Below are 109,238 nucleotides of genomic sequence, written 5' to 3' on the forward strand. Positions count from 1 at the left end.
CCCCGAGGAGATCGTCCGGGCCGCGATCCAGGAGGACGTGGACGTCCTCGGGATCTCGATCCTCTCGGGCGCTCACGACACCCTCGTCCCCGACGTGATCGAGGGGCTCCGCGAGGCCGGGGCCTTCGCGGACACGCTCGTTCTCGTCGGCGGCATCGTTCCCCCCGAGGACGAACGCCGGCTGAAGGACCTCGGCGTGGCCGAGGTGTTCGGCCCGGGAACGCCCACCGACGAGACGGTCGCGTTCGTCCGCGAGCACGTCCGGGAGCGTGTCTAACGATGTCGGATCGGGGGATGGCCGATGAGGAGGCCGAGGGGATGACCGATGAGGAGGCCGACCCGAGTGCGGTCGTCGACGCCCTGCTCGCGGGCGACGAGCGAACGCTCGCGCGCGTCATCAGCCGGATCGAGAACCGTGCCGAGGGCGTCCGCCCGGTCCTCGCTCGGCTCTCACGCCACGCCGGCGAGGCGGCCGTGATCGGGATCACCGGCGCGCCCGGCGCGGGGAAGTCGACCCTCGTCGACGGACTCGTCGATGCCTACCGCGATCGCGACCTGACCGTCGGGGTCCTCGCGATCGATCCGTCCTCCCCGTACTCCGGCGGCGCGGTCCTCGGGGATCGGATCCGGATGCACCGGGACGGCGACGCGGGGGTCTTCGTTCGGTCGATGAGCGCCCGCGGACGGCTCGGGGGACTGTCGCGGGCCGCCGCCGAGGCCGTCACGGTTCTCGACGCCGCCGGCTTCGACGTGGTCCTGATCGAGACGGTCGGCGCGGGCCAAAACGAGGTGGACGTCGTCCGCGCCGCCGACACCGTCGCCGTGCTCGTCCAGCCCGAATCCGGGGACGACGTCCAGCTGCTCAAGGCCGGGGTCCTGGAGATCGCGGACGTCTTCGTCGTGAACAAGGCGGACCTCGAGGGCGCGGGCCGGACCGTCGCCCGGCTCGAGGAGATGCGACGGGTGCGGAAGCGGGCGGGATCGAGTTCGGGCATTGATTCCGGAGACCGTCACGACGACGCGTGGACGCCCCCGATCGTCGAGACCGTCGCGACGACGGGGACAGGGGTCGCCGACCTGATCGACGCCCTCGATTCCCACCGGGAGCATCTGCTCGCGACCGACGACCTCGCGACGACCACCCGCAGCCGTCACGCCGCCACGATCCGTGCCCTGCTCCGTGCGGACCTCGAGGCGCTTCTCGAGACGACGCTCGAGCGTCAGGGCGGGATCGACGACCTCGTCCGGCGCGTCGAGGCGGGCGAGACCGACCCCTACGCCGCCGTCGAGTCGGTGGTCGCCCCGATCGAGGACTGCCTCGACGATCGGTGAACAACTGCCTCGACGATCGGTGGACGACTGCCTCGACGATCGGTGGACGACTGTCCCGACGATCGATGGGTCGAGTCCGAACGCAACCGCGATCAGCTCGATCCAGGCATACGGTATAAGTCGCCGACGCGCCAAGGATCCGTATGAACCGAACACGGCTTCTCGGCGGACTCGCGCTCGGTGCCGGCGCCGTCGCCGCCTGGGCCCGACGGTCCCGCCTCGAACCGGACGCGCTCGAGCCCGCGCTGGACGGCGAGGAGCGGACGTATCGGTGGCGCGGAATGGACGTCTCCTACGTCGTCGCCGGCGATCCGGACGCGCCGCCGCTGGTGCTCGTGCACGGCGTCAACGCCGCCGGATCCGCCGGCGAGTGGCGGGCCGTCTTCGACGCCCTCGCGGAGGAGTATCGGGTGATCGCTCCGGACCTACCCGGGTTCGGCCGGTCGGACCGCCCGGCGCTGCGCTACTCGGCCGCCCTGTACACGGACTTCCTCGGTGAGTTCCTCGCGACGTTCGACCGGCCGCGGGTCATCGCCTCGTCGCTGTCGGCCGCCTACGTCGCCGACGTCGCCGCCGATCCGGACGTCGATCTGCGCAGCCTCCTGTTGGTCGTGCCGACGACCGTCGCCGGCCCCGATCCGCCGAAGACGTGGCTTCGCGAGCTCATCCGGTCGCCCGTCCTCGGCGAGGCACTCTTCGGACTGATCGCCTCGAAGCCCTCGATCCGGTATTTCAACGCCGACCACGGCTACGACGATCCCGACGCGGTCGGCGAGGACTGGATCGACTACGAGTGGCGGACCGCCCACGTCGCCGGCGCCCGGTTCGCCCCGGCCTCGTTCATCGCGGGCCACCTCAACGCCGCGGTCACGCTGTCGGACGCGCTCGAGACGGCGGCCGTCCCGGTCACGCTCGTGTGGGGTCGCGAGACGGAGCTCACGCCGCTGTCCGAGGGACGCGAGCTCGCGACGACGGTCGACTGTCCGCTCGTGGTCTTCGATCGCGCGAAGCTGTTGCCCCACGTCGAACACCCCGAGGCGTTCCTCGAGGTCGTCGCGGACCACCTCGACTGACCGACGGCTCCGCTACTCCTCGATCGGGTCGACCTCAACCGGATCGAACACGAGCGTTCGGTCCCCGTTCGGCCGGCGCTCGACCGACGCCTCGACCGGATCGCCGATCCTCGGCTCCGGATCCCCCTGTTCCTCTGCGGCCGCTCCCGTCTCCGGGGCTCCCGTCTCCGGGGCTCCCGTTCCCGGGCCCGCCCGTTCCTCGGCGTCCGCTTCCGCCTCCGGGTCGATGCCGCGAACGAGGCCGGTGAGTCGAACCGGCCCGAAGTCGGCGATCGCGGTCACGTAGGGCGTCTCGTCGGCGAACGCCGGCGTGCCCACGTGGACGACGGTGAACGTCTCGACGGTCCCGGCTGCTGGAAGGGTCGTCTCCGAGAGGTCGGCCGCGCCGCAGTCGGGACAGACGCGCCGTGGCGGCAGCGACGCGTGTCCGTTCGGACACGTCAGGGCATAACCCTCGCCGTCCGCGACCGCGTCGAGCCACTCGTCGTACCCCGTGTTCCGAACGGGCCCGGTCGTCGTTCCGTCCTCCGTCCCCGTCCCGTCCGCGTCGTCCGTGGCGTCGGTCCCGCCGGCGTCGCCGGATGCGTCGCTCACGCGACCACCTCCAGCACGTGGACGACCGCGGTCGCCACGCTTCCGCCGGCGTTGTGGGCGACCCCGACGGAGGCGTCCGGAACGTGGTCGCTGTTGGGATGATCGCCCCGGAGCAGCCGCGTCAGCTCCACGATCTGTGACCCGCCGGTCGCGCCGACCGGGTGGCCCTTCGCCTTGAGCCCGCCCGAGAGGTTCACCGGGACCGCGCCGTCCGCGGCGGTGACGCCCTCCCGTGCGGCCGTGATCCCCTCGCCGACCGGGAACAGCCCAAGCGACTCCGTGGCCATCACCTCCGCGATCGTGAAACAGTCGTGGACCTCGGCGACGTCGACGTCGTCGGGATCGACGGCCGCCTCCCCGTAGGCCGTCTCCGCGGCCCGCGTCGCGGCCGGCGTCTCCGCGAGCCGGTCGCGGTCGCCCAGCGCCAGCCGGTCGGTTCCCTGCCCCGACCCGGTCACCGCGACCGGCGCCTCGATGTCGTGGGCGGCCGCGTAGGACTCGGAGACGAACACGACGGCGCTGGCTCCGTCCGTGATCGGGCAGGCGTCGAACAGGTGCAGCGGCGTCGCCACCGGCGGGGACGACAGGGCTTCCTCGACGCTCACCGCCCGCCGGAACTGGGCGTACTCGTTCGGGATCGCGTGGTCGTGGTTCTTGCTCGCGACGTGCGCCAGATCCGTCCGCGTTCCGCCGAACCGGTCGAAGTACGCGCGCGCCATCAGCCCGTACGCCCCGGGGAAGGTCATCCCCGAGCGGACCTCGAGGAGGTCGTCGGCCGCCGTGGCCAGCCCCGCCGTGACGTCCGCGGTCTCGAGATGGCTCATTCGCTCCATCCCGCCGGCAACGACGACGTCCGCCTCGCCGGACCGGACCGTCCGGACGGCCTCCCGGACCGCGACCCCGGCGGAGGCACACGCCTCCTCGTACCGCGTGGCCGGACACGACAGGCCCGCGGCCTCGGCCATCAACGGCGCCTGGTGGCCCTGTCGTTCGGCGATCGACCCCATGAAGTTCCCGTAGTTGAGCGCGTCGACGTCCGACCGCGGGACCCCCGCGTCGGCGATGGCGGCCGCCGCCGCCTCCGCGAACAGGTCACGCCCGGTTCGGTCGGGATGGCTGCCGAAGGGCGTGAGCCCGACTCCGGCGATGCGTGCGGTTCCCATACGCACACGATCATCGTCGATCCGTATAGGCCTGCCGAAGGGTCGCCGATCGCCGACGTCTCGTGGTTTCACTCACCACCCCGACCGAAACGTCGTTAAATGGATCGACGATCGACGAAGTACTTTCCCCGACGAACCGATCCGTATCGGACGACTCGCCCGTCAGCCGATGTATCGGAGCTCGTCGTCGCCGACCGCGGGTCCGTCCTGCATCTCCTGGATCTTGCCGGCGACCTCCTCCATCTCCTCGGCCCGCTCCTCGAGGGAGTCGAACGCGACCTCGAAGTCGAGCCGCTTCTGCAGCACCTCCAGCACCGCCCGGGCGCTCTTGGGGTCCACGAGGTACCCGCTCGTCTCGCCCATCAGGCAGGCCGCGTCGAACCCGCGGCGCTCGCCGAGTCCGAGTATCAATCCGGAGACGCCGACGATCCCGCCGGCCGGCTCGTCGGCACGGAACTGCACGTCGACCGCCTCCAGCTCCTCGCGCAGCTCCGCGTTGCTGACCGCGCCGAGGACGGTGTACTCCTCGACCAGCTCGCCGGTCGGGACGCCCCCGAGCGCGTACGCCCGGCGCACGCCGAACTCCTCGGCGACGTCGAGGAACGCCGACGTCAGCCGATAATGCCCGGCGTTGGTCGCCGCCTGGTGGTCCCCGGTCAACACCAACAGGTCCGCGCCCTCGGTCTCCACCGCGTGGAACTCCGCACACGTCAGCTCGGTGATGCCGTCGTCGTCGACGGTCACCTGCGGGGGGAACTCGGTGGCGTAGACCCGCCGCACGAGGGTGCCGTCACACTCCTCCAGGAGCTGCTCGGCCGCCAGCTTCCCGACGTGGCCCACGCCCGGGAGCCCCTCGATCAGAACCGGGTCCTCGAGCTCCGGCGTCGCGACCGCGTCGATCTCGATGTCGTCCATGACGTACACTCCCGGCCGCGGCGCATAAGTGCGTGGCTATTCGCGGTTCGCGTCCCCGTCGTCGACGGTGGGCCCATCCGATCGTCGCCGCGCTCGGCGTCGATACTCGCCGTATCGGTCCTCGGGCGAAAACGGCGGCGGCGCGCTGTTCTCGGTCGGGGCCCCGCAGTCGGGACAGCGCTCCGTGAAGGTGTATACCGGCCGATCGTGGGCAGCACGCCACTCGCTGCAGCGCCGGATCGGCGATTTCACGTCCGGCCCTCCGTCACTCGCGTGCCGTAGCGTCCCGGCGTGTGGCATCCGGGCGTGGAGCGGATCCGGTACGTGTATGCGATCACGGTTTCGGCGAGCTACTCGTCGTCCTCGTGGCGCTCACGGTGGAACGCGCCGCTGCCGCCGGTCGCCTCGATCGACTTGCGGGCGCGCTCGGCGGCCGCCTCGAGCTGGTCCTCGGCCGTCTTGTAGTCGGGGGCCTTGACCTGGATGCGGTACTCCGGCGACCCGACGTAGGAGACGGTCAGCTCGACCTCGTCCGGCACGTCGCCGTTCCCCTCGGCGGCCTGCAGCGCCTCCTTGAGCCGGTCGACGCCGTCCGGGTCGAAGCTCTCGAGGTCGACGTACCCGGTCACGTTGACGTACGGGACCGAGACGTTCTCCCGTGCCGTCTCGACGATCGTGGCGACGACGTCGTCGTCCAGCTCGACGTCCGCGAGCGCGTCCTCGCCGTGGATCGCGGCGCTCTCGAAGGCGTCGTACAGCGAGTCGTGTTCCGCGAGCAGGGCGTTCGCGACCGTGCTGTAGCGGTCGTCGGAGACGTCCTCGCCGAGGGCCAACAGCATCCAGTTGTCGGCCTTCTGCTCGTTTTTCCACTCCTGGATCTTCTCCTTGCGCTGGTGTTCGTTGACGTCCTTGATCGAGAGGTCGATCTGCTGGGACGACTCGTCGACGTCGAGCACCTTCGCGACGACCGTCTGTCCCTCGCGAACGTGGTCCCGGACGTTCTTGATCCAGCCGGAGGCCACCTCGCTGATGTGGCAGAGGCCGCGTTTGTTCTCGTACTCGTCGAGGTCGACGAAGACGCCGAAGTCGGCGATCTCGTCGATCTCGCCGACGACGAGTTCACCGGTTTCGGGCCAGCCGCTGTACTGCATTCTGGGGTTCGAGGCGGTTACCGTGCCTCAACGGTCTCGACGATCTCGCCTTCGATCGCGGCCTTGCCGCCGGTCGGCGTGGCCAGCGTCGTGCCGCAGACGGCACAGGCGACGGTCGACGACGCCTTCTCGAAGACGGTCTGTTCGTTCTCACAGTCCCCGCAGGCGACGCGAATGAAGTTCCCCGCCATCGTCACTCCTGGAACGTGAGGCGGCCTGCGCGCCATCCTTCGCGCATATGGGCCTTCCCGCAGTCGGAACAGCGGTACTTCAGGTGCGTCTTCTTGGTGGGCTTGTCGCCACCGGGCACCTTCGAGTATCCGCCGGCGTTGCCGATCGTCGCGAGCGCCCGGCGCTGCTGGCGCGCGTCACGTTTCAGACCGGTCTGACGGCCGGATCGAACCTTCTCCACCTCGTGTTCCTGGTGGGAATCGCAGTGAGGACAGTACGTGTTAAAGCGGCGTGGCATCTCCATGGTATCTACCTTATCGGCGGGTTGGACACGGGCTCTTAAAACCTGTTTGGTCTGCGCCGCGGCCGACGTCGACCGTCCGTGCGGTTTCGAAGCCGCCTGCCCCCGCTATCTGACCGAATCGAGCAGGATCCGTTGTTCCTTGCGTTTGACCTCGTGTTGGACGTCACGCACCGCGTCGATGTTCGCCGAGATGGAGGAAACACCCTCCTCGACGAGGAAGTTCACCATCTCCGTCTTCGAGCCGGCCTGCCCGCAGATGCTCGTGTCGATGCCGAGCTCGCGGCACGTCTCGATGGTCCGTCCGATCAGCTCGAGCACCGCCGGATGCGTTTCGTCGAACCGCTCGGCGACGTGCTCGTTGTTTCGGTCGACCGCGAGCGTGTACTGGGTGAGATCGTTCGTGCCGAACGACGCGAAGTCGATGCCCGCCGCCGCGAGCTCCTCGATGCGGAGCGCGCTCGCGGGCGTCTCGATCATCACGCCCCAGCGGCGCCCGTCCGGATCGATGCCGGCCTCGCGCATCTGCCGTTTGGCGGCCGCCAGATCCGCGGCGTCGTTGACGAGCGGGAACATCAACTCCACGTTGTCATACCCCATCTCGTAGATCCGGTTGAAGGCCGTCAGCTCCTGCTGGAAGACGTCGGGTTTATCGAGGCTTCGTCGGATCCCGCGCCAGCCGAGCATCGGGTTGTGCTCGCGGGGTTCGTCGTCGCCGCCCTCCAGATCGCGGAACTCGTCGGTCGGGGCGTCGATCGTTCGGACGCGGACGGGGCGCGGGTAGAACTCCTCGGCGACCGTCCGGATCCCCTCGATGAGCTGGTCCTGATACGCCCGTGCTCCGTGGTCGGCGATGTATCGTTCCGGCGTCTTCCCGAGCGTGAGCACCATGTGTTCGATCCGAAGCAGCCCGACGCCGTCGGCGCCGGTCGCCGCCGCGCGCTCGGCCGCCTCGGGGATCGAGACGTTGACCTTGACCTCGGTGGCGGTCATCGGCTTCACGGGCGTCTGCGGTCGCGCGGCCTCGACGGGTTCGAACTCCTCGGCCGGTTCGGCTTCGCTGTCGGCGCCGGCGCGGATGGTCCCCTTGTCGCCGTCGATCGTGACCCGTTGTCCGTTCTCGAGCTGCTTGGTTCCGGTACGGGTCCCGACGACCGCCGGCACGCCGAGCTCCCTGGAGATGATCGCCGCGTGGCTCGTCATCCCCCCCTCGTCGGTGACGATCCCGGCTGCACGCTTCATCGCGGGTACCATGTCGGGCATCGTCATCTCGGTCACGAGGATGTCGCCCTCCTGAACCTGGTCGAGGTGGTCGAGCTTCGTGACGATCCGGACGGTGCCCGACACCACGCCGGGGCTCGATCCGAGGCCCTGAACGAGGACGTCCTCGTCGTCGTCACCGTTCACGCCGGCCGGCTCGCCCGCGTGGTCGCCGGCCTCCGTGTCGGCGTCCTCGGCCGGGTCCGCGTCCTCCGTTCCGGTCTCTGACGCGGACTCCGAAATCGTCGTGATCGGGCGCGACTGGAGCATAAAGACCTCCCCGCCGACGATCGCCCATTCGACGTCCTGCGGCTGGCCGTAGTGGTCCTCGACGCGCTCGCCGAGCTCGACGAGCGACTCGATCTCCGCGTCGCTCAACACGCGCTCGGTCCGACGGTCCTCCGGCACCTCGCGCTCGACGGTCTCGCCGGTCTCGGAGTCCTTCTCCATCATCGTCTTCTTGTCCGCGACGGTGACGTCGGCGACGGCGTTCGCGGCGCGGTCGTACACGTAGTTGTCGGGGGAGACGGAGCCGGAGACGACCGCCTCGCCGAGCCCCCAGGCGGCCTCGATGGTGACCTGCGGATCGCCGGTCGAGGGGTGGCTCGTGAACATCACGCCGGACTTCTCGGCGTCGACCATCCGCTGGACGACGACGGCGATGTCGACCTCGTCGTGGGGGAATCCCTGCTGTTGCCGGTAGTAGATGGCACGTTGGGTGAAAAGCGAGGCCCAGCACTCCTTGACGCGCTGGAGGAGTTTCTCCTCCCGGACGTTGAGGTAGGTCTCCTGTTGGCCGGCGAAGGACGCGTCCGGGAGGTCCTCGGCGGTCGCCGACGAGCGGACGGCGACGAACGCCTCCTCGTCGTCGTCGCCGAGCTGGCGGTAGCTCTCGACGATCTCCTCGCGGACCGGCTCGGGGAGGTCGGTTCCGAGGATCAGCTCCGATGCACGCTCCTCGGCGGCACGAAGCGCGTCGGAGTCCTCGGGGTCGACGTCGACGGCCGCGAAGAGCTCCTCGTCGATCCCGGCCTCCTCGATGAAGGTTCGATACGTCTCGGCGGTCACCGTGAACCCCGGCGGGACGGGCAATCCGGCGCCGGTAAGCTCACCGAGCGAGGCCGCCTTGCCGCCGACCGTCTCGAGGTCGTCAGCGTCCACGTCGTCCAGCCAGAGTACAGCCATTGCCTATACTCGGGTGTCTGCGAGCCGACTCAAGAAACTTCCGAACCGAACGGTGTGACGGTCACCGGCCCCGAGTCGAGGAGTCCTCGACGGCGACGGTCACGGAGATCTGACGCACCGTCTTGAGAGGGAACGGGGCGGCGTCAGCTATGCGGATCGGGGCTCGGACTCGTCGTCCTCGCCCGTTCGATCGGTGGCCGAGGGCTCGCCGGCCCCGTTCGTCGCCTCGTCGGCCGCGTTCGTCGGAACGATCGTCGGGTGGTCGATCCCGAACCGGGGAGATCGTGCTGCCATCGTACGTGATCCGAGGGCGCCGACGGGGATATAATTACCCATACGCATAACTCATCGAAAAGACGGCGTCGTATTCGTGTCGAACATACCCCGGTGATGACGGCGGCGGACTTCCGTACCGGGGAACCGCTCGGTCGCCGATCGCGCGACGCCGGAGATATCGTCGAGCCGCTCGTCGGAGTCTCGACGTCGTTCCGTCGTCTATATCTAGGCGAAGTGCTCGTCGTACAGGTCCCGTGCGTGCTCGATCGCGTCGAGGGCCGCCTCGCGGTCCTCCCACCCGAGGGTCTCGACCTCCTTGCCCTCCTCGAGGTTCTTGTAGGTCGCGAAGAACTCGTCGATCTCGTCGAGCGTCTGCCGCGGCACGTCCTCGAGGTCCTGAATGTGGTCGTAGCGGGGGTCCTCGCTCGGAACGGCGATGACCTTGTCGTCCTGTTCGCCGTCGTCGTCCATCTTCATCAGCGCGACCGGACGCGCCTCGATGACGCAGCCGGGGAACGTTTGGTCCTCGACGAGCACCAGCACGTCGAAGGGGTCCTCGTCGTCGTAGTAGGTCTGCGGGATGAACCCGTAATCCGACGGATAGTGAACGTTCGAGTGGAGCACGCGGTCGAGGACGACGCCGGGGACGTCCTTGTCGTACTCGTATTTGTTGCGTTCTCCCTTCAGGCACTCCACGACGGCGTAGATGGTTTCCGGCGGGTTCGGTCCAGTCTCGAGGTCTTCCCAGAGGTTCGTCATACACCCGCCCGTCCGGGAAACGGGCCCAAAGCACTTTCGAGTTCGGAACGGAGCGCCTCGGGGCGTTCGTCGCCCCTCGCCGCCGACGCGTTATGAACGGAAAACAACTCACTACGGATTTATTCACTATATAAATTCAGAATATTAGAAATGGATCGGGCGCAGTATGTGATTTCGGGACCGATCGGGGCGAAAACCGGATTTCGGTTGCGAAGCGTTATATATTCGGATGCCGTGGCTGCCAGTATGTCAGAGGCGCAAGCTGTTCGGAACGAGGGGGACATCGTCAGCGAGCTGACCGCGTTTCAACAGAACATCCTGGTCATCCTCTCGAAGGAGCCGATGTACGGGCTCGCGATCAAGCGGGAGCTCGAGGCGTATTACGGCGACGACGTCAACCACGGCCGGCTCTACCCGAACCTGGACGAACTGGTCGATATGGGACTGATCGAAAAGAGCGAGCTCGACAAGCGGACGAACCAGTACGAGCTGACCGAGACGGGACGACGCGTCGTGCTGTCCCGGCTCGAGTGGGTCTTCTCGAAGTTCGTCACCGACGCCGAGCGAGCCGGCGAGCTGCGGCAGCTCGTCGACGACAGCCGGTAGGGGGATCCCGGCGACGCACGGCGGTTGCGACGTAACGGCGACGTGTCGGGGACGCGTCGGGCTCCGGTGAGAGGACGTGATGGGGGGGAGAGGGCGCGACGAGGACGGAGCAACTACGAGCCGTCGATCTCGTCGTCGATCTCCGCGTCGTCGATCTCCTCGACGAGCGCGAGCGATCGGTCGAGCAGTTCCCGTTGGTCGACGCTTGGCCAGGCGTTCCGCGGATAATACTCCGTGCGGAACTCCTCGCGCTCCGCGGCGGTCGCGTCGGTCACGCGCCGGACGTAGTGGTTGCTTATGAAGTCCGCGAACGCCCGAACGTTGGCGGCGTGATCCGGGCCGTGTTCGGCGGCGATCCGGTCCACGATCGCGTCGTTCGCGGCCTCGATCTCGTCGAACCGGTCGGCGTCGCCCGGCCCCGACAGGGAGACCTCGACGGCACGGTCGGTCTCCTCGATGCGGTCGAGTTGCACCGTCCCGTCGTCCATCCACTCGCTCGGGTACAGCACGAGCGTGTCGTCCTCCTCGCGCACTCGCGGCGTGTACTCGTGTTCTGCCGCGAGTTCGTCGCGACGGCGACGGTAGAGGTCGGCCGCGTCCGGCTCCGTCGCGTTCCTGGCGAGCCGGGTCAGGCGCTCCGCCTCGTCCACGGCGTCCTCCGGAACATCCGGGGTTCGATCCGCATCGTCCTCGAGGGCCGAGTCGATCGATGAGTCGGTCGGCGCGGGGTCGGTCATCTCGATCCGATCGAACGGCGCCACGTCGTTTTTACCCGTCGATCCGCGGTCCGCCGTCGCGATCGCTTGGAGGTCCGGCTCGGCGTTCCACTGCTCGACGTGCCCCCGTCACGTGTCCCGGTCGTCAAGCGCCTCGTTGGCGAGGTCGTCGGCTCGCTCGTTCACCGATCGGGGAACGTGAGCGATCGACCATCGGTCGAATTTCTCGAGGAGTTCCCGTGCGTCGACGCGGTACTCACGCAGCGTCGGGTCGTTCGTGTTCCACTCGCCCCGGACCTGTTTGACGATCAGTTCGGAGTCGCCCCGAACGTCGATCTCGTCGAAGCCGAAGTCGGCGGCCGCCTCCAGCGCGGCGATGAGTGCCTGGTACTCCGCCTGGTTGTTCGTCGCGCGACCGATCCGCTCGCCCCCTTCGGCGACGATCCCGTCGCTCGTCACGAGACACCACCCGACGGCTGCCGGACCGGGGTTCCCGCGGGAGGCGCCGTCGAAGTAGACGTGGGCCCGATCCCCGGCGTCCCGCAGCAGGGCGGTCAGCGCGGTCGGCGCGGATCCCTGGACGACCACCTTCCCGTCGTAGGCGACCGCGACCGCCTCGTCGCGCTCGGCGCGCCAGCGTTCGTGCGGGGTGTTTCCCGGCTCGATCTCGACGCCGGCAGCCGCCAGTCGATCGCGGGCCTCCGACGGGTCGCACTCGATGGTCGGCATCGTCGGGTCCTCGTGGCGCGCCCGGTAAAGGGGCCTCGATCGTCCCGGATCGCGCCGTCGTCGATCGCGGTCCCGTCGGCGCCTCGACCCCTGTTTCAGGCGAACATTTAACACGCCCGGAAGGGATACTATATAAATGCGATGACACGGCCCACCCGCCAGCGGGAGCACGACCGGCAGCGCACGCGACATGGCGATGAACGAACGGCCGAGGAGGAGGAGGACGGGACGAGCGCGGACGCGGACGAGGTGGTCGCCGAGGACGTCGACGTCGACGACCTCGAGCCCGAGGAACTGACGCGGACGGCCGACGGCGAGCTGATACACGAGGAGACCGGTCTCATCATCGAGGAGGAACAGATCGATCCCGGGCCGGAATGGCGGGCGTTCAACCACTCCGAGCGGCAGGAGAAGTCGCGCGTGGGCGCGCCGACCACGCAGACGATGCACGACAAGGGGCTGACGACGACGATCGACTGGAAGGACAAGGACGCCTACGGCCGGTCGATCTCGTCGAAGAAGCGCTCGCAGATGCATCGGCTGCGCAAATGGCAGGAGCGCATCCGGACGAAGGACGCGGGCGAGCGGAACCTCCAGTTCGCGCTCTCGGAGATCGACCGGATGGCCTCGGCGCTGGGCGTCCCCCGCTCGGTCCGGGAGGTCGCCTCGGTGATGTACCGGCGTGCGCTGAAGGAGGACCTCATCCGGGGCCGGTCGATCGAGGGCGTCGCCACCTCGACGCTCTATGCGGCCTGTCGGAAGGAGGGCATTCCGCGCTCCCTCGAGGAGATCTCGGACGTCTCCCGCGTCGAGCGCAAGGAGATCGGTCGGACCTATCGGTACATCTCCCAGGAACTGGGCCTCGAGATGAAGCCGGTCGACCCGAAGAAGTACGTCCCGCGGTTCTGTTCGGAGCTCGAGCTGTCCGAGGAGGTCCAGTCGAAGGCCAACGAGATCATCGAGACCACGGCGGAGAAGGGGCTGTTATCCGGGAAATCCCCGACCGGATACGCCGCGGCGGCGATCTACGCGGCCTCCCTGTTGTGCAACGAGAAGAAGACCCAGCGCGAGGTCGCGGGCGTCGCACAGGTGACCGAGGTCACCATCCGGAACCGATACCAGGAGCAGATCGAGGCGATGGGGATCCCGAGCTAGGGCGTTTCGATTCTCCCGGACCTCCCGAGCGGACGCCGCGTCGCTGCCGGCTCGACCGGGTGAGTGACCGCCGCTGCCGATTCGGCCGGGCGGGCAACCTTCAAGCCGGTCGCCACCCAAGCCGCGATCGAATGCGGCTCGACGAGTTCGTGGAACTCGAGCGGAACGAGCGCGCCGAGCGACGGCGCCTCGCGGAGCGGAAGGACTACGCGATCCTCGACCACGTCGAAACCTTTCAGGACCGGTTCGAGGAGTCGCTGTCCGGCGATTCGCTCGTCGGATCGGTCTCGCCGTCGATCTTCGTCGGCCGGGCGGATTACCCCAACGTCTCCACGGGCATTCTCTCGCCGGTCGGCCGCGAGGACCAGGCCGACGCGTTCCGGACCTCCGGCGCGTGGTACGAGGAGGGCGTCTCGATCGCCGACGTCTTCGAGCGACGGACGAGCCTGCTCAACTCGAACCGAACCGCGGCCGCGACCGACGTCCACGACGCCTGGGACGGCTGGCTCGGGACCCAACGCGAGGTCGCGATCGCGGACCGGCCCGTCGACGTGGAGATCGGTCTCGACTCGACGCCGGATCTCGACCTCGACGTCGACCGCGGCGACCTCGGAGCCCCGGTCGGGCCGAGCGCCCGCGCCCGCGAGGCGAGCCTCGGGGAGAATCCCCACGTTCCACGCCCGGTGAAGAAGACCCTCGAGGACGACGACTGGCGGGCGCAGGGCGCGATGACCTACCTCTACCGCCGCGGGTTCGACGTCTACGACATCAACTCCATCCTCTCCGCCGGCGCGCTCGGGCAGGGGGACAACCGGCGACTCGTCCCCACGCGCTGGTCGATCACCGCCGTCGACGACACGATCGGCCAGTATCTCCGCGGGACCATCCGGGACGCGCCGAGCGTCGACCGGGTCGAGGTGCACCGGAACGAGTACCTCGGGAACGCGTTCTGGGTCGTCCTCGCGCCCGGCCGGTGGGAGTACGAGCTCGTCGAGATGAAGGCGCCCGGCAGCGTCTGGAATCCGGATCCGGAGGCCGGAACGTACCTCGCGGCGGCCCACGAGGGGCGGGAGGGCCGAACCGCCTACGTCGAGGAGACGGCGGGCGCGTACTACGCGGCCCGCCTCGGCGCGCTCGAGCACCTCTCGGACCGCGGCCGGCAGGCGAAGGTGCTCGTTCTGCGGCACGTCTCCGACGAGTACTGGGGCCCCGTCGGCGTCTGGCAGGTCCGCGAGACGGTCCGCGACGCCTTCGAGGGCGAACACGGAACCGCGGAGACGTTCGGCGACGCGGTTCGGGGCGTGGCCGACCATCTCCCGATCTCGCTCGGCGACCTCCGCCGGAAGTCGACGATGGCGGCCGGCCTCCAGACCGACCTCAGCTCGTTCCTCGGCGGTTCGGACGCGTCCACGTGAGGGTATCAACAGTGAGGGCGTCGCGCGACGAGTGCGCCGAACCGGAAGCGCCGCTGCTACGCGTCGATCGCCGCGTCGCTCTCGGCGAGCCGATCGAACACGTCCGCGACGAGCTCGCCGGTGTCGGCGATGATCGCGTCCATCTCCTCGGTTGCGCCCGCCTCGGGCAGCCCGAGAAGCCGCGCGATCCGCATGATCGACACGTGGTAGACGCGTTGGGTCCCCGGTTCGACCTCCTGGATCACCATGTTACAGGGAAACAGCGCGCCGATGTCGCCGCCGGTCGCGTCCAGCGCACGGTCGGCCATCGTCGGATTACACGCGCCGAGGACGTAGTAGGGGTCCCGGTCGGCGTCGACCTTCTCGTTGAGCAGCTCCGACGGGGAGAACTCCACGGGCACGCCGAAGCCGGCGTCCGAACAGACGGACCGAACGCGTTCGATCGCCTCCTCGTGGGCCATCGCCAGCAGCTGTTCCTCCTCGCCGAAGTCCTCGCCGTCGATCTCGGCCGGGTCGAACGGAAGCGTCATACCCGCAATTGTCGCGATACGCGGTAAAAGGGATCGGTGGTCGATCGGGCCGTCGGGAAGCGCGTTCGATGCGGGCCGGCTATTCGGTCGCGACCGGACCGCGGCCGACGGTCTCCGCGACCGTTCGGACGAACGCGCCGCGGGAGTCGAACAGCGTCTCGTCCGTTTCCGCGAGCACGTCGGCCAGCTCCCGCGCGCCGTCGGGCGTTCGGATCGTCGCGTCTCCCTCCTGGTCGATAACGTCGCTTTTCGACTTCGGCCAGACGAGCCGGGAGGCGACCCGCGTAACCGGCTGTCCCTCGACCGCTTCGCCGGAACCGAGTTCGACGGCGGGCTCGTCCGCCTCCTCGTCAGCGTCCTCGCTCATACGCCGTCGGTTCCGCGGGCACGACGGTAATACTTTCGAAGGTGGACTGTGCATCACTTTCGGAGGTGGACCGCGGCTCCTCGCCGTCGGAGTGTGCGTGACCGCCGATCCGACGCCGTCCGACCGGTCGAACCGCCGGCCGTCACGCGCCCGTCTGACGTAGTGTTTTGGGGATGGACGACGAAGGGCGCGTATGACGAGTCTCTCGGAGGTCTATGGGGGGCGGGGTCGATCGACCACGAGCCTCCGACGGCTGTATCTCGGGGTGGCGCTGTTCGCCGTCGGGATCCTGCTCATCGTCGCCGGCATCCTCGCGGCCGGAACCGACCTCATCCCGTCGATGGAGGCGTATAGCCTCGCCGACGCACGCTGGTACGGCGGGATCCTCGGCGGGACCGGGCTCCCGCTGGCGATGCTTGGCGTGATGAGCGTCCTGCCCGCGGGCCGACGGACGCGTGCGTCGGCCGTCGTCGGCGCGTCGATCATGGCGCTCGGGGTCGTGGTGTTCTCCTACGCGTACCCCTACCACTGGGTCAACAGTCCACGCCCCGAGCTGGTCGATCTCACCCTGCCGACCGCCGGCATCTACTTCCTCGGCGGAGCGACCGTCTTCTGGTGTCTGTTCGTCGGCGTCGCCAACTTCAAGACCCGGAACGACCCCGGCGGGACGGTCACGCTCGAGGTGACCCACAAGGGCGAAACGAAGGTCGTCGAGGTCGACCGCCGGCAGCTCGACGAGTTCGGCGGCGTCGGGCTCCTCGGCGGGACCCCCGACGGGTCCGTCGAGACGCAGACGAACGACCCGGACGCGAACACCCTCGGCGGCAACGGGGCGGAGGTCTCCCACGCCACGCCCGACTCCGCGACCGACTCCACGCCCGACTCCGCCGGGGCCGACTCCGCGACTGACATCTTCGACGATGCGAGTAGCGCGGGCAGCGGGTCGAGCGCCGCGGCCTCCTCCGGCGGACCGGTCGGGCCGGGTGCCGCGAGCGTCAGTGACGGCGGCTCCGACCCCGAATCGATCCGGACGCCGACCGGATCCGCGGAACCGTCGACCACGACCGACCGGTCATCGGCCGGCGGGGCAGGCGGCGCGGGCGACGATGACGGGTTCTCGACCGACTGGCCGGACCCCGGCCGAAATCGAACCGGCGATCGGGAGCGCGACGGCGATCAGGGCCGAAGCCGGAACCGCTCCGCCGGCGGGTCGAGTGGATCCGTATCGGGCCGGCCCGACGACCCTCCCGCCGGGACGGCCACCGACCAGTTCGCCGCGTCGAACGCGTCCACGGACGACGAGGACGTCGAGTTCATCGAGTAACGTCCCCGTTTTTCGACCAGTCCCCGTTTTTCGCCGCGATTCGTCGCGCCCGCCGCACCCGCTCTCGGACGTCACGCCAGTGGCTTCCCTTCCAGAACCACTGGTCACAGTTCCGGCACTGCCAGGTCACGACGTCGGACGGGACGTATTCCGGCCGATCGCTCTCGGGCCGATCGCTCTCGCCAGTGGTCGGCTCCGACACGCGTTCGAGCCGTCCGTTGCACCGGCCACAGCGTGTCGGCACGTCCGCGAGATCGAGATCCACGCCGGCGGCCGCCAGTTCGGCGAGCTGGTCGGTCGGCTTCCGGCTCTCGAGGAGCACCGCTCCGTCGACGCGCTCCGCGAGTTCGCGGTCGCGGGTCACGAGCGTCCGGTCCTCGGATGCGGCGATCGCCGCGATTCGGTCGTCGGCCTCGACGCCCAGATCGAGCGCGTAGGCGGCGTCGTATCCGCAGAAACGGAGATATTTGGCGACCGTTCCACACATCACGTCGACCAGGAACCGTGGCTCCCGCGATGGTCGGCTCGCATCGCCGTGGTCGCGGTCCTCGCTCGACTCGCCGCAACCGGTCATTCCTCGAGGAAGGATCGGACCCCGTCCGCCGATCGCGCGTTGAGGACGTCGGCGTGTTCGGCCCAGCCGCGCCGGGCGGTGTGGACCCCGTACCGAATGTGGTCGAACTCCCGCGGGGTGTGAGCGTCCGTGTTGATCGCGATCGTCGCCCCGGCTTCGACCGCGGCGTGGACCGCCTCGCCGTTCGCGTCCAGCCGGGCCGGGTTCGCGTTCACCTCGATCGCCACGCCCTCGCGGGCGGCGGCCTCGGCGAGCCGTTCGAAGTCGACGGTCAATCCCTCGCGGCTGTTGATGAGCCGGCCGGTGGGATGGCCGAGGACGTCGACCTCGGAGTGTTCGATCGCTTTGCTGAGCCGGTCGGTGGCGTCGTCGTTGGTCCCGAGCGCGGAGTGGGGTGAGGCCACGACGAGATCGAGGTCCGCGAGCGTCTCCTCGTCCGTGGCGAGGTCGCCGTCCGCGGTGATGTTGGCCTCGACCCCGTGGAACACGGGGATCGGCGCGTTCTCCCGGACCGCCTCCACCGCGTCGGCCTGTTCGGCCAGATCCGCCGGATCGAGTCCGGTGTTTCCGAAGACTCCCGGCCCGGTCGCGTGGTCGGTGACCGCGTGGTAGTCGTAGCCCCTGTCGGCGGCCGCGGCGACCATCGTCTCGATCGAGTTCTCGCCGTCGGACCAGTCGGTGTGCGTGTGGAGGTCGCCGCGGACGTCGCCCTCCTCGATCAACGCCGGTAGGTTGCCCGCCGCCGCAGCCGCCACTTCGCCCCTGTTCTCGCGGAGTTCGGGCGGGATCCACGCCATATCCAGCGCCTCGTAGACGCCCGCTTCGGTCTCGCCGGCGATCCGGTCGCCGACGCGCTGGCCCGCGTCGGGGTCCGAAACGTCGCTCACGTCGAAGACGCCGTACTCGTTCACCTTCAGCCCGCGGTCGAGCGCGCGGTTCCGGACCGCGATGTTGTGGTCCCGCGAGCCGGTGAAGTACTGTAGCGCCGCGCCGAACTCCGCGACGGCGACCACACGGAGGTCGACGCGGAGGCCGTCGGCCCGGACGCTCGCCTTGTTGGTGCCGGCCTCGATGACCGCGTCCGCCTCGGGCCAGTCGGTGAACGCGGCGACCGTCGCCTCGCGGTCGTCGCTCCCGACGAGGAGGTCGACGTCGCCGATCGTGTCCCGCCACCGCCGGATCGACCCGCAGATCTCGAGGGTCGCGACCGGGTCGGCGTCGGCCAGATACGTGACTGCCGCGTCGGCGACCGGGCGCGCGTCCCCGAGCCGCTCCCGCTCCTGTGCCTGCCGGGCGAACGGGACGTTCTCGCGGATGTTCTCCTCGGTCGTCTCGCCGAAGCCCGGGACCTCGCGGATCTCCCCGGCCTCGGCGGCGGCCGCCAGCTCGTCGAGGGTGGTGATGCCGAGCTCCTCGTAGAGGGTTCCCACCGTCTTCGGGCCGACCCCTTCGACCCGGGTGAGCGCGCCGATCTCCACCGGCAGCTCCGATCGGAGCTCCTCGAGCTCCTCGATCGAGCCGGTTTGCACGTACTCGACGATCTTGGCCGCGATCGCGTCCCCGACGCGGTCGATCCCCCGGACCGCCTCCTCGCCCTCCTCGACGAGGGTCTCGATCGGCGTCGGATGGGTGCGGACGTTCTCGGCCGCGCGCCGGTAGGCGGTGGGCTTGTACTCGACCCCGGTCGCCTCGAGGCGGTCGGCGAACTCCTCGAGGACGCTCGCGACCTCGTCGTTGCGGCTCATTCGATACGGGACCTTTCTCGCGTGTTTACTTATAAACCGCGGGGCGATCAGGGCCGTCGGTGACGCGTCGTCCCGCCGAGTCGCGGCCGTCGTCCCCCAAGCCGCGGCCGTTATCCCGCGGGCGACCCTACGGACGGCGATGGCAACGCGAGAGGGCACCTGGCGCTACCGGGACCGGTTCGGCGACGCCTTCGGGCGGACCTACTTTCGCCGGTTCGGTCCCGGCGTCGCCTCCAGCATCGGGATCGGGACCTACCTCGGCGACCCGACCGACGCGGTCGACGACCGGTACCGCGAGTCGATACGGCTCGCGCTCGAGTCCGGGGTGAACCACGTCGACACCGCGAGCAACTACCGGTGTGGGCGCTCGGAGCGCGTCGTCGGCGAGGCGCTGTCCGAGGCCGCCGTCGACCGGGAGTCGGTCGTCGTGGCCTCGAAGGCCGGCTTCGTTCCGTTCGACGGCGATCGCCCCGACGATCCGGCCGCCCACGTCCGCGAGGAGTTCCTCGAGACGGGGATCCTCGACGCGGACGACCTCGTCCACGGAAGCCACGCGATCGCCCCGGCGTTCATCGAGGCGATGCTCGACCGGTCGTTGGACGCGATCGGCGTGGAGACGATCGACTGCTATTACGTCCACAACCCGGAGACCCAACTGGCCGAACGGTCGCCCGAGGAGGTCTATGACGTCCTCGAGGCCGCCTTCGAGCGCCTCGAACGACGCCGCCTGGCGGGCGACATCGGCGGCTACGGCGTCGCGACCTGGGACGCCTTTCGCGTCCCGCCGGACCACGACGCGGCGCTCTCGCTGCCCGCGATCCTCGAGCGCGCAGAGCGGGCGGCCGCGACGGTCGACGCCGACGACCACGGCTTTCGTGCGGTACAGCTCCCCTTCAACGTCCGGATGGCCGACGCGTTCACGCGGGCGACGCAGCCGGCGCCGGCGGCCGATGGAACGGACGGAAGCGGGACGACCAGCGGCCGGGCGACCGAGAACGGAGGCGACGCCGCCGAGCGGTGGTCGCTGTTGGAGCGCGCCCACGAGGCCGGCATCGACGTCGTGACGAGCGCGAGCATTGGTCAAGGATCGTTGGCCGAGCCCGGGGCGATCCCGGAGCCGATCGCCGACCGGCTCGCGGGCGAGACGGCGGCCCAGCGGGCGATCAACTTCGCGCGCAGCGCGCCGGGCGTGACGAGCGCGCTCGTCGGGGCTCGCGATCCGGACCACGTGCGGGAGAACGTCGCCGCGGGTACGTTCGATCCGCTCGGCGCGAACGCGTTCGACGCCGTCTTCGAGTAACCCTCGTCTCTCAGCCCGGCGTGACCTGGGTCTAGCGGAGCTCCTTGTACGTGGCCCCACACTCGGGACAGGCCCTGACCGAGAAGACCTCGTCGGGGTCGTTCTCCTTTTTGAGCGGCTTGTCACACTCCGCACACGTGAGCCGCTCGTAGGTGTCCTTCTTCAGGTCGCCGTCGCGTAGGCCCTTCCGGGTCGACTTCATACGCCGACGTACGTCGCCGGACGTGTTAAATACCGTGCCCGAGGTCGTTTCGGATCGCCAACACGTACGGACGGGCGCCGTCGGCGACGGAGCGGCCGGCGGGGTGCCCCCGGTCGCCCGGGACGACGGGGCCCGACGAGGCGTCGACGCCGACGGAAGCGGGTCGTTTTTCCCCCGTCCGCCCCAGTGATCCGCCGATGGAGTACGTCCAGGAGCGCGTGACCACGCTGCACGCCCTGCGCGACCGGACGCCCGAGGCGCCGACCGACCGCGCCGCGGTCGTCGTCCCGATGACGGAGCGGGAGTTCGGCGGGCTGGCGGTCGAGCGCGTTCTCGGCGCCCTCGAGACGGTCGATCCCGCCCGCGTCGTGGTCCCGCTTCGCGCCTCGCCGGGCCGGGTCGGGCCAGTCCGGGAGTGGCTGCGGGAGTTCGACCTGTCGACCGAGATCCTGTGGTGTGACGGCCCGCGGTTGGAACGGCTGTTGGCCGACCACGGCCTCGACGGTCAGCGCGGCAAGGGACGGGACGTCTGGGTCGGACTCGGTCCGGCGCTGTCCGAGGAGTACGTCGTCGTCCACGACGCCGACACGCTGAGCTACTCGCCGGCCTACGTCGCCCGGTTGCTGTTCCCGCTTGCACACGGGTACGCGTTCTCGAAGGGGTACTACGCCCGGGTCGAGGACGGCCGCCTGTACGGCCGGCTCTTCCGCCTGCTGTTCCGCCCGCTCGTTCGCGCTCTCGCCGACGCCCACGACGATCCGGTGATCGACTACCTCGCGTCGTTTCGGTACGCCCTCGCCGGGGAGTTCGCCGCGACGAGCGACCTCGTGGCGGACCTGCGGGTCCAGCGCGGATGGGGCCTCGAGATCGGCACCCTCGGCGACGCCTTCGAGCACGGCGGGTTCGAGGGCTCCGCGCAGGTCGACCTCGGGCGATACGAACACGACCACCGGTCCGTCGGCGGGCCGACCGGCCTCGCGGACATGAGCGACGCCGTCGTCGACGCCACGCTACGGATCCTCCTCGATCGGGGGGTCGGGATCGATCACGACGCGCTCGCCGATCGCTACGTCGCCGCCGCACGGGACCTCGTCCGGTCGTACGCGATGGACGCCTCGTTCAACGGATTCGAGTTCGATCGCAACGCCGAGCTCGAGCAGGTCGACACCTACGCGGACGCGATCGGCCCGCCGGCGGCCGACGACCGGCTGCCCCCGTGGCGAGACTCGCCCATCACGGTCGCCGACCTCCGCGAGGCCGCGGCCGCCGACCTCCGTGAGGTCGCGACTGCCGACTACCGGGAGGTTGCCGAGGAATGACCGACGATCACGAGACGAACGGTTTCGAGGCCGATGCTTCCGAAGCTGACGACGCGGGCGTCGCGGCCCGCGACGACCTCGCCGGCATCGTGGACCTTTTCGGTGCGATGACGCGCTCGGAGCTGCGGCAGGGGCTTTCCGAGCTCGCCTTCAAGCGCGGCGTCGACGTCGACGACGGAACGCTCCGGGCGACGATCGACGCGGCCGTTCGCGGCTATTACCTCGTTCCGGTCGAGGGCACGGACGTCGGGCTGGACCCGACTGACGGGAGGGTCCTGGTGGCCGGGCCGGCGGCGTTTCCCTCGGTGCCGCCGAACGCCGAGGACCTTCCCCACATTCTGGACGTGTCCGATCGTCACCCCGAGCGCGACGCGCTCGGTCGGACGGTGCGGGAGCGTCTGGCGGCCGACGTCGCTGACGCCGTCGCCTCGGGCGACCGGTCGCGACTGGAGACCCTTCTGGAAGTCACCTACGACCTCGAGGCGTGGGCCCCGGTGGACGGGACCGACCTCCGCGACCGGATCCGGGAGGCGCTCGATGACGACGCCGGTAACTGATGTCGACGGGCGTGGATCACGGGGAGACGTCCGCGTCCGGGCCGACGATACGGTCCGGCTGCTCGGGGATCCGCCAGTCGGTCGTGAGCTCGAGCAGCTGGGCGACCATCCGGCCGGTCGCCCCCCAGACCGTGTAGCCGTCGACGCTGAAGTAGTGGATCCGGAGGCTGCCGTAGTCGGTCTCGCGGCGTTCCGACTCGTAGTTCGCCGGATCGGTCAGGTCGTCGACGGCGAGGACCGCGATCTCGGCCACCTCGCGCTCGTCGGGGACGTACTCTCGGTCGGCGACCGTCGCGACGAAGGGACGGACCGCGTAGTCGGTGACGGTCGTGATGTCGTCGATACGCCCGACGACGTCGACCTCGTCGGCGGTCAGGCCGATCTCCTCGTCGGCTTCGCGGAGGGCGGTGTCCCGGAGCGTCTCGTCGCCGGGTTCGCGACCGCCGCCCGGGAAGCTCATCTGTCCGGGATGTTCACCGAGGTGGTCGGCCCGCTTCGTGAACAGGAGGTGTGGCTCGCCGTTTCGGTGGAGGACCGGGGCGAGCACCGCGGCCTCCCGCGGTGCGCCGGTGACGCCCCGCGGCGTGTGTCGGTCGAGCGCCGACAGGTCCATACCGACGGGAGGGGCGCGGCGTGCCTTAGTCTTATCTCTCGGCGTCGGCGGTCAGTTCCGGCTCTCCCTCGCCGACTGCGGTCAGTTCCGATCACTCCTCGCCGACTGCGGTCAGTTCCGATTACCCCTCGACGACTGCGGCCGGGTCCCGAACCTCGCCGTCCACCTCGTCGATCCCGACCCGGTCACACAGGTCGTACAGGGGACACGCCTCCGGACCGTCCAGGCACGCGGGCTTGCGCGCGGTACAGTAGTCCCGCCCGAACTGGATCATCGCGGTGTGTCCGAAGCCGCACTTCTCGGCCGGGACCGCGGCCTCGATCGCCTCCCGGACCGCCTCGTGGTCGGCGTCGGGCGGCGCGATCCCCATCCGCCGCGCGATCCGGTGGACGTGGGTGTCGACGGGGAAGACCCCGCCGCGACCGCCCGCGAACAGGAGGACGCAGTCGGCGGTCTTCGGACCGACGCCGGAGACGGACAACAGCGTCTCGCGCACCTCGTCGGGAGCGCCCTCGGCCACGAAGGCGTCGAAGGCCGCGGTCGAGCCGAACTCCTCGAGCGCCCACCGTGCGGCCTCCCGGATGACCTCCGATTTCCGATTGTACAGCCCGGCGGCCGAGATCGTCTCGGCGAGTTCGTCCCGATCGGCCTCGGCCAGCGTCTCGGCCAACTCCTCGGGCGGGCCGTATCGGTTCACCAGGTCGTCGTGGGCCGGCTGGCTCGCGACGTCCGAGGTGTTCTGTGAGAGGATCGTTCGGACGAGACACTCGAAGCCGTCCCGCCCGCCGTACTCCTTCTGCCAGTACAGGTCGCCCAACTCGTCGACGATCGCCTCCGCGCGGGACGGTCCGTCGCCCGGTTCGAAGCTCGCCGGCGCACCGCCGCCGGAGACGCCGCCGCTGATGTTTCGGTCGGGTTCCTCGGCCATCACGGGACCGTTCGTCGTGCTCCTTTTAAGGTGTTCGGCGCGACGGCGGCGATCCGACGCCTCGGACATCGACGGCAATCCGAAGCGTCAGGCCTCGACCGCGAGCCGAAGGGTGCACGGCGCGCCGTCCGCGAGCGCGGCGACGAGATCCCGGTCGAAGTCGGCGGCCGCCCCGTCGGCGTCGACCATCACCGTTCGGTCGTCCACGTACGTGCTCGTCCGCCCGACGGCCGAGCGGTCGTCGATCAGGGTGAGGTCCGGATGGCCCGACCCGACGACGGTCTCCTCGTACGTCCGGTCCGGGCCGTCCACGGTCAGCGTCGCCGTGATCGTCGCCTCGTGGCTTCGGCAAGCCTCCTTGAAGGCGGAATCGAACTCCCGGGGCGTCGCGTCGGCCTCGACCGCGAGGATGCAGTCGCCCGCGGGCGTGAGCCAGTCGTCGGTGGTCACCTCGAAGGTGCTCGCGTGCTCGGCGCGGACGTTCTCGTGTCCTCGCGCCGTGATCGTCTCGACGAGTTCGGTCATCGCGTCGCTTCCTCCATACGGCCGCGTCGTGGCTCCCCGTCGAAAGCCGTTCGGATCCCTTCCCTCGCCGATACCGGCCCCGCTGATACCGGCCCCGCCAATACCGGCCTCGCCGATCGCCCCGTGTGAGTCGTTGTCATTTATATACCCCGTGGCTCGGACGAGATCGGTCGAAACGCCCGAATTCTGGGGGTATGGTACCTCTTTTCACACGTTTTCTCACCGAAGTATTTATATATCATACGGGCCAATGAATAAGTACCAGAACGCATCCGGCGCTGGTGGAACCGCACGACGAATGATCGGGAATTCTTATCCACGGTCGGACGCATCGGGGCGAGCGTCTGCCATATCCGGAGCGGTGATGGAGTGATAAAAAATGGTAACGAAACAGGAAGTCATCGAACAGTACGACATCGAAGCGCTTGAAGAATCGGACAACGTCGACCTTTCGGAGGACGAACTCGAGAACGGCTCGAAGGGGCAGCTCATCAAACGCGCGGGGCAACTGCGCGACCGACGGAACGAGCTGAACCAGATGGCCTCCGAGCGCGCCTCGAAACGCGACGACCTCAACGCGAAGACGCGCGAGAAGGTCGACGAGGCCCAGGAACACCGCGAGAAGCGGGACGAGCTCAACGAGCAGGTCCAGGAACACAAGGAGAGCCGCAACGAGCTCAACGCCGAGGCCAACGAGCTGTTCGACGAGGTCGAGGAGCTGAAGGCGGAGCTCGAGCTCGACGAGGGCAAGTCGATCGAGGAGCTCGAGGAGGAGATCGAGGACCTCGAGTTCCGCCAGCAGACCGAGGTGCTTTCGGCCGAGGACGAGCGCGAACTCATCGAGAAGATCGAGGACAAGCGCGAGCAGCTCGCCGAGAAGAAGGACAAGGTGCAGGACACCGGCGAGCTCGAGGACCTCATCGAGGAGGCCGAGGAGGTCCGTTCGGAGGCCTCCAAGCACCACCAGAAGGTCACGGAGCTCGCCGACAAGGCCCAGGAGCACCACAACCAGATGATCGAGGCCTACCGCGAGGCCGACGACATCCGCGACGAGGCCGACGAGATGCACGAGCTCTTCGTGGAGGCCCAGGAGGCGGCCGACCGCCACCACGAGGACTTCGTCCGCGTCCAGAAGCGCCTGCGCGAGCTCGACAAGCAGGAGGAGGAGGAGCGCAAGGACGAGCGCGCCGAGAAGCGCGAGGAGGAGAAGGCCGAGGCCGAGGAGATCTACCAGAAGTTCAAGGAGGGCGAGACCCTCGACACCGAGGACCTGATGAAGCTCCAGAAGACGGGGCTGCTCTAGACCGGCGCCGGGTCACGTCGTTCGACGCGGTTTTTCTCGGATTCGTTCTTCTCGGGGCCGTTTTTCTCGATTTCGTTCGTTTCCGGTCCCCTCCGCCGATCCCCGCCGCCACATAGCGACGCCGTCAGGAGGCTTAACCCGACACGGCCCGACCTGCCGGTATGGACATCCGCAACGGGACGCTTCGTGGCGGCCTCGGGCTCCTCGCCGCGGTCCTCGCGGCCGCGGTCGGGGTCGCCGTCGGCTGGATAGTCTTCCTCGAGATCCCGACGACCGGGACGGAGCTTGCGGGGGTGCTTCTGACGATCGCCCTCGCGGCGGTGGCCGGGAAGGTCGGCGTCTCGGTCGTCGAGAACGCCCTCACGGGGTACGACGTCGCCGAGGTGACCGTCGAGGGGCCGATCACGCGGGACGGCGGGCGCCCCTCGCCGATCACCTCGGCGACCGGCACGACCGCCGACGAGATCGTCGAGACGATCGAGCGCGCCGACGACGACCCGGCCGTCGACGCGCTGTTGCTCACGCTCAACACGCCGGGCGGCGAGGTGCTGCCGAGTGACGACATCCGGCGCGCGGCCGAGCGGTTCGACGGGGTCACGATCGCCCACGCGCGGGACGTCTGTGCCTCCGGCGGCTACTGGATCGCCGCCGGCTGCGAGGAGGTGTGGGCCCACGAGGCGAGCCTCGTCGGCTCGATCGGCGTTCGCGGGTCGCGACCCAACGCGGCCGAGCTGGCCGACAAGCTGGGAATCCGCTACGAGGAGTTCGCGGCGGGCAGATTCAAGGAGGCCGGCAACCCGCTCTCGGAGACCGACGACGCCGAGCGCGAGTACCTCCAGGGGATCGTCGACGACCTCTACGCGCAGTTCGTCGCGACGGTGAGCGAGGGCCGCGACCTCGATCCCGACGCAGTCCGTGAGACCGAGGCCCGCGTCTTCCTCGGCCCGGACGCCCTCGATCGGGGGTTGGTGGACGAGCTCGGCACGAGCGAGGACGTCGCGGACCGGATCGCGGAGCGGCTCGGTCGCGAGCGGTCGGTCGAGGTACGGGAGTTCGAACCCCGGCGGGGACTCACCGACCGGCTCGGCGTCGGGGTCCGCTCGGTCGCGTACGCGTTCGGATCCGGGATCGCCGGCGTGGTAACCGACGCCGACGCCGCGGATCTGGACCTCCGGGCGCGGTGACGGTTCGGGCGTGGTGACGGTTTGGATGCAGTGACGGTTCGGGCGCGGTGACGGTTCGGGCGTGGTGACGGTTTGGATGCAGTGACGGTTCGGGCGCAGTGGCAGTTTGGGTGCGGGTGGCCGTCGTCGGATCGTGGATCCCTGCCGCATCCACGAGTGTGAGGGTTTTTACCGCATCCGACCCTGGTGGCGAACGTGACGTCGTTGGTCTGTTGTGTGGACCGATCGGGTGACGTGGCCCGGAAGACGACCGTTCCGATGCCCGTCTCCGGGTGGGAGGCCGTCCGCTCGCTGGTCACGGAGATCGGCCTCGCGGACCCCGAGGACGCGAGCGTCAACTGCATTCTGGAGGCCCTTCGCGTGGCCCGCGAACTCCGGGACGGCCGCGAGGAGGCGGTCGTCGCCGTGGTTTCCGGACGCACCGACTCCCGGGTCGGCGCGGACCGGTCGATCGCCGCCCAGATCGACGAACTCGTCGAGCGCTACGACCCGGACTCGGCGATCGTCGTCGTCGACTCGGCCGAGGACGAGCGCGTCCTTCCCATCGTCGAATCGCGGCTCCCGGTCGACTCCGTCGACCGCGTGGTGGTCAGACAGGCCCACGACCTGGAATCGTCGTATTACCTCCTCAAGCAGTTCCTCGCCGACGAGGAGCTCCGGTCGACGGTGCTGGTCCCGGTCGGCATCGGGCTGCTCGTGGTTCCGTCGCTGCTGTTCTGGTTCTCCCCGGAGGTCGCCGTCGCCGGACTTACCGGGCTGCTCGGCACCGCGCTCCTTTATAAGGGACTCGCGATCGACGAGTACCTCGCCGACGTCCCCGACCGCGTCCGGGAGGCGCTGTACGCCGGCAAGGTGTCGATCGTGACCTACGTGGTCGCGGCCGGGCTCTCGCTCGTCGGGATCTTCCTCGGCGCGCTCTCGATATCGGAGCTGCCCGGCTCCCAACCGCTCGTCGTCGAGGCGATCCAGCTCGTGTACGCCGCGGTCCCGTGGCTCGCGGGCGCGGCGCTGACCGCCGCGACCGGCCGGCTCCTCGACGAGCTCATCCGCGACGAGGGGATCCGGAGCCACTTTCTGAACCTCCCGTTCGTCGCGGTCGCGGTCGGACTCGTCGTTCGCGGGTTCGCCGGCTACTTCCTCGAGCAGGAGGGGCTGTTGCCCCCGTTGTCCGCCGGCGGGGTCGTCGTCTCGCCGACCCAGCGGCTGGCGCTGTTCATCGTCGGCGGGGTCGTCGTCTCGCTGCTCGGCGTCGCGATCGCGGCGGACATGGGCGGCGACCGGCTCGAGGACGTGATCGACGCCGAGGAGGACGACCACGGCCGCGAGACCTGACGGGTCCGCTGGAGGCGGCTCCGTCGTCCCTCGGAACGCCTCGGAGTCCCGGCGACGTTATGTCTCGGAGAGCCTGGCGAACGGCGGCGTCATCACGCCTCGAGGATGTCGTCGTCGTCAGGCTCGGGCACGACGATCTCGCCGTCGAGGGCCCGTGCCGCCCGCCCCGCGACCGAGACGTTCGTGTCGGACGCGTCCGTCCCCGAGACGCGGACTCGGACGCGACCGGGGCGGTCCAGAACGTGGCCCTGTTCGACCACGATCTCCTCGGGGGGGTCCCCGTCGAACGCCGCCTGTCGGTGGAGATAGGCACCACAGGCCCCGCTCGCGGTGCCGGTCACTGGGTCCTCGGGGACGCCGGCGCCGGGCGCCCACGCCCGGGCGTGAATCGTCGCGTCGGCCGCGACCGTGTCGAAGGTGAACGCGAAGACGCCGGCAGTCTCGACCTCGTCGGTCAGCGCCTCGATCACTCCCATCGACGGGTCCGCCTCGAGGAGTCGCTCGAGGAAGTTCACGGGCACCATCAGGTACGGCAATCCGGTCGTGGCGCGCGCGATCGGCAGGTCGGCGCCCACGTCCGCGAGCGCGGCCGGGTCGATCCCGATCGCCTCGCCGACCCGGTCGTACGGGAGATCGACCGGCTCGACGGTCGGGGACGACTGCGTCATCCGGACGAGACCGTCCGCGGACACCTCGATCGGCAACACCCCGACGTTCGTCTCCAGGTGGTGCGTGCCCGCCTCGATCACGTCCGCGGCGAACAGGTGCGCGTGGCTCGCGATCGTCGCGTGTCCACAGAGGTCGACCTCCTGGGTCGGCGTGAAATACCGGATCCGGCGGTCGGCCCCGGGATCGGCGGGGTCCGAGAGGAACGCCGTCTCGCTGGCCCCCAGCTCGGCCGCGATCGCCTGCGCCTGGTCGTCCGAGAGCCCCGTCGCGTCCGGCACGACGCCGGCGGCGTTGCCCGTGAACGGCTCGGTCGTGAACGCGTCGACGAGGAGCGCGCGTCGCGTTTCCATATCCCGTGGTGCCGCGGGGCGGTGAAAACCTCCACGCTTTTTACCGCGCTGCGTGGTATGGGTCGTATGGGGCTGATCGACCGGTTACGCGGGACGGACGACCCTCGCGTGGTCTTCCTCGGGATCGACGGCGTGCCGTATCGGCTCATCGCCTCGGAACCCGAGACGTTCCCGAACCTGACCGCGATGATCGAGTCGGGATCCGCCGGGTCGATCGAGAGCATCTATCCGCCGGAGACGACCGCCTGTTGGCCGGCCATCACCACCGGGTCGAATCCGGGGGAAACCGGCGTCTACGGCTATCAGGACCGGGAGATCGGATCATACGAAACCTACGTGCCGATGGGCCGGGACGTCCAGCACGACCGGATCTGGGACCGGGTCACCGAGGCGGGCCGCGACGCGAGCGTCTTCAACGTCCCCGTGACGTTTCCGCCACAGCGGACGGTTCAGCGGATGGTGTCGGGCTTTCTGGCGCCCGACGTCGACGCGGCCGCGACGCCCGAGGAGCTGCGGTCGTATCTGGACTCCATCGACTACCTGATCGACGTCAACGCCAAGCTCGGCCACCGCGCGGACAAATCGGACTTCCTCGACCACGCCCGGCGGACGCTCGACCGCCGCCAGACGGCGTTCCGCGAGTACGTCGAGCGCGACGACTGGGACCTGTTCGTCGGCGTCTACCTCACCCCCGACCGGATCAACCACTTCCTGTTCGACCAGTACGTCTCCGGTGGACCCGACCGCGAGGCGTTCCTGTCGTTCTACGAGCGGCTCGACGAGCACATCGGCGCGATCCGCGACGCGCTCGACCGCGACACGACCCTGGTCGTCGCCTCCGACCACGGGTTCGCGCCGATCGACCGCGTCGTCAACTGCAACGAGTGGCTCGAACGGACCGACTGGCTCGCCTTCCGGGACCGCGACCACGACGCGCTCGCCGACATCGCCGACGACGCCCGGGCCTACTCGCTCGGTCCGGGTCGGTTCTACCTGAACCTCGAGGGGCGTGAGCCCCGCGGATCGGTTTCCCGGGCGGAGTACGAGGAGACGCGGGCGGAGTTAAAGCGGCAGCTCGAGGATCTCGAGTCGCCGGCCGGCGACCCCGTCGTTCGGCGGGTCGTCGAGACGGAGACCGCCTTCCGCGGCGACCACGACGAGATCGCTCCCGACCTGGTCGCCATCCCGCACGACGGGTTCGACCTCAAGGCGGACTTCGTCGGCCACGAGGCGGTCTTCGAGGACCCGGGGCCGCGGACCGGAATGCACAGCTTCGACGACGCCGCGCTCCTGATCGACGAGCCGGGCGTCACGATCGACGACGCCGACATCCTCGACATCGCGCCGACGCTGCTCCAGCTGCTCGACGTGTCGTTCGAGCGGACCGCCTTCGACGGCGCGAGCCTGGTGCAGTGACGGTTCCCGGTGCGGGCTCGCCACGGGGACGGTCCCTCCGGTGCGACCCGGCCGACCGTTTTAAGAGATCGGGGCTCCATCCGCCGGTATGGACCTCGATACGCTGTCACACCCCGGATTCCGCACGCTCCTCGGCGTCGGGCTCGGATACGGCGCGCTGCTCGCGTTCATTCTCGTCGCGCTGTTTCTCGTTCCGTACGCGATCTTCGTCGGGATCTGACGGGCGTGCGACCAGCGCGGAGCGATCGGACCGCCATCGGAGTCGGAACCGCAGCCGACCGGGTCGGGGCGTCTTTTAGGCGAACGCGACCGAGTCGCCAACGTCGGCCTCCTCGGTCTGCTGGAGCTTCTCGTGGGCGGACTCGAAGTCGGCCATCGTCACCTCGGTCCGGTCGTCGCGGATGGCGAACATCCCGGCCTCGGTGCAGATCGCCTTGATGTCGGCGCCGGAGGCGTCCGAGACGGTCTCGGCCAGCTCGCCGAAGTCGACGTCGTCGGAGACGTTCATCTTCCGGGTGTGGATGCGGAAGATGATCTCCCGGCCGTCGGCCTCGGGCTTGGGGACCTCGATGAGGCGGTCGAAGCGGCCGGGTCGGAGGATCGCCTCGTCGAGCATGTCGAACCGGTTCGTGGCCGCGATGATGCGGACCTCCCCGCGCTCCTCGAAGCCGTCCATCTCGGAGAGCAGCTGCATCATCGTCCGCTGGACCTCGGCGTCGCCGGAGGTCTTCGAGTCCGTCCGCTTGGCGGCGATCGCGTCGATCTCGTCGATGAAGATCACCGCGGGCTCGTTCTCGCGGGCGACCTCGAAGAGGTCGCGGACGAGCTTGGCCCCCTCGCCGATGAACTTGTGCACCAGCTCGGAGCCGGCCATCTTGATGAAGGAGGCGTCGGTCTGGTTGGCGACGGCCTTCGCGAGCATCGTCTTGCCGGTGCCCGGCGGGCCGTGCAGCAGGACGCCGCTGGGCGGCTGGATGCCGACGTCCTCGAACATGTCCGGCTGCTTGAGGGGCATCTCGACGGTCTCGCGGACCTCCTGGAGCTGGTCGTCCAGGCCGCCGATGTCCTCGTAGGTCACGTCCGGGGAGTGGTCGACCTGCATCACGCGGGCGCGGACGTCGGTCTCCTTCTCGAGCCGCTTGACCACCGAGAGGGAGTTGTTGACCGCGACGCGGTCGTCGGGGGCCAGATCCTCGCGCATCTCCTCGGTGACCTCGGTGAGCGCCTCCTGGTTGTTGCCGTGCTGTTTGATCACGACGCCCTCGTCGGTGAGCTCCTGGACGGTGGCGACGAACAGCGGCGACTGCTTCAGTTTCTTGTTCTCGTGGGTGAGCCGCTCGAGCTTCTGTTGATACTTGTTGTTCTCGGCGTTCGCGTCGAGGAGCCGGTCGCGCATCTCCTCGTTCTGCGACTCGAGGATCTCGAGCCGTTCCTCGAGCACCTCGATCTTCTCCTGTTGCGACGTCGAATCCTCGTCGTAGGGCATCTCGACGTCGTCCACAGTGTCGGTCATCGAACCGTGTTACGCCGGTCATCACTAAGAGGCTTCGGGTAAGCCACCTTCGGGTAAGCCACCTTCCGCGGCTCCCGTCCGTCGTTCCGTCCTCCATTGCCGCTTGATTCCTATGAGTAATATCTATCGATAGTAAATATTATTTACTAGCATTACTCACGTTCAATCACAATGAGTGCACCAGAGGCCGTCCGCGCCGACAACGCCAACGCCGATGCCAACGCAGATGCCGACGACGTCGTCGATCGCTGGGAGCCCGTCCGCGATCTCCCTCCGAGCGCCAAGCTCGTCGCGAAGGTGCTCGATTACAACGAGACCCTGACGCAGAGCGAGCTCGCCGAGGAAACGTTGCTTCCCCCGCGAACCGTCCGGTACGCCCTCTCCCGGCTCGAGGAGGAGGACGTCGTCGACTCCCGGTTCTCCTTCGCCGACGCCCGGAAGCGGCTCTACTCCCTGTCGCTGTAGGCCGTTCGTCCTCCCTTCCGCGGTTTGCTCCCTTCCGCGGTTTGCTCCCTTCCGCGGTTTGCTCCCCGCTTCGGCCGTCAGCGACCGTCCCGAATCCCTCCCGACGGCTTTTATACCAAACCGACACAGCGACCCGTATGACACCCTCCGGAACCAGCCGCGTCAAGCGGACGCTCGAGCTGCTCGCCGCCCGGTCCGACACCGATCGGCCGCCCTACCTCGCGGTCATCGACGAGGCGGACGCCGCCCGCCGGGACCTCGAGCGCGCTGCTGGCTTCCTCGAGTCCGTCGGACTCGACCGGCTCGACGCCGCGATCGAGTCGGCCGCCGCGGACGGCGCGACCGACGCCGCCGACCGCGGGCGAGCCGCGCGATCGGCGTACCGGGACCTTCGCCGTGCCGCTGCCGGCGATGCCGCTGCCGGCGATGCCGCTTCCGGGGATGGCGGCGCCGGCGATGCCGCTTCCGATGATGTCGACACCGGTGACGGAACCGCCGGTGACGCCGCTACCGGTGGCGTTGCCGGTGATGACCGCAGCGGCGACGCCGACTCCGCTCGGCGTTCCGACCGGGATCACTTCCACCCCGGCGGCGGAACGGCTAAAAGGCGGACGGCTCAAGGGTCGAGACAATGACGCGGGTGACGCGGCTATGACTCGGGTGATCCACACCGGCGACACCCACATCGGGTATCGACAGTACCACTCGTCGGTCCGCCGGCGGGACTTCCTCGAGGCGTTCGAGGCCGTCGTCTCGGACGCGATCGAGTCGGACGTCGCGGCCGTGGTTCACGCGGGCGACCTCTTTCACGACCGGCGGCCGGACCTTCCGGACCTGCTCGGGACGCTGTCGGCCCTCCGCCGCCTCGACGACGCCGGGATCCCCTTCCTCGCGATCGTGGGCAACCACGAGTCGACCCGCCACGGACAGTGGATCGACCTCTTCGAGCGGCTCGGACTCGCCACCCGGCTCGACGACGCGCCGACCGTCGTCGGGGACGTCGCCTTCTACGGGCTCGACCACGTCCCGGCTTCGCGGCGGGACGACCTCGAGTACGCCTTCGATCCCCACCAGGCGGACCACGCGGCCCTGGTCGCCCACGGTCTGTTCGAGCCGTTCGCGCACGCCGACTGGGACACCGAGACCGTCCTCGCGGAGAGCGACGTGGACTTCGACGCGCTGCTGCTCGGAGACAACCACGAGCCGGGGCAAGCGACGGTCCGTGACACCTGGGTGACGTATCCTGGATCCACCGAGCGCGCGAGCGCGAGCGAGCGCGAGGGACGGGGATACAATCTGATCACCTTCGCCGACGACGTCGACATCCGGCGTCGCGCCCTCGAGACGCGTCCGTTCGTCTTCGTCGACGTGGAGCTCCGCGACGGCGAGGGAGCGCCCCGGGTCCGCGAGCAGCTCCGGCAGCACGATCTGACCGACGCGGTCGTGATCGTCGAGGTAACCGGCTCGGGCGAGCCGGTGACGCCAGCGGCGATCGAGGAGGCGGCGGTCGAGGACGGTGCCCTCATCGCCCGCGTCACCGACCGCCGGGAGATCGACGACGAGGCAGACGTCGACGTCAGCTTCGCGGACCCCGACGACGCCGTTCGCGAGCGCCTCGCGGACCTCGATCCCTCGCCGGCGGCGATGGACGTCGACGAGGCAGTCCGGTCGGAAACGATCGCGGACAGCGCCGTCCGGTCGACGGTCACGGACCGAATCGAGGAGCGGCTCGAGGACGGCGATCTGACGGCGGCGACGTCATCGGCGGCGCCGCCGGAGGGAACCGAGGCCGCCGCAGGAACGACCCCGGAACCAGCCACGGACGCGGCGGCTGACGGACCGAACGCCGCCGATGCGTCCGGAGATGGCCACGCTTCGGTGGAGACGGATGACCAGGACTCGATGGAGACGGACGACCAGGCCTCGATGGAGACGGACGACCAAGCCTCGATGGAGACGGACGACCAAGCCTCGATGGAGACGGACGACCAGGCCTCGATGGAGGAGTTCCGATGAGGTTCGACCGGATCCGGCTCCGGAACTTCAAACCGTACGGGGACGCGGATCTCTCCCTCTCGGAGGGCGTCACCGTCATTCACGGCGTCAACGGTAGCGGGAAGTCCTCGCTGCTCGAGGCGTGCTTCTTCGCCCTCTACGGCTCGCGCGCGCTCGAGGGGACGCTCGAGGACGTCGTCACGAACGGCGCGGAGGAGACGTCGGTCTCGCTCACGTTCACCCACGAGGGCACGACCTATCGGATCGACCGCGAGCTGCGCGTGTACGACGACCGCGTCGACCACCGCTGTACCCTCGAGACCGAGGCGGCGGACGGGCCGGCCCGCGACGGCGCGCGCGCGGTTCGGGAGTTCGTCACCGAACTGCTCCGGATGGACGCGGACGCCTTCGTCAACTGCGCGTACGTCCGACAGGGGGAGGTCAACAAGCTGATCAACGCGACCCCGAGCCAGCGGCAGGACACGATCGACGACCTGCTGCAGCTCGGCGTCCTCGAGGAGTACCGCGAGCGGGCCGGGGAGGCACGCCTCGGCGTCGAGGACGTGCGGACCGCGAAACGGGCCGTTCTCGAGGAGACCGAGTCGCGGATCGAGCGGTTCGAGGACCGGGACCTCCACGCGACGCTGTCGGAACTCGAGACCGAGCTCGAGGAGGTCACCGACGAGATCGATCACTACGAAACCCAGCGCGAGACCGCCGAGCGAACGCGCGAGGAGGCGGCCGCCGTCCTCGAGGAGTACGAGCAGAAACGCGAGACGCTGGCGGAAGTCGAGGACGACGTCGAGTCGCTCGCGGAGACGATCCGCGAGGCCGAAGCCGAGCGCGAGGACCACCGCGACTCGATCTCGGACGCCCGCGACCGGATCGCGGAACATCGTTCCTCGATCGACGACCTGCTCGCGGAGAGCGACCTCGAGACGGCCGACGCGGAGGCGATCGAACGGCGACGCTCCGAGCTCGACGAGCGCGAGGCGGACCTCAGGGAAGCCCGAACGGACGCGAAGACGGACGCGACCGGCTATCGGAATCAGGCGCGGAACCTGGCCGAGAAGGCGGACGACCTCGAGGACCGCGCCGCCGACGCCCGTGCGGAGGCGGACGACCTCGAGGACCGGGCGCAGGAGGCCGAGTCCGCGGTCGAGGACCACGAGGCGCGGATCGCGGAGATCGATGCCGAGATCGAGGAGCTGACGGACCGATTCGCCGACGCCGACGGCGTCGACCTCGACCGCGGCGAGGCGGCGGACCGGCTCGCGGAGCGTACTGCCGACCGCGCGGACTTGCGCGAGCGGATCGCCGAGCTGGAAACGGAGCTGAAGAACGCGCGCGACCGGGTTGCGGAGGCCGAGGAGCTGCTCGCGGCGGGCAAGTGTCCGGAGTGTGGCCAACCGGTCGCGGACTCCCCGCACGCGAACCGGATCGACGAGGACCGCGACCGCGTCGCGGAGCTCGAGGCCGAGCTCGAGGCGGCGCGGGACCGGCTCTCGGATCTCGAGGACGAGATCGAGACGCTCGAGGGCCTCGCGGACGCCGAGGATCGGATCGCCGAGCTGGAGGCCGAACGAGAGCGGCTCGTGGAGCGGATCGAAACGCGTCGCGAGGAGGCCGCGGACCGCCGCGAGGAGGCGGCGGCGAAGCGCGACCGGGCCGACGAGCTCCGCGAGGAGGCGGACTCGACCCGCGAGGTCGCCGCGGCGAAGCGCGAGGACGCTGCAGACGCCGACGACCGGGTCGAGACGCTCGAGGCCGAGCTCGAGGCGGTCACACGGCGGCGCGAGCGCCTCGCGACGATCGAATCCGAGCTGGAATCCATCGCCGACCTCGAGGACCGGATCGAGCGGCTCGAGGAGAAGCGCGACTCCCTCGCCGAGCTCGCCGACGAACGCCGCGATCGGCTCGCCGAGAAGCGCGAGCGCCGCGACGAGCTCCGGGAGGCGGTCGACGAGGACGCGATCGACGACGCCAGGTCCCGCAAACGGGAGGCCGAGGAATACCTCGAGAACGTCGCGGAGACGCTGCAGGATCTGTCCGACCGGCGCGACGAGCTCCAGACGCGGATCGGCGGCGTCACCGGCGACATCGAGACGCTGGAGTCGCTCCGTGCGGAACGGGACGAGCTGGCGGAGACCGTCGCGGCCCTCGATGCGGTCCACGAGGAGACGCGGGAACTGGAGTCGATGTACGGCGACCTTCGTGCGGAGCTGCGGCGGCGGAACGTCCGGACGCTCGAACGGATGCTCAACGAGACGTTCGACCTGGTTTACGGCAACGACGCGTACTCGCACATCGACCTCGACGGCGAGTACGAACTCACCGTCTACCAGAAGGACGGCGAGCCGCTGGAGCCCGAACAGCTCTCGGGCGGCGAGCGGGCGCTGTTCAACCTCTCGCTGCGCTGTGCGATCTACCGGCTCCTGGCCGAGGGGATCGAGGGGGCGACGCCGACGCCGCCGCTCATCCTCGACGAGCCGACGGTCTTCCTCGATTCGGGCCACGTCGCCAGACTGGTCGACCTCGTCGAGGAGATGCGGGGGTTCGGCGTCCGGCAGATCGTCATCGTGAGCCACGACGACGAGCTGATCGGCGCGGCCGACGAGCTCGTCACGGTCGAGAAGGACCCGCGCTCGAACCGGTCGACGGTCTCACGAACTGATGCCGCCGCGGCCGGAGCGCTCATCGCCGAGTCGAACGACGACTGACCCTCGCTTCGTATCACGCGAGAGTCGCGTTACCCGAGGGGATCGTCTCGGGCGTCCGTCATTCCGACTCGATCGAGCGAAGGTCCTCGACCGCTGCCTCGGTCACGTCGGTCGCGGCGTAGCCACGGCGCCCCGCAACCTCGGCCTCGGTGATCAGCCCCGCGGCGCGGAGCTCCGAGAGGAGGCCGTGGAGGTCCGACTCGCAGTACTCGGTTCCGTCGAGCAGCTCTCGGATCGACAGCGGACCGCGGTCGACCAGCGCGACGAGAAGCCCCAGGGATCGGTCGTCGTGGACCGCCGTGAGGACGCGGCGCACCGACGCCGGCGCGACCGCGGCCGCCGCGATTTCGAGCCCGGACTCGTCGCTGATCGGTTCCAGGTCGGCCGTCGGAACGTACCGCTCCTCGCCCGTTTCGGGGTCGCGAACGCGACTCGAGTCCGTCGACCGTTTCACGAGCAGATAACGGTTGCCGGACGCGTCACGGACCGGTTGCACGGGTCGACTCAGGGTCGCAACGTGAATTAGGGTTGCGACCCGTCCGGTGTCGGATCGGTCGATTTCGAGGCGTCCGACTCGTCCCCGTCCACGTCCGCCGCGTCACGCTCCCGGCGGTACTGCTGCCACGACCGGTAGTGCTGGAGCGTTCGGATGCCCGCGAGCACACCGAGTCCGGCGAGGCCGAGGCCGATCGACCACTGGCCCCGGAAGTACACGAGCATCGCGCCGAGACTGACACAGAAGAGCGCGACGTTGCTCAACAGAACGCAGATAATGAACGTTCGGTAGGTTCTGGGGTCGAGATCCGCGCCCAGTCCGAAATCGTCGGCATCCGGCTCCGGGAAGCGATCCTCGTAGTTCTCGACCGAGGGCTGTTCGGGCGCGAGCTCCTCCTCCGCGGGACTCGCCTCGTCGAATCCGAACTCGACGTCGTCATCGCCCTCCCTCGGAAGCACGCCTCACGGTCCGAGCGAGGCAAGGAAAGGCGTTCCGGTCGGAGCCACGGCTCACGCCGGTCGAGCGACCGCGGGAATGGGACAAACGGGCCGGATCAGTGAGCCGGATCAGTGGGCCGGATCGGTGGGACGGATCGGTGGGACGGATCGGGAGGTCGGATCGGCGGACAGACCGGACCGGCTACACCGGCTCAGGCGACGTCCCGGAGCCGGACCGTGTTGCTGGCCTCGACCCACGCGAGCGGGTTGTCCGGATCGAAAAGCACGACGTTGCCCCCGTCCTCATAGGCCTCGACGTCGGCCACGGCTGCTTGACCGTCCGAACGCTGCCTCTCGTCCGCGTTGGGGGTGGACGTCATAGAACGTGCTAAGATGTACCACAATATATGCCTTTCCGTCGGCGGGGTCGGCGTTTTGCGGACCCGGTTCGGCCGGTCTCGTCCGTTCTCCCGGCTGCCCCTCCTCCCGGCTCGTCCCGCTTCGGTTTCACCCGCTTCGGACTCATTCCGTCCCTCGTTCGCCGATGTGTACCTCCCGAATGGTCGACCTTTTTAGCCGGGTGCGACAAAGGCGGCGTATGACGCAGACGGGGCTCACCGAGTTCTCATCCGGCGGGGACGCCGCCACCGACGCGGGCGACGGCACCGACGACGGCCGGTCGGCGGAGGTCGTCCGCGAGGAGGCGCGCGTCGTGGCCGGCGGTGGCGGCGGCCACGTCAACGACGTGGTCGACGTCGACGACGCGAAGTTCCCCGACTCGACCGGAACCGTCGAGCTGGCGGTCACGCAGGTCGATTACGCCGTCGAGGGGCGCGGCAGCGACGAGTATCCCGTCGTCCACGTGTTCGGCCGGCGGCCGGCTCCCGACGGCGAGGACGTCCGCGAACACCTCCGCGTGCTCGGCGTCGAGCCCTACTTCTACGTGCCGACGGCGGATCTCGAGCGCGACCCGGTCGAGGAGTACGACGTCGTGATCGGCACCCGGGAGTCGGACGCCAACGACGTCGCCTACGAGAGCATCCGCGGCGAGCCGCTCACCCGGATCGTCACGCGGACGCCGCGTGACGTCGGAAACATCCGGGACGACTTCGAGACGACCTTCGAGGCCGACATCCTGTTTCCGAACCGCTTTCTGATCGACAACGGGATCGCCGGCGGGCTCCGGGTCGAGGAGCGGCGGCTCGAGGACGGCCGGATTCAGGTCGCCGAGGATCACCTCGAACCGGCCGCCGTCGAGGCCGATATTCGGGTGAGCACCTTCGACATCGAGGTCGACGACCGGCGGGGATTCCCCGAGGACGGCGAGGAGCCGATCGTCTGCCTGACCAGCCACGACTCCTACGACGACGAGTACGTCGTCTGGCTCTACGAGGCCCCCGACGGCGGAGCGGTACCCCCGGAAGACCTGCCGGCCTACGAGGGCATCGCGGCCGACGAGCTGAACGCCCGCGTCGAGTCCTTCGAAACCGAGGAGGCGATGTTGGAGTCGTTCATCGACTACCTCCGCGGGACCGACCCCGACGTCCTCTGCGGGTGGAACTTCGAGGACTTCGACGCCCCGTACCTCCTCGACCGGCTGGAACGGCTCGACTCCCGGACCGACCACGACCTCTCGATCGACCGACTGTCGCGGATCGGCGAGGTCTGGCGGTCCGGCTGGGGCGGTCCCGATATCAAGGGTCGAGTCGTCTTCGACCTGCTGTACGCTTATAAGCGCACGCAGTTTACCGAGCTCGAGTCCTACCGGCTCGACGCCGTCGGCGAGACGGAACTCGACGTCGGCAAGGAGCGGTACGCCGGCGACATCGGGGACCTCTGGGAGCAGGATCCGGAACGGCTGCTTGAGTACAACCTGCGCGACGTCGAGCTCTGCGTGGAGATCGACCGCAAGCAGAACCTGATCGACTTCTGGAACGAGGTGAAGAAGTTCGTCGGCTGCAAGCTCGAGGACGCGCCGACCCCCGGCGACGCGGTCGACGTCTACGTCCTGCACAAGGCCCACGGCAAGTTCGCGCTCCCGACGAAGGGCCAACAGGAGTCCGAGGAGTTCGAGGGCGGCGCCGTCTTCGACCCGATCTCCGGCGTGAAGGAGATGGTGACCGTCCTGGACCTGAAATCGCTCTACCCGATGTGTATGGTGACGATCAACGCGGGCCCGGAGACGAAGGTCGACCCCGACGAATACGACGGCGAGACGTACCTGGCGCCCAACGGGACCCACTTCCGCAAGCAGCCGGACGGCATTATGCGGGAGATGGTCGACGAGCTCCTCTCCGAGCGCGAGCGGAAGAAGGAGCTCCGCAACGACCACGATCCGGGCACCCAGCCGTACGAGCAGTACGACCGACAGCAGGCAGCTGTCAAGGTTATTATGAATTCTTTGTACGGCGTGACGGGGTGGGATCGGTTCCGACTCTACGACAAGGAAGGCGCAGCGGCCGTGACGGCGACGGGGCGGGAAGTGATCTCCTTCACGGAGGAGGCGGCGTCGGAACTTGAAATGGAAGTCACATATGGGGACACTGACAGCGTTATGTTGGAGCTCGGACGGGAGACCGGGGTCGAGTCCGCCATCGAGCAGTCGTTCGCGATCGAGGACCACATCAACGGCCGATACGACGACTTCGCGCGCGAGAAACTGAACGCGGAGAGGCACCGCTTCCAGATCGAGTTCGAGAAGCTCTATCGCCGCTTCTTCCAGGCCGGCCGCAAGAAGCGGTACGCGGGCCACATCGTCTGGAAGGAGGGCAAGGACGTCGACGACATCGACATCACCGGCTTCGAGTACAAGCGCTCGGACATCGCGCCGATCACGAAGGAGGTGCAGAAACGCGTCATCGAGACGATCGTCACCGGTGACGACATCGAGGACGACATGGCGGAGGTGAAGACGTACCTCTCGAACGTCATCGACGACTTCCTGTCGGGGGAGGTGGATCTCGAGGAGATCGGCATTCCGGGCGGGATCGGCAAGCGACTCGACGCCTACGAGACGGACACGGCGCAGGTTCGCGGGGCGAAGTACGCCAATCTCCTGCTCGACACGAACTTCGACCGGGGCTCGAAACCCAAGCGGCTCTACCTCGAGAAGGTTCATCCCGACTTCTGGCGGCGGATGGAGGACGAGCGGGGGCTCGATCCCCACACCGATCCGCTGTACGGCGAGTTCAAACGCGATCCGGACGTGATCTGCTATGAGTACGCCGACGAGATCCCCGAGGAGTTCTCGATCGACTGGGAGAAGATGCTCGAGAAGACGCTGAAGGGACCGATATCCCGTGTGATCGAGGCGCTCGGGATGAACTGGGACGAGATCAAGACCGGCCAGGAGCAGAGCGGCCTCGGTCAGTTCATGTGAGGCGAGACGCCGCTCCGGGCCCGTGACCCACACGGTTTTTCGTTTCGGAAAGAAAATTTTCTCTTGACACCCGTTTGCACGGGGGAATCCGTAACCATTAACCGCGGTAGCGACCAGTATTCACGTACGAGGAATCAATACAGCCATGGCAACTCTCGAGATCAACAACCTCCACGCCGAAGTGGCCGAAGAGGGCGGAGAACACATCCTCCGTGGCGTCGACCTGGAGGTCGCCTCCGGGGAGATCCACGCGCTGATGGGGCCGAACGGCTCCGGCAAGTCGACGACCGCGAAGGTCATCGCCGGGCATCCGGCCTACGAGGTCACGGACGGCGAAATCATCCTTCATCTCGACGAGGACGACGTCGACGACGTCGATGTCGAACTCGACGAGGAGGACTATCGGTGGGATCTCCTGGAGCTGGAGCCCAACGAGCGCGCCGCGCTCGGCATCTTCCTCGGGTTCCAGTATCCCGCGGAGATCGAGGGCGTCACGATGACGAACTTCCTCCGCCAGGCGCTCAACGCGAAACACGAGGAGCGCGAGGAGCTCTTCGAGGGCGAGGACGATGCTGCTGCCGACGCGGACGCCGAGGACGAGGACGCGGGCTACGAGACCTCCCCGATGGAGGGGCCCGCCGACGACGGCGAGATCGGCGTCGCGGAGTTCCAGGAGCTGCTCACGGAGAAGATGGACCTGCTCGACATGGACGAGAAGTTTATGCAGCGGTACCTCAACGCCGGGTTCTCCGGCGGCGAGAAGAAGCAGAACGAGGTCCTGCAGGCCGCCCTGCTGGAGCCGGCGATCGCGGTCCTCGACGAGATCGACTCGGGGCTCGACATCGACCGCCTCCAGGACGTCTCCGAGGGGATCAACGCGCTTCGCGACGAACAGGGCACCGGCATCCTCCAGATCACCCACTACCAGCGCATCCTCGACTACGTCGAGCCCGACCACGTGCACGTGATGCTCGACGGCAAGATCGCCAAAAGCGGCGGCGCCGAACTGGCGACCGAGCTCGAGGACGAGGGATACGACTGGGTCCGCGAGGAAGCCTACGAGGCCGCGTAACGTCTCGTGATTACGCATACACCTATCCGAAAGGAGACGTAACCAACACACAATGAGTTCAGAAGACCTGCAAGACACCGACACCGAGGCCCGCTTCGAGTTCAAGAAGGAACAGAAGTCGGCCTTCCAGGCGGAGAAGGGGCTCACCGAGGAGACCATCCGCCTCATCTCGGAGGACAAGGACGAACCGGAGTGGATGCTCCAGCGGCGCCTTCGCGCGCTCGAGCAGTTCCACGAGATGCCGATGCCGACCGACTGGCCCGGACAGCCGGACCTCTCGGAGGTCGACGTCGACGAGATCATTCCGTACATCCGGCCGGACGTGGACGTCCGCGCCGGCGTGGACGACTGGACGGAGCTGCCCGACGACATCAAGGACACCTTCGACAAGCTCGGCATCCCGGAGGCGGAGAAGAACGCCCTCTCGGGCGTCGGCGCCCAGTACGAGTCCGAGGTCGTCTACCAGAACATGCGCGACCGGTGGGAGGAGAAGGGCGTCATCTTCTGTAACATGGACGAGGCGGTCCAGGAACACGAGGAGATCGTCCGCGAGCACTTCATGACGAAGTGCGTCCCGCCGTCGGACAACAAGTTCGCCGCGCTACACGGGGCGATCTGGTCGGGCGGGTCGTTCGTCTACGTTCCCGAGGACACGACCGTCGATATGCCCGTTCAGGCGTACTTCCGGATGAACTCCGAGGGGATGGGCCAGTTCGAGCACACGCTCATCATCGCCGAGGAGAACTCCGAGGTCCACTACATCGAGGGCTGCTCGGCGCCGAAGTACTCGGCGTTCAACCTCCACTCGGGCGGCGTCGAGGTGTTCGTCGGCGAGGACGCCCACGTCCAGTACTCGACCGTGCAGAACTGGTCGAAGAACACCTACAACCTGAACACCAAACGCGCCATCGTCGAGGAGAACGGCCGGATGGAATGGATCTCCGGCTCGATGGGGTCGAAGGCGACGATGCTGTACCCGTCGACGATCCTGAAGGGTCGCGGCGCCTCCGACAACCACATCACGATCGCCTTCGCGGGCGAGGGCCAGGACATCGACACCGGCGCGAAGGTCTATCACAACGCGCCCGAGACCAAATCCACGATCGAGTCCAAGTCGATCTCCAAGGACGGCGGCCGGACGAACTACCGCGGGCTCGTCCACATCGCCGACGGTGCCGAGGGCTCCTCGACGGCCGTCGAGTGTGACGCGTTGATGTTCGACAACGAGTCCACCTCCGACACGATGCCGTACATGGAGATCAACGAATCGACCGTCGACGTCGCCCACGAGGCGACCGTCGGGAAGATCGGCGACGAGGACATCTTCTACCTCCAGTCGCGCGGTCTCGACGACGACGACGCCAAGCAGATGATCGTCTCGGGCTTCATCGAGCCGATCACGGAGGAGCTGCCCATCGAGTACGCCGTCGAGTTGAACCGGCTGGTGGAACTCGAGATGGAGGGTTCACTCGGATAACATGAGCACGCAGGTACTCGACAGCCTCTCGGAGGACACGGTCAGACGCATCGCCGAGGAACGTGACGAGCCCGACTGGCTCCTCGAAACGCGGCTGCAAGCGCTTGCGGCGCTCGAGTCGCTCGACCTGCCGGACGTCATCCAGACGCCCGGCCGCCGCTGGACGAACCTGGAGGCGCTCGATTTCGAATCGCTGGTGGACCCGCTCACCCAGTCCGACGTCACCGAGCGTGAGGGTGCCGAGGACGTCGTCGTCCTCCCCTTCACCGAGGCGTTCGCGGAGTACGGCGACGTCATCGAGGAGAACTTCGGGTCCGTCCTGGATCCCCAGGAGAACTACCTCACCGCGCTCTCGGTCGCGCTGTTCACGACCGGCACGTTCGTCTACGTCCCCGCCGGCGTCGACGCCGAGGACGTGACGATCCGCGCGGAGATGAACTCCCGGTCGCTGTTCAGCCAGACGCTCGTCGTCACCGAGGAGTCCTCGTCGGTCACGATCCTCGAGGGGATCGAGTCCGGCACGGACGCGACGGCGGACGCGAGTCCGGCCGACGCCGACCGGTACTTCTCGAACCTGGTCGAGGTCGTCGCCGGCGAGAACGCCTACGTCCAGTACGGCTCGCTGCAGAACCTGGCGGCGGACACCTACACGTACACGCTCAAGCGCGGCGCGACGGACACCTACTCGACGATCAACTGGATCGAGGGGAACCTCGGGTCCGCGCTCACCCGGTCGGACGTCGAGACGGAACTCGACGGCGACGGGTCGGAGACGCAGATCGTCGGCGCCTTCTTCGGGCACGGCGACCAGCATCTCGACCTCAACGCGCGCGTCTGGCACAACGCCGAGAACACGACCGCCGACCTCGTCACGCGCGGCGTGCTCGACGATGAGGCCCGGTCGGTCTACGAGGGCGTCCAGGACGTCGGCCGCGACGCCTGGAACACCTCCTCCTACCAGCGGGAGAACACGCTGATGCTCTCGGACGACGCCGAGGCGGACGCGTCCCCGAAGCTCATCATCCACAACCACGACACCGAGGCCTCCCACTCGGCGACCGTGGGACAGGTCGACGCCGAGGAGCTGTTCTATATGGAGAGCCGCTCCGTCGACCCCGAGACCGCGCGGAACATGCTCGTCGAGGGCTTCTTCGTGCCGGTCCTCGAGGAGATCCGCGTCGACGAGTTCCGCGATGACCTCGAGGAGCTCGTGCAGGCGCGGCTGCGGTAGTCGCCGTTCGGCCCCGGGAGTCGCGGTGCGATCCCGGTGAGCGCCGTCCGGCCGGAACGCTTCCGGACGCCGGAACGCCCCGGTTCGAGGGGAACTTCTTAAGTCGGTCACCGCCCGAGAGACGTGTATGCGACCGGTATCGCCGATCGGGGGTGTTCGATGAGCGTCGGAAGCCGGATCACCTCCGACGACCAACTCGCACGCCTCCTCCAGATCGGGATCGTTCTCGAGGAGGTCGTCGAAGCACGCGCGTACCACCACTACTCCAGCCTGGACGCGGATCTCGACGCGGAGGTCGAGGACCTGCTGGAACACGCCGCCGAGGAGTCGGCCGACCACCGTCGCCGGCTCGAGGACCTCATCGAGGACCTCGACGTCGAGAGCGTTCCCTTCGACGAGATCGAGGGTTTGGTCGAGGCCCGCTACGGGCGGACCCAGCCCGAGGACTTCGACGGCGTGCTCTACGACGCGCTTTGTAACGAGGAGACGGCCTACAAGTTCTACGACGACCTCATCGAGGCGATCGAGTCCTCGGACGTCGAGTTCTCGGTCGACCGCGAGGAGCTGATCGCGACGCTGTCGGCGATCCGCGAGGAGGAGGCCGAGGGCGTCGAGGAGGTCACGGCGATCATGGAGAAACGATGAGGGAGACGAGAGACCACACCGACGACCGACCGAGCGCAACCACCCAGGGGAGGCAGCCGTGAACACCGCCGACCAGTATCTGAAGACGATCTACCTGATCCAGAACCAGGAGGACGGACCGGCCTCGACGGGATCGATCGCGGACGCGCTCGACGTGAGCCCCGCCAGCGCGAACGAGATGATCGGCAAGCTCGAGGAGCGCGGCCTGGCCGACCACGAGAAGTACAAGGGCGTCAAGCTCTCCGAGGAGGGGATCGTCCGCGCCAGGGACGCGCTCCAGACCTACTGTATCATCGAGCGCTTCCTCGCGAACGTGCTCGGGGTCGAGGAGTTCCGCGCCGAGGCGCGCCAGCTCGAGGCCGTGATCGACGACACCGTCGCCGACCGGCTCGACACGATCATCGACCGGGAGCCCGAGTGCCCCGACTGCTTCGACGCCGAGGCCGACGCCTGCGCCTGTCTGGAGGCGGCCTTCGAGGGCGCGGACTGAGGCGACCGGCCGCGATCCGGATCGCCGGCGGCGGATGTGTACCGTCCGCCATCGCTCGAAACGAAATACTCACAAGGGGCACGTCCCTCGATACGAACTGCAGTCCCGTGGTGTAGCTGGCCAATCATATGGGCCTTTGGACGCCTACTGTTCAACAGGGGCGGGAGACAGCCCATGACGGCGGTTCGAATCCGCCCGGGACTACTTACTCGGAGTTCATAATCTTCGGCGCTCATCGTCCGTGATCAGTGATTCGATCGTCACGGTACGACTGCCACGCTGGTGTTCTTGTTTGGTTCCGGAGCCCAGTCGTCCGCCACAGCCGATCAGAGCCGAACGGGCGAAACGCTGACCCTCGAAGCAATTTTATGAGCTGTCTGAGTTGGCTGGGGCGTGAGCATAGACATAGAACCGAGTGACTGGGCGAGCCTGGATCCGTGGTGGTCGACGCTCGAACGATCCCGGTCGGCTGCTCACACTCCCGCCTCGGTACGGCTCTTCGATCCGGAACGTCTCACACGACGCTGGGACGAGATCGATTCGTGGTGGCGAGCCCATCTGGAATCGGCAACCGTCGCGGACGGTTCCACCTCGGTGCGGGCGCTCCGGAGGCAGCAGCTCACCGACGTCTGGGATGAACTCGGTCCCTGGTGGGACGAGTACGCCGAGACCGGATACGAGACGGCCGTGCGGATCGCCGACCTGCTCGAGCAGTCAAACGACGACTGGGAGGACTCGGACGCTCCGTTCGACGCGGATCCGCTAGCTGCAGATCTGACCGGAAGGAGCGTCTCTCGGGGACCACTCCGTCCGGACGGCGAGGTTGCGTGGTCGCGGTGGCTGGCGCAGTTGCTGCGTCCGTCCGCGGCGCTCGTACCCGAGCTGTTCGACGTGACGGCTTCTCAAGCACCGAGCGAGGTCGTCCGCGAGGATCAGCTCTCGAAGGAGGAGGGGACGTTTCGTCGTCCGGATCTCCTGGTCTTCTATGCTGACCGCGGAATTTCGATCGAGGTAAAACTCGGCGACGAGAACTATCAAAAGACGTCCGAGACGGCGGCACTCGTTGAACGTCAGTACGGCGACCGCCACTGGAGACACGCACTTCTCCTTCCGAGCCGCAAAAAGGAGCGCCTGGCCTCCATCGTCGATCCGCCCCTGGACCACGGAGCCGGGGACCGGCCCACGGTAGAGTGGGACGATCCTGGCCCCATCGACGTGCTATACTGGCGCGATGTGACCGCGGCGATCAGAGCCCTTCTGCGTCGAGGTGACGTCGTCGACGAGCACTGGGCGGCCAACGCGTACCTGTTCTGCGCGGTCGCCGAGCAACGGCTTGTGGGCTTCCAGCCGCAGCCGGCGATTGAGCGCTTGGCAGCCCCTGGAAACGTCGTCGACACGATTCAGCCGATCGCGTTCGCCGACGTACTTGAGGAACAATTAACATATTTCCGCGAGGTGGTGAACCTATGACCGACGAGTTTCTGACCGGAGGCCTCCGGAATGATCGGTATCTGAAGGCCCTCCGTCTGCCTGACCAGTTCGAAGAGGACATATTCGCCAAGTTGAGGAATGTCGGTCGTCAGATCATTGATCAACACCCCGATCTGTTTGAGCCCAATCCGGATGGCGACGACAACTACCGGCGGTCATCCAGTCATACTCTGGCGTTCGCACGAACTGAATATCCGATGACCGGCGAGAAAGCCCCCAATAGCGGAGACACACGGATACTCAATGTTCACCTGTACTGGGTGTCACCTGCCGAATACGATAGGACGGACATCGACGGGGCGCTCCGCGCGTTCGGATATAAGATCAAAAACTGCCCGGAAGACGTGGACGATCGAATTGCGAGCAAGACGCGTAGTTGGCAGCCCGACTCGGAGGATGTGAGCCGCCGCATCGCGGAACAAACTCGTGACTGGCCACTGCGGGCTACGGAGAACGCGTTCGGGGGCAGCACCGACTTCTACAGGCACGTCAGCTCTGCAGAAGAGATCGACCAAACGGCGGAAGTTCTTGCTGCACATTTCGCAGAGTTCGGTGACCGGTATGTGATCAGCTGAGAGGAAGCATTTGACCAAAATAACTGGCCAGTTGCTAGCTCTATAAAACTTCTCTAGCTATTAAGATTCAAAATCCGGAATTTCACCCCCGCCCGGGACTACTGTTCACGAAACTGGGCCGGCGATCGACATACTGATTTCCGGACTCCGCGCCGATGTCACGATCGATGAAGCCGGAACGCCGAACCGAACGAACTCCCCCACCGAATTCCCGCGACCGCCTCAGTCGCCCTGGACGGTCCGCTGGATGTCCTCGACGACCTCGGGGTTGCGCAGGGTGCTGGTGTTGCCCAGTTCCTCCTCGTTCGCGATGTTCTCGAGGAGGCGGCGCATGATCTTCCCGGAGCGCGTCTTGGGGAGCTCGGGCGTGAAGATCACCTGCTCGGGCTTGGCGATCGGGCCGATCGCCTCGTTGACGCCGTCGATGATTCGCTGGCGAAGGTCGTCGGTTTCCTCGTAGCCCTCCTCGGTGATGACGTAGGCGTATACGGCCTCCCCCTTGATCTCGTGCTCGCCGCCCACGACGGCGGCCTCGGCGACGCCCTCGACGCCGACGATCGCCGACTCGATCTCCATCGTGCCGAGCCGGTGGCCGGAGACGTTGATCACGTCGTCGACGCGGCCGAGGACGGTGATGTAGCCGTCGTCGTCGATCTTCGCGCCGTCCTCGGGGAAGTACACCCAGTCGTCCGGGTCGTCGCTGTCGACGTCGGAGTACTCGGCCCAGTACTCCTCGATGTAGCGCTCGTCGTTGTTATACAGGGTGCGCAGCATCCCCGGCCAGGGTTTCTGAACGGTGAGGTAGCCGGCCTCGCCCGCCCCGATCTCCTCGCCGGCGGTGTCGACGATCCGCACGTCGAGTCCCGGCAGCGGCGGGCCGGCGGAGCCGGGCTTCATGTCGCCGATCCCGGGCAGCGTGGTGATCATCATCCCGCCCGTCTCGGTCTGCCACCAGGTGTCGACGATCGGACACTCCTCGCCGCCGATGTGCTTGTAGTACCACTTCCACGCGCGCGGGTTGATGGGCTCGCCGACGGTCCCGAGCAGCCGGAGGCTCGAGAGGTCGTGGTCGGCTGGGTACTCCTCGCCCCACTTCATGAACGCCCGGATCGCCGTGGGGGCGGTGTACAGCTGGGTCGCCTCGTACTCCTCGATGATCTCCCAGAGCCGGTCGCGGTCGGGATGGTCCGGGGTGCCCTCGTACATCATCGTCGTCGTCCCGAGCGCGAGGGGCCCGTAGACGATGTAGGAGTGCCCGGTGATCCAGCCGATGTCGGCCGAACAGAAGTAGGTGTCCTCCGGTTTGACGTCGAGGACCGCCTGCGAGGTCCAGCTCGCCCACGCCAGGTAGCCGCCGGTCGTGTGCTTGACGCCCTTCGGCTTGCCCGTCGTTCCGGAGGTGTACATCAGGAACAGCATGTCCTCCGCGTCCCGCGTGACGGGGTCGACCGTGGCGCCCTCGTGGCCGGCGAGCAGGTCGTCGTAGGTCGTCTGGTCGGCCGCCAACTCGTGGTCGAAGTCGTCGCCGTTGGGCGCGAGCCGCTCGACGACCACGGTCTCGGTGCCGTGATCGACGTCCGTGAGCCCCTCGGTGGCCTTCGAGAGGTGGTCGAGGGGGTCGCCGCGCCGGTAGTAGCCGTCGCAGGTGACGAGGTACTCCGAGTCCGCGGCGTTCATCCGGGTCGCGAGCGCGTCCGCGGAGAAGCCCGCGAAGACGACGCTGTGCGGGGCGCCGATCCGGGCGCAGGCCAACATTACGATCGGCAGCTCCGGGATCATCGGCATGTACAGCGTGACGACGTCGTCCTCGCCGACGCCGAGCTCCCGGAGCGCCGCCGCGGCCTCGTTGACCTCGCGGTGGAGCTCCTCGTAGGTGTAGGTCCGGTTCGCCTCGTCGACCGGCTCGCCGACCCACTCGATGGCCGCCTCGTCGCCGCGTTCCTCGAGATGGCGGTCGAGACAGTTGGCCGAAGCGTTCAGCTTCCCGCCGGTGAACCACTCGTAGAAGGGTGGGGAGTCGTCATCGAGGACGCGGTCGTACGGCTCCTCCCACTCCAGGAGGTCGGCCGCGGCCTCCCAGCAGTCCGGCCAGTTCTCCTCGAACTCCTCGTAGATCGCCGGGTCGGTCACGTTCGCCTGGTCGGCGAACGACGCGGGCGGTTCGAACACGTCCTGTTCGGCGAGCCGTGCTTCCAGTTCCGGTCCCTCGTCCGGGTCTGACATACGTGTCGATGATTCGCATCGTCCGCTATAAACGTGTGGTACTTCAGCTCGTGGCTCCGGTTGGCATATACGAAAATCGTTTATGCATCCGGATCGAACCGGCGTCGTTTCGGCGGCGCTTTTCAGCCGAAGTTCTCGACCTTCGCGCCGTCGATCCCCGATCCGGCCGCCTCGAGGGCGGCCTCGACGTCCTCGATGAACGAGGCGAATCCGTACACGAATACCTGTTCCTCGGGAGCGCCGGTGGCGACGTCGCTCACCGCGTCGGCGAGGTCGGCGGTTCCGTCCTCGAGGAGCCGCACCGTCGCGCCGCGGTCCTCGAGATCGGCGAGCCGCTCCCGGTGTGCGGGCGCGTCGTCCCGATAGACGATCGCCGCCTCGTTGCCGTCCGCGAGCGCGCGCTCGCCGATCCCGACGGCCGGACCGATGCCGGGACCGCCGGCGAGCACCACGACGCGACGTTCGCCCTCGTAGTGGTCGCTCCCGAAGGGGCCGCTCATCTCGAGCTCGTCGCCGGGCTCGAGCGAGGCGAGGTACGCGGAGAACGGTCCGCCCTCCTCGTGGTCGATCTCGATCGTCGTCTCGAAGGTCCCCTCGACGTCCGGCGAGGAGAGCGTGTAGAACCGCGAGTACTCCTCGCCGTCGACGGTTCCGGTGAGCTTGATGAACTGGCCGGGCTCCGCCTCGAACCCGTCGGGCGATTCGAACTCGACCGCGATCGTGTCCGTGCCGACCTCGTCGATCGACGCGATGACTACGGCTGCGTCCATACGTCCGGTTGCGCGTTGAGACACAAACCAGTTCCCGTCCCGGTCGACGCTGCGGGAACCGATGACGGTCGGAACGGAGGCGTGGCTCGACTGCGGAACCGACTTCGACCACGGGACTGGCCGCAGCCCGAGGAATCGGCGTTGACAACGGGCCCGACGTTGACAACGGGCCTGACGTCGACCACGGCCACGGAACCGTCGACGCGTCCGACGGTTCGACAGTCGTCGAACCCATCGGGTCGAAAAACTCGCCGATCCGATAGCTTCGGTTGACGTTTGGATATAAATGAGCCTAAAAATGGGTGTAAAATATTCGTTTGTATGTTTATTAGTTATTCTGTGGTCGTTCGTACACCTTCACGCCGGGTCGCCTTTCAGAAGCCTTTTGATTGGTGCAAGAGAAGGACCGAACTAGTATGGTCGCGGACTTCAACTGGGCCATCGGCGGGGAAGCCGGCGATGGCATCGACTCGACGGGCAAGATCTTCGCCCAGGCGCTGTCTCGCTCGGGTCGGCACGTCTTCACCTCCAAGGACTTCGCCTCCCGGATCCGGGGCGGATACACCGCGTACAAGGTGCGGACGTCCGTCGACAGGGTGCAAAGCGTCGTCGACCGGCTGGACGTACTGATCGCGCTCACCCCGCGAACGATCGAGGAGAACCTCCCGGAGCTCCACGAGGACTCGGTCATCATCTACGACGGCGAGCGGACCACGATGCAGAACGCCGAGATCCCCGAGGAGATGGTCGGCCTCGACGTCCCGCTGAAACGGCTCGCGGAGGAGGCCGGCGGGGCCATCATGCGCAACGTGGTCGCGCTCGGCGCCGCCTGCGAGGTCACCGACTTCCCGATCGAGAACCTCGATTCGGCGCTCGAGAAGCGGTTCAAGGACAAAGGGCAGAAGCTGGTCGAGAACAACCAGGAGGCCGCCCGCGCCGGCCAGTCGTACGTCGCCGAGGAGTTCGACCACGAGTTCGACTACGAGCTCGAGACGACCGACAACGACTACGTCCTGTTGAACGGCGACGAGGCGATCGGGATGGGCGCCATCGCGGCCGGCTGCCGGTTCTACTCCGGCTACCCGATCACGCCCGCGACGGACGTGATGGAGTACCTCACCGGCCGGATCGAACGGTACGGCGGCCACGTCGTGCAGGCCGAGGACGAGCTCTCGGCGATCAACATGGCGCTCGGCGCCGCCCGCGCCGGTGCCCGGTCGATGACCGCGACCTCCGGGCCGGGGATCGACCTGATGACGGAGACGTTCGGCCTCGTCGCGACCTCCGAGACCCCGCTGGTCATCTGTAACGTGATGCGGTCGGGCCCCTCCACCGGGATGCCGACGAAGCAGGAGCAGGGCGACCTGAACGGGATGCTTTACGGCGGCCACGGCGAAGTTCCGCGGTTCGTCCTCGCGCCGACGACGATCGACGAGTGCTTCTGGAAAACCGTCGAGGCGTTCAATCTGGCCGAGAAGTACCAGACGCCGGTCTATCTCACTGCCGACCTCTCGCTTGCGGTCACCGAACAGACCTACGAGCCCGACGCGTTCGACATGGACGCCGTCGAGATCGACCGCGGTTTCCTCGTCGACGAGGGGACGATCGGCGACCACCAGACCGACGCCGAGCAGTTCAAGCCCCACGAGATCACCGACGACGGGATCTCCCCGCGTGCGCTCCCCGGAACGAGCGGCGGCGCCCACATGTCGACGGGGCTCGAACACGACGAGCTCGGCCGGCGAACCGAGGAGCAGGATATGCGCGTCGAGCAGGTCGACAAGCGCTCCCGGAAGGTCGACACCGCGACCGAACGCGAGGACTGGAGCCCGCGCGAGTTCGGCGACCCCGAGGCCGACACGCTCGTCGTCTCGTGGGGGTCGAACGAGGGCGCGCTCATCGAGGCCCTCGAGTACCTCGAGGCGGACGGCATCGACGTCCGCGTGATCTCGGTGCCGTACATCTTCCCCCGGCCCGACCTCACCGAGGACGTGCGGGCGGCCGAGGAGACGATCGTCGTCGAGTGTAACGCGACCGGGCAGTTCGCGGACCTCGTCGAACACGACGTCCTCGAGCGCGTCGAGCGGATAAACAAGTACACGGGCGTGCGGTTCAAGGCCGACGAGCTCGCACGTGACATCAAGCAGACCCTGGAGGCGTAACCAATGAGCTCAGACGTTCGATTCACCGACTTCAAATCCGACAAGCAGCCGACCTGGTGTCCGGGATGTGGCGACTTCGGCACGATGAACGGGATGATGAAGGCCCTCGCGGAGACGGGCAACGACCCCGACAACACCTTCATCGTCGCCGGGATCGGCTGTTCGGGCAAGATCGGGACGTATATGCGAAGCTACGCGCTCCACGGCGTTCACGGCCGCGCGCTTCCGGTGGGGACGGGCGTCAAGCTGGCGCGCCCCGACGTCGAGGTGATGGTCGCCGGCGGCGACGGCGACGGCTACTCCATCGGCGCCGGCCACTTCGTCCACGCCGTCCGCCGGAACGTGGACATGACCTACGTCGTGATGGACAACCGGATCTACGGGCTGACCAAGGGGCAGGCCTCCCCGACCTCCCGGTCCGACTTCGAGACGTCGACGACCCCCGAGGGGCCGAAACAGCCGCCGGTCAACCCGCACGCGCTCGCGCTGGCCTCCGGGGCGAGCTTCATCGCCCAGTCGTTCTCCTCGGACGCGCTGCGCCACCAGGAGATCATCCAGGAGGCGATCGAACACGACGGGTTCGGCTTCGTCAACGTCTACTCGCCGTGCGTCACGTTCAACGACGTCGACACCTACGACTACTTCCGCGACTCGCTGGTCGACCTCCAGGAGACCGACCACGACCGCCACGACTACGACGACGCCAAGGAGGTCATCCTCGACGCCGACAAGGAGTACCAGGGCGTCATCTACCAGGACGAGAACTCGGTGCCGTACGCCGAACAGCACGGGGTCGACGCGGACATGTCCGACATCCCGGACGGCGCGCCCGAGGACGCGACGGACCTCGTCCGCGAGTTCTACTGAGCCGGCGGCGGTCCTCGAGCGTCCCGTCATCGCTCGTTCCGTCATCGCTCATTTCGTCATCGCTCGTCCCGCGTTGTCGGTGCCCGATCGCGCCCGGTTCGAGCGGCGCGTAACCGAACCGTTACCACCGTTTTCGACCCTTTCGAGGGGACGAAAACCCCGAGACGGCCGGGCCGTATCAACAACACTCATTAGCGACACGCGACACGTTCGGGTATGAGCGATCGCTTCGACGTGGTCATCGCCGGGGCCGGCCCAGCGGGCGCCCAGTGTGCCCGCGATCTCGCCGCGCGGGACTACGACGTCCTCGTTCTCGAGACGGAGCCGGAGGCGGAGTTCCCGCGGCAGAGCAACAAATCCACCGCGGGCACGTTCCCGTCGATGATGGCCGCCTTCGGCGTCCCCGACGACGTCGTGATGCAGTTCACCGATTCGGTCGTCCTCGAGTCCCCCAACGACTTCTACGTCCAGAACCAGCCGGGTGCGGTCCTCGAGTTCGCGGAGTTCAAACGGTGGCTGGTCGCCGACGGGCGCGATCGGGGCGCCGAGTACCGGTTCGACTCGCGGGCGACCGCGCCGATCGAATCGGACGGCTCGGTCGTCGGGCTCCGATACGACGGTTCCGAGGAGGTGTTCGCCGACGTCGTCGTCGACGCGACCGGCCCCGCCGCGCCGCTGGCGAAGGCGCTCGACGTCTGTGAGCTGCACCGCGAGAACCAGGCGATCGGCATCGAGTGGGAGCTGGAGGGGATCGACGTTGACCACCCGGGCTATGCCGACCTCCACGATTCGATGATGCTGCGGCTCGACCACGACGTCGCGCCGGGTGGCTACTCGTGGATCTTCCACACCGGCGGCGACACGGCCAAGGTCGGGCTCTGCTACATCCAGAACGACCGCCACCGCGAACACGCCGATGAGGACCTCACGATCGACGGCTATCTCGAACGCTGGCTCGAGTCGGACCCGCGGTTCGCCGATGCCGAGAAGATCGACGGCAAGGTCCATCGCGGGTCCGCACACATCCAGCTGCCGACCGGGATGAGCACGGACGGCTTCGTCGCCATCGGCGACACGGTCCCCTCGATCGACCCCCTCTGGGGGGAGGGGATCCACAAGGGGATGAAGTCCGCTCGCGCGGCGGCCGCGGCGATCGACCGCTGTCTGAGTCCGGCGGAGCCGGACACCTCCGCCGAACAGCTGTCGACCTACGACGACCTCTGGCACCGGGAGGTGGCGCCGAAGGCCCGACAGCGCCTGCTGATGACCGAGCTCCTCTATCTCGCCTCCAACGACCGGTACGACCGGCTGATGCGTGACCTTCAGTCGACCGAGGAGGACACCCTGGCGCGGATCAACGGCGGCGACCTGACCGCCTTCCCGAAGTTGCTCCACCTCGACGACCTCTCGCTGCTTGCCGCCTTCGGCAAGGAGCGGTTCCTCGAGGGATCGGTCCGCTGGACCGGCGGCGCCTGATCGGCCGGGTACTCGGCCGCGCGACGACCGCGTTCCGCCCCGCAACTGCGCTCCGCCCCGCAACCACCTTTCGCCCCGCAACCTCTTTCTCGAACGCGTCCGTCGGACCGAGTATGACGAACGTGACGCGACACGGCGACGGAGCGGACGCGGTTCCGACCCGCGACGGAATGGCGATGCTCGGCTACGGAACCTGGAAGTTGGCCGACCGGGAGACCTGCATCGACGCGATCACGACCGCGATCGAGACCGGCTACCGACATCTCGACACGGCGCGGATGTACGACAACGAGACCTACGTCGGGGAGGCGATCGCGGACGCCGACGTCGACCGCGAGGAGGTGTTCCTCGCGACCAAGATCTGGCCGGACGACCTCGGCTACGAGGACGCGATCGAGGCTGCCTACGACAGCCTCGAGAACCTGGACACCGACTACCTCGATCTCCTGTACATCCACTGGCCGGCGAAGGCGTATGACCCGGCCACGACGCTTGAGGCCTTCGACCGGCTCGTCGAGGAGGGCGTCACCGAGCGGATCGGCGTCTCCAACTTCACCCCGGAGCTGCTCGCGGACGCGTGCGACCGAACGACCGCGCCGATCTTCGCGAACCAGTTCGAGTGTCATCCCCTGCTCCCCCGGCGGCGCTGGCGTGAGGCGTGTGCCGACCACGACGTCCATCCGGTGGCGTACGCCCCGATCGCGCGCCAGGAGGTCTTCGAGGAGTCGACGATCGTCGAGATCGCGGCGGCGCACGACGCCAGCCCGGCGCAGGTCTCGCTCGCCTGGCTCCGCCAGCGCGACGTGACGGCCATCCCGAAGGCCGCGAGCGCGGACCACATCCGCGAGAACTGGGCGTCGCTGTCGCTCGACCTTACCGACGCGGAGCTGGCGGCGATCGACGGGATCGAGACGCGGTCCCGGAAGGTCGACCCGTCCTTTGCTCCCTGGAACTGACCGCGATCGGCGGTCCGCAACCGGTCGATGACGTTCGCTTGCCGGCCGGCGACCGTCCCGAGGCACAAAGTTCACGTTACCCCACGCGTGAGTTGACGCCGATGGAACGACGGTCACCGGGGTTGATCGGCGCGGTCCGCATCGACGTCACCCGGCTACACGACACGTGGATGGAGGTGGCCTTCCCGCGCCAGCTCGACGCCAGCAGCGTGCTCGGGAAGTGGCAGCCGGAGACGACGCCCCAGCGGATCGCCTACAAGCTGTGGGCGGCGATCGGGATCCCGCTGGTCCTGTTCGGCTACCCGCTGTTGCTCGTCGGCTTCGCGACCCGGTATTACGCCACCCGCCTCGACTCGGCGGTGACGCGAATCGGCGTTCTCGGCGTTCTCCTCGTCGCGACGCTCGTCTGGGGCACGCTGACGGTGATCACGCGCGTCCAACTCTCGACGGAGGCCTTCCTCGCCGTGGGCGCGGCCAGCGTGGTCGCGATCGCCTCCGCCGGGCTGGCCGCGCTCTTCTCGAAGGTCGGCGGCCGGGCCACGAGCGTCCTCCTCGCGTATCCGTTCGCGATGACGGCGCTGTTCCTCCCGCCGGTGGTGGCCGCCCTCTTCACCCCCTCGCTCGGCGAGGTGATCTTCCCGAACAGCACCGAGCTCGCCGTCTGGATCCTCGACACGCTGTTGGCCGTCGGCGGGATCAACGACTGGCTGCGCGCCAACTTCACCCTTGAGGGAACGGGCTACGTCCTGATGTGGTTCGGGCTCGCGATCCCGACCGGCTGGCTGCTCGGCCTGCTCGTCGCCCTGGCGGACGTGATCCGGCCGAAACAGGACGACTAACCTCTTCCCGAATCCTCGTCATCGTCCCCGTCCGCGTACCGGTCGCGGGCGGACGTGAACGATAGTTCCGCCTGCTCGGCGCTGCGTCGACGCTCCCGTTCGGCGATCGCGTCGGGATCGTGGCTCGCGTCGTCGTCGATCCGGGCGATCGACCGATGAACCTTGGCGTGACACCACCGGCAGAGCGCGACCGTGATCTCGTGGGGTCCCGACGCCGCGCCATCCGTATCCGGTTCGCCGGCGCTCCCCCTTTCGGTTCCGCGCGTGGCGTACTGCAGGTGGTGTTCCTCGATCAGGGGGCGAGTCGACTCGTGGGCCAGCCGGAGCGACTCGAGTCCGCATCGACGACAGGCACGGCCGTCGGTCGTCGACCGGTACCGGGGACACGCCGACCAGTTCCCCTCCGCGCCGACGTGGCAGGCGTATCCGTCGCGCCGTCGCTCCGCGGCGAACGCCGGATCCTCGCCCGCGTGCTCGAGCGCATACCGACACCGTCCGTCGTCGGTCAGGTGATCGCAGATCCCCGCGACGTCGTAGGGGTCGTCGACGCCCACGGGCGTTCCGTCCGGGGTCCGCTCCATAATCTCGCTGGAAGCTAGCGATGCAAAAACGCACCGCCGACGGCGACCGGGACGTCGACGGCCGGTTAGCGCCGCACGACCGACACCGTGACCGCGTACAGCGCGCCGCAGTCACAGCGGACCCTGACGCTCGGTTCAGCCTCGTCGCCGGCGTATTCGATGGTCGATCCACACGTCGTACACTCGAGTCCGATCTCCATTGGGACATCCCACACACGCGGTATCCATCCCACCGGGAACGTCGACGGACCGATCGAGCTGCGAGCCGAGCCGTGTCAACGCGCCACATCTTTATCGTCGCGTCGATAATCCTCGACCGCTCCCACCGTGGGGGCCGTTCGAGAGGGAGCGCTGAAGCTTGGTGGGCTCCGTTCCCTCTCGCGCACCCGTCGTGCGCACGACCGAATTCTTCGCACAGCATTAAGAAGCTACGGGCCGCAGTATCGATACGGATATTCGGCTCCCCGACGCGGGCGGGAGATCGGTCCGGCCACATCGATGATCCCCCCGACGACGTACTTCGACGTTCACGTGACGTTTCTTTTGCCCCCGATCCTCGGCTTGGGTCTGCTCGCGTGGCGCCGGAACCGGCTCGACCGACGGTTCCTCGGCGGGCTCGCGGTCCTGATCGCTCTGGCGGTCGGCTACACGACGCCCTGGGACGCACGCCTGATCGCGATCGGCGTGTGGCGGTACGGAGAGGGAGCCGTGGCTCGGCGGCTGCTCGGCGTCCCGCTCGGCGAGTACGTGTTCTTCGTGCTTCAGCCGGCGTTGACGCTGCTGTGGGTGCGGTGGATCACGCGGGACGGGGACGATTCTCCCCGTGTTGCGTCGCGACAGTCTCCGGGCAATCGTCTCGCGGGGCTCCTCGCCGGCGCGGCGATCGCGGTCGTCGGGGGCTGGCTGGTGATCGCCGGCCCCGAAACGCGACTCTACCTCGGCGCGATCCTGCTGTGGGCGGGGCCGGTACTCGCGATCCAGTGGGCGTACGACTGGCCGAGCCTCCGCCGTCGCGGTCGAACGATCGCGGTCGGCGTCCTCGTGCCGACCGGCTACCTCTGCCTGGTCGACCGGATCGCGATCGACGCCGGGATCTGGACGATCGCCCCGGCGTACACGACCGGCCTCACGATCGGCGGACTGCCGGTCGAGGAGGGGCTGTTCTTCCTCGTGACGAACTGCTTTCTCGCGCAGGGATACCTGTTGTACGACGAGCTGATCGAGCGACGAACGGCCGACGCCGCCGGTCGAACGGCGGGCGCGCCGGGAACGGAGGCGTAATCCCGTGGCCGTGGACTCGGCGTCGGTCGCCACCGACGGCGAAGCTGTACCCACGTCCCCCACGGCCCGTACCCTCGCATACCTCGCCGTGGTCCCCGGCTGGATCGCGGCGGGCGTCCTCACGATCGCGTTCTCGTTGGGGGTGACCGTTCCGCCCCGCTACCGGTGGATCCCGCTTGCGGTGAGCGTTCTCGTGATCGGGTTCCCCCACGGGGCCGTCGACCATCTGTTGGTCGCGCGGGTACGGACTGGAACGGGGCGCACTCGAGCCCTGACGCGCGTCGGCATCGGTTACGCCGTCCTCGGTGGCGGCTACGCGCTCGCGTGGTTCCTCGTTCCCCGCGTGGCGGTCGTGGCGTTCCTCCTTCTGACCGTCGTGCACTGGGGCACCGGCGATCTGTATCCCCTGATCGGGATCGTCGGCGTCGACCACCTCGGATCGTCGACCGCCCGCATCGCGACGGCAGCGGTCCGGGGAGCGGTCCCGATCCTCGTGCCGCTCGTCGCCTTTCCGGACCGGTTTCTGGCGGTCGTCTCGCTGCTTCTCGACCCGTTCCTCGAAACGTCGCCCGCGTGGCTCGACGCGCTCGTCGGGGTCCGGGCGCGTGCCGCGATCGCCGTGGCGGTGGGCGTGGTCATCCTCGTGACGCTCGCGTGCGGCGCGCGCAGCGCGGTGGCGGCCGATTCGGCATCCCGGAGTGATACTGTGACGACCGACACGACGACCGATGCGGCACCCCCTAACGGGACGACGGCGACGGGAACCGACGCCGGATCGCCGCGTCCCTCGGATGCCATCGTCCGACCCCGGACCGCGGTCGGCGGCTGGCTGCTCGACGCGAGCGAGACGCTGCTTTTATGTGCGTTCTTCCTGGCCGTCCCGCCGGTGTTGGCCGTCGGGACGTACTTCTGTCTCTGGCACTCGCTGCGTCACGTGGGGCGACTGCTCGCGCTCGACGAGCGCTCGAGCGCCGACCTCGCCGCCGGCCGGATCGGGCGGCCGCTGTGGCGGTTCGCTCGCGACGCTGCCCCGCTCACCGCCGGCGGCTTGCTCGTCGTTGTCGGACTGTTCCTCGCCGTTCCACGCCGCCCCGGAACGCCGGTCGAGTCGATCGCGGTGTATCTCGTCGCGATCGCCGTCCTGACGCTGCCCCACACGGCGATCGTGGCGTGGGCGGATCGGCAGCAGGGATTCGGTTGGTGACTGTGAGCCGGAATTCGGTTGGTGACTTGGAGCAGAGATTCGGTTGGTGATCGTGGACGGGAAATCCACGGTCGCGGACCCCGAGCCGTCGGACTCGACACGCTTTACATCCCGCGCTCACAACGACTCCGCAATGAGTACGCGGACCGCGACCGAGGAGCGAGCGGTCGTCATCGGGCTCGAGGTGCACGTGCAGCTCGAGACGGACACGAAGATCTTCTGCGGTTGCTCGACCGAGCCCGCCCCCGACGAGGAGCCGAACACCCGGACCTGCCCGGTCTGTCTGGGCCTGCCCGGCGCCCTGCCGGTGCTCAACGAGGGCGCCGTCGAGGCCGCCGTCAAGATCGGCAAGGCGCTCGAGGCCGACATCCCCGAGCGGACGACCTTCCACCGGAAGAACTACTACTACCCCGACCTCCCGAAGAACTTCCAGATCACCCAGTACGACGCCCCCATCTGTGCCGACGGCGAGCTCGAGGTCGCCGTCGAGGACTCGCGACGCACGATCGGTATCACCCGGGCACACCTCGAGGAGGACCCCGGTAGCCTCCAGCACGCCGGCGGCTCGATCGATACCGCGGACCACACGCTCGTCGACTACAACCGCGCCGGCACGCCGCTGGTGGAGATCGTCACCGAACCGGACTTCCGGTCGCCCGCCGAGACGCGCGCGTTCCTCGCGAAGCTCGAGGAGGTCCTCGAGTACCTCGGCGTCTTCGACGCGACCCGGGACGGCAGCCTTCGGGTCGACGCGAACGTCTCGCTCGTGCCGGGCGAGGCGGTCGCCGACGACGGCTCGGTTCCCGAGGACGCCCTCGCGGAGGCCAACCGCACCGAGGTGAAGAACATCTCCAGCCACAAGGGCGCCGAGAAGGCGCTCGCCTACGAGGTCACCCGCCAGCGGAACGCCCTGCGCCGCGGCCGCGCGGTCGACCAGGAGACGCGCCACTGGGACGAATCCCGCGGGATCACCGTCTCGATGCGCTCGAAGGAGGCCGAGAAGGACTACCGCTACTTCCGCGAGGCCGACCTGCCGCCCCTCGAGGTGAGCGACTGGCGGGAGTCGATCCCGATCCCCGAGCTGCCGGACGCCCGCCGCGAGCGCTTCCGGGCGGAGTACGGCCTCGACGCCGAGTCGGCCGACAAGCTCACCTCCCGGAAGGCGGTCGCCGACTTCTACGAGGACGTCGCCGACCGGTTCGACCCGGATCTGGCGGCCACCTGGGTCGCCGACAACCTCCTCGGGGAGCTCAACTATCGCGATATGGCGATCACCGACGTCGCCGACCGGCTCGAGGAGTTCGCCCGCCTGATCGAGCTGGTCGACGCCGGCGAGCTCACGACGAAGAACGCCGAGGAGGTCGTGCTCCGCGGTATGTTGGACGACGGCGACGACCCCGATACGATCGTCGAGCGCGAGGGGCTCGGCACGGCCGACACCGGCGAGGTTGAGGCCGCCGTCGCGGACGCGATCGACGACAACCCCGAGGCGGTCGCCGACTACCACGACGGCGACGAGGGCGCGATCAACTTCCTCGTCGGCCAGGTGATGCAGCGAACCGGCGGCTCAGCCGACCCCGGCGAGGTCAACGCGCTGCTCCGTGAGCGGCTCGACGAGTAGGGGACGGTGTGGTCAGTCGCTACGATCCGGCGTCTTGCCGGCGTGCCACCGATCCTGACCGGCACCTCGTTTATAAGTGATGCTCGGCTGCTGGACGGACATTTATAAGTAGATCGTGATGGTCGCCGATGGTCGACGGTGATCCCGGTTATCGACGGGCAACTCACCGTTCCTGCCTCGCTCAGTCGTCGTCGATCGGGACGACGTCGGCCTCGGCGGCGTCCGAGCCGTTTTCACCCTCGAGGACGCCCTCCCGCCAGGTCCCGCGCAGGAACCACGCGAGCCCGATCCCGAACGAGACCACGGCCGCGGCGGCGTAGCCCCACCAGAGCCCGACGACGCCCCAGTTGAGTCCGGTGTAGGTGAGGCCGATCACGGGGATCGTGACGGTTCCGAACGCGAGGACTGCGGCGAGCGGGATCCGGAATATCCATCGCGACAGCAGCGAGAGGACCATCGCGATCCGGGTGTCGCCCGCGCCGCGGAACGCGCCCTGCAGGACCATCAGGCCGCCGAAGAAGGCCCACGAGAGCGCGATGACCCGGAGGAAGACGACGCCCTCGGCGATCACGGCGGGGTCGTCGATGAACGCGCCGACCGCGGCGCCCGGGAGCAGCCACACGACGCCCCCGGCGACCGCCAGGAGGGCCATCGTCGCCGCCGTCGCGACGATCGTCACCCGGTGAGCGCGGTCCGGCGTCCCCGCGCCGAGGTTCTGGCCGACGCCGGTCGCGGTGGCCTGTCCGACGGCGCCCGAGACGGTCCAGGAGACGGACATCAGCCGGACGCCGATGCCGTAGGCCGCGGTGGCGACGGGGCCGAAGCGGGCGACGAGCGCGGCCATCGCCACCGCGGCGAACGACCGGGCCCAGCCGTCCAGCGTCGCCGGGTAGCCGACGTCGACGAGCCGCCGCAGGATCGCGGGATCCGGCCGGAGGTCGCGGGGATGCAGCTGGACGCCCCAGTCGCCACGAACGAGGACGTAGATCCCGATCGCCGCGGCGAAGAGCCGGGAGATGAACGTCGCGACCGCAGCCCCTCGGGTTCCCATCGCCGGGGCCGGGCCCCAGCCGAGGACGAGGAACGGGTCGATGACGATGTTGAGGCCGGCGGAGGCCGCGACGAGCCACATCGCCGTCTTGGTGTCGCCGGCGCCCTGCAGCGACGCGCGGAACGCGAAGAACAGGAACGTCAGCGGCAGCGCCGCGAGGATCACCTCGATGTACGCGAGCGACTCGACGAGCACCTGCCCGCGGGCCCCGATCCAGTACAGCAGCCAGTGGCGACCGAGGAACCCCGTGACCGCGAGGACGACCGAGACGACCGTCGCGAGCAGGCACGTCTGGGCGACGATCCGGTCGGCCTGCCGGTCGTTTCCGGCCCCGACGTGCTGGGAGACGAGGGCGATCGTCGCCGCGGTGACGCCCATCGCGGTCGAGACGAACATCCACGACAGCGGGAACATCAGCGAGACCGCCGCGACCGCCTCCGGGCTCACCCGCCCGACCCAGAACATGTCCGCGAGGTTGTACAGCGTCTGCAGCAGGTTCCCGAGCACGAGCGGCCAGGCCAGGGTGAACAGTCCGGGCGCGATCGGCCCCGCCGTCATATCAACGCGCGCGTCCTGGTTGGCCACGGGTCTCGCTCCGTCGATCGGATCGGCCGGCGAGCGTGTAGGTCTTGTGACTTCGTGGCGTGGGGCGATTCGGGATCGACCGCGGACAACGCGCTTTTACTCGCTCCGTTCCTTCGATCGGGTATGGACTGTCGGCGGTGTGGCACGCGGCTCGAGAAACCGGGGGACTACTGTCTCACCTGTAACACCGCCAACTGCGACGGCGTCGTCATCGAGTTCCGACCCGACCGCGCGGAGGTGACGATGCTCGAGGAGGACGCCGTCGTCGGCCGGACGACGGTCACCACGACGCCCGAGCGCGAGGACCCCGGCGAGCGCGGCGTCGTGCAGGTCCGGAACTTCGCCGGGCGCGTCGCCGACGAGGTTCGCCGGAAACGCCCCGAGACCGTCTATGCCGCCGGCGAGCGCGACCCCCTCCGGGAGGCGCGCGCGCAACTGCACTACGAGTTCTACCGCGTCCCCGAGGCGGGGCGTCGCGACGGCGCCGGGCTCGTCGAGTGGGTCCGCGAGCGGCGCGGGGAGCGCTCGCTCGCGGTCGTCGACGCCGCCCCCGCCGAGAAGATCGGCGGCACCCACTCGACGCTCATCGGCGGCCGGACCGGCCGGACGGCGATCCGGACGGTGGCCGAACACCCCCATGTCAAGAAGATCGTTCCGGGCCCGATCGACGCCGGGGGGACGGGCTCGCGAACCGGTCTCCGCGCGAAGGCGACCCGTGCGGATACGAACGGGAACGTTCGGCTCCTCCTCCGTGACGGTTCGAGCGTCCAGGAAAACCGCGTCGTGACGACCGCGATGGACCGGGAGACCGGCGAGCGCGTCCGCGAGGACCTGAACGAGGCGCTCGTCGAGGCCGAGCTTCGCGAGGCGTGAGTTCGGGTCGACCGCAACGGGCAGCCGGCCCGCCCCGGCTCACTCGAAGTACGCGGCGAGCCGCTCGGCCGCCTCGGTCGCCCGGGGGGTCACGAGCGCGAAGCGGATCCACTCCTCGCGGGCGGTTCCGAACGTCTCGCCGGGCATCCCGGCCACGCCGGCCTCGTCGATCAGCTGCTTGACGTTCGCCATCGTCCCGGGGAAGCCGTCGAACCGCGCGAGCACGTAGAAGCCGCCGTCGGGCGTCGTGTATTCCGCGCCGGCGGCCTCGAGGGCGTCGGTGAACGCGTCGATCCGGGCGGCCAGCAGCTCGCGGGAGGCCTCGAAGTACTCCGGACCGGTCGCCTGCAGCGCGTGGTGGACCGCGTACTGTGAGGGCGCGGGGCCGGTGACGTTGACGAGCATGTGGCGCGCCCGGAGGGAGTCGGCGTGTTCCGGCGGCGTGATCGCGTAGCCGACCCGGAAGCCGGTGATCGCCAGCGACTTCGAGAAGCCCCCGGTGACGATCCGGTTCGGGGAGTCGATCGCCAGGGCGCTCTCGAATCGCCCGGAATGGTCGAACCGGTCGTAGACCTCGTCGACGACGACGAGCGCGTCGTGTGCTTCCGCCAGTCGGACCACCTCGGCGACCGCGTCGGGGTCGTAGACCGCGCCGGTCGGGTTGTTCGGCGTGTTCAACACCACGAGCGCGGTCCGGTCGCTCATCGCCTCCCGGATCGCCGCGAGGTCGATGCCGCCGTCGCGGGCGGTCGGCACGAGCCGCTGGGTCCCGCCGAGCAGCTCGACCTTGCCGGGGTAGTAGGGGTAGACCGGGTCGAGCAGGATCGCCTCGTCGCCCGCGTCGCGCTCGAACGCGCGCGCCATCGCGAGGTAGTTCGCCTCGCCGGTGCCGACGGTGACGACCACCCGATCCGGGTCGACCCCTCGCCGCTCCGCGATCGCCTCGCGAAGCTCGGGGAGTCCGTCGCTGGCCGGGTACTGAAACGCCGCCGGATCGAGACCGGCGTACTTCCGGAGTGCGTCCCGAAGCGCCTGCGGGGGCTCCCAATCGGGATTGCCGCTCACCATATCGATGACGTCCCGATCCGCCGTCGCCGCGTACTGCATCACGCGAAAGAACTGCGGCTCCTCGTAGTCCATGGATGTCGATCGTCGCGGATCCCCGTGTGTGTTTCGCGATCGGTCGGCACGGATCTCCGGCTCGTGGAGCTCCGGTTCCGGCTCGTTGAGACCCGGGCCCCGGTCTGTTGGGATCCCCGTCCTATGGGAACAGCAGGTACACGAACGCCACGTAGGCGCCGAGGAGGATCGCGCCGTCGATCCGGGTGAGCCGTCGGCCGCGAAGCATCAGGGCGACGACGAGGAGGGTGAACGCGACGAGCGCGGGGAACTCGAAGGCCCGCACGCCGGCGGCGATCTCGACGGGCGTGATCACGGCGAGGACGCCGATCACGGCGAGGACGTTGTAGATGTTCGATCCGACGACGTTGCCCACGCTGAACTCGGCCTCCCCGCGGACCGCGGAGACGGCCGAGGCGGCGAGTTCGGGCAGCGAGGTCCCCAGCGCCAGCACGGTGAGGCCGATGAACAGCTCCGAGAACCCGGCGGCGGCGAGCAGCCCCTGCCCGCCGTCGATGAGCCAGCTGGAGCCGGCAAGCAGCGCGATCAGCCCGCCGACGATGTAGCCGACGTCGAGGAGAGCCGGATCCGGCATCCGGTCGCGCTCGGCCGCGGAGATGGACGCCTGGGTCCGTTGAATGCGCCGCAGAACGACCCAGGTGAACGCGACCAGTGCCGCGAGCAGCACGACGCCGTCGACCGCGTCCAGCCGTCCGTCGAACCCGAGCCCGACGAGCAGGAGCGCGGCGAGGATCATAAACGGGACGTGGCTCTTCAGCACGGTCTCGGTCACGTCCAGCGGCCGGATGAGCGCCGAGACGCCGAGCACGAGCCCGATGTTGGCCACGTTCGATCCGAGGATCGCCCCGAGGCCGATGTCGGTCGAGACGGTGAACGCCCCCACGAGCGTGACGAACAGCTCCGGAGTGGTCGTCGCGAACGCGACCACCGTGACGCCGACCGTCGAGGCGCGCAGGCCGAAGCCCAACGCGAGCTCGGCGGCGCCCTTCACCAGCAGCTCCGCGCCGGCGTACAGCAGGGCGATCCCGGCCGCCAACAGCAACACGTCGACGATCGGCGCGGCGAGTGGCACGCGTCCCCCTTCCGGCAGGGACGGCAAAACCGCGTCGGTCCGGACCGCGTGATCGACTGCCGTCGACCCGCGGCTTTTTGCTCCCTGCGACGTCCCTGTCGGTATGGACGTCTACGGCCTGATCGGCAACCCGGTCGAGCACTCGCTGTCGCCGCCGCTGCACGAGGCGGCCTACCAGGAGCTGGGGATCGACGCACGATACGTCACCTTCGAACCCGCTCCCGACGCGGTCGGGCAGGCGATCGACGGCGCGGCCGCGCTCGGCGTCAGCGGGCTCAACGTGACGATCCCGTTCAAACGGGACGTCCTCGAGCACGTGCGGACCGACGACCTCGCCGAGCGCATCGGCGCGGTGAACACCATCGACTTCGGTCCGGCTGGCGGCGATGGGAACGAAACGGCCGACGACGCCCGGTCCCGACACCGATCCGACGACACACGGCCCCGACCGCGGGGCTACAACACCGACGCGGCCGGCGTCCAGCGCGCCTTCGCCCACCACGACGTGCCGCTTTCGGGCACGGACGCCGTCGTCGTCGGTGCCGGCGGGGCGGGGCGCGCCGCCGCGTTCGCGCTCGCCGACGCCGGCGCGCGCGTCCATATCGCCAACCGGACTGCCGAGCGCGCTCGCTCGCTCGCCGAGGCGGTTCCGGACGCCGCCGGAGGCGGGCTCGACACCCTCCCCGACCGCGTCCCGACCGCCGACGTGCTCGTCAACGCGACGAGCGTCGGGATGGAGTCGGACGAGACGCCGGTCGACGCTGACCTGCTGCACGCCGACCTCGCCGTCCTCGACGCCGTCTACTCGCCGATCGAGACGCGGCTCCTCCGGGAGGCGGCCGCCGCCGGCGCGACGACGATCGACGGCGCGTGGATGCTGCTGTTCCAGGGCGTCGAAGCGTTCGAGATCTGGACCGGCCGGGACGCGCCGGTCGACGCGATGAACGAGGCGCTCCGGGACGAACTGGAGTGAGGACGACGACGTATCAAAACCGGAACCGAATGCGTTGCGTTCCACGTTGCCGTTCGTCACGGTTTCCGTCGGCTCACTCAACGGGCCGCCGGGTCCGGTGGATCCACAGCGCACACGCGAGGGCCGCGAGGCCGGCAACCGTGGCGATCCCGAACGCGACGCGATAGCCCACGAAGGAGTAGACGGGCGTGCCGCCGACCGTCTTGCCGGTCCAGAACACGTCGAGCGCCGCGCCCATCACGGCAGGCACGACGGCGGCTCCGAAGTAGCCGACGCTGTTTATCGCCCCGCTCACCGTTCCGCTCACCTCGTCGAGGTGCCGTCGACGCCCGACGGGGAACACGAGCGAGCTCCCGCCGTTGACGAACATGGCCGCGAAGAAGAGGACGCCGACGAGAACGAGCGGCGGCGTCCCGAGGGCCGTGATGGTGCCGTAGACGAGACAGAACACGAGCGTCGAGACCAACACCAGCACGGTGTCAGCGTCGGCCTGGTCCGCGACCCAGCCGAACAGCGGTGACCCGACGAGGAGACCGACGTTCCCTGCAAGGACGTACAGCGAGGCGCGTGCGACGGAGAGGTCGTAGAGATGAACGAGGTACGGGACGCCCCACAGGCCGATGACGGTGAAGTTGACGCCGAGGATCAGAAAGTGGAGCACGCCGAGAACCCACACGTTCGGGCCACCGAGGACGGACCGCAAGTCGGCACGGAGTGACGTGGCTGCGTCGTGGTCGTCCGGTTCCGCTGACCCATCGTCCGGTTCCGCTGACCCATCGTCCGGTTCCGCCGACCCATCGGTCGACGCCACCGACTCATCGGCCGACGCTGCCGATTCGCCGACGGGGTTGGCCGGTCGGTCGCGGACCACCAGGAAGATGCCGAGGGCGCTGACGACGCAGCACGCCCCGACGGCGATCATCGATGCTCGCCATCCGGCGACGGACGCCGCGAGGGCGAGCGGCGTCGTCGCGACGATGCCGCCGAGCGCCGAGACGCCGATGGTCATCCCGGTCACGGTGGCGTACTCGTCCGCCCGGAACCACGTCACGGCGAACCGAAGAATGGCGAGGAAGATGACGCTCCCGCCGAGGCCGACGAGTGCGCGGGCGAGAAAGCCGACGAGGAACGAGTCACTCGTCGCGAACGCGACGGCACCGAGGCCCATCACGAACGTGCCTGCCCCCGCCACGCGGCGCGGGCCGTATCGGTCCGCGAGCAGCCCGGCGGGCAACTGCATCGCGGCGTAGAGGTAGAAGAACGACGAGTGGAGCAGCCCGAGTTCCGTCGCCGTGACGTCGAACGCGAGCGTCAGCGACTCCGCCAACACCGCCGTCGAGACGCGGGTGAAACTCATCAGCACGTAGCCGAACGCGAGAACGCCCCACATCAGCCACCGGACGCGTCGCGCGTCGAGCCGCGTCAGCACCTTCGCAGTCCCGTCGCCGTTCATATATACTGGATATCGCCCTATTATAAATAACCATCTCGAACTGTATACGTTTTAGAGACGTATTACTGGCTATTGTCCTATTTTTATAGGGAATATTGGTTTAAATACAAATTCATCGGCGGTCACGACGAATACCCCGGGGCGTGACCCCGAGGCGATTCACGTACTTAGTACGTTTCGACATCGACGCCGAGGCGTTCGAAGTCCTCCACGTTTCGAGTGAGAACGGGCTCCTCTACGACGTCGGCGGTCGAACCAATGATCACGTCACCGTCACCGACGGGCGATCCGTTGTTCTGCAACTCTCCTGAGAGCCGTCCTGCTTTCCGCATAACGGCGGTATCTGCGGGATGAATCGGTTTCGATGCAAGGACCTGCTCCACCTTCTCCCGTTCAGTTTCGGTAGTGGATGCGCGGGCAATGCCATAATACAACTCAAAAAGCGTCATCGAAGAGAGGCGTTGCTGAACGAGGTCATTCTCCAATTTCTCCGCCTTCTTGATGGCGTCCTCGTCGCCATTCATCAGATCGATGAGAAAGGATGTATCAAGCAGCACGTCACGCTCCCCGCATCCGGTCCGCGACCTCCTCGAGTTCGTTCGCGCGGCGTTCACGACGGTCATCGATGGCATCACGGAGTGCGTCGGCTTCCTCGTCGCTTAGAATCCCTGCGATTTCCAGAAGCGATCGCTCACCGGCCAGCCGAAGCACGACTTCGGAGAACGTCTCGTCCTCTGCTTTATGAGCCGCAAGGCGATCGTAGGCCTCCTCCGAGAGGCGAATGCTTTTCGACATATGCATACAGTTGTATGCACTCTCCCAAATGCTTTTCTTTGGACGTTCTTTTTAAGTGACTCTCGCCAGTAGTTCAGGTCTTTATAAATACTCCCGGACGATCCGGGCGGCCTCGACGGCGTCGCCGGCGAGAACGTAGACGATCGGCTCGACGCCGACGGCGCCGGTCTGGTAGATCACGACCGGCGACTCGCCCGTCCAGCCGTCGAGGGCGTTCCGGACGGCCTCGGCGGAGGGGGCCTCGGCGTCGAACTCCACGGTCGGATGGTCCTCGCCGAGCGCCGCGAGGAGATCCGGGTCGTACCGGAGGTTGACCGCCCCGCGGACGGGAGCGCCGGCCGCCCGCGCCGCGAGCAGCACGGTGGCGACGTGTTCGCTCACGCCGAACTCGGGATCGCCGGGGACCATCGTGGATCCCTTGACGTCGACGAGCCGGCCCGGGATCGCGGCGACGTCGTCGATCGTCTCCGCGTCGGGAAGGGCCTCGGCGACGTTCGCGCCGACGTTCGGGATGAGCGCCGCGAAGCCGGAGGCGTTCCGCAGCGTGCGGAGCCCGCGCCGGACCGACGCGAGCACGCGCTCGCGCTCCCGAAGCGCGTTGTCGGGGTCGTGGACCGCGAACTCGACGTCTGCGTCCGCCAGTGCCGGCATCGCCTCCTCGTGGAGCTCCGCGAGCAGGTCGCCCGCCTCCAGCCGACGGATCAGGATCTCGATCTCCACGAGCGCCGCGACGCGGCTCATGTCGCCGGTCGCGAGCCCCTCCCCCACCCTATCCACGAGATCCCGAACGCGCTCGTCGGCGACGATCCGGTCGTGGCGAGCGACCTCGCCGTGGGCGTACTTCGAGACCGCCGACTGGGAGATGCCAAGCGCCTCGGCGACCTCGTGTTGGGTCAGGCCGCGGTCGCGGAGGTCCGCTGCGAGCATCGACCGGACGGTCGGGAGGAACTCCTCGACCACTACCTCCTCGATGAATCGCATGGCGTTACGCCTCCCCGGCACCGCCGCTCTCGCCGGCGTCCGCATCATCGTCGTCGTCGAACTCCGGATCGCTGCCGATCCGGGAGGCCTGCGGCCCGTCCTGGTTCTGGTACTTCGAGCCGCGCTCCTCGCCGTAGGGGCGGTCGGCGGGCGTGGTCAGCTCGGTGAAGGTGAGCTGTGAGACGCGCATCCCGGGCGAGAGCGCGACCGGCGCGGTCCCGAGGTTCGACAGCTCGAGGGTGATCTGGCCCTCGTATCCGGGGTCCGCCAACCCGGCGGTCGCGTGGACGACGATCGCCAGCCGCCCGAGCGAGGACCGCCCCTCGACGTGCGCGACGAGGTCGTCGGGGATCGCCACGCGCTCCTTGGTCGTTCCGAGGACGAAGTCGCCGGGATGGAGGACGAACTCCTCGCCCTCCTCGACGAAGGTCTCGGTGACGTATTCGCCCACCTCGTCGGCGCTGGCCGGGTGGATGCAGGGGATGTTCGCGCGCTGGAACTCGAGGAACCGCTCGCCGAGCCGGAGGTCGACGCTTGCGGGCTGGACCTGCTGGTCGAGGTCGTCGATCGGCTCGATGGCGAGGTCGCCGTCCTCGAGGCGGCGGAGGATGTCGACGTCCGAGAGTATCATACCGGTACCACGGATCGCCGTAACCTTAATGCTCGGAAATCGCGCGAGCGTTCAGGCCGCGACCAGCAACGCGACGACGGCGACGACGCCCGCCACGGTCCCGGCCGCGAGCGTGGAGACGTCGTGTCGCTCCGCGATCCCGCCCCGAAGGATCCACCACTGCCAGGCGATCGTGACGGCGGAGACCGCGAGCAGCGGCGTCTCGATCCCGGCGAAGGCGGCGAGCAGCTCGTCCCGAAAGGCCTCGGGGGAGGCGGCGTCGATCGTCGCGGTCTCGATCGCGTGGTAGATCGCCGCGATCCCCACGACCAGCCGGAGCAGCTCGGGGACGAGCGCCCACGCCGCCACCGTCAGCGAGTCGCCGATCGTTCCCTCGCCGCCGGCGACGCGGGCGCCGACGTGAACGGCGCCGGCGGCCAGCAGCCACCAGATCCCGACGCCGAGGAAGCCGTAGTGGAGGAATCCGGCTGTCGCCTCCCGAAGCATCGACCCGAGGTCGCGTTCGATCTGTGCCGGCTCCTGGCACGCGTCGTACATCGGCGAGTCGGCGTCCGCGCCCAGCTGCTCGCAGACCCAGTCGTCGGGGCGGTCGGGGTTGTCCATCGTGACCGTCGCGTCGATGGTCGCGTCGAAGACGGCGCCGAGCGCGAGGATGCCGGCGGTGAGCGCGAGCGCGACCAGGAGGACGACGACGAGCCCGACCGCGAGGGAGTCGCCGTACGGGGACGAACTGAAAAACCGGCGCGGCCTGAGAAGGGCAGTGCGAACCGTGTCGAGGCCGGATCGAACCGCTGTGAGGGCGGAGCGGGCGCTGGCGAGCAGCGCACGCACGTCGCGCTGGAGGGACACGGATCGCGTTTCTCGAAACGCGCTTATAAATCCGTGGCCGCGAAGGAAGGAGTATGAAACAGGCGATCGTCGCGCGGGCGGATCTCAACATGGGCGAGGGGAAACTGGCCGCACAGGTCGCACACGCCTCGCTGTCGGCCTACGAGGACGCGGGCCGCAAGGCGCGCAAGCGGTGGAAGGGCAGCGGACAGAAGAAGGTCGTCCTCCGGGGCGACTCCGAGAGCCAGCTCTTCGAGCTCGCCGATAAGGCCGAGCGGAAGGGGCTCCCGTACGCCATCGTCCGCGACGCCGGTCACACCGAGCTCGAGCCCGGAACCGTCAGCGCGCTCGCGGTCGGCCCGGGCTCGGAGGAGCTGGTCGACCGGGTCACCGGCGACCTCCCCTTGTACTGACCGATGCGCGAGGCACATCCCCTCGAGCGGGCGGTCGGGATCGACCGCTACGTCTCGGAGACGGACGGGATCGGCGGCCGGCTCCGCGTCTCGCCCGAGGACTTCCGCGTTCGCGAGCTGGAGGCCTTCGACGCCGAACCGATCGGCGACGGGAGCGACGCCGGATCGAACGACGATTGCACGGCTCCCGATCGGGGCGCGTACCCCGAGCTCGTGATCCGCGTCCGGCTGTTCGACTGGGACACGAACGACTTCGCCCGCCGGCTCTCGGACGCGCTCGGGATCAGCCGCGAGCGCGTCTCCTGGGCCGGCACGAAGGACAAACGCGCCGTGACGACCCAGCTGATGACCGTCCGCGACGCGGACCCCGAGGCGGTCCGCGAGGTCGCAAGCGGGATCGACGGCGCGTCGATCGAGGTCGTCGGCGTCGCCGGCCGGCCGATCTCCTTCGGCGATCTGGCCGGCAACGCCTTCGAGATCCGGGTTCGGGAGCCGGACGCCGGCGGTGCCGAGCAAGCCGGTGCGGCTCCACCGGAGGAGCGGGCCGCGGCGATCGCCGACGAGCTGCGCGCGTTTGCGACCGGCGCGTCGGACCCGACGGCGGTCGATCCGGACGACCCCGCCGCGGTTCCGAACTACTTCGGCCAGCAGCGCTTCGGAAGCGTCCGACCGGTCACCCACCGGGTCGGCCTGGCGATCGTCCGCGGCGAGTGGCGCGAGGCCGTTCGGGTCTACGTCGGGAACCCCTCCGACGCCGAACCGGCGGACACCCGCGAGGCGCGGGCGGTCGTCGACGAGCAGTTCGCGAGCGACTCGCCCGACTGGGAGGCCTGTCTCGACCGAATGCCCGGTCGGCTTCGGTTCGAGCGCGCGATGTTACACCGGCTGACGGAGCCGACGCCCGAGGAATACGAGACCCCCGCCGAAACCGACGGCGCGGCTGCTTCCGGCGGCCGCTGGCGACACGCGCTCGAGGCGGTTCCCTCGAACCTCCAGCGGCTGTTCGTGAACGCCGCCCAGTCGGCGCTGTTCAACCGGATCCTGAGCGAGCGGCTCGAGCGCGGACTCCCGTTCCACGAGCCGGTCGCCGGCGACGTCGTCTGTTTCGCGGACGACGAGGCGCCGGAGGAGCTGTACGCCCCCGACGTCGACCGGCTCCAGCGCGTCACCGAGGACCGCGTGCCGGTGTTGCGGCGCCACTGTGCCAGACGCCGGGCGTTCGTCACCGCGCCCCTGATCGGGACCGGGACCGAACTCGCCGACGGCGAGCCCGGAGAGATCGAGCGTGAGGTCCTCGCGGACGCCGGAATCGAGCCGGCGGACTTCTCGCTGCCCGGAGAGTTCGACTCGACCGGGACCCGCCGGGCGATCCTCGTGACGACGGACCTCTCGGTCTCCGAGGACCTCGAGTTCGCGTTCGCGCTGCCCAGCGGGAGCTACGCGACCGTCCTGTTGCGGGAGTTCCTGAAGACGGGGCCGCTCGATCTCTGAGACGGGTCCGGGCGCTTCGACGGCCACGCGGCCACGCGGCCGCGGCGGAATCGATCGTCGAGATGGGTGAACGGTATTTAAGGATCCGGCGATCGTACCGTGGTTATGGAGATCATTCCTGCGGCGGTGTGGACGCTCCACGTCGCCTTCGCGGCCCTGTGGACCGGCAGCGTGCTGTTCGTGTCGGCGACGGTGGTGCCCGCGGCCTCGACCGCGACGATCGGGACCGACGCGATCGCGTCGATCGTCGGTCGGCTGCAGCTGGTGACGCGGCTGTCGGCGGTCGTGCTGTTCGTGACCGGCGGCCATATGGCCGGGACGACCTACACGATCGAGCGGCTGACCGGCACCGGGAGCGGCCACCTCGTGTTGACGATGCTCGGCCTCTGGTTCGTGCTCGCGGCGCTCGTCGAGATCGGCTCGAAAAAACTGTTGTCGGGCGTGTCGACCGACAAGCTGCGCGAACCGGCCCGCGACGCCCGCCCGTTCTTCCTGGCTGCGGCGGCCGTCTCCGTCCTCCTGCTCGTCACGGCCGGACTGCTCGCGAGCAACGTCGTCGCGTGACCGACTGACCTAGTCGTCGGCCGGCGCAGGCGAGGAGAACCCGACGTCCGCGGCGTCGACGCCGAGCTCGTCGATGGCGGACTGGGCGGCGCGCTTGCCGGAGACCAGCATCGCGCCGAAGGTCGGTCCCATTCGCGGGAGACCGTAGGCCGTCGCGACCGACATCCCGGTGGCGATCAGGCCGTCGTGGACGACGCCGGTGTGGTCGACGACGGCGTCCTCGCTCTCGGAGACCCACATCGAGTCGTGGCCGGGCGAGTCGTGGCCGGGCGCGCCGTACTGGTCGTCGCCGGTCGCGTCCATCCCGGTGTTGTGCTCCTTGGCGTGTTCGATGCCGGGCGCCTCGAAGACGCCGCGCTCGTCGAGCTTGCTGATCGCGACCGCCTCGTGGCCCGTCGCGTCGATGACGAGGTCGGACTCGACCGCGATCGGGTCGACGCAGGTGATCTCGCGGGGCAGCGCGTGGACCGGCGTCCAGTTCATCACGATGCCGCCGACGCGGTGGTCGTCGCGGACCACGATGTCGGTGAACTCCGTCATGTTCTGGATCTTCGCGCCGGCGTCGCAGGCCGCCTTGATCAGCCCGGAACAGGCCTCGGGGCCGTTCGAGACGTAGAGGCCCTCGGCCTCCTCGGTGGGCTCGTAGTCGACGTCGAGCTCCTCGAGGATCTCCTGGGCCGGGTCCCGGACGGTCACCTTGTTCATCAGGAAGCCGCCGAGCCAGAAGCCGCCGCCGAGGTAGTTGTTCTTCTCGACGACCATCACCTTCACGCCGCGCTCGGCCAGCTCCTTGGCGGCCATCAGCCCGGAGGGACCGCCGCCGACGATGATCACCTCGGACTCGGTGAACTCCTGGAACTCCTCGCTCCAGGCGTTGCCGATCGCCTTGGTCACGTTCGCCTCGCTCACGTCGCTGAACGAATCGAAGTCGTTCATACAACTAATGAATATTCTCGAGTTGTATTAGGGGTTGTGGTCGGAGACGCGCCGGTCGTCGGTCGGACCGTCCGATCGGGTCGAGGTCCCGACCGCGGGGGAAACGCTTGAGTCGGTCCCACTCCGAGCATCGGGCGATGAACAAACGCGGTCACGTGCTCAACGCGCTGTTGCTCGCGGTCGGCGTCGGATTCGTGCTGGAGCCGGCCGTCGACCGGAACACGGCGATCAAGATCGCGCAGGTCACCGTGCCGATCGTCCTGGGGGCGCTGTTTCCGGACGTCGACACCGCCTTCGGGAAACACCGGAAGACGCTGCACAGCCTCACCGTGCTCGGGATCGTGGCCGCGTACCCGATCGTCTTCGACAATCTCCAGTACGTCTGGGTCGGCGTTCTCACCCACTACGTCCTCGATCTCGTCGGGAGCCGGCGCGGGATCGCGCTGTTCCACCCGCTGTCGAGCTCGGAGTTCTCCCTGCCGTTCGGCGTCACGACCTCAAGCGACTACGCCGACCTCGTCACGGTGATCATCACCGCCCTCGAGATCGCCGCCTTCTGGGCGGTCCACACCTACGTCGTCGACCTGAACGTCGACGTCGCGACCGTCTCGCAGGCCATCGGGGTCTAGCGGTCGGCACGTCTCGCGGCCGCCCGGCACACGCCGCCCTCGCCGGCGTTCCCGGTCGGGGATCAGTACACCGCGACGTCGTCGAACCGGCCCTCGTAGAAGACGCTGCGCGGGTTCGTCGGGTCGTCGCCCGAGAGGAACAGCCGGTCGAGCCGCTTCCAGGTGTTCTCGTAGGCGAGGTGGCCGTACTCGATCGCGCCCCGAATCCGGTGCTCGAGCCCGGAGCGGTGAACGACTCGACGGGGCGCGTCCGATTTAAACGCCTCGACGAGGGCCGCTGCCGTCTCCAGCTCGTCCGCGAAGGCGGTCCAGGCCTCGCCGACGGTTGCCCGGAGATGGGCGTAGGAGCTGCCGAGCCCCGGCAGCTCGAGCTTGCGGGCGACGCGGCGCGCCCGCCGGTTCTGGTGGGGCAACAGCTTCGCGTTGTACGTCTCGACCGCGTCGATCCGGTCGCGGTGTGCGTCGAGCTCCGGGCGGGTGAGCGAGACGGTCGCGAACGTCGGGTGGGGAACGAGGATCGCCGCGTCCTGGCGCTCGAGCTCCGCCATCGCCCCCTCGAAGGTGATGAAGTCCGGGATCGGATCGGAGAGTCCGAGCGCGAGGAGGTGGCGGCGGTTCCGCCAGTCGCCAGTGAAGACCTCGCGGGCGGGGACGACGAGCAGCTCGTCGTCGGAGAACCGCTCGGCCCGCTCGCGAACCGTCGGCAGCCGCTCGAAGTGCGGCGCGTAGACGATCGCGTCGAGCCCGCGCGCCTTCGCGCGCTCGACGACGGTCTCGTCGAGTACCTTCACGTGGGCGTCGACCCGGGTCCCGGTGTGTGGCACGTTCGGCACGTCGGGCGTCCCCCAGCAAATGCGTGTCGTTCCCCGCCGGCCTCGACCGCGGGGATGCGGTTCGCTGTGGCCGGTGGGGCCGGAACGGCTGCAGGGGAAAACGGTTAATGCGGCCCGGGCCGTCCGTCCACGTATGCCCGGCTGGACGTGCGGAATCAGCGGATGTCGCGCCGCCTTCGACGACGTCGAGTCGGCGATCGTTCACCAGACGACCGAGCACCAGCGACACGAGTGTAAGGTCTGCGGGACCGTCATCCCGGACGGCTACTTCGCGATCCGGCACGCGTTCGACGAGCACACCCGCGCCGAGTACGTCCGCGCGTACGACGCCGACTCGGAGGACGTCCGCGAGCGCGAGCGGATCAAGGAGACGGTCGAGTCGACCGCCGACCTCCAGTCGGTCGTCGACCGGATCAACGGCTGATTCGGAGCCGGTTTCCCGGCTCGGGGTTCCGGCTGGTTTCGACGCGCCCGCGGTTCGGGATCGACGCCTATTCAATCGCGACCCGCCGATGGTCACCCAGTGATCGCGATCGTCGTCAGCCGCGCGGACCGCGCGTCGGAACACATCGGCGACCGGCTCCTGGAGATCGGCGAGTGGGGCGCGTTCGTGGATGACTCGCGCCCCGACGCCGACGGCGGCGGGACGGTTCACCGCCGCCCGGGCGCGGAGCTGCGAACGTTCGAGGACCTCCACATTTATCTCGACGACCCGTCACCCGCGTTCGGGACCGTCACATCGGTGGCCGACGGAACGGACGGATCGGCAACCAGCCACGCCGGGGACCGCGATCCTGACCTCCTCGCGGACCGCGAGCCCGACCTCCTCGTCTTCGTCTCCCGCCACGCCGGCGACACCGGACCGCTGTTGACCGCTCACTTCACCGGAAACTTCGGACCCGCCGAGTACGGCGGGGACGACGGCGCGTTCGCGCGCGCCGCGCCGGCCGCCCAGAAGCGGCTGGTCGCCGGGTTCGCCGAGCACGCTCCGGCCGAGTACGACGTCGGGATCGAGTGCACCCACCACGGCCCCAGCGGGACCGCGGTCCCCTCGCTGTTCGCCGAACTGGGGTCGGGCGACGAGCAGTGGGATGACCCGGCGGGCGCTCGCGCCGTCGCACGCGCCGTCTCGGACCTGATCGACGACCACGTCGCTGCCCAGTCGGTTGATACGAACGACCCTGTCGACCCGGCCAATCTCGTCGGAACCGACGGGAAGACCCGTCACGTTGTCGGGTTCGGCGGCGGACACTATGCGCCGCGGTTCACCCGCATCGTCGAGGAGACGGCGTGGGGCGTCGGCCACATCGGCTCCGACTGGCAGCTCGCGGAGCTGGGATCCCCGGCCGAGAACGCCGCCGTCGTCGACCGCGCCTTCGCGGCCAGCGCCGCCGAGTACGCCGTCATCGAGGGCGATCGACCGACCCTCCGGGAGACGATCGACGACCTCGGCTACCGCGTGGTCGGCGAGACGTGGGTTCGGGAGGTCGGCGACCGCCCGCTGGCGCTCGTCGAACGCCTCGAGGCGGATGTCGCGCCCGTCGCGGACGGGCTGCGATTCGGCGACGTCGTCCCGACGGCTTCCGACGCGTTCGCCGTCAGGGAGCTTCCCGCGGACCTGCTCTCGCGGGCACAGGGGATCGACCACGACGCGACGAGGACGGCCGTCGAGCGACACACGGTCGCCTTCGAGACGGAGGAATCGGGAACGCGGGCGGCCGGGTCGGCCGCCTTCGCGACCGACGGCTCCGGATCGACGGAGAGCGATTCCGATTCCGGCGCCGGCGAGTACGACGCCCTGGTCCGGGCGCTCGCCGACGTGCTCCGGGAGGGCTTCCGCGACGTGACGGTCGCCGCGGACGCGGTCGTCGCGAGCGAGCGGGCCTTCGATCCCGGACTCGCGGCCGACCACGGCGTTCCCGAGGGACCGAAGTTCGGCCGGCTCGCGGCCGGGGAGCCCGTCGACGTCGACGGTCGGACCGTGACCCCAGAGGACGTCACCCGGGAGCGGGACGTTCGGTTCCCGCGGTGACGGCCGGATCGTCGCCGCATACGATGGTCGTCGCCGCATACGATGGTCGTCGCCGCACGTGATCATCGGCTCGAACGCGGTCGATCCGCCGAGAACACCCGTTTCGGCGTCTGACGGGAGTCTGACGAATGGGGAAAGGTAATTAACCTCGCTGTATAACCCTTCGCCAAGATGGACTCTATCGTTGAGGACGCGATCGACGAGGCCGAGGAGTCCGGATCCGCGGGATCCGGCGAGATCGGCGAGGCGGACGCGAACGGGGGATCGAGCGCCGGCGGGGGATCGAGCGCCGGCGGAGCGCCACAGACCGGAATGATGACCGACGACGAGCTGCAGGACGTCCTCCAGGACCTGCAGACGAACATCACCGTGGTCGGCTGCGGCGGCGCGGGCGGCAACACCGTCAACCGGATGACCGAGGAGGGGATCCACGGCGCGAAGCTCGTCGCGGCCAACACGGACGTCCAGCACCTCGTGAACATCGAGGCGGACACGAAGATCCTGATGGGCCAGCAGAAGACCCAGGGTCGCGGCGCCGGGTCGCTCCCGCAGGTCGGCGAGGAGGCCGCCATCGAGTCCCAGGAGGAGATCTACGACGCGATCGAGGGCTCGGACATGGTCTTCGTCACGGCCGGCCTCGGCGGCGGGACCGGAACCGGCTCCGCGCCGGTGGTCGCGAAGGCCGCCCGCGAGTCCGGCGCGCTCACGATCGCGATCGTCACGACGCCCTTTACCGCCGAGGGCGAGGTCCGCCGGACCAACGCCGAGGCGGGCCTCGAGCGCCTCCGCGACGTCGCCGACACCGTCATCGTCGTCCCCAACGACCGGCTCCTCGACGCCGTCGGCAAGCTCCCCGTCCGGCAGGCGTTCAAGGTCTCCGACGAGGTCCTGATGCGCTCGGTGAAGGGGATCACGGAGCTCATCACCAAGCCCGGGCTCGTCAACCTCGACTTCGCCGACGTTCGCACCGTGATGGAGAAGGGCGGGGTCGCGATGATCGGCCTCGGCGAGTCCGATTCCGACTCGAAGGCGCAGGACTCAGTGAAGTCGGCCCTGCGGTCGCCGCTGCTCGACGTCGACATCTCCGGGGCCAACTCCGCGCTCGTGAACGTCACCGGCGGCTCGGACATGAGCATCGAGGAGGCCGAGGGCGTCGTCGAGGAGATCTACGACCGGATCGACCCCGACGCGCGGATCATCTGGGGCACCTCCGTCGACGAGGAGATCGACGGTCAGATGCGGACGATGATCGTCGTCACCGGCGTCGAGTCGCCCCAGATATACGGCCGGAACGGCGAGGAGGCGCCCCAGCCGCAGGGCGTCGACCAGCCGGCCGAGGGGGGCGCCGTCGAGGACCCGACCGACGACATCGACTACGTCGAGTAGGGCGATCGAGATCGCCGACGTCGAGTAGCAACCATCCCGAACGTTCCCATCCGGGACCGTCTTCCGTCACTTTGACCGTCCGACAGTCCGATTGACCGTCCGACAGTCCGATTGACCGTCCGACAGTCCGATTGACCGTCCGGCAGTCCGATTCGGACTCGTTCGAGTTCTCCCGGTATCACCTGACGTGACGGGGCTGCTCCGCGCCTTCCGTCGGGGCACACATCACAAGGTAAAAAACGCCCCGTCGTGTACGCTCTTCCAATATGGACGTTCCCTACGACCTCAACAGCTACATTCGGGTGCTGAAGCTGGCGAGTACCCCCTCCACGGAGGAGTTCCTGCAGGTGTCGAAGATCGCCGGCGCCGGCATCCTCCTCATCGGGTTCCTCGGCTTCCTGATCTACATGATCATGAGCCTGCTGCCGGGGGTCGGCGTCTGATGTCGTCGATCTTCGCGGTCAAGACGACCGCGAGCCAGGAGCGGACGGTCGCGGACATGCTCGCCGAAAAGGAGATGCCGGAGATCCACGCGGTCCTCGCGCCCGACCAGCTCACGAGCTACGTGATGGTCGAGGCCGACGACGGCAGCGTCTTCGCCCGCGTCCTCGACGAGATCCCCCACGCCCGCGGGGTCATCTCCGGCTCCGACGGTCCGGCCGAGAGCGGCTTCTCGGAGGTCGAACACTTCCTCTCGCCGACCCCCGACGTGGAGGGGATCGCCGAGGGCGACATCGTCGAACTCATCGCCGGCCCGTTCAAGGGCGAGAAGGCCCGCGTTCAGCGGATCGACGAGGGGAAGGACCAGGTGACCGTCGAGCTCTACGAGGCGACCGTCCCCATCCCGGTGACGGTCCGCGGCGACCAGATCCGCGTGCTGGACAGCGACGAGCGATAGCGACCCACCGCTGACCATCGTTCCCGGCTCCCGGCTCTCGGCGCCCCTGGCCCCCGACGCTTGACCGTTCCCGGATCTCGCCACTTGACTGTTCCTGGCTCCCGACGCTTGACCGTTCCCGACTCTCGACTCTTGGCCGTCCGGGCTCCCGCCTCTCGACCGCCGGACGGTTCGAACGACGATTCGCCGGTGCCTTTTAACTGTTCACCGTGCATACCGAACCAGTATGGCACTCCTACAGAAGCTCAAGGAAAAGCTCGGCATCGGCGGGACGTCGACGTCGGACCGAACCGACACCGAGGTGACGGTCGAGCACGACCCCGACGGGACGGTCGAGCACGACCCCGACGGGACCGCGGCGGGTGACGATCAGGGCGCCGCGGCCGAGACGGACGCGGCCGCCTCGACGGAGACGCTCGTCGACGAGGACGCCGCCGTGGCTCCCGAGGAGGCGGCCGAGCCGGCCGAGGCCGCCGGTCCGGACGCGCAGGACCGCGAGCCGGAGGACGAGGATGCCGACGCCGAGGCGGACGCCGGGAGCCCGGACGCTGACGTGAGCGGCGGGAGCGAGGACGCTGACGTGGCCGCCGCCGAGGGCGTCTCGGACGAGGACGCGGATGAGAGCACGCCGACCGACGACGCCGACGGCGCCTCCGGCACGCCGGTCGAGACGATCAAGGGCATCGGACCCGCCTACGCCGAGCGGCTCGCCGAGATCGGGATCGACTCCGTCGAGGATCTTGCCGACGCGGACGCCGCGGCGGTCGGCGAGAAGGCCAGCGTCGGGGAATCTCGGGCGGCGACCTGGATCGAGCGCGCGAACGAGGCCTGACCCGGCTCGATGGCTCCGGTCCGACTCGAACACGCAGCGGATGGGCGTCAACGCCTCGAGGTCAAGCCCCGTGGCATCCGCCTCGCTATTCTGTGAAGACGCGTCGGACCGTGAGCGTCTCGCAACGTTCAAACCGCCCGCCGGACACCGGATCGTATGGACGAGGATCGTCGGATGCTCCCCGCCGCGGACGTGCCCGCGGACGGGACGGTGCTGGTGACGTTGCGGCCGGTCGGTGACGTGTCCGTCGAGACCGGCGACCGCGGTGCCGACGGCGACGAACTGGAGGCGATGCTCATCGCGCTGGCGGACGGGATCGCCTGCTACCGAAACTACTGCCAACACTGGACCGACGTCCGGATCGACTCCGGCGACGGCGCCGCCGTTCGGAACGGGGAGATACTCTGTGAGAAACACGGCGCCTACTTCGAGTCCGGCACCGGCGTCTGCACCTTCGGCCCGTGTGAGGGCGCGGTCCTGGATGCGGTCGAGGTGGCGGTCCGCGACGGCGACGTCGTGTTGAGCGACCCCGACTACGCATTCGTTCGTCTCGGACCCGCCGAGCGGCCGGACGTCGAGGGCGGTTCCCGGATCGACTTCACCGGCTCGTAGCGTGCCGGTTCGTCGTTTCGTGGCGCCCGCCGGCACGTTCCTGCCGGCACGTTCCCGTCGGCACGTTCCCGCCGGCACGTTCCCGCCGGCACCATCGCCGCCCGGAGTAACATTCAGGTGCCGGTGTCGAGAACGTAGGGGTATGTCACCCGAGACCGGCGACGAGGACCGTGCCGACGGGACGGACGATGGACTGACCGAGGACGAGCTCCGGGAGCTCACCGACGGGCTCGTGAAACACTCCTCGGGCGGCGGCACGACGGTGTATAAAAACGCCGCCGGCGTCGGCTGCCCGAACCCGAACTGCGACCGCGGGATCTTCCGGACGCTGTTCGTCAGCGACACCGGGTGGCAGGAGCTCGGCGCGACCCGGGAGGGCGTGCATCTCTGTCTCACCTCGACCGACGAGAAACGCCTCGTCTTCATCCACGAGGAGTGATCCCGGTGGACGGCACGCCGGATCACGACGCCAACGCAGTCGACCGCGATGCCACCGACGCGGACGATTCCGCTCACGACGCGAACGATTCCGCTCACGACGCGAACGCCACCGACCGCGACACGCCCGGTGCGGGCGTCACGCCGGCAGCCCGCGAGATCACCCCGGCCGCGCCCGAGGAGTTCGGCCTCGTCCAGGTCTGGTGGGGCGACGGCAAGGGCAAGACGACCGCCGCGCTCGGGATGGGGGTCCGGGCGGCCGGCCACGGCTACCGGGTCCATCTCCTGCAGTTCATGAAGGGCGGTGCCGACTCGGTCGAGCCGGACCGCGGCGAGTACAACGCGATCGCCGCGCTGCCGGGACTGTCCTACGAGAACACGGGCCATTACGGCTGGCACGGGTTCCGCGACGGGTCGGCCGACGACGACCACGCCGCGAAGGCGGCCGGCGGGCTCGAGCGGGCCAGGGAGCTGATCGACGCGGCGGGCGACGCCGACCTGACCGCGCCGCTCCCCCTCTCGGGCGACCCTGAGGCGGGGGTTCACCTGCTGATCCTCGACGAGGTGCTGTACGCCGCCGACAGGGGACTCATCGATCCCGACGACGTCCGCGGGCTGATCGACGCGAAGCCGGACGCCCTCGAACTCGTGGTGACCGGGAGCCATACGCGTCCCGACTACCTGGAGGACGACGCCGACCTGATCACCCGCGTCGCGAAGGAGAAACACCCGATCGACGCCGGCCAGCGGGCGCGCAAGGGAACCGAGTTCTGATCCAATGACTCGCGTTCCGATCCGATGACGGCGGATCCTCACGATGCGCGCACGCTGCTGGTCGCCGGCACCGCGAGCCACGTCGGCAAGAGTACGGTCGCTGCCGGGCTGTGTCGACTGCTCGCCGACCGGGGCGTCGCGGTCGCGCCGTTCAAGGCGCAGAACATGTCGAACAACGCCCGGGCGGTTCCTCGCGCGACCGGATCCGGGTTCGGCGAGATCGGCGTCTCGCAGTACGCACAGGCGCGTGCGGCCCGCGTCCGTGCGACGACGGACCACAATCCCGTGCTGCTCAAGCCCCGCGGCGACGGGGAGTCGCAGGTGGTCGTGAACGGGACCGCGGTCGCCGACGCGCCGCCGGGCGAGTACTACGCGGACCACTGGGACGACGCACGAGCGGCGGTCGCGGAGGCCCACGCGCGGCTCGCGGCCGATGCGGACGTGGTCGTCGCCGAGGGGGCGGGGTCGATCGCGGAGATCAACCTCCACGATCGCGACCTCGCCAACGTCGAGACGGCCCGGATCGCCGACGCGGACGTCCTCCTGGTGGCCGACATCGAACGCGGCGGCGTCTTCGCCTCGCTCGTGGGGACCCTCGAACTGCTGCCGCCGGATCTCCGCGACCGGGTCGTTGGGGCCGTGATCACCAAGTTCCGCGGGGACCGCTCCCTGCTCGAACCGGGGATCGAGGCGTTCGAGGACCGGACGGGCGTGCCCGTTCGCGGCGTGATCCCATTCGACGACCCCGGGTTGCCGGCGGAGGACAGCGTCGACCTGCCGGCCGCGGACGCCCGACAGCCGGCGGTTCGCGGAGCCGATGACGGCGTCCCGTCGGCGAACGCCGTCACGATCGCCGTTCCGCGGCTGCCGCGGATCTCCAACTTCACGGACCTGGAACCGCTCGCCGCCGAGCCGGGCGTCCGCGTCCGGTACCTCCCGGTCGACCAGCGGCGGGACGACGCTCGCGAGGCGGCCACGCCGCTCGCGGACGCCGACGCGGTCGTGCTTCCGGGGACGAAGAACACCGTCGACGACCTGATCGACCTCCGGGAGTCCGGGCTCGCCGCCGCGATCCGCGCGTTCGAGGGGCCGATCGTCGGCCTCTGTGGCGGGTATCAGCTGCTCGGGGATCGGATCCTGAACGCCGGAATCGAGGGGACCGATGCCGACTCGACCGTCGAGGGGCTCGGCCTGTTGCCGGTCGAGACGGTCTTCTCCCGCGAGAAGCGCGTCGTCGAGACGGCGCTCCGGATCGACGGCGCCGGGCCGATCGCGGGCGCAAACGGGACGATCCGCGGGTACGAGATCCATATGGGCGAGACGCGCCCCGCCTCGCGCGCCGCGGCGACGACGGCTGATTCCCTCGCGACCCGCCGGGCGGATGCGGCCGATCCCGGCCGCGACTTCGACGCCCGTTCGTGGCTTCGAACGCCGTTCTCTTCGTCCGCCGAGGAAGCGTCCGGAACTGCGGCCGGTGGCCGCTCCGGAGTCGAACTCGGCGCCGCGGTGGGCGAGATGTCGGGCGTCGTCGGGACCTATCTCCACGGGATCTTCGAGGACTCCGGCGTTCGACGGACGTTCCTCAGGAACGTGGCAGCGTGCGCGGACGTTCCGACCGATCGGTTCGACCGGGACGCCGCCGAGGATCCGTCGCCGTACGATGCCGCCGCGAACCTCCTTCGCGAGCACGTCGCCGTCGACGGCCTCGTTCCGGACCGCTGCTGACTCCGGAATGACGATCGACCGTACGGAGGAGTCGAATCGGATCGACGACCGTCCGGCGGCGTGCCGGATGGCGTGGGTTTTTACCGTCCCGCGACGACGCGTCCACGTATGCGCGTCGCGTTCGTCTCGCTTTTCACCCCGCATCACGGCGACACGCCGCCGCGGCGCCGGACGCGACGAACCGCCCGTCAGCTCGCCGATCGCGGCCACGACGTCACGTGGCTCTGTGCCCAGTGGTGGGGCGGCGACCACGGGGCGTTCACCGAGGACGGGATCGACTACCGGCGTGTCGTCGCCGATCCCGACCCGACCGGGTTCGCGGTGCGGCTTCCGGCGGCGCTCCGGCGGGCCGACCCCGACGTGGTCCACGCCGTCAACAGCCCGCCCGGTGCCGCGCTCGCGGCCGCCACGAGCCGCCCCATCCACCGGGCGCCGGTCGTCGTCGACTGGTGGTGCGATCGGCCCGAGGACGGACGGCTCGCGTACGGGCTGCTCGCCCGGCGCGCCGACGCGGTCGTGGCGCCGGCACGGACGGTGGCGACCCGGGTCCGCGAACACGGCGCGCCCGACGACGCCGTCGAGACGATCCCCGAGAGCGTCGACCTCGACCTCGTCGAGTCCGCGCCCGTCGACGACCGCTTCGACGTCGTCTACTCCCGGCGGCTCGACCGCCACGCCAACGTCGAGTCGTTCCTGCTCGGGCTCGCGGAGCTGCGCGAGGCCGACTGGAGCGCGGCCGTCATCGGCGACGGCCCCGAGCGGTCGGCCGCCGAGGCGACCGCGGCGGAGCTCCGGATCGCGGACCGCGTTCGGTTCCTCGGCGACCGGCCGCTGCCGGAGCGCGTCGCGATTTTCAAGGGCGCCCACGTGTTCGCCCAGACGGCCCTCCGGGAGGCCTTCGCGTCCGAGCTCCTCCGGGCGCTCGCGTGTGGCTGCGTCGGCCTCGTCGAGTATCAGGCCGGGTCGAGCGCCCACGAGCTCGTGGAGGGCGACGACCGTGCGAGCCTCGTAACGAGCCCACAGGAGCTCGCCGCGGCGTTTCGGGACGCCGCCGCCCGACCACGCCGGACGGTCGGCGAGGGGTTCGAGACGTACGGTCGCCGGCCGATCCTGGAGCGGTATCTCGAGCGGTATCGGTCGCTGCTCGACGAGCGCGGGCAGCTGTAACCGGGCAGGGAATCCGAGTCCGAAAAGCGGGACTTCCGTCGCGGTCGGTCGCTACTCGCCGCCGCCCTCGCCGCCGTACCGGAGGAAGAAGAACGCCATCCCGAGCGTCGCGACCATCGCGATGAACGTGGCGACGCTGAGCGCCTTCGCGCCTTCGGGAACGAAGACGACGCCCGCCCCGCCGCCGTCGCCGCCGGTCGATTCGGTTTCGATGTCCCCGCCGACGGCGATGCCGCCGTGCATACCGACCTGGGAGTGGGGATCACACTGGTAGTGGGTGATGCCGGCGTCCTCCTCGGAGGTTTCGTACTCGAAGGTAAAGCCTTCCTCGCCGGTGATCTGGCTTTCGAAGGAGGCGGGGCCCTCGACCGCGTGGACGTTGTGGTCGCCGCCATTGCCCGTCCACTCCCAGACGATCGTCGTGCCGGGGTCGACCCACACTTTCGTCGGGTCGAACGCGAGGCCGTCGCCCGCACCGACCGCGATCGTTACCTCGTCCTGCCCGCGGGCGTCCGTGTAGCTGTTCACGTTCCCCTCGACCGACGAGGGCCAGACCGGAACCTCCTCCTGTGCCGACGCGGATCCGGCGACGCCGGCGGCGACCCCAGCCGCGGCGGCGGTGCCGCCGGCCGTGCGAAGCAGCGCCCGTCGCGAGACGTCCTCCGTGCTCATACCCGTGGCTTGGAGACGCCCTGTAGTGAATACTTTGGTTCGCGGTCCGCGGATCACGGGGACGGATCTCACGGTGCCGCACCGGTGAGACGTACGCCGAGCCACGCCGACGAGACGTACGCCGAGCCACGCCGGCGGGCGGCACACCACAAACTGTTAAGAGACTCGCGAGTCACCTCCCGAACAGTGATGCGGATGGGTGGCCGCCCGCTCGGGCGAACCGGGACGATCGACACGCGGGGCGCGACTAGCTGGTGCCCCGTCGGCGGCGGTCCCTGACCATGTCCACGAGCGCCCGGATCAAACGCGAGCTCGCGATCTACGGCGGTATCCTCGGCGCCGCCCTCGTCCTGGCCGGGCTGCTCGCCATCGGCGGCGCGGGATACGTCTACGCCAATCCGCCGGTGGAGGACCTTCCGCCCGAGGAGTACGACGTCCAGGAGTTCGGCGTGACGGTCTCCCACAGTGCGACGGTCACCGGCGAGACGCCACTGTACGCCGCGGGCGAGACGATCGAGAACAAGCCGGTGTACTTCACCAACTCGACGCCGGAACTGGACCTCACGGTCGAGACGAGCGTGCCGGAGGGACGGGACGTCGAGATCACGCATCGGCTCGTGGTGGTCCACCAGGGAACGTTCAACGACGCCCAGGTGTGGGAACGGCGGGAGACGCTGCTCGCCGAGGAGACCGTCGTCTCGGACGGCACCCACCAGTCGACGGCGTCGGTCGACGTCCCCGACCTCGTCGAGGAGGTGAACGGCTACGAGAACGCGATGGCCGGCGTCGGCAGCGTCTCGACCGAGATCCGGCTGGAAACGACCTACGTCTCCGACGCCGAGGGGGGCGGCACCTACGAGGGGACGCTCTCCGGAACGGTCCCGTTCGAGCTGGGCAACGACGCCTACTGGCTCGACGGCGATCTCTCGGCGAGCGCGACCGAGAGCCAGACGCGACGGCGGGGCACGCGCCAGCTCCCGCCGGACATGACGACGGTCTACGGCGGCCTCGGGGCCGGGATCGTCCTGATCCTGCTCGGCGCGGGACTGATCGCCTGGAACGTGCGGGGCCAGGACGTCCACGAGCTGGAGATGGAGGTGATCCGGTCGAAGTACGACGAGTGGATCTCGACCGGGGAGTTCCCCGCCGACTCCGACAAGCAGTACATCTACATCACGACCCTCGAGGACCTCGTCGACGTCGCCATCGACACGAACAAACGCGTCATCTACGATCCGGACCTGGAGACGTACAGCGTCGTCGACGACGACCTGATCTACTACCACGCCGCCGACCCCACCCAGATCGACTCCTGGGTCGGGCTCTCCGGCGGGCAGGGGTAGTCGGGACGGCGGTAGTCGAGACGCGCTCGGCTCGCCGGTCGCGCACGGCGCTGCGGTCGGCGATGTCGGACGGCGGGATTGGCTGAGCTATTTAAACCAGCGGCGGATCCGGACGCGGAGCGGCACCGGGTGTCGCCGCCGGTCGAGCCGGATGGGATCGATCCCGATCAGCGCGACGGCCAGCACGACGAACCCGACCCCCAGGAGGACGTCGATGACCACGATCGGCAGCCAGGGGTGGATCCCGTGTAGCGTCAGGATGACGCCGGTCGGCAGGAGCGCGAGGTACCGATGTTCCCGGATCGACGCCGTGTACACGCCGGTGTCGGGCGGCGCCTGGATCGTGACGGTGACGTTCGTCGTCTCGCCGCCGGGAACGGAGACGGTCTCCGGGGAGACGGTCACGCCGCCGCTCGTCGGCTCGATCACCCCCACGACCGGGAACGGACCGTTCGAGGGCACGACGTAGGTGACGTTCTTCGTCGTGCCCTGCTGGATGACGCTCGGGTTCTCGGAGGCGACCTCGGAGCTCACGAACTGGAAGGTGTGCGTTCCGGCGGGAACGACCATGCTGGCCGTCACCAGGAGGATCAACACGACCGCCATCGCCCCGATGACGGTCTGTGGCGTGATGGAGCCGGTCCACCGCGAGGTGTGGCGGTCGCGCCGCCGCGAGTCCGACCGCTCGGCGAGCGAGGCGAGCACGTAGGTGACGACGCCGAACCCGAACATGAGATAGACCGCCCCCTGGGTCCCGAGGAACGCCCTGGTGCCGAACGTGGACGCCAGGAACTGCTGGAGGGACCCAACCGCGCCGCTCGCGCCGGTGACGACGGTGCCGAATCCCGGGATCACCACGACGTTCCCGCCGATCTGGAGCGCCTTCGCCTCGATCCGTCCCGGATCGACCGGCGGCTCGGCGCCGTCCTGGTCGGTGACCGGGTTCGCGTCCCCGCGGGTGATGTAGCCCGACTCCGTCTCGCCGACCACCCGGTGCGTGACCAGCCCGCCGCCGTGGAGGTTGACCGCGTCGAAGACGATCACGTCGCCCGGTTCGACCGGACCCGCGACCTCGGTGGGGACCGCGATGAACCCGTCTCCGGGCTCCAGCGTCGGCGACATGCTCCCGGTTTCGACGTAGCTCACGCCCATCGGCTGGCCCAACGCCGCGCCCGCCAGTATCGAGAGCGCGATGAGGACCGCGATGATCGTGACGAGCCCGGTGAGGAGACGTGTGAGGTTCATCCTGAAGCGACGGCGATCGACGTGACGGGAGCCGGCACAGCGGCGGCGATGTGACGGCGTTCGGCGCGCCGACCGTCGGTGACCCTTACCGCGGGCCGGTCGCACGGGACGTCCGGTCGATCGTATGTACGTCCGCTACGTCCCCGACCGGAATGAAGCTGTCCCCGCGACCGTGGCTACGTGTGGTCACTCATCGACTGGCTGTGGTCACTCATCGGCTGTCCGCAGCCCGTCCATCGACTGGCCGTGGTTACCCGACGGACCGTTCGTTCGACCCGATTCGGGCGCGACGTCCCCAAATACTTCAGTTAACTAATTATATGTTCGCTACATATACGCCGACGATGATGAGTCCGGACCGCAAGCGCCGGCGGCTCACGTCGGGGAAACGGCGATGAGACCGACGTCGAGAGCGGATGATTCCGACCCGTTTGCCCCCTCCATCGCGGCGTTAACCGCGCTGACGCCGTGGTGGTGGTTCGGGGCGCTCGCGTTCTTCGGAGCCGGCGATCTCCTCACCACGGCGGTCGGGCTGTATCTGCCGACGATCGTCGAGGCAAGCCCCGTCGGGGTGTGGATCGTTCGATCGTTCGGCATCTGGACGATCGCGCCGGTCAAGGTCCTGCTGCTCGGCGGCTTCTTCACGCTGTGGGTCGCCGTGCCGCGCCCCCACAACGTGGGCATCCCGCTCGGGCTGTGCGCGCTGGGCGTCCTCGTTACCGGCTGGAATCTCTCGATCATCGTGCTGGGGCTCGTCTGACGCCGTCGGCGGTGCGGGAGACGCCATCGACGCGCCGGTGACTGGGTTCGTCGAGTCGACCACGATACCGGCGCAGCACGCCTCACGGCCGGATTTTGAGCTCATCGACAGGCTCAAGTCCGATCGGGCCGTTGTTTCCGTATCGAGTAGTATAAACGCGTTTACATAATTTCGGCTGGTCAACGGAACAATCAACGATGCCAACACTGGTCAAATGGGTGAGTCTGCTGGTCATCGTCACCAGCCTCTCGGCCATCGTGTTCGGAACCGGCGCCTTCTCGGCCGTGACCGCCGACCGGATCGGCGAGATCGATACGGCGAGCGACGAGTCCGCCCTGCTCGGCGTCGACGTCGAACGACCCGTGGAGGCAAGCGGCGGCAGCACGCTCGTCACGGTCACGAACAACGCCAATCAGCCGCTCGTCGTCGAGATCTCGCTCACCTCGAACACCGATCCGGGCGTCAGCATTCCGAACGGCCTCCAGCAAGCGACGCTTGCCCCCGGCGAGAGCACGACGTTCTCGGTCAACGTGAATCCCGCACGTCGGCCGGAAACGATCGAGTTCGATCTGACCGCCGTCGGCGAAGGGGGCGACGGCATCAGCGTGTCCCTTACGCGGTCGACCGTCGTCGAGGAGATCGACGTCGGGGCCTGTACCGGTCCGCGGCAGGTGTTCGATCGGAACGTCAACGGCGACATCGACGTCGACAACGGCTCCGTCGTGCTCTCGCCGACGGTGGCGGTGAACGGCGACGTGGACGCCGCCGAGTGCGTGATCGTCAAGGACAAGGGACGGATCGGCGGCGACGTGTCGGCCGGCGCGGCGGTCCAGCTCGGCTCGAGCGCTCAGATCAACGGCGCCATCGATGCGGGCGGTGACGTCACCCTCGGCGAGAAGGCTCAAGCCAAGGGCGACGTCGATACGGAGGGCGACGTTTCGGCCGGCGGGAAGTCACAGATCGGGGGCGACACGACCGCCGGCGGCGACGTCTCCGTCGGCTCGAAGGCCCAGATCAAGGGTGACGCCGATGCCGGCGGGAACGTGGACCTCGGCTCGAAGGCCCAGATCAAAGGGTCTGCGGACGCCGGCGGCGACGTCTCCGTCGGCTCGAAGGCCCAGATCGGGGGCGACACGACCGCCGGCGGGGACGTCGCTGCCGGCGAGAACGCGCAACTCAAGGGAGACACCGATGCCGGCGGGAGCATCTCGCTCGGTACCGGAGCGCAGATCAAAGGGTCGGCGGACGCCGGTGGCGGCATCTCGATCGGCGAGAACGCTCAGATCCAAGGCGCCGCGACCGCGGACGGCGGCGGCGTCTCCGTCGGTCGGAACGGCCAGATCAAGGGCGACGTCAGCGCGGCTGATGACGTCTCCCTGGGCGCGAACGCCCAGATCAAAGGCGACGCCGACGCCGGCGGCGACGTTTCGCTCGGCAGGAACGCCCAGGTCAAAGGCGATCTCACGGCCGGCAGCGGCCTCGAACTCGGCGAGAACGCGCGGGTCGACGGCGACGTCTCGATCGGCTCGCATACCACGCTGCGGATGGGTCCGAATTCGGCCATCACCGGCGAGGCCGAGGCCGACGACCCCTCGACGGTGACGATCGAATGCGCTCCCGGGGCGCGGATCGACGGGACGCCGTGTGACTCCTACACCTTTGGGTGATGGTCTCCGAACGAGTCGTTCGAAGCCGGACGGAGCGTGACTCACGGTCGGAGGCGGACTCCTCCCCGATTCACATCTCTCTCGGCTTTCCTGCCGAACGTAGTGAGACTGAAAGCCGAGAGAGGGATTTGAACACCGACGGTACGGCGCGGCGTTCTGCGGGGAGTACTCAGAAGCAAGCAATGGAACTCAAACCCACATCCCCGAGGGACGCACGGACTCGGTCCCTGAACAAGAAGCGAACTCACGTCACCGAGAAGACGATCTACAACTACGACACCGCACTCACGCGGCTTATCGAGTTCTTGGAGAACGAGGGAACCGCCGATATGCGTGACGTGAGCAGCGACACTATCGCACGGTTTGAGGAATGGCGGTTGGAGTCGGTCAAGCCGATCACCGCCCGGAACGATATGCGGACGATCCGGAATTTCATTCAGTTCTGCGAGTCCATACAGGCCGTCCCTATCGGGCTCCACGAACTCATCCAGATCACGAAGGTCAAACAGGAGGACGAGATCTGCGACGACGTACTACTCCGCGAGGAGGCAGTTCAGATCCTCGACCAACTTGAGAAGTACCAGTACGCGAGCCTCCGCCACGTCACCATCCGACTCCTGTGGAAGTGCGGAATGCGAATCAGCGGTCTCCGTACGCTTGACGTGGACGACTTTGATGAGGGACGGCCGGCGATCGAGATCCGACACCGGCCGGAGACAGGAACTCCTCTGAAGCGGAAACACAACAGCGAGCGGGACGTGCTGATCCGGCCCGACACCGCCGATGTGGTTGCCGACTTCATTCAGAACCGCCGGCCTGACGTGACCGACGACCACGACCGCGAGCCGCTAATTGCTACGGACTACGGGCAAGAAGTCCCCGAGTGAGAACCCCACTCCTGTGGATCCCTTGTTCGGTGAGATGTTTTATACCTGACAGGTTTGCCGGCGTAGTTCTTACATTGTAAGTTCTTCGTAGGTTATTTGTAAGCCTATCTCCTATATCTGGTATGGCCATAGAAAGCCGGCAATCTGAGTTGGAGAAGAACGACGGGAAAGTTCTGAATGTGCTTTTAGATGGCAGAGCAAATCCACTGCTCATACGTGACAAAACTGACTTGGACAAAGGCGAAACAAATACTATACTTGTTCGTCTCGGAAGACAGGGTTTTGTGAATCAAGTCACCCGTGGGTTGTATGAAATCACAGAGAAAGGAAAGTCGGCTATCTGTTCGTCTCAATCAAACCGAAGATTCCATCCTCCCATTAAAGAATCCGATAAAGAGACATTCCCGCTAAAGGCCAACGAAACCGAGCAGTCGGGGTATATGCAATGGATTTTATTAGGAGTAAATGATGAGGCAGGATTCTATTTTGATCGTACCAAAAGAACAGTTCATAAGGTCACTACTGATGAGGGCGAGTTGATTGAAGAAGATTCTTGGAGTATTCAGGATCGTGTTTATGGAGAATCAGCGTCGGAGCGTGTATTAACCTACGTTGAAGTAGAGCAAAGGGATCAAATATGGGACCGTTGGTCGGAGTATTCTCTTGCTATCAGCTTCGCTAATGCTATGAAAACGCTGGCTCCTACGTTGCTCTCGGATAGAGAATGTTTGGTATACTCAATGGTTCAGATATTTGATATTCAGGGCACAGACACACTTTCATTTACTGATGAAACTTCTATGAGTACGGCGTCAGAAACACGCAGAGTGGAGAGAAAATTGGAGGAAAGTCAAGATCTGTTAGAATGGATTCGTGGATATTCAGGAGCACTGATAGGGCCCTCAAAATAACCATCGCGCCGTTCTGTCGCAATTCGAACCTCGGTGAAGTTCTAACCACAGACGAGTTCACGGGAGGAGCTTTCACGCCGCCGTAGACGGCCGTAGCGCCAAAAGCGGCGAGGAAACAGCATTCCTATTCCCCGAAGCGATGATGGCGTGGTGGAGTTTCTGGAGCGTCTGGAGGCAGATCGTGCCGAGGTTGAGGAGACCGACATAGCCGAACTCGAAGCCGGGATCGATGATGCTGTGTACGACTTGTTCGACCTATCTGCGGAAGAACGCGCCGTCGTGGAAGACTACCTCGAAGTTTTCTAAGCTGGGTGGGTGGTCGGGGGGTGTTCTCACGCAAGATGGTCGTTTTTGTAACTTCTCATACATATGTATATCAATCAACACCCCCTAATTTCGGATACAATACGCGTTCTATCCCTCGATTATCCTTTCCAGCCTTTACTTTCACCCCGGTGCCAGTACAACTAAAATTCTCAAGCGCCACTTATTTGATATGGCATCAAGCCTGAATCTTGGCGACCTGCCAAGTTGGATTATGGTGTTGCTAATCGGTCTCGGTATCGTGTGGGCCACCTCTAATGGTGTCCTCGGTAGCGAGTATGAGTCGTGGGGTCGAATAATGATGATCGCTGCTGGTGGATTGGGGGCGTTCTACTTCTTGACCGATGTTGGCCGGAAGCTCTGAAAAAACAACCACAGACTCGGGGTAAACTACCATGAGATCAAAACGAAAGTCCGCCGGAGGATTGGTCGCGAAATTGGTTTTCGTGAAGCGAGCAATCGGTATTGTAGCAGTCTTAGGTGTGTTCTACCTAACGATCCCATGGGGAATAATGAACGTAGCAAGCCAAGGTGAAGACCTCACCACAGCCGAGTTCATGGGTGTTATCAACGTATGGGCGACAGGGCTGATAGAGAATATACTGCTCGTTGTTTTGTTGCTGTTCATCGCTGTACTCACGTATGGCCCTGAGGTACTCGACCTCGTGGGAGGTCCGGAAAGACAGAACTCACCACCAAGATATTGAGATCCCATCAACGATCTCGCCAGCGGTCAGAACCATTCTTCGGACAAACTACACCTATCTCAGAGTGTGATGTGTCCGGAAAGAGAGCCACATTGCGGTAGAACCGCCGTCGTCAACTTCCGTCCACCCTTGGACCAGTCCTACCCGAATCTACGCAGAATCGTATAGGATCAGGGCAAAATTCGAGATCGGTTCTCGGCCTAACTTGATGTCCCGCACGCAAGCCGCCTGACCGTGTTTTAACCGGTCTTCAGGGGTTATGGTGTCATTGTCGGAGCGTTCTATCGCAATGAAGTTACCAATGACCGGACCCCACCGGAGGCTCGCGCGCGCCAGCCATCCTTTATCAAAACCACGTCACAGCTCAACGGCGACCCCATTACCGAATCAAATGTTGGCGGCAATCCCGTCCGCGAGACCGAATCAAATGTCGTTCCTCGTGGGGTGCCTATATGCGAAAAGCAAAGTATGAGGGACTCTAACGGGTGATTGTACTCCCTCGCTGAACGAAGTGAAGCGAAAGCCGGAGGAGGGATTTGAACCCTCGACCTATTCCTTACGAAGGAATCGCTCTGCCAGCTGAGCTACTCCGGCGCGCGTACTCCCGTCTACCCGGATGAGGGAAATAAGGCTTCCGAAACCGCACCACGACGCCGCGGGAGAGCACGTCCCACACGCCCGGCTGTCGAGGCTGTCGCCGGCACACGCCCGTCGCTTCCGGGACTTCGCTGACCCGCGCGCGGCGGCCGAACCGTTCCGACTCACCGACGCGTCAGCCTGGCGTCGAGCCGGACGTTCAGCTCGTGGGGGGCGTACGACCGGACGACCCGCTCGGTTTCGACGGTCACGTCGTAGTCGTCCCCGGCGGCCTCCTCGATCGCGGTCCGTCCGGGCCCGAAGGGGTCGTCCTCGTGTTGGATGTCGTAGTAGTGGATCACGCAGTCATCGCCCGCCAGCGCCGCCGCGGTCTCGAGGAACTCGTCGGCCGAGTGCGGCAGGTTCATCACGATCCGGTCGGCCCACCCGGTCCAGTCGGTCGCGACCTCGCGGACGTCGCCGTGGACGGCCGTGATCCGGTCGGCGACGCCGTTTCGCGCCGCGTTCTCGCGGAGGTACGCGACGGCGCGCTCGTTCAGGTCGCAGGCGACCACCTCGGCGCCGGCGTCGGCCATCGGAATCGCGTAGGGGCCAACGCCGGCGAACATGTCGAACGCGTGCTCGTCCGGCTCGACCTGCTCGACGATGCGGCGGCGCTCGGTCGCGAGCCGCGGGGAGAAGTAGACCTCGGCGATGTCCAGCAGGAACTCGTGGCCGTACTCCCGGTGGACCGTCTCGGTCCCGTTCCCGGCGAGGACGTCCCACCGGCGGACGCGCAGCTCGCCCTCGATCGGCGAGGCACGGTTCACCACCGTCTCGCAGGGGATGTCCGAGGCCATCACCGCCTCGGCGATCTCGGCGGCGCGGTCCGGGTCCGCCTCGTCGACGATGACGACGTCGCCGAGCCGCTCGATCGACGGCTCGTACCCGAGCAAGTCAGCGGGCGTGGTGGGCGTCTCGCGCCGACCCGGTTCCCGGTCCACGACCGACTCCCGCAGCGACTCCGGGACGTCGGCCCGGTCGGTCACCGGCAGGTAGATCGTCCCGTCCGCGACGTCGATCTCGTACTCGCCGGCGAACGCGTCCGCCTCGGCCAGCCGGCGACGGACCTCCTCGCCGCGCTCGCGGGCGACGGCGACGCAGGGAACGGTCATTGTCGACTCGACGGGACGGGTCCAATAAGGCGTGACGGTTCGTGGGTCACGGCTCGACGGTCGCGGCCTGCAAACCGCCCTCGTCAGCCGGGGGGCCGATCTCGTCAGTCCGCGGACCGGTCCCGTCAGCCGGGGGACCGATCTCGTCGCCCGTCGACGACGAACTGGTCACCTTCGTCCGACGGCTGACCGCCATCGTCGTATTTTTCACGGCAGCCGGCGTTCTCTCTCGCGTGAACGGCGTTGTGAGTCTCCTCGCTGGCGTGGTGTTCGGGCTGGCGCTCGCGGCCCCGCCGGGGCCGATGAACGCGATCATCGCCGAGGAGGCCGCCTGGCGCGGCTGGCTCGCGGGACTCACCGCGGGACTGGGCGCGGCCAGCGCCGACGCCGTCTTCTTCGTCCTCGCGTACCTCGGCGTCGTCTCGATGGTCGAGTCGCTGCCCGCGCTGCGGGCCGCGATGGTCGGCCTCGGCGGCGTCCTGATGTTGTACTTCGCCTACGGCGCCGCGAACGGCGTTCGGGCGTCCTTCCGGCCGGGCGGCGGATCGCGTGTGGTCGCCGAGGAGAGCAAGGGCTTTCGCAAGGCGTTCGTGCTCGCGTTGACGAACCCCTATCAGGTCCTCTTCTGGCTCACCGTCGGCGTCGGCCTGCTTCGCCCGGGCACGCTCGACGTCCTCTCGTGGCTGCCGCTGGTCGGCGCGGATCTGGCCGGCACGTTCGTCGTCGCCACCGGCTCGCCGGCGCTCATCGTCGGCTTCTTCGCCGGCATCGGCGTCTGGATCGCCGGGTTCCCCGCGTCGATCGTCCTCGCCGAGCGCCGGATCGAGACGCTCGCGCCGGTCATCGCCGCCCTCTCGGCCGTCGTGCTGGCCGGCTTCGGCGTCTACTTCCTGTACGACGCCGGGTCGTTCGTGTACGCCGCGACCGCGTGAGCCGCGGTTCCGCCACCCAGTCCGCCGTGGACGGCGTCCGAGGCGGCCCGAAGCGGCAACGCCTTTGGACCCGGCCGTGAGACGTTCGGTATGTTCGAGAAGTCGACGTGGATCACGCTCCCGCGGAACGTGTTGCTCGGCCACGGCGTCCTCGAGGATCTCGGCGCGGCCCTCGAGGACCTCTACCTCACGGGGCGGCCGCTCGTCGTTACGAGTCCGACCCCGAACGAGCTGGCCGGCGACCGCGTCCGCGCGCAGCTGACCGACCCCGAGACGGCGGTCGTGGACGACGCCTCCTTCGCGGCGGTCGAGGAGGTCGTCGACGTCGCGGAGGCGGTCGACCCCGGCTATCTCGTCGCGCTCGGCGGCGGCAAGCCGATCGACACCGCAAAGATGGCCGCCCATCGGCTCGGCGTCGGGTTCGTCTCGGTCCCGACCGCCGCCTCCCACGACGGGATCGTCTCCGGTCGGTCGTCGATCCCGGAAGGCGATACGCGCCACTCGGTGGCGGCCGACCCGCCGCTTGCGGTCGTCGCGGACACCGAGCTGCTCGCGGACGCCCCCTGGGAGCTGACGACCGCCGGCTGTGCGGACATCATCTCGAACTACACCGCAGTCAAGGACTGGCGGCTCGCCCGGCGGCTGCGGAACGTGGAGTACTCCGAGTACGCGGGCGCGCTCTCGGAGATGACGGCGGAGCTGCTCGTCGCGAGCGCCGACTCGATCAAGCCCGGCCTCGAGGAGTCCTCGTGGCTCGTCGCGAAGGCGCTCGTCTCCTCGGGCGTCGCGATGTCGATCGCCGGATCCTCGCGGCCGGCCTCCGGCGCCGAACACCTCATCTCCCACCAGCTCGACCGGATCGCGCCCGGCAAGGCGCTGCACGGCCATCAGGTCGGCGTCGGTTCGATCCTGACCGAGTACCTCCACAGTGGCGAGGAGGGCGAGTGGCGGTCCATCCGCGACGCGCTCGCGAGCATCGACGCGCCGACGACCGCGGCGGAGCTGGGCGTGACCGACGAGGAGCTGATCCGCGCGCTCACCACCGCCCACGAGATCCGCGACCGCTACACGATCCTCGCCGGCGGGGTCACCGAGGCAGCGGCGATCGAGACTGCGACGGCGACCGACGTGATCTGAGGCCGCTGCCGGGCCGGTCGGCGGTCGGCCTCCGTGACCGGGCTCCGCCGAAGCTCGTAGCCGGAACCAAAGACGGATTACGTGTCTCCCCGAACCAACGACTATGGTAGTCGACGGTCTCCGCCAGTGGGCGAAACGTCACCCGGCAGCCCTCACCGGGATCCTCACCGTCGTCGGGTACGGCGTCGTCCTCGGCGTCTTCCTCGTTCCCTCGTTTCAGGCGTTGTTTCCGGACCTCTCCCGGTCGACGATCGACCTCCTCACGCACGCGATCGCCGTGGTGAACTCGATCACGATCGTCACGCTGGCGCTCGGCTGGTATTTCATCCGGGCCGGCGACGTCGAGAAACACCGGGCCGCGATGGGGACCTCCTTTTTCCTGATCGTGACGTTCCTCGGGATCTACGTCCCGCGGGTCGCCGGCGGCGGCACGAAGCATTTCGAAGGTCCGGAACTCGTCACCTATGCCTACTTCGTGATGCTTGCGGTCCACATCCTCCTGTCCATCCTCGCCGTCCCCATCGTCCTGTACGCGATCATCCTCGGACTCACACACACCGAGCGCGAGCTCCGGACCGAGACGCCGCACGCGCGCGTCGGGCGGATCGCCGCCGGGTCCTGGCTCCTCTCGCTGGTGCTCGGCGTGATCACGTACCTCCTGTTGAACCACGTCTACTCGTACACGTACTGACCGCGACCGACTCACGACTCCCGCGCGAAGATGTTGGTTGCCCGCCAGAAGACGACCTCCTCGCCGTCGCCGTTCTCCGCACGGACCTCGTTCTCGATGTAGCCGCGGTCGTCACGCGAGCTCGAGGGCGTCTTCTCGGCGATCCGGTGATACGCGTGGATCGTGTCGCCGGCGCGGACCGGCGTGCGCCAGCGGAGCTCCTCGAGCCCGAACGAGCCGATGCTCGCCGTCTCGCTCAGGAAGCCGTCGACGAGCAGCCGCATACAGACGCTCGCCGTGTACCAGCCGCTGGCGATGAGCCCGTCGTAGATCGTCTCCGCGGCGACGGACTCGTCGACGTGGATGGGCTGTGGGTCGTACTGCCGCGCGAACTCCACCATCTCGTCCCGCGACACCGTGTACGAGCCGAGATCGCGTTCCGCGTCCGTCTCCAGGTCCTCGAAGTACAGCGTCGACATTCCGACACACGGTTCTTCCCGACGGGCAAAAGGGATCGCTTCCCGGTCGGCGCTGCCGAGGGCCTCCATCCGCCTCGCGGTGGGTTCACCGTTTTCCGGCCGCGTCCGTCGAGCGTGTCGGGGGGTTTTTGCCGTCCCCCGCTTCAACCCGTGATATGGACCTCTCGGGTCATCGGGTGGCGGTCGTCGGCGCGGACCGTGGCATCCCCGGGACCGTTCGCCGGCTCGGCGGCTCGGTCGTCGAGCCGGCGAACGCCGACCTGGTCGTCGCGGTTGACGAGGCGGGATTCCGTCGTGCAGCCCTCGCGGCCCCGGAGACGCCGCTGCTTGCCGTGACGACCGGCGACGTTCACTACGCGACCTCGGTTGACGACGCGGCGGCGGCGATCGAGGCCGTCCTCACCGGGGATCGAACGCTCGTCGACCACCCGATCGTCGGGGTGACGGTCGACGGCGAGCGGGTCGGCCGGGTGCTGCTCGAGGTGACCCTCCTCACGAGCGAGCCGGCGCGGATATCCGAATACGGCGTCGCGACCGACGGGACGACGCTACAGACGTTCCGCGCGGACGCCGTGACCGTCGCGACGCCCGCCGGCAGCGCCGGCTACGCGCGCGCGGCCGGCGGGCCGGTCGTCCGCCCGAACGCCGGCCTCGCGGTCGTTCCGGTCGCCTCCTTCACGACGCACGCCGACACGCTGGTCCTTCCCGGACCGGTGACGCTTTCGGTCGAACGGGACGACGAACCCGTTTCGATCGTCGTCGACGGCGACGACCGGGGGACGGTGCCGACGCACGCGCCGATCGTCGTCCGGACCATCGACCACGTGCCGGTGGTCAGCCCCGCTCCCCGCGTGGACTGACCCGTGCAGTCGCGGCCGGGGTCGCCAGCGTGGCCGAGGGCGCGCAGCGTGGCCGGACTCGTCCGCGCAGTCGCGGTCGGATCGGGTTCCACGGTCGGGTGCCGTCGGCCGTCGGCGAGCATCGATTGGAAAAACTCTAATGAGTCGTCGTCCCAGGTATGGGTATGGACCCACTGCAGTTCCTCGTTCCCCTGGACTGGCTCGCCGTCGTGGGACCGGCGCTCCCGTTCGCCATCCTCGTGATGGCGCTCGCAAACGTCGCCACGCGTCACCGCGCTCATTCCAAACACGTCGAACAGGCGGCCGACGGCGACAGCGTCGACCGCTATTTCCCGCACGTCTTCACGACCGTCGGGCTCGTGCTGGTGAGCTTCCTGTTCACCCTCGTCCAGCCCACCGGCGGGGCGATAATCTCGGTGGTCGCGGCGACCGTTCTCCTCGCGGACGTCTTCGAGTTCGAGGCCAGGAACGTCGAGGCACGAAACGAGCTGGAGATCGAGCGGCCGAAGAGTTCCATCGCGGCCTCCTCGATCGTCGTCATCTACGCGATCTATTACTCCCTCGTCGCCCTCGACGCGACGTTCTGGTCCGGGCTGTTCGCCTGACGTCGAGACCGCTCCGTCCGTCTCGCCGCGTCTCATTCGGCCGTGTGGTCGGCATCAGGATCGAACGGAACGACTGTACCGATCCGTTGAACCCACTCCTCCCCTTCGGTCGCTCCGTTGAGGGCGAGGCTTGGCGCCTATCCCACCGCTACGGGATCGGGGAGACCCCAAATATACCCCTCCTCAGCAACAACCTCGTGGTATGGCTGAGAACTGTGATAAGTGTGGGACTGAACTTGACTCCTCCCAGGCCCGCCACCAGCACTACCGAGTCGAGCATGCGTCGGATTCGGTCGAGACGCTGACGGGCCGTCTGTGTTCGGATTGTTTCTGGGCGTTCAACGAGTGGCTCGAAACGAAGGAGGCCACGTGACATCCCCCCTGCCCTAAGGGATTCCCGGAGGAGATATTCAGGGTGTGCGTTTCCTCGGGATTTAACTACAGCTCACCGACTCCGGATCGCAACGGAACCGCCGATCCGTGTTCCGATCGTCGGATCCGGTGACTGATCGGTCCCGCTCAGTTCGGCGACTCGGTTACGCTGCGGCGCGTCTCGCGCAGGGCGGGGATCACGACCCAGTAGACCAACGCGCCGAGGAGCATCAGCCACAGGGACACGTCGCCGGCGAAGATGCCGATCGCCTGGTACACGTTGTTCGGCTCGATCGCCGCCGCGGTCAGCTGTTCGATGGCGTAGTACTCGGGGGTCCGGTACCAGCCGGCGAAGATGAACCACCCGAGGGCACCGACCATCGACAGGGTCAGTCCTTTGATGAACTCGTCGGCCATTGGTTCATTCTTCGCCGGAGTCCTCTTGAGACTTTCCCATTCCCCGTGCTCGAAACCGGGTCCCGAAGACGTAGACGGCCGACCCGAACACGATCGAGACGAGCCCGGCGGCCGCCAACGCGGCAGTGAGCACGTCCGCGCTCGGCGTGAGGCCGACGCTCGCGAGCGCTCCGCCGATCACCGTCCGGAGCAGGCTCACCTGCAGCGTCGCGGCGTCGATCAGGATGAACCCGCCGACGAATGCAATGATCGCGATGAGCGTCGAGAAGACGGTCACCGTCTTGTACAGCCGCAGCGGCACGACGATCTCCCGTCCGCCCGGCCCCTCGGTCGGCCCGGTCGGTTCGGGCTCGGCGTCCGCCTCACGCTCGGCTTTCGGCACGGGATCGCCGGTCGCGTCGACGTCCCGGTCGGTCTCGGTGCGTCCGCCGTCCGATCGGCGCCGGTCGTCGTGGTCGGATCTCGTCTGGGACATCGGTGACGGTCGTGTCAACGTGGTCCATCGTCGCCCGCGGCGGCGGTGGGCGGTTGCGGTGGATGGTTGGCCGTGGATGGGTAGCGATGGATGAGTGGCGGTCGAAGATCGGTGCGTCGGCGCCGTTGGCGGCAGCGGCAGCGTTGGTCCGTTACGACGGTCCCCCCGCAGTGCCGGTCACTGCGGCGGCCGAAGCCGGTAGTACCGCTTGTTCAGGTCGTACATGTACCCTTCCCGCATCGTCTTCAACACGGCGTAGGTGACCACCCCGCCGAGGAACGGCAGGATGAACACGAGCGTGAACAGCAGCTCCAGCTCGAACGGGAAGAAGTTCTGGATCGCCAGCGCGGCGAGCGTGACCGAGAGGAGCGCGCCCATCACGCCGACCGCCGACCAGAACGGCTGCTCGACCGGCCGGCGCGCGTTCCCCTTGTTGAGGAACGGCACCAGGGCGATGACGCCGATGATGAGCCCGTGGCCGAGGATGCCGAAGAACTCGTGGGAGAACACGAGATTTCCGTCGAGGACGGCCAGTCCCGGATTGATGGGGTTGAGCTTCAGCAGGCCGAACGACCAGTAGAGATACCAGTCCGGCAGGATGATCGACGGCGTCGAGCTTGCGTTCGCCGGGTTCTCGAAGTACATCGGGATCGTCGCCGAGACGAGGATGATGATCCCGACGAAGAAGCTCGTGATCGCCAGGTTGCGGATCGTCTCGTGGGGCCAGGCGGGGAAGCCGAGCACGTCGCGCTCGACGTACGTCGACTCCTGGCGGAGATCCTGGTCCTCACGGCGTGCCCGCTCGAAGTACTCGTAGGTCAGCCGTGAGAGGCCCTGGCTTCGCTCCTTCCGCTCGCTCCAGGTCGGGGTCTCGTCGTCCGGCGGGATCGTCGCCGGCGGGCCGCCGTCGGTTCGCGCCTCGCCGTCGGTCCCGCCGTCCGTCAGCGGTTCCTGTTCGTCGGTGCCGGTCGGGTCGGTGGATGTGTGCTGGTCGGTCATTGGTCCGGGACTAGTGTGGCTCCGCGATGCCCTGTACCCACACGATGCCGACGTGTAACGCGATGAGCGCCGTCACCACGAAGGGAAGCAGGAACACGTGCATGATGTACATCCGTACGAGCGTCGCCTGTCCGAGGGTGAACCCGCCGAACAAAAGCTGTGCCGCCCACTCACCCACGATCGGGGTCGCGAGCGCCATCTCGACGCCGATCTGTGCGGCCCAGAAGGACAGCTGCTTCCAGGGGAGCACGTAGCCGGAGTACCCGAACAGCAGCGTCAACAGGATGAGGATGACCCCCAGGATCCAGTTGCCCTCGCGGGGCTCCTTGTACGCGCCCGTGAAGTAGACGCGCAGCATATGGAGGAAGACGGCCGCCACCATGAACTGTGCGGCCCAGCGGTGGATCGACCGCAACATGAATCCGAACTGGATGTCCTTGATGATCATCTCGATCGACAGCCAGGCGGCGGTCGGATCGCCGGCCGCGGCGGCGCCGGCGGTCGAGGGGGAGTAATAAAAGCCCAGCAGCGCGCCGGAGACCGCGGCGACGAGGTACGCGATGATCGACAGCGACCCCAGCGAGTACAGGGGATACCAGTACCAGAACTTGTTGTCGAGGTCGTACTGTTCGGTGTGGCTCTTGGGCATCTGGAGGTTGATCCGGTAGTACAGCGTCTCCAGCAGCTCCAGATAGTCGACGATGCGAAGCCGCTTGTCCATCCAGATCAGCGTGGTCAGGAAGGCCGTCTCGACGGCCGTCAGGTCCTTCCGTTTGAGCCAGGCGTCGTGGTCGAATTCGTCTTTCTTTTCGAGGCTCATTGGTTTGTCACCGCTTGTAGTACGGGTAGACGGCTCGTTTCACCGTCTCCCAGGCGTCTTCGGGGTCCGCGAGGGATTCGCCCTCGACGTCCTCCTCGCGGACGTACAGGTCCTCCCACTTGCGCCGCCGCTTCTTGACGACCATCACGTCCGGGAGGAACTCCTTTCGATACAGCGCGAGGATGAACGCGAGGTCGATGAACACCAGCGCGAGCAGACCGCCGAGGAACATGTTTCCGTTCTCGGTCGTCGCCCAGCCGAACATCAGCCCGTAGACGAACAGGAACACGAACACGACCTCGATGATCGTCAACAGGACGATCGCGATCGCGGCCGCCGTGCTCTCGCGCGCCGGTTCGTACCGATGAATGTCGCCGTAGGAGGATTCACCCGAACTCATTATCGGTCACCGTGTCCCGTGTGTGCGGATTCGCCGTATTTGAGCACGTAGAACGTGAAGATACACGTCAACGTGATCGCGACGCCGACGATCAGCCCGACCCAGTGGGCGTGCAGCGGCACGCCGATGTCGTGGACGTTCTCCGGCCAGCCGGTGTTGGCACCGCCGACCTCCTCGGTTTCGATGTCCTCGCCGACGGCGATGCCGCCGTGCATGCCGACCTGTGCGTGGGGGTCACACTGGTAGTGGGTGATGCCGGCGTCCTCCTCGGAGGTTTCGTACTCGAAGGTAAAGCCTTCTTCGCCGGTGATCTGGCTTTCGAAGGAGGCGGGGCCCTCGACCGCGTGGACGTTGTGGTCGCCGCCGTTGCCCGTCCACTCCCAGACGATCGTCGTGCCGGGGTCGACCCACACTTTCGTCGGGTCGAACGCGAGGCCGTCGCCCGCACCGACCGCGATCGTTACCTCGTCCTGCCCGCGGGCGTCCGTGTAGCTGTTCACGTTCCCCTCCACCGCCGAGGGCCACACGGGTCGCACCTCCTGGGCCGCGGCCGTGCCGGTCGCCGCGCTCGTGGCGGCGACCGCGGCCGCTGACCCGCCGGCCGTACGCATAAACTCCCGCCGTTTCATACGGATCCGAATCGGATCGGGGCGCGCTTAAACCCACCGACTATCTTCGATCGGCTGGACTCGGCGATCACGGAGGTATCAGGCGTTCTCGCCGGGATCCGTCCGCCCGTCGTTCGTGTCGATCGCGTCCGCATCGGCGCCGGTCGATGGCGCCCCGTTCCCCCCGGAAGACGCCTCGCCCTCAGCGGACGTCTCGCCCTCAGCGGGCGCCTCGTCCGCGGCCGGGGGAATGTCGGACCGATCGCGTGCCGTGTGGAGCGCGCGGAGCCGGTCCCGGTATTCCGCCGACCGGAAGCGGTCCGAGAGCCGGGCGTTGGCGACCGTCGAGAAGAAGAAGAGCCCGCCGAGCAGGAAGAGGACGCCCATCGCGGGCGCGACCAGCGTCTCGACGCCGGCGAAGATCCACGCGCCGAACAGGGCGGCGCCGGCGATCAGTTGGATGCCCGCGACGACCTGCATCATCAGATTCCCGATCTCGTTCGTTCCCTCGGTGACGTCCTCGGGGTCGGGAAGCGCCCAGTTCTCGGGCGGTTCGGGGACGTCGTACTCCTCCATCGAACAGAGCGCGACGATCGGTTCGACGTCGCGCAGTACCGTCCCCCGTCCGCGCACGTCCCCGGACTCGGAGACGACGGCGTATCCCTCATCGGAGTAGACGACGAGACTGGCGGTTCCATCCAGCCGCTCCCGCTCGAAGGTCGCGAAGACGTCGCGGCTCGCGATCCGGTTCTTCAGCTCCCGCTCGACGCGGTCGAGCAGCTCCGTGCCCGTTATCCACGTCTCCGGATCGAAGGCGGCCTCCCACTCATCGACGGTCATCTTCGCCATATCGGCCGGCCCGAAGTTGTCGAAGTCGTACTTTCGCTCGACCTCCTCGCGGAGGGTCTCGACGTCCGTTTGCGTCTCGGGGTCCGCCGGCGAGTCGTCGGCTTCCTCGTCGACCGGACCGGCAGGCTCCGTCATCGTGGATCGGTACGGTCGCCGGGAATGTTACCGTTTTCGTCCCGGCTGCGATCACGCGGCTGCGACCGCGAGGCGCAGTCGCCGAAAACGGTCGCCAGCCTCACCGGTCGCAGTCGCCAACCTCACCGGTCACAGTCGTCAGCCTCACAGACCGCAGTCGCACTCCTCACCGGCCGCGGTCGCCGACCGCGGATCGGGAGCCTTTACGCGCCGTGGGTCGAACCGCCGGTATGGCCGAGGAGTCACTCGTGGCGGTCGCCGTCGCGGTCACCGTCACGGCGAGTCTCCCGTGTTTCCTGTACGGCGCGTGGGTGATGATCGACGCCGAGATCGTCACGTGGGACCTCCTCGTCTACCACCTGAAGTTCGTCGGCGTCGGGCTCGTGTTGACGACGGTCCCGATGGTCGGGTGGATGATCCCACGGTTGTTCGACCAGCTGTCGGGAACCGCGGTCGTACACGCCTTCTTCGGCGTGCAGGCGTACGCGCTGTTGACCTTCGCGCTCACCGGCATCGTGCACATCCTCCGCGCGAAGCGAAACGCCGACCTCTATCGTGACCCCGACCAGGACGTCGACATCGACGAGCTGCACGAGGACATGAGCCACTGGCGAACCCGGCTTCGGGTCGGCGTCTTCGGATATACGATCCTGTGGATCCTCGCCTGGCTCACCGGTCTCTACCGGCTGGCGAACCTGCACCTGCTATAGCCCCGCTCGTCCGGTCCAGCCAGCGGATCCGGGGCGACCGACCGTTGCGCCCGGGACTCGCCGCCCTCACTCCCAGGACTCGCCGCTCGCCAGGTCGACGTCGGCATCCAGCTTCGAGGACGGGCACAGGTCCTCGAGCACGCAGTCCGCACAGTCCGGATTCCGCGCGGTGCAGGTGGCCCGTCCGTGGTCGATGAACAGGTGCGTGAACTCCTGCCACTTCGTTTGCGGAACGATCCCGGTCAGGTCCTCCTCGATCCGCTCCGGGGACGTCTCCTCGGTCAGCCCGAGCCGCCGGGAGAGTCGCTGGACGTGGGTGTCGACGACGATCCCCTCGACGACGTCGTGGCCGTGCTGGAGGACGACGTTGGCCGTCTTGCGCCCGA

General features: G+C 68.1%; 119 protein-coding genes, 2 tRNA genes and 1 pseudogene (2 of these 122 only partly in view). 68 read left to right on the forward strand and 54 right to left on the reverse strand.

What is annotated here, in order from left to right; translation table 11 throughout:
- The 3 genes from BLV25_RS07800 to BLV25_RS07810 all read left to right on the forward strand — a co-directional run.
- Positions 1 to 277 carry the 3' portion of a cobalamin B12-binding domain-containing protein gene (locus BLV25_RS07800; protein WP_021073005.1) on the forward strand. It extends 140 nt beyond the left edge of the window, so only the last 277 of its 417 coding nucleotides appear in the window; its start codon lies beyond the left edge, outside the window; its stop codon occupies positions 275 to 277.
- 2 nt (positions 278 to 279) lie between these two features.
- Positions 280 to 1,332 (forward strand): methylmalonyl Co-A mutase-associated GTPase MeaB, encoded by a 1,053-nt coding sequence (gene meaB / locus BLV25_RS07805; RefSeq protein ID WP_256335675.1) that lies wholly within the window; start codon positions 280 to 282, stop codon positions 1,330 to 1,332.
- Between the two features lie 143 nt (positions 1,333 to 1,475).
- Complete coding sequence (locus BLV25_RS07810; protein WP_092732005.1) at positions 1,476 to 2,405, forward strand: alpha/beta fold hydrolase; 930 nt, start codon at positions 1,476 to 1,478, stop codon at positions 2,403 to 2,405.
- Positions 2,406 to 2,417: 12 nt separating this feature from the next.
- Here the strand turns inward: BLV25_RS07810 and BLV25_RS07815 are convergent, their stop codons facing one another.
- The 10 genes from BLV25_RS07815 to BLV25_RS07855 all read right to left on the reverse strand — a co-directional run bounded on the left by BLV25_RS07815 (position 2,418) and on the right by BLV25_RS07855 (position 10,180).
- Positions 2,418 to 2,999, reverse strand: a complete 582-nt coding sequence (locus tag BLV25_RS07815) for a Zn-ribbon domain-containing OB-fold protein (RefSeq protein WP_143114406.1) — start codon at positions 2,997 to 2,999, stop codon at positions 2,418 to 2,420.
- Positions 2,996 to 4,162 (reverse strand): thiolase C-terminal domain-containing protein, encoded by a 1,167-nt coding sequence (locus BLV25_RS07820; RefSeq protein ID WP_092732009.1) that lies wholly within the window; start codon positions 4,160 to 4,162, stop codon positions 2,996 to 2,998. The genes BLV25_RS07815 and BLV25_RS07820 overlap by 4 nt, the downstream gene beginning before the upstream one ends.
- Positions 4,163 to 4,324: 162 nt before the next feature.
- Positions 4,325 to 5,077, reverse strand: a complete 753-nt coding sequence (locus BLV25_RS07825) for a proteasome assembly chaperone family protein (protein WP_021074823.1) — start codon at positions 5,075 to 5,077, stop codon at positions 4,325 to 4,327.
- Between the two features lie 36 nt (positions 5,078 to 5,113).
- The gene (locus BLV25_RS07830; RefSeq protein ID WP_049817704.1) at positions 5,114 to 5,329 is read right to left on the reverse strand and encodes an RNA-protein complex protein Nop10; all 216 of its coding nucleotides are present in this window, start codon (positions 5,327 to 5,329) and stop codon (positions 5,114 to 5,116) included.
- A 98-nt stretch (positions 5,330 to 5,427) separates the two neighbouring features.
- Positions 5,428 to 6,228: a translation initiation factor IF-2 subunit alpha gene (locus BLV25_RS07835; protein WP_092732012.1), complete on the reverse strand. Its 801-nt coding sequence runs from the start codon at positions 6,226 to 6,228 to the stop codon at positions 5,428 to 5,430.
- A 17-nt stretch (positions 6,229 to 6,245) separates the two neighbouring features.
- Positions 6,246 to 6,419 (reverse strand): 30S ribosomal protein S27e, encoded by a 174-nt coding sequence (locus BLV25_RS07840; RefSeq protein WP_039400248.1) that lies wholly within the window; start codon positions 6,417 to 6,419, stop codon positions 6,246 to 6,248.
- A gap of 2 nt (positions 6,420 to 6,421) precedes the next feature.
- Entirely contained in the window at positions 6,422 to 6,703 is a 282-nt protein-coding gene (locus tag BLV25_RS07845) for a 50S ribosomal protein L44e (protein WP_039400251.1), read from the reverse strand.
- A 105-nt stretch (positions 6,704 to 6,808) separates the two neighbouring features.
- Entirely contained in the window at positions 6,809 to 9,145 is a 2,337-nt protein-coding gene (ppsA, locus tag BLV25_RS07850; RefSeq protein ID WP_092732015.1) for a phosphoenolpyruvate synthase, read from the reverse strand.
- 147 nt (positions 9,146 to 9,292) lie between these two features.
- Positions 9,293 to 9,439, reverse strand: coding sequence for a hypothetical protein (locus BLV25_RS17335; protein WP_021074829.1), 147 nt, complete (start codon positions 9,437 to 9,439; stop codon positions 9,293 to 9,295).
- Positions 9,440 to 9,646: 207 nt separating this feature from the next.
- Complete coding sequence (locus tag BLV25_RS07855) at positions 9,647 to 10,180, reverse strand: inorganic diphosphatase (RefSeq protein ID WP_021074830.1); 534 nt, start codon at positions 10,178 to 10,180, stop codon at positions 9,647 to 9,649.
- Positions 10,181 to 10,426: 246 nt separating this feature from the next.
- Between BLV25_RS07855 and BLV25_RS07860 the strand changes: the two genes are divergently transcribed.
- Positions 10,427 to 10,786, forward strand: a complete 360-nt coding sequence (locus BLV25_RS07860; protein WP_021074831.1) for a PadR family transcriptional regulator — start codon at positions 10,427 to 10,429, stop codon at positions 10,784 to 10,786.
- 113 nt (positions 10,787 to 10,899) lie between these two features.
- Here BLV25_RS07860 and BLV25_RS07865 read toward each other — a convergent pair whose 3' ends face one another.
- Complete coding sequence (locus BLV25_RS07865; protein ID WP_256335676.1) at positions 10,900 to 11,523, reverse strand: DUF7108 domain-containing protein; 624 nt, start codon at positions 11,521 to 11,523, stop codon at positions 10,900 to 10,902.
- 108 nt (positions 11,524 to 11,631) lie between these two features.
- Positions 11,632 to 12,231: a ribonuclease HI gene (gene rnhA / locus BLV25_RS07870; RefSeq protein ID WP_021074833.1), complete on the reverse strand. Its 600-nt coding sequence runs from the start codon at positions 12,229 to 12,231 to the stop codon at positions 11,632 to 11,634.
- Between the two features lie 141 nt (positions 12,232 to 12,372).
- Here rnhA and BLV25_RS07875 point away from each other — a divergent pair, with 141 nt between their 5' ends.
- Positions 12,373 to 13,386 (forward strand): transcription initiation factor IIB, encoded by a 1,014-nt coding sequence (locus BLV25_RS07875; protein WP_039400256.1) that lies wholly within the window; start codon positions 12,373 to 12,375, stop codon positions 13,384 to 13,386.
- Between the two features lie 131 nt (positions 13,387 to 13,517).
- Positions 13,518 to 14,801 carry a DNA repair protein NreA gene (gene nreA / locus BLV25_RS07880; RefSeq protein ID WP_092732018.1) on the forward strand — a complete coding sequence of 428 codons (1,284 nt, stop codon included), beginning with the start codon at positions 13,518 to 13,520 and terminating at the stop codon, positions 14,799 to 14,801.
- 56 nt (positions 14,802 to 14,857) lie between these two features.
- Here nreA and BLV25_RS07885 read toward each other — a convergent pair whose 3' ends face one another.
- Together BLV25_RS07885 and BLV25_RS07890 are read right to left on the reverse strand one after the other, a co-directional pair.
- Complete coding sequence (locus tag BLV25_RS07885; protein WP_021074837.1) at positions 14,858 to 15,331, reverse strand: DUF302 domain-containing protein; 474 nt, start codon at positions 15,329 to 15,331, stop codon at positions 14,858 to 14,860.
- 79 nt (positions 15,332 to 15,410) lie between these two features.
- Positions 15,411 to 15,698, reverse strand: a complete 288-nt coding sequence (locus BLV25_RS07890) for a DUF5789 family protein (RefSeq protein ID WP_021074838.1) — start codon at positions 15,696 to 15,698, stop codon at positions 15,411 to 15,413.
- 193 nt (positions 15,699 to 15,891) lie between these two features.
- On the opposite strand from BLV25_RS07890, the gene BLV25_RS17340 reads away from it, so the two are divergent.
- Positions 15,892 to 17,022: a DUF7139 domain-containing protein gene (locus BLV25_RS17340; RefSeq protein WP_176819454.1), complete on the forward strand. Its 1,131-nt coding sequence runs from the start codon at positions 15,892 to 15,894 to the stop codon at positions 17,020 to 17,022.
- Here BLV25_RS17340 and BLV25_RS07900 read toward each other — a convergent pair.
- Together BLV25_RS07900 and polX are read right to left on the reverse strand one after the other, a co-directional pair.
- On the reverse strand, positions 17,012 to 17,596 hold the full coding sequence (locus BLV25_RS07900) for a Mut7-C RNAse domain-containing protein (RefSeq protein WP_092732021.1): 585 nt from the start codon (positions 17,594 to 17,596) through the stop codon (positions 17,012 to 17,014). The two genes, BLV25_RS17340 and BLV25_RS07900, sit on opposite strands and share 11 nt — an antisense overlap.
- A complete protein-coding gene (polX, locus tag BLV25_RS07905) occupies positions 17,593 to 19,341 on the reverse strand; it encodes a DNA polymerase/3'-5' exonuclease PolX (protein ID WP_092732024.1) in 1,749 nt (582 codons plus the stop codon). The genes BLV25_RS07900 and polX overlap by 4 nt, the downstream gene beginning before the upstream one ends.
- A 139-nt stretch (positions 19,342 to 19,480) precedes the next feature.
- On the opposite strand from polX, the gene BLV25_RS07910 reads away from it, so the two are divergent.
- Positions 19,481 to 20,641 (forward strand): aldo/keto reductase, encoded by a 1,161-nt coding sequence (locus BLV25_RS07910; RefSeq protein WP_092732027.1) that lies wholly within the window; start codon positions 19,481 to 19,483, stop codon positions 20,639 to 20,641.
- 31 nt (positions 20,642 to 20,672) lie between these two features.
- Here BLV25_RS07910 and BLV25_RS17345 read toward each other — a convergent pair whose 3' ends face one another.
- Positions 20,673 to 20,843 carry an HVO_0758 family zinc finger protein gene (locus BLV25_RS17345; RefSeq protein ID WP_021074843.1) on the reverse strand — a complete coding sequence of 57 codons (171 nt, stop codon included), beginning with the start codon at positions 20,841 to 20,843 and terminating at the stop codon, positions 20,673 to 20,675.
- A 197-nt stretch (positions 20,844 to 21,040) separates the two neighbouring features.
- On the opposite strand from BLV25_RS17345, the gene BLV25_RS07915 reads away from it, so the two are divergent.
- Positions 21,041 to 22,162, forward strand: a complete 1,122-nt coding sequence (locus BLV25_RS07915; RefSeq protein ID WP_021074844.1) for a glycosyltransferase family protein — start codon at positions 21,041 to 21,043, stop codon at positions 22,160 to 22,162.
- Positions 22,159 to 22,719 (forward strand): DUF7109 family protein, encoded by a 561-nt coding sequence (locus BLV25_RS07920; protein ID WP_092732030.1) that lies wholly within the window; start codon positions 22,159 to 22,161, stop codon positions 22,717 to 22,719. Before BLV25_RS07915 ends, BLV25_RS07920 begins: the two co-directional genes overlap by 4 nt.
- 16 nt (positions 22,720 to 22,735) lie before the next feature.
- Here BLV25_RS07920 and BLV25_RS07925 read toward each other — a convergent pair whose 3' ends face one another.
- The 3 genes from BLV25_RS07925 to BLV25_RS07935 all read right to left on the reverse strand — a co-directional run bounded on the left by BLV25_RS07925 (position 22,736) and on the right by BLV25_RS07935 (position 24,785).
- Positions 22,736 to 23,332 (reverse strand): NUDIX hydrolase, encoded by a 597-nt coding sequence (locus BLV25_RS07925; protein WP_021074846.1) that lies wholly within the window; start codon positions 23,330 to 23,332, stop codon positions 22,736 to 22,738.
- Positions 23,333 to 23,453: 121 nt separating this feature from the next.
- The gene (locus BLV25_RS07930) at positions 23,454 to 24,260 is read right to left on the reverse strand and encodes an endonuclease III domain-containing protein (RefSeq protein WP_092732033.1); all 807 of its coding nucleotides are present in this window, start codon (positions 24,258 to 24,260) and stop codon (positions 23,454 to 23,456) included.
- Positions 24,261 to 24,347: 87 nt separating this feature from the next.
- On the reverse strand, positions 24,348 to 24,785 hold the full coding sequence (locus BLV25_RS07935; RefSeq protein WP_021074848.1) for a DUF371 domain-containing protein: 438 nt from the start codon (positions 24,783 to 24,785) through the stop codon (positions 24,348 to 24,350).
- Between the two features lie 379 nt (positions 24,786 to 25,164).
- On the opposite strand from BLV25_RS07935, the gene BLV25_RS07940 reads away from it, so the two are divergent.
- The 3 genes from BLV25_RS07940 to BLV25_RS07950 all read left to right on the forward strand — a co-directional run bounded on the left by BLV25_RS07940 (position 25,165) and on the right by BLV25_RS07950 (position 28,604).
- A complete protein-coding gene (locus BLV25_RS07940; protein WP_021074849.1) occupies positions 25,165 to 26,088 on the forward strand; it encodes a coiled-coil protein in 924 nt (307 codons plus the stop codon).
- A gap of 161 nt (positions 26,089 to 26,249) precedes the next feature.
- Complete coding sequence (gene sppA / locus BLV25_RS07945) at positions 26,250 to 27,272, forward strand: signal peptide peptidase SppA (protein WP_021074850.1); 1,023 nt, start codon at positions 26,250 to 26,252, stop codon at positions 27,270 to 27,272.
- Positions 27,273 to 27,467: 195 nt separating this feature from the next.
- The gene (locus BLV25_RS07950; RefSeq protein WP_039400269.1) at positions 27,468 to 28,604 is read left to right on the forward strand and encodes a DUF373 family protein; all 1,137 of its coding nucleotides are present in this window, start codon (positions 27,468 to 27,470) and stop codon (positions 28,602 to 28,604) included.
- Between the two features lie 92 nt (positions 28,605 to 28,696).
- On the opposite strand, the gene BLV25_RS07955 is transcribed toward BLV25_RS07950, so the two are convergent.
- Complete coding sequence (locus BLV25_RS07955) at positions 28,697 to 29,623, reverse strand: PhzF family phenazine biosynthesis protein (protein ID WP_092732036.1); 927 nt, start codon at positions 29,621 to 29,623, stop codon at positions 28,697 to 28,699.
- Positions 29,624 to 29,689: 66 nt separating this feature from the next.
- Between BLV25_RS07955 and BLV25_RS07960 the strand changes: the two genes are divergently transcribed.
- Together BLV25_RS07960 and BLV25_RS17840 are read left to right on the forward strand one after the other, a co-directional pair.
- Positions 29,690 to 31,039 carry an alkaline phosphatase family protein gene (locus BLV25_RS07960; protein WP_021074853.1) on the forward strand — a complete coding sequence of 450 codons (1,350 nt, stop codon included), beginning with the start codon at positions 29,690 to 29,692 and terminating at the stop codon, positions 31,037 to 31,039.
- Between the two features lie 88 nt (positions 31,040 to 31,127).
- Entirely contained in the window at positions 31,128 to 31,259 is a 132-nt protein-coding gene (locus BLV25_RS17840; protein WP_021074854.1) for a hypothetical protein, read from the forward strand.
- 75 nt (positions 31,260 to 31,334) lie between these two features.
- On the opposite strand, the gene pan1 is transcribed toward BLV25_RS17840, so the two are convergent.
- Positions 31,335 to 32,552 (reverse strand): proteasome-activating nucleotidase Pan1, encoded by a 1,218-nt coding sequence (gene pan1, locus BLV25_RS07965; protein ID WP_039400274.1) that lies wholly within the window; start codon positions 32,550 to 32,552, stop codon positions 31,335 to 31,337.
- Positions 32,553 to 32,723: 171 nt separating this feature from the next.
- On the opposite strand from pan1, the gene BLV25_RS07970 reads away from it, so the two are divergent.
- The 4 genes from BLV25_RS07970 (at position 32,724) to rad50 (ending at position 37,732) form a co-directional block, all read left to right on the forward strand.
- Positions 32,724 to 33,017 carry a MarR family transcriptional regulator gene (locus tag BLV25_RS07970; protein ID WP_021074857.1) on the forward strand — a complete coding sequence of 98 codons (294 nt, stop codon included), beginning with the start codon at positions 32,724 to 32,726 and terminating at the stop codon, positions 33,015 to 33,017.
- A gap of 137 nt (positions 33,018 to 33,154) precedes the next feature.
- The gene (locus BLV25_RS17350; protein WP_176819455.1) at positions 33,155 to 33,652 is read left to right on the forward strand and encodes a hypothetical protein; all 498 of its coding nucleotides are present in this window, start codon (positions 33,155 to 33,157) and stop codon (positions 33,650 to 33,652) included.
- Positions 33,653 to 33,668: 16 nt separating this feature from the next.
- Positions 33,669 to 35,033, forward strand: coding sequence for a DNA double-strand break repair protein Mre11 (mre11, locus tag BLV25_RS07980; RefSeq protein WP_039400280.1), 1,365 nt, complete (start codon positions 33,669 to 33,671; stop codon positions 35,031 to 35,033).
- Positions 35,030 to 37,732, forward strand: a complete 2,703-nt coding sequence (gene rad50 / locus BLV25_RS07985; protein ID WP_092732039.1) for a DNA double-strand break repair ATPase Rad50 — start codon at positions 35,030 to 35,032, stop codon at positions 37,730 to 37,732. The genes mre11 and rad50 overlap by 4 nt, the downstream gene beginning before the upstream one ends.
- 58 nt (positions 37,733 to 37,790) lie before the next feature.
- Here the strand turns inward: rad50 and BLV25_RS07990 are convergent, their stop codons facing one another.
- The 3 genes from BLV25_RS07990 to BLV25_RS17355 form a co-directional block, all read right to left on the reverse strand.
- Entirely contained in the window at positions 37,791 to 38,228 is a 438-nt protein-coding gene (locus BLV25_RS07990) for a DUF7346 family protein (RefSeq protein WP_021074862.1), read from the reverse strand.
- A gap of 26 nt (positions 38,229 to 38,254) precedes the next feature.
- Complete coding sequence (locus BLV25_RS07995) at positions 38,255 to 38,686, reverse strand: DUF7322 domain-containing protein (RefSeq protein WP_021074863.1); 432 nt, start codon at positions 38,684 to 38,686, stop codon at positions 38,255 to 38,257.
- 191 nt (positions 38,687 to 38,877) lie between these two features.
- Positions 38,878 to 39,045: a DUF7331 family protein gene (locus BLV25_RS17355; RefSeq protein WP_021074864.1), complete on the reverse strand. Its 168-nt coding sequence runs from the start codon at positions 39,043 to 39,045 to the stop codon at positions 38,878 to 38,880.
- Between the two features lie 218 nt (positions 39,046 to 39,263).
- Between BLV25_RS17355 and BLV25_RS08000 the strand changes: the two genes are divergently transcribed.
- The 9 genes from BLV25_RS08000 (at position 39,264) to BLV25_RS08040 (ending at position 49,025) form a co-directional block, all read left to right on the forward strand.
- Complete coding sequence (locus BLV25_RS08000; protein WP_092732042.1) at positions 39,264 to 42,044, forward strand: DNA-directed DNA polymerase; 2,781 nt, start codon at positions 39,264 to 39,266, stop codon at positions 42,042 to 42,044.
- A gap of 145 nt (positions 42,045 to 42,189) precedes the next feature.
- Complete coding sequence (locus BLV25_RS08005) at positions 42,190 to 43,116, forward strand: ABC transporter ATP-binding protein (RefSeq protein ID WP_021074866.1); 927 nt, start codon at positions 42,190 to 42,192, stop codon at positions 43,114 to 43,116.
- 52 nt (positions 43,117 to 43,168) lie between these two features.
- On the forward strand, positions 43,169 to 44,593 hold the full coding sequence (gene sufB, locus BLV25_RS08010) for a Fe-S cluster assembly protein SufB (RefSeq protein ID WP_021074867.1): 1,425 nt from the start codon (positions 43,169 to 43,171) through the stop codon (positions 44,591 to 44,593).
- 1 nt (position 44,594) lies between these two features.
- Entirely contained in the window at positions 44,595 to 45,824 is a 1,230-nt protein-coding gene (gene sufD / locus BLV25_RS08015; RefSeq protein WP_021074868.1) for a Fe-S cluster assembly protein SufD, read from the forward strand.
- A 159-nt stretch (positions 45,825 to 45,983) separates the two neighbouring features.
- Complete coding sequence (locus BLV25_RS08020) at positions 45,984 to 46,469, forward strand: ferritin family protein (protein WP_092732481.1); 486 nt, start codon at positions 45,984 to 45,986, stop codon at positions 46,467 to 46,469.
- Positions 46,470 to 46,527: 58 nt separating this feature from the next.
- Positions 46,528 to 46,959 carry a metal-dependent transcriptional regulator gene (locus tag BLV25_RS08025; protein WP_021074870.1) on the forward strand — a complete coding sequence of 144 codons (432 nt, stop codon included), beginning with the start codon at positions 46,528 to 46,530 and terminating at the stop codon, positions 46,957 to 46,959.
- Positions 46,960 to 47,060: 101 nt separating this feature from the next.
- Positions 47,061 to 47,163: transfer RNA gene (locus BLV25_RS08030), tRNA-Gln, on the forward strand.
- Between the two features lie 390 nt (positions 47,164 to 47,553).
- Positions 47,554 to 48,429 (forward strand): hypothetical protein, encoded by an 876-nt coding sequence (locus BLV25_RS17845; protein WP_021074871.1) that lies wholly within the window; start codon positions 47,554 to 47,556, stop codon positions 48,427 to 48,429.
- Positions 48,426 to 49,025 carry a hypothetical protein gene (locus BLV25_RS08040; protein ID WP_092732045.1) on the forward strand — a complete coding sequence of 200 codons (600 nt, stop codon included), beginning with the start codon at positions 48,426 to 48,428 and terminating at the stop codon, positions 49,023 to 49,025. Before BLV25_RS17845 ends, BLV25_RS08040 begins: the two co-directional genes overlap by 4 nt.
- 222 nt (positions 49,026 to 49,247) lie before the next feature.
- Here BLV25_RS08040 and acs read toward each other — a convergent pair whose 3' ends face one another.
- Both acs and BLV25_RS08050 read right to left on the reverse strand, forming a co-directional pair.
- On the reverse strand, positions 49,248 to 51,248 hold the full coding sequence (gene acs / locus BLV25_RS08045) for an acetate--CoA ligase (protein ID WP_092732048.1): 2,001 nt from the start codon (positions 51,246 to 51,248) through the stop codon (positions 49,248 to 49,250).
- Positions 51,249 to 51,370: 122 nt separating this feature from the next.
- Entirely contained in the window at positions 51,371 to 52,018 is a 648-nt protein-coding gene (locus tag BLV25_RS08050) for an FAD-dependent oxidoreductase (RefSeq protein ID WP_092732051.1), read from the reverse strand.
- 416 nt (positions 52,019 to 52,434) lie between these two features.
- Between BLV25_RS08050 and BLV25_RS08055 the strand changes: the two genes are divergently transcribed.
- From BLV25_RS08055 to BLV25_RS08075, 5 genes are all read left to right on the forward strand, one after another.
- Complete coding sequence (locus tag BLV25_RS08055) at positions 52,435 to 54,180, forward strand: 2-oxoacid:acceptor oxidoreductase subunit alpha (protein WP_021074875.1); 1,746 nt, start codon at positions 52,435 to 52,437, stop codon at positions 54,178 to 54,180.
- Positions 54,181 to 54,183: 3 nt separating this feature from the next.
- The gene (locus tag BLV25_RS08060; protein WP_021074876.1) at positions 54,184 to 55,047 is read left to right on the forward strand and encodes a 2-oxoacid:ferredoxin oxidoreductase subunit beta; all 864 of its coding nucleotides are present in this window, start codon (positions 54,184 to 54,186) and stop codon (positions 55,045 to 55,047) included.
- A gap of 216 nt (positions 55,048 to 55,263) precedes the next feature.
- A complete protein-coding gene (locus BLV25_RS08065; RefSeq protein ID WP_092732054.1) occupies positions 55,264 to 56,523 on the forward strand; it encodes a digeranylgeranylglycerophospholipid reductase in 1,260 nt (419 codons plus the stop codon).
- Between the two features lie 113 nt (positions 56,524 to 56,636).
- A complete protein-coding gene (locus tag BLV25_RS08070) occupies positions 56,637 to 57,479 on the forward strand; it encodes an aldo/keto reductase (protein WP_394327120.1) in 843 nt (280 codons plus the stop codon).
- A gap of 125 nt (positions 57,480 to 57,604) precedes the next feature.
- A complete protein-coding gene (locus BLV25_RS08075) occupies positions 57,605 to 58,318 on the forward strand; it encodes a hypothetical protein (protein WP_092732487.1) in 714 nt (237 codons plus the stop codon).
- Here BLV25_RS08075 and BLV25_RS08080 read toward each other — a convergent pair.
- Both BLV25_RS08080 and BLV25_RS17850 read right to left on the reverse strand, forming a co-directional pair.
- On the reverse strand, positions 58,315 to 58,899 hold the full coding sequence (locus BLV25_RS08080; protein WP_092732057.1) for a DUF7097 family protein: 585 nt from the start codon (positions 58,897 to 58,899) through the stop codon (positions 58,315 to 58,317). The genes BLV25_RS08075 and BLV25_RS08080 overlap by 4 nt on opposite strands.
- Positions 58,900 to 58,964: 65 nt before the next feature.
- On the reverse strand, positions 58,965 to 59,099 hold the full coding sequence (locus BLV25_RS17850; protein WP_021074881.1) for a hypothetical protein: 135 nt from the start codon (positions 59,097 to 59,099) through the stop codon (positions 58,965 to 58,967).
- 298 nt (positions 59,100 to 59,397) lie between these two features.
- On the opposite strand from BLV25_RS17850, the gene BLV25_RS08085 reads away from it, so the two are divergent.
- The 3 genes from BLV25_RS08085 (at position 59,398) to gatB (ending at position 63,005) form a co-directional block, all read left to right on the forward strand.
- Complete coding sequence (locus BLV25_RS08085; RefSeq protein WP_092732060.1) at positions 59,398 to 60,180, forward strand: lycopene cyclase domain-containing protein; 783 nt, start codon at positions 59,398 to 59,400, stop codon at positions 60,178 to 60,180.
- 4 nt (positions 60,181 to 60,184) lie between these two features.
- Complete coding sequence (locus tag BLV25_RS08090) at positions 60,185 to 61,384, forward strand: Brp/Blh family beta-carotene 15,15'-dioxygenase (protein WP_092732063.1); 1,200 nt, start codon at positions 60,185 to 60,187, stop codon at positions 61,382 to 61,384.
- A 133-nt stretch (positions 61,385 to 61,517) separates the two neighbouring features.
- Positions 61,518 to 63,005: an Asp-tRNA(Asn)/Glu-tRNA(Gln) amidotransferase subunit GatB gene (gene gatB / locus BLV25_RS08095; RefSeq protein WP_092732066.1), complete on the forward strand. Its 1,488-nt coding sequence runs from the start codon at positions 61,518 to 61,520 to the stop codon at positions 63,003 to 63,005.
- A gap of 181 nt (positions 63,006 to 63,186) precedes the next feature.
- Here the strand turns inward: gatB and BLV25_RS08100 are convergent, their stop codons facing one another.
- Entirely contained in the window at positions 63,187 to 64,614 is a 1,428-nt protein-coding gene (locus BLV25_RS08100) for an MATE family efflux transporter (protein WP_092732069.1), read from the reverse strand.
- Between the two features lie 150 nt (positions 64,615 to 64,764).
- Between BLV25_RS08100 and BLV25_RS08105 the strand changes: the two genes are divergently transcribed.
- Entirely contained in the window at positions 64,765 to 65,514 is a 750-nt protein-coding gene (locus BLV25_RS08105) for a DUF2103 domain-containing protein (RefSeq protein ID WP_039400306.1), read from the forward strand.
- A 39-nt stretch (positions 65,515 to 65,553) separates the two neighbouring features.
- Here BLV25_RS08105 and BLV25_RS08110 read toward each other — a convergent pair whose 3' ends face one another.
- Positions 65,554 to 66,654: a pyridoxal phosphate-dependent aminotransferase gene (locus tag BLV25_RS08110; RefSeq protein ID WP_092732072.1), complete on the reverse strand. Its 1,101-nt coding sequence runs from the start codon at positions 66,652 to 66,654 to the stop codon at positions 65,554 to 65,556.
- 121 nt (positions 66,655 to 66,775) lie between these two features.
- Positions 66,776 to 67,726, reverse strand: coding sequence for a calcium/sodium antiporter (locus BLV25_RS08115; protein ID WP_021073461.1), 951 nt, complete (start codon positions 67,724 to 67,726; stop codon positions 66,776 to 66,778).
- A 103-nt stretch (positions 67,727 to 67,829) separates the two neighbouring features.
- Between BLV25_RS08115 and BLV25_RS08120 the strand changes: the two genes are divergently transcribed.
- Positions 67,830 to 68,699: a shikimate dehydrogenase family protein gene (locus tag BLV25_RS08120; protein ID WP_092732075.1), complete on the forward strand. Its 870-nt coding sequence runs from the start codon at positions 67,830 to 67,832 to the stop codon at positions 68,697 to 68,699.
- Positions 68,700 to 68,772: 73 nt separating this feature from the next.
- Here the strand turns inward: BLV25_RS08120 and BLV25_RS08125 are convergent, their stop codons facing one another.
- The 6 genes from BLV25_RS08125 to BLV25_RS08150 all read right to left on the reverse strand — a co-directional run bounded on the left by BLV25_RS08125 (position 68,773) and on the right by BLV25_RS08150 (position 73,408).
- Complete coding sequence (locus BLV25_RS08125) at positions 68,773 to 70,152, reverse strand: MFS transporter (protein WP_092732078.1); 1,380 nt, start codon at positions 70,150 to 70,152, stop codon at positions 68,773 to 68,775.
- A 167-nt stretch (positions 70,153 to 70,319) separates the two neighbouring features.
- On the reverse strand, positions 70,320 to 70,775 hold the full coding sequence (locus BLV25_RS08130; RefSeq protein WP_256335678.1) for a type II toxin-antitoxin system VapC family toxin: 456 nt from the start codon (positions 70,773 to 70,775) through the stop codon (positions 70,320 to 70,322).
- Positions 70,711 to 70,947 (reverse strand): antitoxin VapB family protein, encoded by a 237-nt coding sequence (locus BLV25_RS08135; RefSeq protein WP_021075196.1) that lies wholly within the window; start codon positions 70,945 to 70,947, stop codon positions 70,711 to 70,713. The genes BLV25_RS08130 and BLV25_RS08135 overlap by 65 nt, the downstream gene beginning before the upstream one ends.
- A gap of 81 nt (positions 70,948 to 71,028) precedes the next feature.
- Positions 71,029 to 71,928, reverse strand: a complete 900-nt coding sequence (locus BLV25_RS08140; RefSeq protein WP_092732084.1) for a thiamine-phosphate synthase family protein — start codon at positions 71,926 to 71,928, stop codon at positions 71,029 to 71,031.
- A gap of 4 nt (positions 71,929 to 71,932) precedes the next feature.
- The gene (gene dcd, locus BLV25_RS08145) at positions 71,933 to 72,559 is read right to left on the reverse strand and encodes a dCTP deaminase (RefSeq protein WP_092732087.1); all 627 of its coding nucleotides are present in this window, start codon (positions 72,557 to 72,559) and stop codon (positions 71,933 to 71,935) included.
- A 51-nt stretch (positions 72,560 to 72,610) separates the two neighbouring features.
- Entirely contained in the window at positions 72,611 to 73,408 is a 798-nt protein-coding gene (locus BLV25_RS08150; RefSeq protein WP_256335679.1) for a Yip1 family protein, read from the reverse strand.
- 53 nt (positions 73,409 to 73,461) lie between these two features.
- On the opposite strand from BLV25_RS08150, the gene pth2 reads away from it, so the two are divergent.
- The 3 genes from pth2 (at position 73,462) to BLV25_RS08165 (ending at position 75,855) form a co-directional block, all read left to right on the forward strand.
- Positions 73,462 to 73,800, forward strand: coding sequence for a peptidyl-tRNA hydrolase Pth2 (gene pth2 / locus BLV25_RS08155; RefSeq protein WP_021075192.1), 339 nt, complete (start codon positions 73,462 to 73,464; stop codon positions 73,798 to 73,800).
- Between the two features lie 3 nt (positions 73,801 to 73,803).
- Entirely contained in the window at positions 73,804 to 75,291 is a 1,488-nt protein-coding gene (truD, locus tag BLV25_RS08160; RefSeq protein ID WP_092732090.1) for a tRNA pseudouridine(13) synthase TruD, read from the forward strand.
- Positions 75,292 to 75,396: 105 nt separating this feature from the next.
- A complete protein-coding gene (locus tag BLV25_RS08165) occupies positions 75,397 to 75,855 on the forward strand; it encodes a transporter (protein WP_092732093.1) in 459 nt (152 codons plus the stop codon).
- A 9-nt stretch (positions 75,856 to 75,864) separates the two neighbouring features.
- Here BLV25_RS08165 and BLV25_RS08170 read toward each other — a convergent pair whose 3' ends face one another.
- Positions 75,865 to 76,791, reverse strand: coding sequence for a sulfide-dependent adenosine diphosphate thiazole synthase (locus tag BLV25_RS08170; protein ID WP_021075188.1), 927 nt, complete (start codon positions 76,789 to 76,791; stop codon positions 75,865 to 75,867).
- A 137-nt stretch (positions 76,792 to 76,928) separates the two neighbouring features.
- On the opposite strand from BLV25_RS08170, the gene BLV25_RS08175 reads away from it, so the two are divergent.
- Positions 76,929 to 77,420, forward strand: a complete 492-nt coding sequence (locus BLV25_RS08175) for a metal-dependent hydrolase (RefSeq protein WP_021075187.1) — start codon at positions 76,929 to 76,931, stop codon at positions 77,418 to 77,420.
- Positions 77,421 to 77,482: 62 nt separating this feature from the next.
- On the opposite strand, the gene BLV25_RS08180 is transcribed toward BLV25_RS08175, so the two are convergent.
- Entirely contained in the window at positions 77,483 to 78,244 is a 762-nt protein-coding gene (locus tag BLV25_RS08180; protein ID WP_039400326.1) for a PHP-associated domain-containing protein, read from the reverse strand.
- A gap of 142 nt (positions 78,245 to 78,386) precedes the next feature.
- On the opposite strand from BLV25_RS08180, the gene BLV25_RS08185 reads away from it, so the two are divergent.
- From BLV25_RS08185 to BLV25_RS08235, 11 genes are all read left to right on the forward strand, one after another.
- Positions 78,387 to 78,677, forward strand: a complete 291-nt coding sequence (locus tag BLV25_RS08185) for a DUF7565 family protein (RefSeq protein ID WP_021075185.1) — start codon at positions 78,387 to 78,389, stop codon at positions 78,675 to 78,677.
- 99 nt (positions 78,678 to 78,776) lie between these two features.
- Complete coding sequence (locus tag BLV25_RS08190; RefSeq protein ID WP_092732096.1) at positions 78,777 to 80,285, forward strand: D-aminoacyl-tRNA deacylase; 1,509 nt, start codon at positions 78,777 to 78,779, stop codon at positions 80,283 to 80,285.
- Between the two features lie 171 nt (positions 80,286 to 80,456).
- Positions 80,457 to 81,671, forward strand: a complete 1,215-nt coding sequence (gene ftsZ, locus BLV25_RS08195; RefSeq protein WP_021075182.1) for a cell division protein FtsZ — start codon at positions 80,457 to 80,459, stop codon at positions 81,669 to 81,671.
- A gap of 266 nt (positions 81,672 to 81,937) precedes the next feature.
- Complete coding sequence (locus BLV25_RS08200; RefSeq protein WP_021075181.1) at positions 81,938 to 82,114, forward strand: protein translocase SEC61 complex subunit gamma; 177 nt, start codon at positions 81,938 to 81,940, stop codon at positions 82,112 to 82,114.
- A complete protein-coding gene (locus BLV25_RS08205; protein WP_021075180.1) occupies positions 82,114 to 82,569 on the forward strand; it encodes a transcription elongation factor Spt5 in 456 nt (151 codons plus the stop codon). Before BLV25_RS08200 ends, BLV25_RS08205 begins: the two co-directional genes overlap by 1 nt.
- Positions 82,570 to 82,795: 226 nt before the next feature.
- A complete protein-coding gene (locus tag BLV25_RS08210; RefSeq protein WP_092732098.1) occupies positions 82,796 to 83,401 on the forward strand; it encodes a helix-hairpin-helix domain-containing protein in 606 nt (201 codons plus the stop codon).
- A 156-nt stretch (positions 83,402 to 83,557) separates the two neighbouring features.
- On the forward strand, positions 83,558 to 84,013 hold the full coding sequence (locus tag BLV25_RS08215) for a Rieske (2Fe-2S) protein (protein WP_021075178.1): 456 nt from the start codon (positions 83,558 to 83,560) through the stop codon (positions 84,011 to 84,013).
- Between the two features lie 142 nt (positions 84,014 to 84,155).
- A complete protein-coding gene (locus BLV25_RS08220; RefSeq protein WP_021074568.1) occupies positions 84,156 to 84,452 on the forward strand; it encodes a DUF7385 family protein in 297 nt (98 codons plus the stop codon).
- Between the two features lie 5 nt (positions 84,453 to 84,457).
- Positions 84,458 to 85,225, forward strand: a complete 768-nt coding sequence (locus BLV25_RS08225) for a cob(I)yrinic acid a,c-diamide adenosyltransferase (protein ID WP_092732493.1) — start codon at positions 84,458 to 84,460, stop codon at positions 85,223 to 85,225.
- A gap of 24 nt (positions 85,226 to 85,249) precedes the next feature.
- Positions 85,250 to 86,950 carry a cobyric acid synthase gene (locus BLV25_RS08230; protein ID WP_092732101.1) on the forward strand — a complete coding sequence of 567 codons (1,701 nt, stop codon included), beginning with the start codon at positions 85,250 to 85,252 and terminating at the stop codon, positions 86,948 to 86,950.
- Between the two features lie 108 nt (positions 86,951 to 87,058).
- Positions 87,059 to 88,117 (forward strand): glycosyltransferase, encoded by a 1,059-nt coding sequence (locus BLV25_RS08235; RefSeq protein WP_092732104.1) that lies wholly within the window; start codon positions 87,059 to 87,061, stop codon positions 88,115 to 88,117.
- Between the two features lie 51 nt (positions 88,118 to 88,168).
- On the opposite strand, the gene BLV25_RS08240 is transcribed toward BLV25_RS08235, so the two are convergent.
- Positions 88,169 to 88,789, reverse strand: coding sequence for a halocyanin domain-containing protein (locus BLV25_RS08240; protein WP_092732107.1), 621 nt, complete (start codon positions 88,787 to 88,789; stop codon positions 88,169 to 88,171).
- Between the two features lie 281 nt (positions 88,790 to 89,070).
- Here BLV25_RS08240 and BLV25_RS08245 point away from each other — a divergent pair, with 281 nt between their 5' ends.
- Positions 89,071 to 90,132 carry a DUF5305 domain-containing protein gene (locus tag BLV25_RS08245; protein ID WP_021074561.1) on the forward strand — a complete coding sequence of 354 codons (1,062 nt, stop codon included), beginning with the start codon at positions 89,071 to 89,073 and terminating at the stop codon, positions 90,130 to 90,132.
- Positions 90,133 to 90,219: 87 nt separating this feature from the next.
- On the opposite strand, the gene BLV25_RS08250 is transcribed toward BLV25_RS08245, so the two are convergent.
- Complete coding sequence (locus BLV25_RS08250; RefSeq protein WP_092732110.1) at positions 90,220 to 91,377, reverse strand: signal peptidase I; 1,158 nt, start codon at positions 91,375 to 91,377, stop codon at positions 90,220 to 90,222.
- Positions 91,378 to 91,771: 394 nt separating this feature from the next.
- On the opposite strand from BLV25_RS08250, the gene BLV25_RS08255 reads away from it, so the two are divergent.
- From BLV25_RS08255 to BLV25_RS16710, 7 genes and pseudogenes are all read left to right on the forward strand, one after another.
- Positions 91,772 to 92,137 carry a hypothetical protein gene (locus BLV25_RS08255; RefSeq protein WP_021074559.1) on the forward strand — a complete coding sequence of 122 codons (366 nt, stop codon included), beginning with the start codon at positions 91,772 to 91,774 and terminating at the stop codon, positions 92,135 to 92,137.
- A 197-nt stretch (positions 92,138 to 92,334) separates the two neighbouring features.
- Positions 92,335 to 93,804: a polymer-forming cytoskeletal protein gene (locus BLV25_RS08260; protein ID WP_092732113.1), complete on the forward strand. Its 1,470-nt coding sequence runs from the start codon at positions 92,335 to 92,337 to the stop codon at positions 93,802 to 93,804.
- Between the two features lie 182 nt (positions 93,805 to 93,986).
- Positions 93,987 to 94,691, forward strand: coding sequence for a tyrosine-type recombinase/integrase (locus BLV25_RS08265; protein ID WP_256335680.1), 705 nt, complete (start codon positions 93,987 to 93,989; stop codon positions 94,689 to 94,691).
- 122 nt (positions 94,692 to 94,813) lie between these two features.
- A complete protein-coding gene (locus tag BLV25_RS17360) occupies positions 94,814 to 95,602 on the forward strand; it encodes a hypothetical protein (protein ID WP_176819456.1) in 789 nt (262 codons plus the stop codon).
- Between the two features lie 70 nt (positions 95,603 to 95,672).
- Positions 95,673 to 95,908, forward strand: a pseudogene (locus BLV25_RS08275) (hypothetical protein); the annotation flags it as partial.
- Positions 95,909 to 96,098: 190 nt separating this feature from the next.
- Positions 96,099 to 96,290 carry a hypothetical protein gene (locus tag BLV25_RS08280; protein WP_092732116.1) on the forward strand — a complete coding sequence of 64 codons (192 nt, stop codon included), beginning with the start codon at positions 96,099 to 96,101 and terminating at the stop codon, positions 96,288 to 96,290.
- 118 nt (positions 96,291 to 96,408) lie between these two features.
- Positions 96,409 to 96,633 carry a hypothetical protein gene (locus tag BLV25_RS16710; protein ID WP_176819457.1) on the forward strand — a complete coding sequence of 75 codons (225 nt, stop codon included), beginning with the start codon at positions 96,409 to 96,411 and terminating at the stop codon, positions 96,631 to 96,633.
- A 521-nt stretch (positions 96,634 to 97,154) separates the two neighbouring features.
- Here BLV25_RS16710 and BLV25_RS08285 read toward each other — a convergent pair.
- The 3 genes from BLV25_RS08285 to BLV25_RS17855 form a co-directional block, all read right to left on the reverse strand.
- Positions 97,155 to 97,227 (reverse strand) — tRNA-Thr (locus tag BLV25_RS08285).
- Between the two features lie 167 nt (positions 97,228 to 97,394).
- Positions 97,395 to 98,384, reverse strand: coding sequence for a class I SAM-dependent methyltransferase (locus tag BLV25_RS08290; RefSeq protein ID WP_092732119.1), 990 nt, complete (start codon positions 98,382 to 98,384; stop codon positions 97,395 to 97,397).
- 46 nt (positions 98,385 to 98,430) lie between these two features.
- Positions 98,431 to 98,556, reverse strand: a complete 126-nt coding sequence (locus BLV25_RS17855; RefSeq protein ID WP_256335683.1) for a hypothetical protein — start codon at positions 98,554 to 98,556, stop codon at positions 98,431 to 98,433.
- 61 nt (positions 98,557 to 98,617) lie between these two features.
- Here BLV25_RS17855 and BLV25_RS08295 point away from each other — a divergent pair, with 61 nt between their 5' ends.
- The 3 genes from BLV25_RS08295 to BLV25_RS08305 all read left to right on the forward strand — a co-directional run bounded on the left by BLV25_RS08295 (position 98,618) and on the right by BLV25_RS08305 (position 101,144).
- Entirely contained in the window at positions 98,618 to 99,316 is a 699-nt protein-coding gene (locus tag BLV25_RS08295; RefSeq protein ID WP_092732121.1) for a LysE family translocator, read from the forward strand.
- Positions 99,317 to 99,406: 90 nt separating this feature from the next.
- On the forward strand, positions 99,407 to 100,453 hold the full coding sequence (locus tag BLV25_RS08300; protein WP_039400391.1) for an NAD(P)-dependent glycerol-1-phosphate dehydrogenase: 1,047 nt from the start codon (positions 99,407 to 99,409) through the stop codon (positions 100,451 to 100,453).
- 103 nt (positions 100,454 to 100,556) lie between these two features.
- Positions 100,557 to 101,144, forward strand: coding sequence for a DUF420 domain-containing protein (locus BLV25_RS08305; RefSeq protein ID WP_092732124.1), 588 nt, complete (start codon positions 100,557 to 100,559; stop codon positions 101,142 to 101,144).
- Positions 101,145 to 101,155: 11 nt separating this feature from the next.
- On the opposite strand, the gene BLV25_RS08310 is transcribed toward BLV25_RS08305, so the two are convergent.
- Positions 101,156 to 101,602 (reverse strand): MaoC family dehydratase, encoded by a 447-nt coding sequence (locus BLV25_RS08310; protein ID WP_092732127.1) that lies wholly within the window; start codon positions 101,600 to 101,602, stop codon positions 101,156 to 101,158.
- Positions 101,603 to 101,757: 155 nt separating this feature from the next.
- On the opposite strand from BLV25_RS08310, the gene BLV25_RS08315 reads away from it, so the two are divergent.
- From BLV25_RS08315 to BLV25_RS17365, 3 genes are all read left to right on the forward strand, one after another.
- Positions 101,758 to 102,462 carry an NAD(+)/NADH kinase gene (locus tag BLV25_RS08315; protein ID WP_092732130.1) on the forward strand — a complete coding sequence of 235 codons (705 nt, stop codon included), beginning with the start codon at positions 101,758 to 101,760 and terminating at the stop codon, positions 102,460 to 102,462.
- Between the two features lie 164 nt (positions 102,463 to 102,626).
- Positions 102,627 to 103,067, forward strand: coding sequence for a DUF7313 family protein (locus BLV25_RS08320; RefSeq protein ID WP_021072967.1), 441 nt, complete (start codon positions 102,627 to 102,629; stop codon positions 103,065 to 103,067).
- A 202-nt stretch (positions 103,068 to 103,269) separates the two neighbouring features.
- Positions 103,270 to 103,440: a hypothetical protein gene (locus tag BLV25_RS17365; RefSeq protein ID WP_021072966.1), complete on the forward strand. Its 171-nt coding sequence runs from the start codon at positions 103,270 to 103,272 to the stop codon at positions 103,438 to 103,440.
- A gap of 146 nt (positions 103,441 to 103,586) precedes the next feature.
- Here the strand turns inward: BLV25_RS17365 and BLV25_RS08325 are convergent, their stop codons facing one another.
- The 7 genes from BLV25_RS08325 to BLV25_RS08355 all read right to left on the reverse strand — a co-directional run bounded on the left by BLV25_RS08325 (position 103,587) and on the right by BLV25_RS08355 (position 108,142).
- Positions 103,587 to 103,856, reverse strand: coding sequence for a DUF7314 family protein (locus tag BLV25_RS08325; protein ID WP_021072965.1), 270 nt, complete (start codon positions 103,854 to 103,856; stop codon positions 103,587 to 103,589).
- Positions 103,857 to 103,860: 4 nt separating this feature from the next.
- Entirely contained in the window at positions 103,861 to 104,331 is a 471-nt protein-coding gene (locus BLV25_RS08330; protein WP_256335684.1) for a DUF7315 family membrane protein, read from the reverse strand.
- Positions 104,332 to 104,508: 177 nt separating this feature from the next.
- Positions 104,509 to 105,330 (reverse strand): cytochrome b family protein, encoded by an 822-nt coding sequence (locus BLV25_RS08335; RefSeq protein WP_021072963.1) that lies wholly within the window; start codon positions 105,328 to 105,330, stop codon positions 104,509 to 104,511.
- 10 nt (positions 105,331 to 105,340) lie between these two features.
- Positions 105,341 to 106,150, reverse strand: a complete 810-nt coding sequence (locus BLV25_RS08340; protein ID WP_021072962.1) for a cytochrome b — start codon at positions 106,148 to 106,150, stop codon at positions 105,341 to 105,343.
- A gap of 7 nt (positions 106,151 to 106,157) precedes the next feature.
- The gene (locus BLV25_RS08345) at positions 106,158 to 106,550 is read right to left on the reverse strand and encodes a DUF7318 family protein (RefSeq protein WP_021072961.1); all 393 of its coding nucleotides are present in this window, start codon (positions 106,548 to 106,550) and stop codon (positions 106,158 to 106,160) included.
- Positions 106,550 to 107,179 carry a halocyanin domain-containing protein gene (locus BLV25_RS08350; protein ID WP_039400408.1) on the reverse strand — a complete coding sequence of 210 codons (630 nt, stop codon included), beginning with the start codon at positions 107,177 to 107,179 and terminating at the stop codon, positions 106,550 to 106,552. The genes BLV25_RS08345 and BLV25_RS08350 overlap by 1 nt, the downstream gene beginning before the upstream one ends.
- Before the next feature lie 78 nt (positions 107,180 to 107,257).
- Positions 107,258 to 108,142: a DUF7319 domain-containing protein gene (locus BLV25_RS08355; protein WP_092732133.1), complete on the reverse strand. Its 885-nt coding sequence runs from the start codon at positions 108,140 to 108,142 to the stop codon at positions 107,258 to 107,260.
- Between the two features lie 230 nt (positions 108,143 to 108,372).
- Between BLV25_RS08355 and BLV25_RS08360 the strand changes: the two genes are divergently transcribed.
- On the forward strand, positions 108,373 to 108,852 hold the full coding sequence (locus BLV25_RS08360; RefSeq protein WP_021072958.1) for a DUF7321 family protein: 480 nt from the start codon (positions 108,373 to 108,375) through the stop codon (positions 108,850 to 108,852).
- Positions 108,853 to 108,918: 66 nt separating this feature from the next.
- Here the strand turns inward: BLV25_RS08360 and nth are convergent, their stop codons facing one another.
- A protein-coding gene (gene nth / locus BLV25_RS08365; protein WP_092732136.1) for an endonuclease III crosses the window boundary here: on the reverse strand, positions 108,919 to 109,238 show its end. The gene runs 367 nt beyond the window's last position; 320 of the gene's 687 nt are visible here — the last part of the coding sequence; its start codon lies off the right edge, out of view; the stop codon is at positions 108,919 to 108,921.

The organism is Halopenitus persicus (genome assembly GCF_900107205.1).
GTDB classification, from domain to species: domain Archaea; phylum Halobacteriota; class Halobacteria; order Halobacteriales; family Haloferacaceae; genus Halopenitus; species Halopenitus persicus.

Excerpts from the sequence above, each read along its gene's own strand:
- BLV25_RS07925 (WP_021074846.1), bottom strand. The coding sequence starts at position 23,332 with ATGGACCTGTCGGCGCTCGACCGACACACGCCGCGGGGCGTCACCGGC.
- rnhA (WP_021074833.1), bottom strand. The coding sequence starts at position 12,231 with ATGCCGACCATCGAGTGCGACCCGTCGGAGGCCCGCGATCGACTGGCG.
- BLV25_RS07910 (WP_092732027.1), top strand. The coding sequence starts at position 19,481 with ATGGCAACGCGAGAGGGCACCTGGCGCTACCGGGACCGGTTCGGCGAC.
- BLV25_RS08210 (WP_092732098.1), top strand. The coding sequence starts at position 82,796 with ATGGCACTCCTACAGAAGCTCAAGGAAAAGCTCGGCATCGGCGGGACG.
- BLV25_RS08130 (WP_256335678.1), bottom strand. The coding sequence starts at position 70,775 with ATGACCGTCGTGAACGCCGCGCGAACGAACTCGAGGAGGTCGCGGACC.
- BLV25_RS08215 (WP_021075178.1), top strand. The coding sequence starts at position 83,558 with ATGGACGAGGATCGTCGGATGCTCCCCGCCGCGGACGTGCCCGCGGAC.
- sppA (WP_021074850.1), top strand. The coding sequence starts at position 26,250 with ATGGACATCCGCAACGGGACGCTTCGTGGCGGCCTCGGGCTCCTCGCC.
- BLV25_RS08135 (WP_021075196.1), bottom strand. The coding sequence starts at position 70,947 with ATGTCGAAAAGCATTCGCCTCTCGGAGGAGGCCTACGATCGCCTTGCG.
- BLV25_RS08060 (WP_021074876.1), top strand. The coding sequence starts at position 54,184 with ATGAGCTCAGACGTTCGATTCACCGACTTCAAATCCGACAAGCAGCCG.
- BLV25_RS08290 (WP_092732119.1), bottom strand. The coding sequence starts at position 98,384 with ATGACCGTTCCCTGCGTCGCCGTCGCCCGCGAGCGCGGCGAGGAGGTC.
- BLV25_RS07890 (WP_021074838.1), bottom strand. The coding sequence starts at position 15,698 with ATGAGCGAGGACGCTGACGAGGAGGCGGACGAGCCCGCCGTCGAACTC.
- BLV25_RS08165 (WP_092732093.1), top strand. The coding sequence starts at position 75,397 with ATGGAGATCATTCCTGCGGCGGTGTGGACGCTCCACGTCGCCTTCGCG.
- BLV25_RS08230 (WP_092732101.1), top strand. The coding sequence starts at position 85,250 with ATGACGGCGGATCCTCACGATGCGCGCACGCTGCTGGTCGCCGGCACC.
- BLV25_RS08325 (WP_021072965.1), bottom strand. The coding sequence starts at position 103,856 with ATGGCCGACGAGTTCATCAAAGGACTGACCCTGTCGATGGTCGGTGCC.
- BLV25_RS08310 (WP_092732127.1), bottom strand. The coding sequence starts at position 101,602 with ATGTCGACGCTGTACTTCGAGGACCTGGAGACGGACGCGGAACGCGAT.
- sufD (WP_021074868.1), top strand. The coding sequence starts at position 44,595 with ATGAGCACGCAGGTACTCGACAGCCTCTCGGAGGACACGGTCAGACGC.
- BLV25_RS07935 (WP_021074848.1), bottom strand. The coding sequence starts at position 24,785 with ATGACCGAACTCGTCGAGACGATCACGGCGCGAGGACACGAGAACGTC.
- truD (WP_092732090.1), top strand. The coding sequence starts at position 73,804 with ATGCGCGAGGCACATCCCCTCGAGCGGGCGGTCGGGATCGACCGCTAC.
- BLV25_RS08185 (WP_021075185.1), top strand. The coding sequence starts at position 78,387 with ATGCCCGGCTGGACGTGCGGAATCAGCGGATGTCGCGCCGCCTTCGAC.
- BLV25_RS08055 (WP_021074875.1), top strand. The coding sequence starts at position 52,435 with ATGGTCGCGGACTTCAACTGGGCCATCGGCGGGGAAGCCGGCGATGGC.
- BLV25_RS08340 (WP_021072962.1), bottom strand. The coding sequence starts at position 106,150 with ATGAGCCTCGAAAAGAAAGACGAATTCGACCACGACGCCTGGCTCAAA.
- BLV25_RS07970 (WP_021074857.1), top strand. The coding sequence starts at position 32,724 with ATGAGTGCACCAGAGGCCGTCCGCGCCGACAACGCCAACGCCGATGCC.
- BLV25_RS07865 (WP_256335676.1), bottom strand. The coding sequence starts at position 11,523 with ATGACCGACCCCGCGCCGACCGACTCATCGATCGACTCGGCCCTCGAG.
- BLV25_RS08355 (WP_092732133.1), bottom strand. The coding sequence starts at position 108,142 with ATGACGGAGCCTGCCGGTCCGGTCGACGAGGAAGCCGACGACTCGCCG.
- ppsA (WP_092732015.1), bottom strand. The coding sequence starts at position 9,145 with ATGGCTGTACTCTGGCTGGACGACGTGGACGCTGACGACCTCGAGACG.
- BLV25_RS08250 (WP_092732110.1), bottom strand. The coding sequence starts at position 91,377 with ATGAACCTCACACGTCTCCTCACCGGGCTCGTCACGATCATCGCGGTC.
- BLV25_RS07820 (WP_092732009.1), bottom strand. The coding sequence starts at position 4,162 with ATGGGAACCGCACGCATCGCCGGAGTCGGGCTCACGCCCTTCGGCAGC.
- BLV25_RS07930 (WP_092732033.1), bottom strand. The coding sequence starts at position 24,260 with ATGGCCGAGGAACCCGACCGAAACATCAGCGGCGGCGTCTCCGGCGGC.
- BLV25_RS17365 (WP_021072966.1), top strand. The coding sequence starts at position 103,270 with ATGGCTGAGAACTGTGATAAGTGTGGGACTGAACTTGACTCCTCCCAG.
- polX (WP_092732024.1), bottom strand. The coding sequence starts at position 19,341 with ATGAGCCGCAACGACGAGGTCGCGAGCGTCCTCGAGGAGTTCGCCGAC.
- BLV25_RS08085 (WP_092732060.1), top strand. The coding sequence starts at position 59,398 with ATGATCCCCCCGACGACGTACTTCGACGTTCACGTGACGTTTCTTTTG.
- dcd (WP_092732087.1), bottom strand. The coding sequence starts at position 72,559 with ATGATACTCTCGGACGTCGACATCCTCCGCCGCCTCGAGGACGGCGAC.
- BLV25_RS08170 (WP_021075188.1), bottom strand. The coding sequence starts at position 76,791 with ATGAACGACTTCGATTCGTTCAGCGACGTGAGCGAGGCGAACGTGACC.
- BLV25_RS08235 (WP_092732104.1), top strand. The coding sequence starts at position 87,059 with ATGCGCGTCGCGTTCGTCTCGCTTTTCACCCCGCATCACGGCGACACG.
- BLV25_RS07920 (WP_092732030.1), top strand. The coding sequence starts at position 22,159 with ATGACCGACGATCACGAGACGAACGGTTTCGAGGCCGATGCTTCCGAA.
- BLV25_RS07855 (WP_021074830.1), bottom strand. The coding sequence starts at position 10,180 with ATGACGAACCTCTGGGAAGACCTCGAGACTGGACCGAACCCGCCGGAA.
- BLV25_RS17360 (WP_176819456.1), top strand. The coding sequence starts at position 94,814 with ATGGCCATAGAAAGCCGGCAATCTGAGTTGGAGAAGAACGACGGGAAA.
- BLV25_RS08360 (WP_021072958.1), top strand. The coding sequence starts at position 108,373 with ATGGCCGAGGAGTCACTCGTGGCGGTCGCCGTCGCGGTCACCGTCACG.
- BLV25_RS17345 (WP_021074843.1), bottom strand. The coding sequence starts at position 20,843 with ATGAAGTCGACCCGGAAGGGCCTACGCGACGGCGACCTGAAGAAGGAC.
- BLV25_RS08300 (WP_039400391.1), top strand. The coding sequence starts at position 99,407 with ATGTTCGAGAAGTCGACGTGGATCACGCTCCCGCGGAACGTGTTGCTC.
- BLV25_RS17850 (WP_021074881.1), bottom strand. The coding sequence starts at position 59,099 with ATGGAGATCGGACTCGAGTGTACGACGTGTGGATCGACCATCGAATAC.
- pth2 (WP_021075192.1), top strand. The coding sequence starts at position 73,462 with ATGAAACAGGCGATCGTCGCGCGGGCGGATCTCAACATGGGCGAGGGG.
- BLV25_RS07900 (WP_092732021.1), bottom strand. The coding sequence starts at position 17,596 with ATGACCGGTTGCGGCGAGTCGAGCGAGGACCGCGACCACGGCGATGCG.
- BLV25_RS08335 (WP_021072963.1), bottom strand. The coding sequence starts at position 105,330 with ATGACCGACCAGCACACATCCACCGACCCGACCGGCACCGACGAACAG.
- rad50 (WP_092732039.1), top strand. The coding sequence starts at position 35,030 with ATGAGGTTCGACCGGATCCGGCTCCGGAACTTCAAACCGTACGGGGAC.
- BLV25_RS17350 (WP_176819455.1), top strand. The coding sequence starts at position 33,155 with ATGACACCCTCCGGAACCAGCCGCGTCAAGCGGACGCTCGAGCTGCTC.
- BLV25_RS07960 (WP_021074853.1), top strand. The coding sequence starts at position 29,690 with ATGGGGCTGATCGACCGGTTACGCGGGACGGACGACCCTCGCGTGGTC.
- BLV25_RS08240 (WP_092732107.1), bottom strand. The coding sequence starts at position 88,789 with ATGAGCACGGAGGACGTCTCGCGACGGGCGCTGCTTCGCACGGCCGGC.
- BLV25_RS17335 (WP_021074829.1), bottom strand. The coding sequence starts at position 9,439 with ATGGCAGCACGATCTCCCCGGTTCGGGATCGACCACCCGACGATCGTT.
- BLV25_RS08140 (WP_092732084.1), bottom strand. The coding sequence starts at position 71,928 with ATGCGATTCATCGAGGAGGTAGTGGTCGAGGAGTTCCTCCCGACCGTC.
- BLV25_RS08205 (WP_021075180.1), top strand. The coding sequence starts at position 82,114 with ATGTCGTCGATCTTCGCGGTCAAGACGACCGCGAGCCAGGAGCGGACG.
- BLV25_RS07885 (WP_021074837.1), bottom strand. The coding sequence starts at position 15,331 with ATGACGCTTCCGTTCGACCCGGCCGAGATCGACGGCGAGGACTTCGGC.
- BLV25_RS07825 (WP_021074823.1), bottom strand. The coding sequence starts at position 5,077 with ATGGACGACATCGAGATCGACGCGGTCGCGACGCCGGAGCTCGAGGAC.
- BLV25_RS07955 (WP_092732036.1), bottom strand. The coding sequence starts at position 29,623 with ATGGAAACGCGACGCGCGCTCCTCGTCGACGCGTTCACGACCGAGCCG.
- BLV25_RS08050 (WP_092732051.1), bottom strand. The coding sequence starts at position 52,018 with ATGGACGCAGCCGTAGTCATCGCGTCGATCGACGAGGTCGGCACGGAC.
- BLV25_RS08350 (WP_039400408.1), bottom strand. The coding sequence starts at position 107,179 with ATGAAACGGCGGGAGTTTATGCGTACGGCCGGCGGGTCAGCGGCCGCG.
- BLV25_RS08315 (WP_092732130.1), top strand. The coding sequence starts at position 101,758 with ATGGACCTCTCGGGTCATCGGGTGGCGGTCGTCGGCGCGGACCGTGGC.
- BLV25_RS08260 (WP_092732113.1), top strand. The coding sequence starts at position 92,335 with ATGCCAACACTGGTCAAATGGGTGAGTCTGCTGGTCATCGTCACCAGC.
- BLV25_RS08110 (WP_092732072.1), bottom strand. The coding sequence starts at position 66,654 with ATGGACTACGAGGAGCCGCAGTTCTTTCGCGTGATGCAGTACGCGGCG.
- BLV25_RS08320 (WP_021072967.1), top strand. The coding sequence starts at position 102,627 with ATGGACCCACTGCAGTTCCTCGTTCCCCTGGACTGGCTCGCCGTCGTG.
- BLV25_RS08200 (WP_021075181.1), top strand. The coding sequence starts at position 81,938 with ATGGACGTTCCCTACGACCTCAACAGCTACATTCGGGTGCTGAAGCTG.
- BLV25_RS07915 (WP_021074844.1), top strand. The coding sequence starts at position 21,041 with ATGGAGTACGTCCAGGAGCGCGTGACCACGCTGCACGCCCTGCGCGAC.
- BLV25_RS08220 (WP_021074568.1), top strand. The coding sequence starts at position 84,156 with ATGTCACCCGAGACCGGCGACGAGGACCGTGCCGACGGGACGGACGAT.
- nreA (WP_092732018.1), top strand. The coding sequence starts at position 13,518 with ATGCGGCTCGACGAGTTCGTGGAACTCGAGCGGAACGAGCGCGCCGAG.
- BLV25_RS17840 (WP_021074854.1), top strand. The coding sequence starts at position 31,128 with ATGGACCTCGATACGCTGTCACACCCCGGATTCCGCACGCTCCTCGGC.
- BLV25_RS08105 (WP_039400306.1), top strand. The coding sequence starts at position 64,765 with ATGGACTGTCGGCGGTGTGGCACGCGGCTCGAGAAACCGGGGGACTAC.
- BLV25_RS07840 (WP_039400248.1), bottom strand. The coding sequence starts at position 6,419 with ATGGCGGGGAACTTCATTCGCGTCGCCTGCGGGGACTGTGAGAACGAA.
- BLV25_RS08265 (WP_256335680.1), top strand. The coding sequence starts at position 93,987 with ATGGAACTCAAACCCACATCCCCGAGGGACGCACGGACTCGGTCCCTG.
- BLV25_RS08005 (WP_021074866.1), top strand. The coding sequence starts at position 42,190 with ATGGCAACTCTCGAGATCAACAACCTCCACGCCGAAGTGGCCGAAGAG.
- BLV25_RS08000 (WP_092732042.1), top strand. The coding sequence starts at position 39,264 with ATGACGCAGACGGGGCTCACCGAGTTCTCATCCGGCGGGGACGCCGCC.
- BLV25_RS08345 (WP_021072961.1), bottom strand. The coding sequence starts at position 106,550 with ATGAGTTCGGGTGAATCCTCCTACGGCGACATTCATCGGTACGAACCG.
- BLV25_RS07875 (WP_039400256.1), top strand. The coding sequence starts at position 12,373 with ATGACACGGCCCACCCGCCAGCGGGAGCACGACCGGCAGCGCACGCGA.
- gatB (WP_092732066.1), top strand. The coding sequence starts at position 61,518 with ATGAGTACGCGGACCGCGACCGAGGAGCGAGCGGTCGTCATCGGGCTC.
- BLV25_RS07835 (WP_092732012.1), bottom strand. The coding sequence starts at position 6,228 with ATGCAGTACAGCGGCTGGCCCGAAACCGGTGAACTCGTCGTCGGCGAG.
- BLV25_RS07845 (WP_039400251.1), bottom strand. The coding sequence starts at position 6,703 with ATGGAGATGCCACGCCGCTTTAACACGTACTGTCCTCACTGCGATTCC.
- BLV25_RS08080 (WP_092732057.1), bottom strand. The coding sequence starts at position 58,899 with ATGGAGCGGACCCCGGACGGAACGCCCGTGGGCGTCGACGACCCCTAC.
- BLV25_RS08125 (WP_092732078.1), bottom strand. The coding sequence starts at position 70,152 with ATGAACGGCGACGGGACTGCGAAGGTGCTGACGCGGCTCGACGCGCGA.
- BLV25_RS08280 (WP_092732116.1), top strand. The coding sequence starts at position 96,099 with ATGGCATCAAGCCTGAATCTTGGCGACCTGCCAAGTTGGATTATGGTG.
- BLV25_RS08040 (WP_092732045.1), top strand. The coding sequence starts at position 48,426 with ATGACCGACGAGTTTCTGACCGGAGGCCTCCGGAATGATCGGTATCTG.
- BLV25_RS08175 (WP_021075187.1), top strand. The coding sequence starts at position 76,929 with ATGAACAAACGCGGTCACGTGCTCAACGCGCTGTTGCTCGCGGTCGGC.
- mre11 (WP_039400280.1), top strand. The coding sequence starts at position 33,669 with ATGACTCGGGTGATCCACACCGGCGACACCCACATCGGGTATCGACAG.
- meaB (WP_256335675.1), top strand. The coding sequence starts at position 280 with ATGTCGGATCGGGGGATGGCCGATGAGGAGGCCGAGGGGATGACCGAT.
- ftsZ (WP_021075182.1), top strand. The coding sequence starts at position 80,457 with ATGGACTCTATCGTTGAGGACGCGATCGACGAGGCCGAGGAGTCCGGA.
- BLV25_RS08065 (WP_092732054.1), top strand. The coding sequence starts at position 55,264 with ATGAGCGATCGCTTCGACGTGGTCATCGCCGGGGCCGGCCCAGCGGGC.
- BLV25_RS08330 (WP_256335684.1), bottom strand. The coding sequence starts at position 104,331 with ATGTCCCAGACGAGATCCGACCACGACGACCGGCGCCGATCGGACGGC.
- BLV25_RS08305 (WP_092732124.1), top strand. The coding sequence starts at position 100,557 with ATGGTAGTCGACGGTCTCCGCCAGTGGGCGAAACGTCACCCGGCAGCC.
- BLV25_RS08245 (WP_021074561.1), top strand. The coding sequence starts at position 89,071 with ATGTCCACGAGCGCCCGGATCAAACGCGAGCTCGCGATCTACGGCGGT.
- BLV25_RS08255 (WP_021074559.1), top strand. The coding sequence starts at position 91,772 with ATGAGACCGACGTCGAGAGCGGATGATTCCGACCCGTTTGCCCCCTCC.
- BLV25_RS17355 (WP_021074864.1), bottom strand. The coding sequence starts at position 39,045 with ATGACGTCCACCCCCAACGCGGACGAGAGGCAGCGTTCGGACGGTCAA.
- pan1 (WP_039400274.1), bottom strand. The coding sequence starts at position 32,552 with ATGACCGACACTGTGGACGACGTCGAGATGCCCTACGACGAGGATTCG.
- BLV25_RS08120 (WP_092732075.1), top strand. The coding sequence starts at position 67,830 with ATGGACGTCTACGGCCTGATCGGCAACCCGGTCGAGCACTCGCTGTCG.
- BLV25_RS08100 (WP_092732069.1), bottom strand. The coding sequence starts at position 64,614 with ATGACGGCGGGGCCGATCGCGCCCGGACTGTTCACCCTGGCCTGGCCG.
- sufB (WP_021074867.1), top strand. The coding sequence starts at position 43,169 with ATGAGTTCAGAAGACCTGCAAGACACCGACACCGAGGCCCGCTTCGAG.
- BLV25_RS07810 (WP_092732005.1), top strand. The coding sequence starts at position 1,476 with ATGAACCGAACACGGCTTCTCGGCGGACTCGCGCTCGGTGCCGGCGCC.
- acs (WP_092732048.1), bottom strand. The coding sequence starts at position 51,248 with ATGTCAGACCCGGACGAGGGACCGGAACTGGAAGCACGGCTCGCCGAA.
- BLV25_RS08020 (WP_092732481.1), top strand. The coding sequence starts at position 45,984 with ATGAGCGTCGGAAGCCGGATCACCTCCGACGACCAACTCGCACGCCTC.
- BLV25_RS07940 (WP_021074849.1), top strand. The coding sequence starts at position 25,165 with ATGGTAACGAAACAGGAAGTCATCGAACAGTACGACATCGAAGCGCTT.
- BLV25_RS07860 (WP_021074831.1), top strand. The coding sequence starts at position 10,427 with ATGTCAGAGGCGCAAGCTGTTCGGAACGAGGGGGACATCGTCAGCGAG.
- BLV25_RS08070 (WP_394327120.1), top strand. The coding sequence starts at position 56,637 with ATGACGAACGTGACGCGACACGGCGACGGAGCGGACGCGGTTCCGACC.
- BLV25_RS17340 (WP_176819454.1), top strand. The coding sequence starts at position 15,892 with ATGACGAGTCTCTCGGAGGTCTATGGGGGGCGGGGTCGATCGACCACG.